General features: G+C 40.5%; 114 protein-coding genes, 4 pseudogenes and 1 riboswitch (1 of these 119 running past the window's edge). Of the genes and pseudogenes, 100 read left to right on the plus strand and 18 right to left on the minus strand.

The window, feature by feature from the left end; genetic code table 11:
* The 18 genes and pseudogenes from ACFODW_RS00005 to ACFODW_RS00090 form a co-directional block, all read left to right on the plus strand.
* A pseudogene (locus ACFODW_RS00005) lies at positions 1 to 269 on the plus strand (ATP-binding protein); the annotation flags it as partial.
* Positions 270 to 605: 336 nt separating this feature from the next.
* Positions 606 to 767: a hypothetical protein gene (locus tag ACFODW_RS00010; protein WP_390301014.1), complete on the plus strand. Its 162-nt coding sequence runs from the start codon at positions 606 to 608 to the stop codon at positions 765 to 767.
* A gap of 1093 nt (positions 768 to 1860) precedes the next feature.
* Entirely contained in the window at positions 1861 to 2055 is a 195-nt protein-coding gene (locus ACFODW_RS00015; RefSeq protein WP_390301017.1) for a hypothetical protein, read from the plus strand.
* 404 nt (positions 2056 to 2459) lie between these two features.
* The gene (locus ACFODW_RS00020) at positions 2460 to 3143 is read left to right on the plus strand and encodes a hypothetical protein (protein ID WP_390301020.1); all 684 of its coding nucleotides are present in this window, start codon (positions 2460 to 2462) and stop codon (positions 3141 to 3143) included.
* Between the two features lie 25 nt (positions 3144 to 3168).
* Positions 3169 to 3348: a hypothetical protein gene (locus tag ACFODW_RS00025; protein WP_390301023.1), complete on the plus strand. Its 180-nt coding sequence runs from the start codon at positions 3169 to 3171 to the stop codon at positions 3346 to 3348.
* A 568-nt stretch (positions 3349 to 3916) separates the two neighbouring features.
* A complete protein-coding gene (locus ACFODW_RS00030; protein WP_390301026.1) occupies positions 3917 to 4105 on the plus strand; it encodes a hypothetical protein in 189 nt (62 codons plus the stop codon).
* A 64-nt stretch (positions 4106 to 4169) separates the two neighbouring features.
* The gene (locus ACFODW_RS00035) at positions 4170 to 4463 is read left to right on the plus strand and encodes a DNA-binding protein (RefSeq protein WP_390301029.1); all 294 of its coding nucleotides are present in this window, start codon (positions 4170 to 4172) and stop codon (positions 4461 to 4463) included.
* Between the two features lie 222 nt (positions 4464 to 4685).
* The gene (locus ACFODW_RS00040; protein ID WP_390301032.1) at positions 4686 to 4991 is read left to right on the plus strand and encodes a hypothetical protein; all 306 of its coding nucleotides are present in this window, start codon (positions 4686 to 4688) and stop codon (positions 4989 to 4991) included.
* A 490-nt stretch (positions 4992 to 5481) separates the two neighbouring features.
* On the plus strand, positions 5482 to 5829 hold the full coding sequence (locus ACFODW_RS00045; RefSeq protein WP_390301035.1) for a DUF3953 domain-containing protein: 348 nt from the start codon (positions 5482 to 5484) through the stop codon (positions 5827 to 5829).
* A 144-nt stretch (positions 5830 to 5973) separates the two neighbouring features.
* A complete protein-coding gene (locus ACFODW_RS00050; protein WP_390301038.1) occupies positions 5974 to 6201 on the plus strand; it encodes a hypothetical protein in 228 nt (75 codons plus the stop codon).
* Between the two features lie 204 nt (positions 6202 to 6405).
* The gene (locus ACFODW_RS00055) at positions 6406 to 7836 is read left to right on the plus strand and encodes a vWA domain-containing protein (protein WP_390301041.1); all 1431 of its coding nucleotides are present in this window, start codon (positions 6406 to 6408) and stop codon (positions 7834 to 7836) included.
* Between the two features lie 393 nt (positions 7837 to 8229).
* Positions 8230 to 9561 carry a YgaP family membrane protein gene (locus ACFODW_RS00060; protein ID WP_390301043.1) on the plus strand — a complete coding sequence of 444 codons (1332 nt, stop codon included), beginning with the start codon at positions 8230 to 8232 and terminating at the stop codon, positions 9559 to 9561.
* 627 nt (positions 9562 to 10188) lie between these two features.
* Positions 10189 to 10458, plus strand: coding sequence for a recombinase RecT (locus ACFODW_RS00065; protein WP_390301046.1), 270 nt, complete (start codon positions 10189 to 10191; stop codon positions 10456 to 10458).
* Positions 10452 to 11201, plus strand: a complete 750-nt coding sequence (locus ACFODW_RS00070; protein ID WP_390301049.1) for a recombinase RecT — start codon at positions 10452 to 10454, stop codon at positions 11199 to 11201. The genes ACFODW_RS00065 and ACFODW_RS00070 overlap by 7 nt, the downstream gene beginning before the upstream one ends.
* Positions 11202 to 11654: 453 nt before the next feature.
* Positions 11655 to 12221 carry a hypothetical protein gene (locus tag ACFODW_RS00075; protein ID WP_390301052.1) on the plus strand — a complete coding sequence of 189 codons (567 nt, stop codon included), beginning with the start codon at positions 11655 to 11657 and terminating at the stop codon, positions 12219 to 12221.
* A gap of 58 nt (positions 12222 to 12279) precedes the next feature.
* Positions 12280 to 12712, plus strand: a pseudogene (locus ACFODW_RS00080) (single-stranded DNA-binding protein).
* 76 nt (positions 12713 to 12788) lie between these two features.
* The gene (locus ACFODW_RS00085) at positions 12789 to 13190 is read left to right on the plus strand and encodes a PD-(D/E)XK nuclease family protein (RefSeq protein ID WP_390301054.1); all 402 of its coding nucleotides are present in this window, start codon (positions 12789 to 12791) and stop codon (positions 13188 to 13190) included.
* A gap of 32 nt (positions 13191 to 13222) precedes the next feature.
* Positions 13223 to 13501, plus strand: a pseudogene (locus tag ACFODW_RS00090) (hypothetical protein); the annotation flags it as partial.
* Between the two features lie 224 nt (positions 13502 to 13725).
* On the opposite strand, the gene ACFODW_RS00095 reads toward ACFODW_RS00090, so the two are convergent.
* The 3 genes from ACFODW_RS00095 to ACFODW_RS00105 all read right to left on the minus strand — a co-directional run bounded on the left by ACFODW_RS00095 (position 13726) and on the right by ACFODW_RS00105 (position 16622).
* Positions 13726 to 13974, minus strand: a complete 249-nt coding sequence (locus tag ACFODW_RS00095) for a hypothetical protein (RefSeq protein ID WP_390301057.1) — start codon at positions 13972 to 13974, stop codon at positions 13726 to 13728.
* A 246-nt stretch (positions 13975 to 14220) separates the two neighbouring features.
* Complete coding sequence (locus ACFODW_RS00100; RefSeq protein ID WP_390301059.1) at positions 14221 to 14736, minus strand: DUF1269 domain-containing protein; 516 nt, start codon at positions 14734 to 14736, stop codon at positions 14221 to 14223.
* A 260-nt stretch (positions 14737 to 14996) separates the two neighbouring features.
* Positions 14997 to 16622, minus strand: coding sequence for a Na/Pi cotransporter family protein (locus ACFODW_RS00105; protein WP_390301062.1), 1626 nt, complete (start codon positions 16620 to 16622; stop codon positions 14997 to 14999).
* Between the two features lie 1746 nt (positions 16623 to 18368).
* Between ACFODW_RS00105 and ACFODW_RS00110 the strand changes: the two genes are divergently transcribed.
* From ACFODW_RS00110 to ACFODW_RS00195, 18 genes are all read left to right on the plus strand, one after another.
* Entirely contained in the window at positions 18369 to 19340 is a 972-nt protein-coding gene (locus ACFODW_RS00110) for a phosphate ABC transporter substrate-binding protein PstS family protein (RefSeq protein ID WP_390301065.1), read from the plus strand.
* A gap of 79 nt (positions 19341 to 19419) precedes the next feature.
* Entirely contained in the window at positions 19420 to 20364 is a 945-nt protein-coding gene (pstC, locus tag ACFODW_RS00115) for a phosphate ABC transporter permease subunit PstC (RefSeq protein WP_390301068.1), read from the plus strand.
* A 1-nt stretch (position 20365) separates the two neighbouring features.
* Positions 20366 to 21244 carry a phosphate ABC transporter permease PstA gene (gene pstA, locus ACFODW_RS00120; RefSeq protein ID WP_390301071.1) on the plus strand — a complete coding sequence of 293 codons (879 nt, stop codon included), beginning with the start codon at positions 20366 to 20368 and terminating at the stop codon, positions 21242 to 21244.
* A 16-nt stretch (positions 21245 to 21260) separates the two neighbouring features.
* On the plus strand, positions 21261 to 22040 hold the full coding sequence (pstB, locus tag ACFODW_RS00125; RefSeq protein WP_390301074.1) for a phosphate ABC transporter ATP-binding protein PstB: 780 nt from the start codon (positions 21261 to 21263) through the stop codon (positions 22038 to 22040).
* A 15-nt stretch (positions 22041 to 22055) separates the two neighbouring features.
* Positions 22056 to 22712 carry a phosphate signaling complex protein PhoU gene (gene phoU / locus ACFODW_RS00130; RefSeq protein WP_390301077.1) on the plus strand — a complete coding sequence of 219 codons (657 nt, stop codon included), beginning with the start codon at positions 22056 to 22058 and terminating at the stop codon, positions 22710 to 22712.
* 29 nt (positions 22713 to 22741) lie between these two features.
* Entirely contained in the window at positions 22742 to 23446 is a 705-nt protein-coding gene (locus ACFODW_RS00135; RefSeq protein ID WP_390301080.1) for a response regulator transcription factor, read from the plus strand.
* Between the two features lie 179 nt (positions 23447 to 23625).
* Positions 23626 to 24351: a hypothetical protein gene (locus ACFODW_RS00140; RefSeq protein WP_390301083.1), complete on the plus strand. Its 726-nt coding sequence runs from the start codon at positions 23626 to 23628 to the stop codon at positions 24349 to 24351.
* 666 nt (positions 24352 to 25017) lie between these two features.
* Positions 25018 to 25296, plus strand: a complete 279-nt coding sequence (locus ACFODW_RS00145; RefSeq protein WP_390301086.1) for a hypothetical protein — start codon at positions 25018 to 25020, stop codon at positions 25294 to 25296.
* A 48-nt stretch (positions 25297 to 25344) separates the two neighbouring features.
* Positions 25345 to 25587, plus strand: a complete 243-nt coding sequence (locus ACFODW_RS00150) for a hypothetical protein (protein ID WP_390301089.1) — start codon at positions 25345 to 25347, stop codon at positions 25585 to 25587.
* Positions 25584 to 25907 carry a hypothetical protein gene (locus ACFODW_RS00155; protein ID WP_390301092.1) on the plus strand — a complete coding sequence of 108 codons (324 nt, stop codon included), beginning with the start codon at positions 25584 to 25586 and terminating at the stop codon, positions 25905 to 25907. The genes ACFODW_RS00150 and ACFODW_RS00155 overlap by 4 nt, the downstream gene beginning before the upstream one ends.
* 57 nt (positions 25908 to 25964) lie before the next feature.
* Positions 25965 to 26147 carry a hypothetical protein gene (locus ACFODW_RS00160; protein ID WP_390301095.1) on the plus strand — a complete coding sequence of 61 codons (183 nt, stop codon included), beginning with the start codon at positions 25965 to 25967 and terminating at the stop codon, positions 26145 to 26147.
* Between the two features lie 35 nt (positions 26148 to 26182).
* On the plus strand, positions 26183 to 26629 hold the full coding sequence (locus ACFODW_RS00165; protein ID WP_390301098.1) for a JAB domain-containing protein: 447 nt from the start codon (positions 26183 to 26185) through the stop codon (positions 26627 to 26629).
* A 154-nt stretch (positions 26630 to 26783) separates the two neighbouring features.
* The gene (locus ACFODW_RS00170) at positions 26784 to 26972 is read left to right on the plus strand and encodes a hypothetical protein (protein WP_390301101.1); all 189 of its coding nucleotides are present in this window, start codon (positions 26784 to 26786) and stop codon (positions 26970 to 26972) included.
* Positions 26973 to 26987: 15 nt separating this feature from the next.
* Positions 26988 to 27212 (plus strand): hypothetical protein, encoded by a 225-nt coding sequence (locus ACFODW_RS00175; protein ID WP_390301104.1) that lies wholly within the window; start codon positions 26988 to 26990, stop codon positions 27210 to 27212.
* Between the two features lie 166 nt (positions 27213 to 27378).
* Positions 27379 to 28269 carry a DUF6744 family protein gene (locus ACFODW_RS00180; RefSeq protein WP_390301107.1) on the plus strand — a complete coding sequence of 297 codons (891 nt, stop codon included), beginning with the start codon at positions 27379 to 27381 and terminating at the stop codon, positions 28267 to 28269.
* Positions 28270 to 28384: 115 nt separating this feature from the next.
* Entirely contained in the window at positions 28385 to 29509 is a 1125-nt protein-coding gene (locus tag ACFODW_RS00185) for an AAA family ATPase (RefSeq protein ID WP_390301110.1), read from the plus strand.
* Positions 29510 to 29589: 80 nt separating this feature from the next.
* A complete protein-coding gene (locus tag ACFODW_RS00190; RefSeq protein WP_390301113.1) occupies positions 29590 to 31032 on the plus strand; it encodes a vWA domain-containing protein in 1443 nt (480 codons plus the stop codon).
* A 1081-nt stretch (positions 31033 to 32113) separates the two neighbouring features.
* Positions 32114 to 32584, plus strand: a complete 471-nt coding sequence (locus ACFODW_RS00195; RefSeq protein WP_390301116.1) for a hypothetical protein — start codon at positions 32114 to 32116, stop codon at positions 32582 to 32584.
* A 452-nt stretch (positions 32585 to 33036) separates the two neighbouring features.
* On the opposite strand, the gene ACFODW_RS00200 is transcribed toward ACFODW_RS00195, so the two are convergent.
* A complete protein-coding gene (locus ACFODW_RS00200; RefSeq protein ID WP_390301119.1) occupies positions 33037 to 34404 on the minus strand; it encodes a TrkH family potassium uptake protein in 1368 nt (455 codons plus the stop codon).
* Between the two features lie 226 nt (positions 34405 to 34630).
* Between ACFODW_RS00200 and ACFODW_RS00205 the strand changes: the two genes are divergently transcribed.
* Entirely contained in the window at positions 34631 to 34909 is a 279-nt protein-coding gene (locus tag ACFODW_RS00205; RefSeq protein WP_390301122.1) for a hypothetical protein, read from the plus strand.
* A gap of 167 nt (positions 34910 to 35076) precedes the next feature.
* Positions 35077 to 35154 carry a putative holin-like toxin gene (locus tag ACFODW_RS00210; RefSeq protein WP_390301527.1) on the plus strand — a complete coding sequence of 26 codons (78 nt, stop codon included), beginning with the start codon at positions 35077 to 35079 and terminating at the stop codon, positions 35152 to 35154.
* 392 nt (positions 35155 to 35546) lie between these two features.
* On the opposite strand, the gene ACFODW_RS00215 is transcribed toward ACFODW_RS00210, so the two are convergent.
* The 4 genes from ACFODW_RS00215 to hpaB all read right to left on the minus strand — a co-directional run bounded on the left by ACFODW_RS00215 (position 35547) and on the right by hpaB (position 40090).
* Entirely contained in the window at positions 35547 to 35798 is a 252-nt protein-coding gene (locus ACFODW_RS00215; RefSeq protein ID WP_390301125.1) for a hypothetical protein, read from the minus strand.
* 432 nt (positions 35799 to 36230) lie between these two features.
* A complete protein-coding gene (locus ACFODW_RS00220) occupies positions 36231 to 36395 on the minus strand; it encodes a hypothetical protein (protein ID WP_390301128.1) in 165 nt (54 codons plus the stop codon).
* Between the two features lie 358 nt (positions 36396 to 36753).
* Positions 36754 to 37338 (minus strand): hypothetical protein, encoded by a 585-nt coding sequence (locus tag ACFODW_RS00225; protein WP_390301131.1) that lies wholly within the window; start codon positions 37336 to 37338, stop codon positions 36754 to 36756.
* 1297 nt (positions 37339 to 38635) lie between these two features.
* The gene (gene hpaB, locus ACFODW_RS00230; protein WP_390301134.1) at positions 38636 to 40090 is read right to left on the minus strand and encodes a 4-hydroxyphenylacetate 3-monooxygenase, oxygenase component; all 1455 of its coding nucleotides are present in this window, start codon (positions 40088 to 40090) and stop codon (positions 38636 to 38638) included.
* Positions 40091 to 40765: 675 nt separating this feature from the next.
* Between hpaB and ACFODW_RS00235 the strand changes: the two genes are divergently transcribed.
* From ACFODW_RS00235 to ACFODW_RS00320, 18 genes are all read left to right on the plus strand, one after another.
* On the plus strand, positions 40766 to 41452 hold the full coding sequence (locus ACFODW_RS00235; RefSeq protein ID WP_390301137.1) for a GntR family transcriptional regulator: 687 nt from the start codon (positions 40766 to 40768) through the stop codon (positions 41450 to 41452).
* A gap of 281 nt (positions 41453 to 41733) precedes the next feature.
* Positions 41734 to 42156 carry a phosphonate C-P lyase system protein PhnG gene (gene phnG, locus ACFODW_RS00240; RefSeq protein ID WP_390301140.1) on the plus strand — a complete coding sequence of 141 codons (423 nt, stop codon included), beginning with the start codon at positions 41734 to 41736 and terminating at the stop codon, positions 42154 to 42156.
* A 29-nt stretch (positions 42157 to 42185) separates the two neighbouring features.
* Entirely contained in the window at positions 42186 to 42782 is a 597-nt protein-coding gene (gene phnH / locus ACFODW_RS00245; protein ID WP_390301143.1) for a phosphonate C-P lyase system protein PhnH, read from the plus strand.
* On the plus strand, positions 42782 to 43900 hold the full coding sequence (locus tag ACFODW_RS00250) for a carbon-phosphorus lyase complex subunit PhnI (protein ID WP_390301146.1): 1119 nt from the start codon (positions 42782 to 42784) through the stop codon (positions 43898 to 43900). Before phnH ends, ACFODW_RS00250 begins: the two co-directional genes overlap by 1 nt.
* Positions 43890 to 44756 (plus strand): alpha-D-ribose 1-methylphosphonate 5-phosphate C-P-lyase PhnJ, encoded by an 867-nt coding sequence (locus ACFODW_RS00255; RefSeq protein ID WP_390301149.1) that lies wholly within the window; start codon positions 43890 to 43892, stop codon positions 44754 to 44756. The genes ACFODW_RS00250 and ACFODW_RS00255 overlap by 11 nt, the downstream gene beginning before the upstream one ends.
* A complete protein-coding gene (locus ACFODW_RS00260) occupies positions 44749 to 45588 on the plus strand; it encodes an ATP-binding cassette domain-containing protein (RefSeq protein ID WP_390301152.1) in 840 nt (279 codons plus the stop codon). Before ACFODW_RS00255 ends, ACFODW_RS00260 begins: the two co-directional genes overlap by 8 nt.
* Positions 45589 to 45606: 18 nt before the next feature.
* Entirely contained in the window at positions 45607 to 46788 is a 1182-nt protein-coding gene (phnM, locus tag ACFODW_RS00265; protein WP_390301155.1) for a phosphonate metabolism protein PhnM, read from the plus strand.
* A gap of 16 nt (positions 46789 to 46804) precedes the next feature.
* Complete coding sequence (locus ACFODW_RS00270; protein WP_390301158.1) at positions 46805 to 47530, plus strand: phosphonate C-P lyase system protein PhnL; 726 nt, start codon at positions 46805 to 46807, stop codon at positions 47528 to 47530.
* Complete coding sequence (locus ACFODW_RS00275; RefSeq protein WP_390301161.1) at positions 47520 to 48350, plus strand: PHP domain-containing protein; 831 nt, start codon at positions 47520 to 47522, stop codon at positions 48348 to 48350. Before ACFODW_RS00270 ends, ACFODW_RS00275 begins: the two co-directional genes overlap by 11 nt.
* A 214-nt stretch (positions 48351 to 48564) precedes the next feature.
* The gene (locus ACFODW_RS00280) at positions 48565 to 49602 is read left to right on the plus strand and encodes a PhnD/SsuA/transferrin family substrate-binding protein (protein WP_390301164.1); all 1038 of its coding nucleotides are present in this window, start codon (positions 48565 to 48567) and stop codon (positions 49600 to 49602) included.
* A gap of 82 nt (positions 49603 to 49684) precedes the next feature.
* Positions 49685 to 50449: a phosphonate ABC transporter ATP-binding protein gene (gene phnC, locus ACFODW_RS00285; protein WP_390301167.1), complete on the plus strand. Its 765-nt coding sequence runs from the start codon at positions 49685 to 49687 to the stop codon at positions 50447 to 50449.
* A gap of 13 nt (positions 50450 to 50462) precedes the next feature.
* The gene (gene phnE / locus ACFODW_RS00290) at positions 50463 to 51248 is read left to right on the plus strand and encodes a phosphonate ABC transporter, permease protein PhnE (RefSeq protein WP_390301170.1); all 786 of its coding nucleotides are present in this window, start codon (positions 50463 to 50465) and stop codon (positions 51246 to 51248) included.
* The gene (locus ACFODW_RS00295; protein ID WP_390301173.1) at positions 51248 to 52102 is read left to right on the plus strand and encodes an ABC transporter permease subunit; all 855 of its coding nucleotides are present in this window, start codon (positions 51248 to 51250) and stop codon (positions 52100 to 52102) included. Before phnE ends, ACFODW_RS00295 begins: the two co-directional genes overlap by 1 nt.
* Positions 52103 to 52386: 284 nt before the next feature.
* Positions 52387 to 54051, plus strand: coding sequence for a metallophosphoesterase (locus ACFODW_RS00300; protein ID WP_390301176.1), 1665 nt, complete (start codon positions 52387 to 52389; stop codon positions 54049 to 54051).
* Between the two features lie 216 nt (positions 54052 to 54267).
* A complete protein-coding gene (locus tag ACFODW_RS00305; protein WP_390301530.1) occupies positions 54268 to 54375 on the plus strand; it encodes a hypothetical protein in 108 nt (35 codons plus the stop codon).
* Positions 54376 to 54467: 92 nt separating this feature from the next.
* Entirely contained in the window at positions 54468 to 55085 is a 618-nt protein-coding gene (locus ACFODW_RS00310; RefSeq protein ID WP_390301180.1) for a recombinase family protein, read from the plus strand.
* 77 nt (positions 55086 to 55162) lie between these two features.
* Entirely contained in the window at positions 55163 to 55402 is a 240-nt protein-coding gene (locus ACFODW_RS00315; RefSeq protein ID WP_390301183.1) for a hypothetical protein, read from the plus strand.
* 41 nt (positions 55403 to 55443) lie between these two features.
* Positions 55444 to 55902 carry a hypothetical protein gene (locus tag ACFODW_RS00320; RefSeq protein ID WP_390301186.1) on the plus strand — a complete coding sequence of 153 codons (459 nt, stop codon included), beginning with the start codon at positions 55444 to 55446 and terminating at the stop codon, positions 55900 to 55902.
* 145 nt (positions 55903 to 56047) lie between these two features.
* Here the strand turns inward: ACFODW_RS00320 and ACFODW_RS00325 are convergent, their stop codons facing one another.
* On the minus strand, positions 56048 to 56293 hold the full coding sequence (locus ACFODW_RS00325; protein ID WP_390301189.1) for a hypothetical protein: 246 nt from the start codon (positions 56291 to 56293) through the stop codon (positions 56048 to 56050).
* Between the two features lie 129 nt (positions 56294 to 56422).
* Between ACFODW_RS00325 and ACFODW_RS00330 the strand changes: the two genes are divergently transcribed.
* Positions 56423 to 57592, plus strand: a complete 1170-nt coding sequence (locus ACFODW_RS00330) for a hypothetical protein (protein ID WP_390301192.1) — start codon at positions 56423 to 56425, stop codon at positions 57590 to 57592.
* Between the two features lie 150 nt (positions 57593 to 57742).
* Here ACFODW_RS00330 and ACFODW_RS00335 read toward each other — a convergent pair whose 3' ends face one another.
* Positions 57743 to 58795: a fatty acid desaturase gene (locus tag ACFODW_RS00335; protein WP_390301195.1), complete on the minus strand. Its 1053-nt coding sequence runs from the start codon at positions 58793 to 58795 to the stop codon at positions 57743 to 57745.
* A 468-nt stretch (positions 58796 to 59263) separates the two neighbouring features.
* Between ACFODW_RS00335 and ACFODW_RS00340 the strand changes: the two genes are divergently transcribed.
* Entirely contained in the window at positions 59264 to 59617 is a 354-nt protein-coding gene (locus ACFODW_RS00340) for an ArdC-like ssDNA-binding domain-containing protein (RefSeq protein WP_390301198.1), read from the plus strand.
* Complete coding sequence (locus ACFODW_RS00345; RefSeq protein ID WP_390301533.1) at positions 59614 to 59871, plus strand: zincin-like metallopeptidase domain-containing protein; 258 nt, start codon at positions 59614 to 59616, stop codon at positions 59869 to 59871. Before ACFODW_RS00340 ends, ACFODW_RS00345 begins: the two co-directional genes overlap by 4 nt.
* Before the next feature lie 105 nt (positions 59872 to 59976).
* Here ACFODW_RS00345 and ACFODW_RS00350 read toward each other — a convergent pair whose 3' ends face one another.
* Positions 59977 to 60516, minus strand: coding sequence for a transposase (locus tag ACFODW_RS00350; protein ID WP_390301201.1), 540 nt, complete (start codon positions 60514 to 60516; stop codon positions 59977 to 59979).
* A gap of 476 nt (positions 60517 to 60992) precedes the next feature.
* Between ACFODW_RS00350 and ACFODW_RS00355 the strand changes: the two genes are divergently transcribed.
* The 10 genes from ACFODW_RS00355 to ACFODW_RS00400 all read left to right on the plus strand — a co-directional run bounded on the left by ACFODW_RS00355 (position 60993) and on the right by ACFODW_RS00400 (position 71826).
* Entirely contained in the window at positions 60993 to 61880 is an 888-nt protein-coding gene (locus ACFODW_RS00355) for a polysaccharide deacetylase family protein (RefSeq protein ID WP_390301204.1), read from the plus strand.
* Between the two features lie 38 nt (positions 61881 to 61918).
* Positions 61919 to 62818 (plus strand): carbon-nitrogen hydrolase family protein, encoded by a 900-nt coding sequence (locus ACFODW_RS00360; RefSeq protein WP_390301207.1) that lies wholly within the window; start codon positions 61919 to 61921, stop codon positions 62816 to 62818.
* 181 nt (positions 62819 to 62999) lie between these two features.
* Positions 63000 to 63830: a mycofactocin-coupled SDR family oxidoreductase gene (locus ACFODW_RS00365; RefSeq protein WP_390301210.1), complete on the plus strand. Its 831-nt coding sequence runs from the start codon at positions 63000 to 63002 to the stop codon at positions 63828 to 63830.
* Positions 63831 to 63921: 91 nt separating this feature from the next.
* On the plus strand, positions 63922 to 64554 hold the full coding sequence (locus ACFODW_RS00370) for a hypothetical protein (protein WP_390301213.1): 633 nt from the start codon (positions 63922 to 63924) through the stop codon (positions 64552 to 64554).
* A 74-nt stretch (positions 64555 to 64628) separates the two neighbouring features.
* Entirely contained in the window at positions 64629 to 65354 is a 726-nt protein-coding gene (locus tag ACFODW_RS00375) for a glucose 1-dehydrogenase (protein WP_390301536.1), read from the plus strand.
* A gap of 339 nt (positions 65355 to 65693) precedes the next feature.
* Complete coding sequence (locus ACFODW_RS00380) at positions 65694 to 66962, plus strand: sensor histidine kinase (RefSeq protein WP_390301216.1); 1269 nt, start codon at positions 65694 to 65696, stop codon at positions 66960 to 66962.
* The gene (locus ACFODW_RS00385) at positions 66940 to 68373 is read left to right on the plus strand and encodes a response regulator transcription factor (protein WP_390301219.1); all 1434 of its coding nucleotides are present in this window, start codon (positions 66940 to 66942) and stop codon (positions 68371 to 68373) included. Before ACFODW_RS00380 ends, ACFODW_RS00385 begins: the two co-directional genes overlap by 23 nt.
* Before the next feature lie 15 nt (positions 68374 to 68388).
* Positions 68389 to 69648 carry an MFS transporter gene (locus tag ACFODW_RS00390; RefSeq protein ID WP_390301222.1) on the plus strand — a complete coding sequence of 420 codons (1260 nt, stop codon included), beginning with the start codon at positions 68389 to 68391 and terminating at the stop codon, positions 69646 to 69648.
* Positions 69649 to 71218: 1570 nt separating this feature from the next.
* A complete protein-coding gene (locus ACFODW_RS00395; protein WP_390301225.1) occupies positions 71219 to 71413 on the plus strand; it encodes an aspartyl-phosphate phosphatase Spo0E family protein in 195 nt (64 codons plus the stop codon).
* 77 nt (positions 71414 to 71490) lie between these two features.
* On the plus strand, positions 71491 to 71826 hold the full coding sequence (locus ACFODW_RS00400; RefSeq protein WP_390301228.1) for a hypothetical protein: 336 nt from the start codon (positions 71491 to 71493) through the stop codon (positions 71824 to 71826).
* 530 nt (positions 71827 to 72356) lie between these two features.
* On the opposite strand, the gene ACFODW_RS00405 is transcribed toward ACFODW_RS00400, so the two are convergent.
* Positions 72357 to 73304 carry a metallophosphoesterase gene (locus tag ACFODW_RS00405; protein ID WP_390301231.1) on the minus strand — a complete coding sequence of 316 codons (948 nt, stop codon included), beginning with the start codon at positions 73302 to 73304 and terminating at the stop codon, positions 72357 to 72359.
* A gap of 224 nt (positions 73305 to 73528) precedes the next feature.
* Between ACFODW_RS00405 and ACFODW_RS00410 the strand changes: the two genes are divergently transcribed.
* From ACFODW_RS00410 to ACFODW_RS00430, 5 genes are all read left to right on the plus strand, one after another.
* On the plus strand, positions 73529 to 74377 hold the full coding sequence (locus tag ACFODW_RS00410) for an endonuclease/exonuclease/phosphatase family protein (RefSeq protein ID WP_390301234.1): 849 nt from the start codon (positions 73529 to 73531) through the stop codon (positions 74375 to 74377).
* 69 nt (positions 74378 to 74446) lie between these two features.
* On the plus strand, positions 74447 to 75562 hold the full coding sequence (locus tag ACFODW_RS00415) for a metallophosphoesterase family protein (protein WP_390301237.1): 1116 nt from the start codon (positions 74447 to 74449) through the stop codon (positions 75560 to 75562).
* A gap of 390 nt (positions 75563 to 75952) precedes the next feature.
* Positions 75953 to 76195 carry a hypothetical protein gene (locus ACFODW_RS00420; RefSeq protein ID WP_390301240.1) on the plus strand — a complete coding sequence of 81 codons (243 nt, stop codon included), beginning with the start codon at positions 75953 to 75955 and terminating at the stop codon, positions 76193 to 76195.
* Between the two features lie 304 nt (positions 76196 to 76499).
* Entirely contained in the window at positions 76500 to 79889 is a 3390-nt protein-coding gene (locus tag ACFODW_RS00425) for a phosphodiester glycosidase family protein (RefSeq protein ID WP_390301243.1), read from the plus strand.
* A 713-nt stretch (positions 79890 to 80602) separates the two neighbouring features.
* The gene (locus ACFODW_RS00430; protein ID WP_390301246.1) at positions 80603 to 81940 is read left to right on the plus strand and encodes a hypothetical protein; all 1338 of its coding nucleotides are present in this window, start codon (positions 80603 to 80605) and stop codon (positions 81938 to 81940) included.
* Positions 81941 to 82392: 452 nt separating this feature from the next.
* Here ACFODW_RS00430 and ACFODW_RS00435 read toward each other — a convergent pair whose 3' ends face one another.
* The gene (locus ACFODW_RS00435) at positions 82393 to 82626 is read right to left on the minus strand and encodes a hypothetical protein (RefSeq protein ID WP_390301249.1); all 234 of its coding nucleotides are present in this window, start codon (positions 82624 to 82626) and stop codon (positions 82393 to 82395) included.
* 329 nt (positions 82627 to 82955) lie between these two features.
* Here ACFODW_RS00435 and ACFODW_RS00440 point away from each other — a divergent pair, with 329 nt between their 5' ends.
* The 4 genes from ACFODW_RS00440 to ACFODW_RS00455 all read left to right on the plus strand — a co-directional run bounded on the left by ACFODW_RS00440 (position 82956) and on the right by ACFODW_RS00455 (position 85327).
* Entirely contained in the window at positions 82956 to 83180 is a 225-nt protein-coding gene (locus ACFODW_RS00440; protein ID WP_390301252.1) for a YppG family protein, read from the plus strand.
* A gap of 325 nt (positions 83181 to 83505) precedes the next feature.
* Entirely contained in the window at positions 83506 to 83949 is a 444-nt protein-coding gene (locus ACFODW_RS00445) for a hypothetical protein (protein ID WP_390301255.1), read from the plus strand.
* 12 nt (positions 83950 to 83961) lie between these two features.
* A complete protein-coding gene (locus ACFODW_RS00450) occupies positions 83962 to 84105 on the plus strand; it encodes a hypothetical protein (protein WP_390301257.1) in 144 nt (47 codons plus the stop codon).
* Entirely contained in the window at positions 84095 to 85327 is a 1233-nt protein-coding gene (locus tag ACFODW_RS00455; protein WP_390301260.1) for a molybdopterin oxidoreductase family protein, read from the plus strand. The genes ACFODW_RS00450 and ACFODW_RS00455 overlap by 11 nt, the downstream gene beginning before the upstream one ends.
* Positions 85328 to 85459: 132 nt before the next feature.
* Here ACFODW_RS00455 and ACFODW_RS00460 read toward each other — a convergent pair whose 3' ends face one another.
* The gene (locus ACFODW_RS00460; protein WP_390301263.1) at positions 85460 to 87085 is read right to left on the minus strand and encodes a Na/Pi cotransporter family protein; all 1626 of its coding nucleotides are present in this window, start codon (positions 87083 to 87085) and stop codon (positions 85460 to 85462) included.
* A gap of 246 nt (positions 87086 to 87331) precedes the next feature.
* Between ACFODW_RS00460 and ACFODW_RS00465 the strand changes: the two genes are divergently transcribed.
* Together ACFODW_RS00465 and ACFODW_RS00470 are read left to right on the plus strand one after the other, a co-directional pair.
* The gene (locus tag ACFODW_RS00465; RefSeq protein WP_390301266.1) at positions 87332 to 88174 is read left to right on the plus strand and encodes a manganese catalase family protein; all 843 of its coding nucleotides are present in this window, start codon (positions 87332 to 87334) and stop codon (positions 88172 to 88174) included.
* 96 nt (positions 88175 to 88270) lie between these two features.
* On the plus strand, positions 88271 to 88444 hold the full coding sequence (locus tag ACFODW_RS00470; protein WP_390301269.1) for a YjzC family protein: 174 nt from the start codon (positions 88271 to 88273) through the stop codon (positions 88442 to 88444).
* Positions 88445 to 88578: 134 nt separating this feature from the next.
* On the opposite strand, the gene ACFODW_RS00475 is transcribed toward ACFODW_RS00470, so the two are convergent.
* Together ACFODW_RS00475 and ACFODW_RS00480 are read right to left on the minus strand one after the other, a co-directional pair.
* Positions 88579 to 88677, minus strand: a complete 99-nt coding sequence (locus tag ACFODW_RS00475) for a YrhK family protein (protein WP_390301539.1) — start codon at positions 88675 to 88677, stop codon at positions 88579 to 88581.
* 222 nt (positions 88678 to 88899) lie between these two features.
* Positions 88900 to 89301, minus strand: coding sequence for a DUF1259 domain-containing protein (locus ACFODW_RS00480; protein WP_390301542.1), 402 nt, complete (start codon positions 89299 to 89301; stop codon positions 88900 to 88902).
* A gap of 143 nt (positions 89302 to 89444) precedes the next feature.
* On the opposite strand from ACFODW_RS00480, the gene ACFODW_RS00485 reads away from it, so the two are divergent.
* The 7 genes from ACFODW_RS00485 (at position 89445) to ACFODW_RS00515 (ending at position 95619) form a co-directional block, all read left to right on the plus strand.
* Positions 89445 to 90167 (plus strand): hypothetical protein, encoded by a 723-nt coding sequence (locus tag ACFODW_RS00485; RefSeq protein WP_390301272.1) that lies wholly within the window; start codon positions 89445 to 89447, stop codon positions 90165 to 90167.
* A 254-nt stretch (positions 90168 to 90421) separates the two neighbouring features.
* The gene (locus tag ACFODW_RS00490) at positions 90422 to 90541 is read left to right on the plus strand and encodes a YjcZ family sporulation protein (protein WP_390301275.1); all 120 of its coding nucleotides are present in this window, start codon (positions 90422 to 90424) and stop codon (positions 90539 to 90541) included.
* A 384-nt stretch (positions 90542 to 90925) separates the two neighbouring features.
* Positions 90926 to 91060 (plus strand): hypothetical protein, encoded by a 135-nt coding sequence (locus ACFODW_RS00495; protein WP_390301278.1) that lies wholly within the window; start codon positions 90926 to 90928, stop codon positions 91058 to 91060.
* Between the two features lie 715 nt (positions 91061 to 91775).
* Entirely contained in the window at positions 91776 to 92714 is a 939-nt protein-coding gene (gene qoxA / locus ACFODW_RS00500; RefSeq protein ID WP_390301281.1) for a cytochrome aa3 quinol oxidase subunit II, read from the plus strand.
* Entirely contained in the window at positions 92714 to 94648 is a 1935-nt protein-coding gene (qoxB, locus tag ACFODW_RS00505) for a cytochrome aa3 quinol oxidase subunit I (protein WP_390301284.1), read from the plus strand. The genes qoxA and qoxB overlap by 1 nt, the downstream gene beginning before the upstream one ends.
* Position 94649: 1 nt before the next feature.
* Entirely contained in the window at positions 94650 to 95255 is a 606-nt protein-coding gene (gene qoxC / locus ACFODW_RS00510) for a cytochrome aa3 quinol oxidase subunit III (RefSeq protein ID WP_390301287.1), read from the plus strand.
* 1 nt (position 95256) lies between these two features.
* Positions 95257 to 95619, plus strand: a complete 363-nt coding sequence (locus ACFODW_RS00515; RefSeq protein WP_390301290.1) for a cytochrome C oxidase subunit IV family protein — start codon at positions 95257 to 95259, stop codon at positions 95617 to 95619.
* Positions 95620 to 95715: 96 nt separating this feature from the next.
* On the opposite strand, the gene ACFODW_RS00520 is transcribed toward ACFODW_RS00515, so the two are convergent.
* Complete coding sequence (locus ACFODW_RS00520) at positions 95716 to 95949, minus strand: hypothetical protein (RefSeq protein WP_390301294.1); 234 nt, start codon at positions 95947 to 95949, stop codon at positions 95716 to 95718.
* A 569-nt stretch (positions 95950 to 96518) separates the two neighbouring features.
* Here ACFODW_RS00520 and ACFODW_RS00525 point away from each other — a divergent pair.
* The 7 genes and pseudogenes from ACFODW_RS00525 (at position 96519) to ACFODW_RS00555 (ending at position 107350) form a co-directional block, all read left to right on the plus strand.
* Positions 96519 to 97424 carry an endonuclease gene (locus tag ACFODW_RS00525; protein ID WP_390301297.1) on the plus strand — a complete coding sequence of 302 codons (906 nt, stop codon included), beginning with the start codon at positions 96519 to 96521 and terminating at the stop codon, positions 97422 to 97424.
* 174 nt (positions 97425 to 97598) lie between these two features.
* Positions 97599 to 97698: riboswitch (TPP riboswitch) on the plus strand.
* Positions 97699 to 97834: 136 nt separating this feature from the next.
* Positions 97835 to 98587 carry a 3-oxoacyl-ACP reductase gene (locus tag ACFODW_RS00530; RefSeq protein WP_390301300.1) on the plus strand — a complete coding sequence of 251 codons (753 nt, stop codon included), beginning with the start codon at positions 97835 to 97837 and terminating at the stop codon, positions 98585 to 98587.
* 3 nt (positions 98588 to 98590) lie between these two features.
* A pseudogene (locus ACFODW_RS00535) lies at positions 98591 to 99847 on the plus strand (LLM class flavin-dependent oxidoreductase); the annotation flags it as partial.
* 1011 nt (positions 99848 to 100858) lie between these two features.
* Positions 100859 to 100912 (plus strand): hypothetical protein, encoded by a 54-nt coding sequence (locus tag ACFODW_RS00540; RefSeq protein ID WP_390301545.1) that lies wholly within the window; start codon positions 100859 to 100861, stop codon positions 100910 to 100912.
* A gap of 662 nt (positions 100913 to 101574) precedes the next feature.
* Positions 101575 to 103431 carry a bifunctional homocysteine S-methyltransferase/methylenetetrahydrofolate reductase gene (locus ACFODW_RS00545; RefSeq protein ID WP_390301303.1) on the plus strand — a complete coding sequence of 619 codons (1857 nt, stop codon included), beginning with the start codon at positions 101575 to 101577 and terminating at the stop codon, positions 103429 to 103431.
* Positions 103432 to 103466: 35 nt separating this feature from the next.
* Positions 103467 to 105764 (plus strand): 5-methyltetrahydropteroyltriglutamate--homocysteine S-methyltransferase, encoded by a 2298-nt coding sequence (gene metE, locus ACFODW_RS00550; protein ID WP_390301306.1) that lies wholly within the window; start codon positions 103467 to 103469, stop codon positions 105762 to 105764.
* A gap of 392 nt (positions 105765 to 106156) precedes the next feature.
* Positions 106157 to 107350 (plus strand): DUF4317 domain-containing protein, encoded by a 1194-nt coding sequence (locus tag ACFODW_RS00555; protein ID WP_390301310.1) that lies wholly within the window; start codon positions 106157 to 106159, stop codon positions 107348 to 107350.
* A gap of 628 nt (positions 107351 to 107978) precedes the next feature.
* On the opposite strand, the gene ACFODW_RS00560 is transcribed toward ACFODW_RS00555, so the two are convergent.
* The gene (locus tag ACFODW_RS00560) at positions 107979 to 108668 is read right to left on the minus strand and encodes a response regulator transcription factor (RefSeq protein ID WP_390301313.1); all 690 of its coding nucleotides are present in this window, start codon (positions 108666 to 108668) and stop codon (positions 107979 to 107981) included.
* A 136-nt stretch (positions 108669 to 108804) separates the two neighbouring features.
* Here ACFODW_RS00560 and ACFODW_RS00565 point away from each other — a divergent pair, with 136 nt between their 5' ends.
* The 6 genes from ACFODW_RS00565 to ACFODW_RS00590 all read left to right on the plus strand — a co-directional run.
* Positions 108805 to 109740: an alpha/beta hydrolase gene (locus ACFODW_RS00565; protein WP_390301316.1), complete on the plus strand. Its 936-nt coding sequence runs from the start codon at positions 108805 to 108807 to the stop codon at positions 109738 to 109740.
* Positions 109737 to 110690, plus strand: a complete 954-nt coding sequence (locus tag ACFODW_RS00570; protein WP_390301319.1) for a flavin-containing monooxygenase — start codon at positions 109737 to 109739, stop codon at positions 110688 to 110690. Before ACFODW_RS00565 ends, ACFODW_RS00570 begins: the two co-directional genes overlap by 4 nt.
* Positions 110691 to 110693: 3 nt before the next feature.
* Positions 110694 to 111371, plus strand: coding sequence for a hypothetical protein (locus ACFODW_RS00575; RefSeq protein WP_390301322.1), 678 nt, complete (start codon positions 110694 to 110696; stop codon positions 111369 to 111371).
* 211 nt (positions 111372 to 111582) lie between these two features.
* Positions 111583 to 112617 (plus strand): zinc-binding dehydrogenase, encoded by a 1035-nt coding sequence (locus ACFODW_RS00580; RefSeq protein ID WP_390301325.1) that lies wholly within the window; start codon positions 111583 to 111585, stop codon positions 112615 to 112617.
* Between the two features lie 544 nt (positions 112618 to 113161).
* A complete protein-coding gene (locus ACFODW_RS00585; RefSeq protein ID WP_390301328.1) occupies positions 113162 to 114652 on the plus strand; it encodes an MFS transporter in 1491 nt (496 codons plus the stop codon).
* A gap of 287 nt (positions 114653 to 114939) precedes the next feature.
* On the plus strand, positions 114940 to 115343 hold the 5' portion of the coding sequence (locus ACFODW_RS00590; protein ID WP_390301331.1) for a DUF2254 domain-containing protein. It continues 958 nt past the right edge of the window; 404 of the gene's 1362 nt are visible here — the first part of the coding sequence; the start codon lies at positions 114940 to 114942; its stop codon lies off the right edge, out of view.

The raw sequence follows: 115343 nt of genomic DNA on the forward strand, positions 1-115343 counted from the left end.
ATCATCGATGACCTCATGTATATGGCAATGGATCAACACGAGGCAAATCTGTTTTTCCAGTTAGTCAATCATTTGTATGAACGAAGTTCAATTATATTGACTTCTAACAAAGGGCCAGAAGAATGGGGGGATTAATGGGTGATAAGGGTATCACCACAGCAATCCTCGATAGACTTCTTCACCGGGCCGAGGTAATTCATTTAAACGGATCCAGCTATCGGATCAAGAACAGGCAATCTGTTTTTCAGTCGAAAAGTGTTCAAAATTAATGAGCAAAAAGTGTTCAAAACTACTTGACGGTTACACTATTCTGCTACCTACTCTTTCTATTTCATAATCATCTCTCTTATCGGTATTTTTAATACTATTGCCCTTTCGGCAAAAAAGAAAAGTAAAAAAACCAGGTGGTCTATATTTTCAATTTTATTCGGAGTTTTCTTTTTCACTGTTTTGTTAATTGGCCTATGGTCTTCTTAACATCAGATATAGCCGGGGGTGTTTATTTTAAGTTGAAAATCAACTATTCTATTTGTTGAAACATTTAGATGTGCTAGTTCGTAACAAGGATACAGATTAAAAATATAAATTAGATAGGAGTGTTAGATGTGAATTTATTTAATACATTTGCAGAAGCAGTGCAACTAGAACTCTTTGATAATGTGGAAGATGCAAATAAGTGGCTTAAATCCAATCCTAAGAAACAAGTGATGGATATCAAATTAAGTTCATCTGGTGACAAAATTCTAGTTGTTTATAAAGACGTCTGACATCGTGTAAAAAGGAGTGTTGGTCCATTGGAAGAGAATAAAGGATATAGAAGGTTCACATTAATATTCCACTCGTTTATACTCGTTTTTTCCTTAGGTTTAATTCTCTCTTCTGTTGCGGGTTGGAACGAGATGAATCGATCATTACTTTACTTAATTTTAGGGATTGTTTTTGCAGCCGAAAGCATATTTGGGCTATATAAGAATTTCAGGTAAAGATTGTTCCAGTAATCCCTCTGTGGCAATAGCTACTGGTATACGGCAGAATAAAAGTAGTTAAAAAAATGCGCCCAGATTATATGGTAGTAGGTGGGAATCCAGCCAAAGTAATGACACAGATTGAAATGATTAGCTGATGTTAACGGAGCAAGACTTCCTCAGCGCGATCGGAATTGTTTTTTCTTAAAAGGTTTTTTCGAATTTTGTATGCTGAATTTAGAATTATTGCTTTAAGAGCAGAAGAGTAAAAGAGTGTACAAACATGAAAAGGCTACCTAACAAGGTAGCCTTTCAGGGCTATTGGCTAGGAATATTTGTTCCAATTCCGCCAAGTAAATTAGAAAGTGCTTCTAATAGCTGTTGTACTTGGTCAGGTGTAAGGTCGTCTTCGAAGTTAATCGAAGACAAGGTAACTCAAGTTGTAATTCGATTCCGAGTACTACAATACTTATAGGGCAAGGAATAGAAACATAAAGGATTTCATCACCTTGACAACAGCCTTCTGGACATTGATTTTGTTGCTCGTCATTCTCTTGGCTCGAATTGGGTTGTGATTCTTGTGGCATTCAAACTCTCCCATTCCTAAGTTTGTTATTAATTTATGAAAGGATGTTTTATCGGACTAAAAGGTTGTACAACTTAACAGGGAAATGATTAAACAACCTGCGTTTTATTAATAGGAGGACAATTTAATTTTCAGGGGTTGAACCAATGCTTCTTTTGATTCTTTATTGAACTAATTGTACTTACAAGGTAATTTCGGAAAATGGTTCTTTTCTTTGCGCTCTTTTATATTGAATATTGTGATTATATGAGGGTTATCGAATATTTGGGCAGCATGTTTGAGATGAATAGGTAACGGGGAGTGGGGTCATTGAAAAAATTATCTTTAGTGGGGAAAATCAATTTATTATCGGGAATATTTCTTTTCTTATTAGGCATTTTCTTGTTAGTACAAGAGCTTGCTGAAGGTTTTTCATTTAAAGATTTTCCTCAATCCATTGGTCTTATCCTCATAGGGATCTCTATCTTTTTATCATCATTCTTTTACAACAAAGGGGATGATTAACAGATTTACCAATTAAGGACATCGTGATAGACATATTGGTCAAAACCAGTTTTATTTAGCCCCTCCTACATAATATTCCAATCGTTTATTTAATAGAAAGGATCACCTCATTGTTAGAACCTTATCTTTATCCCAATTTTTCTTTTAAACATTATTTCCTTTTTGGGAGTTGTTCAACGCTACCAATCATTATTGAAGATTTTCCTTTCCCGTTATTTAAAACAAAAAGAAATAGACCTATAGTTACACAATACTAAAAGAATTAAAGGTAAAATTCAAAAAATTGGTTGAATTACATGGATAGCCCTAGTAGGATATATATGTGTAAGCGCTGTGCATATCGGAGTAGGTACTTTCAAGTGGAAGGCGTTTTGTCCAAAAATCAAGGGAATGGAGTGAGTTGTTTGGTGAAAGGCAGTCTTCAAAGGTTCTCAGTGTCGGTGATGGCTCTCGTTATGTTGGTGGGAAGTTTTTCTTTCGGCAGTCCAGTAACTGCTCATGAGACCTCTGAATGGGAAAAGAAATTTGAGGAAATGCGATCTTTGTACGAATATCAAGAGAAAAATCCTGAAGTACAGCACGAAATCACGGAAAAAAAGGAAATTAAGGCTAACATTAGATGGATTAATAAGATTAGAAATAGCGAGTTGTTAGATGGATTGAACATGAAGGATTTAAGGGATACACATGTAACTACTCAATACTTAGGAAAAATCGATCGAAAATATGATGTCAACGCTTCCGTATTTGAGTACAATAAGGATGAAGAAGGTTGGGCAATTATCGTATTGTATGATGTTGACCGTAAAAAATTAGTGGACATGGTTAAGTTGAACCATACTGGCGACCAAGCAGAAGTTACTAACTACTTAACTGGTAATACGGTGGATCTTGATGAAGAGGTTGAAAAAGAGGAGGAAAAGGCTACAGGTCCCGTGATTTTATGGCACCCACCCGGAGAACAAGACCTATGGAATGACCCGAATTGTGAGTGGGCTGCTGTGTTTTACTGTGGCATAATGGGCTTTTTGACGACTCCTTGGGGAAGTATTGCATGTAGTGCTGGATGGGCAGCTCTTTGTCATTAAACTATTAATAGAGGGAGGGGAGATTGTGTTTTTAATCGTATGGAAGTTAATCCGATCCTTTGCATTAGCGCTAGCGATTGTGGGATTGGTTACTTTTATCACCGAGGGAGTGTTGCCGTATAGCAGCATTTTCGTGATAGTGGGAATTATTGCTGCTGGAATTTCCCATTACTTTATTAAGCAAAACAAGAATGCTTCGGGTTAAAGTGTGACCTTTTTGTTTGCACACTCCCTTCCAAACAAGGCATAAAAGGTGCCTTGTTTTCTTTCTGTAGAGGGTAAAAATAATATAGATTTAAAAAATGCTTCTATTATTTGTGTTTCTATTTTAATTATTGTAGTTATATGAGGGTTATCGAATAATTGGGCAGCATGTGTGATATGAAAATAGGTAATGGGGAGTGTGTTCATTGAAAGGATGTTAGACCAGCCGAAAAACAGATATAAGAATTCTTTCATTAATACTGTTGTTTCTATTACTGGTATTTCGATATCAATGGACGGTAACTTCGTATCACTTCCAGGTAAATACGTATACAAACATAGACTTATATATTAGGCCACCTCTATAGACACCTTGGTTGGTTTAGGAATGATAACTCTGTTGGTCCTTTAGAACTGGCAGAAACCGATGAAATCGACTTGGAAAGAGGTAATAACAAAAAATAATTTATTAATCGAATCCATAATAAAAAAGGATGTATGAATCGTTTTAATGAAGTGAGGACTAGTCAAAAGAAGTAATGATAATTTTATAGAAAGGGAGTGGTCCTATGGTAATAACTGGTCAATTGATTTTTAAACTATCTTCCATACTTGCTTTAATTTCAACAATCTTACTGTTGAGTGTACATATTACTGGGACTATTGACGTTCCAATTCCGGCTATTATTATACTAACTTTTACAAGTATTTCAGGAGTTTCAGTGGCTTTTTTTATGGATAAAGAGGAAACCAAATAGTGCTAAAACTACTCAACAAACAGGGCGTTAATGGAAATAAGGATCTAAAAAAGGGGTTATTAATATGGAATCTGACTTAATTTGGCTAGCTCTAGGAATTGCGTTGGCAGGGTATTTTATAGGTAACGGATTGAAAAATTTTAAGAATCCAGATGCTAAAAGTTTTAGTGAGATCCTTGAAAATGAGGAGGAACATGAATTAATAACGGAAAATGATGTGCATCACTTTATGGGTATATCCAAAGAAGACGCAAAGCATCTAATTAAGGAGCACTCAGATGTACCGCATATCCTTATAAATAATAGGGTGTACTACCCGAGAGCAAAATTACGTGAATGGTTAAAAAATCTGGAGTAGACCCTTTTTTATTGTTATAACCCTATCGGATGCGACTCTTAAATCCTGTAATCTACCAACAATGAACGGACTTAATAAGCTGGAAGAGTTACTTTGTATGTCTAAAATTGTTGGAAAACGCAAATTTAAGCAATGTGGATCATCTAGATACGGACTAGCTCCAAAATAATATTCATGAAAAAACAAATGGTCGTTCATTGTGAGAGTGAGGAATCAGAAGATATGGTAGTGAAGTTATTAAATGTAAGTGTTGTATTACTCTTTGGCATAGGGATTGCCACTTTTATTTTTGCGGGAGTTAATCCATCGGCGGCTGATCAAATCCTTACAGTTCCATGGATAAATGTCTCGTTAAAGATTTTTATGTTTATTCTATTGATTGCTTCAATGACTAACTTTTTCCGCATGCAGGCAAAAGACGAACAAGCAAAACTTGTACATGCTCGAAATGCCTTTTTTACATCTGTATTCATTATGGTATTGGTAGACTGGAAAAATGGGTGGCCTGTGTTCAGTTCATTTTTCTAATTATTTTACTTCTTCAACATTGATATCATGCGAACAGCGTAAAAACCCTTATGCTTACGCTTCGATCACTGCATAGAAATGAACAATATCAGAATTAAGCCTGAACCCGAGATGGGCGACTAAAAATTGCTTGGGAGGGTTCAATTTTGAACAATAAAGCAGTCGTAAGATGCTATAGGAGTAAACTTTAAAGGTATAGGAGTTCAAACCAAGGGATAGCTGTAGCACTTCTTTCTATTATCCTAAAAAGTTACTGGATTTATATTGGGTGCTAGTAGGAAATGGCTGAGATTGCAACTACTCCGTTGCTGATCGTGGGGAACCTCTTGGGTTTGTTGTTGTGCTAGCGGTTGCTTTAACGCATTAAGGAAATCGTCTATTTGACAGTCTATCTTGTCCTAGCGGGCAAGATTATTCAGGAGTTTAAATCCAGGCTGGGGGAATTATTATTTTTTTATTAACAGCAATTGATGGAATAATCGTAGGAGATATGATTTTTCAACTGATTTTTTTCATACTTTTAATCGTATTACTTGGGGGGGTTGCTTCGTTATTTAATAAAAGAAATAGGCGTCTAAATAAAAATCAAAAAAAGTTAGAAATTAATTTTAAATCGCTCAAAGCTAGATTTATTTTAGCAGTAATAGTTGTTTTAATTGCAGGATATGAATTGATTACTGAGAACTTTGAGTTCCACTCATATATGATGTTTTTTTTAGGCTTAATGATGCTAGTAATGGGATTAGATGAGTTTCAAAAAGGACGGAAAGGTTATGGTTGGATTAGCGTAGTGGTTTTTTTGTTATTATTATCATTGTCACTTCAAGGGTTTTTTTGAATAACGGGTCCAATAGTTAAACAAGGCGATCACCAAAACAATCGTCTTTTTTTGAACTATATTTTTGAATATTATGTTAAGGTTAGATGAGTTATTTAACTAACTGGCACGTTAATTCAACAAGTTGTTAAGGGGATATTTTAAATGAAGAAGGTTCTACTGTTATTATTAACTTTATTTATCATTGCAGGTTGTTCATCAGAAAAAGAACAAGTGATTGGAAAATTCAAACCAGAGATAAAGAATAAATATAATGTTGTTATTTTTACAGAAGATATTCCTTCCCAAGATTTCCAAGATAGTGTTGGGAACGTTGATGAGTTATGGGAAGGTCAAGAAGGTAAAGTTGATTCATTAACTTATAAAATATGAGGGAGAAGAAAGGGAGACTGATTATCAAGCTATTTTTGAAATAGAAACCTATCCTAAAATAGTGGTATTTGATAACGAGGGTATTGTTCTACAAACCCATAAATTAGATGAATTGCAAACTTTCTTAGAAAAATAATTACAATCTTTATTCCACTAACGGGCGCCATATTTAGAATAGTTTAATAGAGGAGAGAAGGGAAAGTAATGCTAAATATCAAAGCTTTTAGTATGATTATCGGGCTTTTCATGTTAATTATGGCAACAGGATGTTCTTCTGAAACAACGAGCGGGACTTCTGAGAGTGATACAAAAGAAGGAGAAAAAGAGGTAATAGAGGGCCAGCAAAAGAAAGAAGAGAAAAGTAAAGAAGAAGACGGTACTGCCCAGACAACTTCTAAAAGTGAACCTTCCGAGGGACTCTTTGAAGAAGTGCCCCAACCTCCGAAGACGTTGGAGGGTTTAGTGAAGTATCCAGGAGGACCGTTCGGTGGTAAAGAATTTGAAGAACAAGCAGGTGAAATTAAAGAAGCTTTGGATGAGTTCCCTTCTCTACAAAATAATGACAAATATGCAGTGGAGCAATATTGGGCAAAATTGGTCACTGTTTTTGCGGAGGATTACCCTGATCCAGCAAATATCGTGAAGAAGTGGGAAGCATTCGATTTTGGAAATCCAGAAATAGAGGATACCAAATATCAATTTAAAGAAAATTATAATGTGGAAATTTTATTGGATTCAAGTGGTAGTATGGGGTTTTATAATGGGTCAAAGTCAAGGATGCAATTAGCAAAAGAAGCGATTAATAATTTTGCGAAAGAATTGCCAAAAGAAGCCAATGTTGGGCTTCGAGTCTATGGTTTTGAGGGTACTGGCTCTAATGCAGATAAAGAAATTTCATGTGCGAGTAATGAGTTGGTTTATGGACTCAAGCCATATAATGAAAAAGACTTAAAACAGGCGTTGGATGGTTTTCAGCCAGCTGGTTGGACACCATTGGCAGGAGCAATCCAATCTGCTAAAGAAGATTTAAAGAGTTACGATGGTGAAAATAATACCAACATTATTTATATCGTGAGTGATGGGGTAGAGACATGTGATGGAGACCCTGTCAAAGTAGCTCAAGCTTTAGCCGAATCAAATATTACTCCAATCGTGAATGTTATTGGATTTGATGTAGATAATGAAGGACAGAAACAATTGGAAGAAATTGCTGAAGCAGCAGAGGGTACATATACATATGTTAAAAATCAAGATGAATTAACTACCGAATTAGAACGGACCCAGGACATGGCTAAAGAATGGAAAAAATGGAAAACAGATGCCATCAGCGATGTTAGGGTAAAAGGTGCTGAGCGAATGAACGTTCTTCGAGATTTTAGAGGGGAGTGGGCAGACAGAAGGAAAAGAGAATACCATAATTTCCATGAATCCTTCGAATACTTGTATGACCAGGGAAAAATTTCGGATGAAGTGAAATCTGAATTTTATGATCTAAGAGATGCACGGCTGGATATGATTTATGAATTCCAAAAAGACATTTTTGATACGCATTATGAATTAAAAGAGAAAGAATCCGAAGAAGCAAAAAAATACATTGATGAAGAATATAAGCAAAATACAGATGGTACAAATTAAAATAATCCATACAGTCTAAAAGTAAATAATAATCCCTTCCTTGTAATTGAGGTGGGGATTATTTGTCGGTTAAAAAGCGTAACCGCTTCTCCAGGAAGACATTATTAGAAAAACAGACTTTAATATTAAATACTATCACTTCAAGATTCCCAGAAATAATAAATTATTTATTTGTTTCTTTACCATTTGGTTATATGGTATCAAAGTGGGCGTGAATCCTTATTAGAGATCAACGCCTAAAGAGACATTTACTGAAGGAGAAGTGATGGTTAAAACTTCTGCTCGCAGATTCTTTGAAACCTTTTAAGTGATTGGTCGTAATTATTACTAAATACATTTTCCGAAAGCGATAACACTAAAATTTGAACCGTATATGGGAAGGAGAATAGGTGAGTGAATTTATCAAAACGAGAGATTTATAATATAACAGTTACTGATAAGAATAAGAAATTCTTGGAGAAAGGCTTTCGATACTATTTTTATCGCGGACTCATATTTTATGCCATTATGCTTATATTACTTAGTATCCCGTTAATAACCCAAAGAGCCTCCTTGTTTGATTATTTGGTTTTGCTCGTTGTAATGTTTCTTTTTTACTTATTGGTATGCGGGATGATGTGGGGATTTGTTTCTTTGTCCGTCCGGTTTGGCGAGCGCCGTATAAAAAAGTTGAATATAAGTCGGAACGAGTATGCAGAAATTGTAAATAAACATAGCAAAGACAGGTTAACCGAAATGTATGAGCAGCTGACAAAGCGATATCAGGTCGAGAGCTTGCACAAGTTACCGGAGTTCCGGGTTCCTGAACATCCAATCATCTATGGAAAAATAGGCAGTTGGCTGGGCTGGGGTGACCTTGATGGAAATCAAAAGAAAGAAGGAAGAAAAGATAGATTGGTTTTCATTGTGGCCGGGGCTATCCTTTCTTTTTTCGGGCTTTTGGGATCAGGCGGAATGTCCGTACTGACAATAATTGCCGGGTTGGTTTTGGTTGTATTTGCGTTATTTTCCAAGAACATCGGCCAGAGGAGCGGACATAGCCTGAATACCGACAGTTTGACAATCTATAAAACATTATTGCATTATTGGAATGAGCGATTTGTTCAAGTGGACTATAGAACAAAAAGAACGAAGGATACCTCATTTGGAAGACAACATGTTTTTGATTTGGCTGATGGTGACAAAGTTAATATTGAAAACTGCTATGAAGCACCCCATCCGGTGAATGACGAGTTGTTGTCTGATACGATTTCCTATGTATATAAAAACAACAGAGATATCTTTAAAAACGGAAAGAGTAATATTGGAATTCTTTGGAATTTACAAATGCCGGATGTAAAAGAATTTGATTCAGACATCTCGAGCAACTTTTACCTGCTTCCTGCAGGAGACCAATCAAAAATGTATTATTACAACTATTATACTACCAGGGAAGGGTATGATATCTATATTACTAGGAAAGTATTGGACAAAGAATTGGATAATGTTCTGGAATTCCTGAGACCATTCACGGAAAGGGGTTGGAAAGTTGGGGTTGAATATACTGGAGATTATATGTATATTTATCTTCCTGAGTTCCTACCCGATATTGAGAACATAGCATCAGAATCTGAATTGTTACATGTATGCAGACGTGTTGACAGTTTTTACAGCTTTTTTAAACGTTCGCTCGTCTGGAGGTACGGAGACATTGAAAAGTGGAATAAGAGTGAGATCAAGGGGTGATTGGCTGTGTGCTTTGCAATCAATCATGTGAATGAATTATAAAAATTTATTCAAGTAATTGGTTTATTCATGGTCTTATGAGCAAACAAGTATTCTTTTTATGTGCCATTAAATGGAGTAACTTTTGATTGAAAAAGGGGGTGTTGCTAAAATGCCAATTTGTCAAAACTGAGGTAAAAACTGGGCTTAAAATGGTGTCCTTCGTACTTATATATATTAGATCAGAGAAATAATTGCTTATTTTGGTATCATCATAATATTCTGTTATTGTTCAAGTATAGTTATCTAGTGTACCTGCCATCTTATTGATGGAAGCCGTCATATCCTTTAATTAAAGAGGGAGATTCGGCATAAAAGAGTTTCCGTTAAGACTTGTGTAGAACGTTTTGGAACGTCTGCCGCGATTTATAGTAACACCCAAACAAAATAACTCAAGATATTAAAAGTAGTGTATTGCTTCTGCGATATGCTTTTTTATTGCTTATAAAAGCCAGCTTATCCCAACTTGTGGGGTCGGCTGGCTTTTTTTGCTATACAAAAAATTTGAAGGGAGTGATGGTATGACCTGACAACAGATGTTTGTCTGACGCTTTTCACAAAATTATTAAATAAGGAGCGGATGAAATCATGGAAAAAGCAATCCAATTCTCGAACTATGAAAAATCCTTGATCTGGAATCGGTTTATCAAGCCAGTCAATGGCACACAGGAAGAGGCCGAACATTTTCTCGAAGTCTGTGAGAATTTCGGGCTGAACCCATTGCTGGGGGACATCGTCTTCCAGCGCTATGAAACCAAACGTGGAGCCAAGACCCAGTTCATCACCACAAGGGACGGCCTTCTTCGTGTAGCCACCCGCCAGTCGGGTATGTTGGCCCGCCCAATGCCAATGTGGTAAAAGAGGGCGATCATTTCGAGTTTTTGCCTTCAAGGGGGACGGTCAGACATCAATTCGGCACCAAACGGGGGAAAATCCTGGGGGCATATGCCATCATGCAGCATAAGACCCACCATCCAGTAGCCGTCTTTGTTGACTTCGAGGAGTACTTCCAAGCCAACAGCGGTAGGCAGAACTCCAGGTATGGCAATCCCAATGTGTGGGACACCCTGCCGATCGCCATGATTGTCAAGATAGTGGAGACCTTCGTGCTGCGCCGGCAATTCCCACTGGGAGGGCTGGATACGCAAGAGGAAATCGGGCTGGATGAAAACATGCCAACAGAGGGTACAGCTCAAACACCACAGAACCAGGAGGCAACAGAGTCTTCACGGGCTGCAAAAGAAGTTCAACGGGAAGCTGAACAGTTGGAACCAGAAACACTCACTCATGAGGTGGCTGTAAAATCATTTGATATCAAGACGACCTCCTCGGAGAAGAAGTATGGGTTGCTGATAGTTCAAAGCAAAGAATCAGAGAAAGAATTTCAAGCATTGGTGAAGGATGAACAATTAATGGAATCCTTAAAACAGGTAACTTTAGGAGAAATACTAGAGTTAGAACTCTATGAGGAAAACAGTTTTTATTTCCTTAAAAATTATGCCGACACAACTTCAAACGAAGAAGATGAAGGTGTAAACACTAGAGGAAAACCAAACAGGTCAACCATCAGACCAACCAGAGGAACCTGCTTAAGAAGCTAAGAGCGAACAGCAGGAGCCCTCAGCTCAGACAGAATCCGGTAATGCTTATGACGTTTACATCCAAAACGTCACAATCGGTGAAAAAGCATCTGAGAAATTCGTGAAGATTGCCGGCATTATCGATGGCAAGACTCAACTGATACTTGCCCGCGGCAGTGAAGCTGTTCAGAAGACTGAGGGGTTGGAACAAGGAGATAACGCGCCTCATCCCGAAAAAAGAGAATGGATTCCTTTTTCTGATTGATGTTGTTCAGCCAGCCGAAAAAGCGGGACGATCATCGTGCTGCCTAGCATTCTGGATGTTGCTCTGAAACCAGGAGTTACGGCAAGAAGGAAACCCGGTGCAAGTGTCCGTTTTGTGAGGAAGACGCCAACAAGCCGAAGAAATATTACCTTTCCTTGAACACGGTAGATAACTTATATAAATGTTGGTATTGCAAGACCTCCGGTGGAGTGCTTGATTTTGAAGTGCAACTCAGCGGCAAGCCTTACAACGAAGTGAAGGAAAAGTATTTTGGTAAAAGGAAGAGAAAACTGCACCCGGCTTGCCTGCTGAATCCATATCAGCTGGACCGGATCGGTTGGAAGGAATACAAAAGGAAATCATTCCAAGACTTCTTGCAGAAACGGGAGCAGGTCATCAAAGATTGGAAGCGATATGTTCACGAGGAACTGGTGGTGCATTATGCCCTGTTCATCTGCATCGCTCATCTGGAAACTCAGGAGAAGCGTCAAGAGCAGTTATTGGAATGGCTCATACAAATTTGCTGGGAGTCCTATATTCCAAACATGTACACACGCATCCAGGAAGAATTCTTGAAACCGTGGGAAGATGCGGCGGATTGGTCGAGAGAAGGAACAGAACTGGGACGGAGTGCATGGAGGGTCTGTCTGAAGACCATGGACTTCGAACTGGAAACGTTGTTTCTGAACATCATGTTCATCCAGCATGCAGACAAAATGGAAAATAAAAAAAGACACGTTCCGAAAGAGAAACGTGTCACACAAAAAGTCATTTAACTTGGTTTAGTCTACCAAGGTCAAAAACAAAAATCAAATCGAAGGGAAGTTTTATGAAATGAATAATGTTCAATTAATCGGTCGCATGACAAAAGACGTAGACATGAAATACACGAAGAATGGAAATGCTGTTGCAACATTCACCCTGGCGGTGAACCGTCCGTTCAAAAATAATCAAGGTAATCAGGACGCAGATTTCATTTCGTTGTCAGGTATGGAGGAAACCTGCGGAGAATACAGCACAATATTGCAGGAAAGGCTCTCAAGTAGGCGTGGCCGGCCGTATCCAGACCCGTTCGTTTGAAGGGCAGGATGGAAAGACGGTATTCATTACTGAAGTGGTTGCCGATCATGTCGAGTTTCTTGATACCCGTAACCAGAATGGACACGGGAACCAATCCAATCCCAATAACCAGAGTCGTCCACAGAGCAATCCATATCAGAGTCAGGGTGTACCCGTGGATGTGAATGATGACGACCTGCCGTTTTAAAATGATTGAAGGGTAAAGAGAGATGGAATCAAATCTGTCTCTCTTTTTTTATTTATACGGAAAGGAGGGGAAAAGATTGATATTTTCATTCTCACGCTTGAATCTATACAGACAGTGTCCCTACCGGTTCTATAACAAGTATGTCTTAGGAAAAGAAGAGCCTGTGACAAAGCCGTTGGCTCTTGGAAAGGCGGTTCATCAGGCCATCGACGATATAATCAATGGTTCTAGCCATGAAGAGGCCGTTTTGAACGGGTATGCATCCGCAGGGTTTCACGAAGACCTAGTACAGCAGGAGATTTCTGATTTGGTCGAACGTGCACCTGTTTACTGGAAGATGGGCAGAACGGAAGTCTATTTTAAACTCCCACCATCAAATAGCCATAACGCGCCAGAAATTCAAGGCTATATTGATCTCTTGTCACCAGATGGTGCAATTACAGACTGGAAGACGAACAGGTCAATTTACGGAGTATAGGATAATAAGCAGTTAGCTCTTTATACGCCTGGGCAATCAGCCAAGAAACAGGAGTGAATAGAGTAGAGGCAATCCTGCACTTTTTACGTTTTAGGAAGGAAAAGGGAAGGATATTCAGTAAGGAGGAAATGGAAGAGGAAAGAAAATGGGCATTGGATATAGCAGATGAAATCAATGAAAGGCTGGATCTGTTGGAGGTCATGCCCGAGGAGAGGAAAAGAGTATTTCCGGCAAGACCATCACGTCTGTGTAACCACTGCCCGCTTGCTAGTCAATGTATAAAAATAGAACGGAATAGGCTGGCTTTTTGACACATCTTATATTACAAATTCGCTTATTTTTCCTAAATGGAAGCCCCTTCGATATGAAGGGGCTAATAAGGGAGTATCAGTATACGGTCTATCCAATAGGAGATATACGCAGTTATTAAGTAACGGGCGCTTATATACCTTAGTTGATACTGCCAGTAAGCATTCTTTCAACACTGGTTATACACAAGGAGGTCAAAAGAAGGTCCGTAATTTGTTAATGCAGACTAATACATCGGGAAGTTACCATTTTGATGATGGCTATGATTGTAATCGTTCTTCCCTTCCAACACCATATAGTGCTGTTCCAGCTTCATCACTGCCTGGTAATGCTTTTGATAAAGATACATATGACGTTGTGGGTTACTGTACTCATACCTTTTAGCCATCGAGCCATATAAGCTGGCTTCGTCCAAAAGATTTTTAATCGTTTGATCAAGTTGCAGGAAGAAACCCCCGTTATTTTCTAATAGCACAACACTTCATGTTATTCATCTAGCTGGAAAGGGAGTGGGTGACTGCCTAGAGCCTTGGTTATCTTTTGACACCTACCATTACAGTAAGCACCTAAACGGGGAAGATGAGATATATAAGTATGAAAGTTGTCTGGGGAGATTTTCTTCAAATTAGATTTTATTGCACCATTCTTTGAAGGACAAAAAGAACATATGAGAAGCAGGTGTTTCACTCTTTGATGAATACCTGCTTCTCATTAATCTGGCTTAAAAGTTTGGTCTTTTTTGAGCGATAACCACTTCTTCCGGATACATATCGGTGTTTTCAGTTTTGTTGGATAGAAAGGCCCGATAGACGATTTGCTGGTTATCATCGCCGGCTTCGACTAATACAATGATTTTCCCATCTTTAAGGTACTTTTCATATTGTTTTGCCTGCTCTTCGGGAATACCGGCTCCCACTAAAGCTCCAATGATTCCGCCGCTTCCTGCTCCGATTCCTGGTATAGTCAATAGACCGACTTCAGCAATCAGACCTACAAGACCACCGAGGGCGCCACCTGAAATGGCTCCAATTCCGGCTCCTTTCCCGGAGTTTTTCGCTCGTCCACCTTTGTCCGTTGAAGCATCAGCACCTGTATCATGATGAATCTTGTTTACGTTACCGCTATCTTTAGCAAGCACAGAAATGTCTTTACTGGTATACCCTATATCTTTTAGGTGTTTAATCGCTCTCTCCGCATTCTCCACATCAGAAAAGGCACCACCGATAATCCTATCCATTTTAGAAATAACCTCCTTTTATGGGATTGTTAATCTATACCCGTAAAAAAAGAAGTTTACTACTCATTACATAATTGAATGCGGCAAATTTGTTAACGGGCTTGAAACCCATTGGGGGAGCGAATATAGGATGAGTGGAATCCTATCATTAGAAAGGCTGAATCAGAGAAGGTATAGCCAAAAACCGCAACTTCATTAGTCGGTGATGTCCTATGATAGGTGCAGTTTTTGTTGGTTTAGTGCTTTTCCTGGGAGGCCTTTTAAACTCCTAATACATCCTCTGCAATGTTAACAGCGTGGTCGCCGATACGCTCCAGGTTGCTGAGCATATCGGCGAATACTATACCCGCAGTACCGCTGCACAGACCTTCGTTTACACGAATAAGGTGTTTCCTGCGATATTCCCTCTCCATTATATCTATTTTTTCCTCTTTTTGGACGACACCAAGCGCCGCTTTCCTGTCCATTTTTTCCAGGGCCTTAACGGCTTGTTTCACTGTAAGGATCGTCAGATCAAACATATTATTTAGTTCTGTTATTGCTTGTTCTGTAAGAAGCACTTTATGGGCCTTCTTGTAGTCGACGAGTTCAACAAGATTTTCAACATGATCCCCTGTCCTTTCAACATCCCTCACAGCGTTCATCAGGGCTATATGCCTGCTGCTGTCTGCTTCCGACAGGGATTCCGTAGAGATGTTGATCAGATAATCAGTAATCTCTTTGTCCAGATTGTTCAACGCGTCTTCAAGCCGCATGACCATATCGGAATGTTTTGTCTGATTCGTTGTCAGGTATTGGCTGGTTTCTTCCAATCCTTTAACCGCATACTCCCCCATACGGAAAATTTCTTTATTTGCTTGGTCCAGAGCCAAAGTGGGTGATTGCTGAACAAAGACGGGTTCCAGATGCTTTGGTTTATATTCGACCATCACATCCTCCCCCGGAACCAGCATTACCATCAGCCAAGCCAATGCACCGATGAACGGGAACTGGATGATCGTGTTAGCAAGGTTAAAACTTCCGTGGGCAAAAGCGATGGTCATTTCAGGGTTTAAATCAAAAGTATTCTGTAGATAATTTACAAACTGTGTATAGAAGTCTAGTAGCATTATAGCAAGGGTGGTACCAATTAGGTTGAAGGCCACATGTGTTAATGCAGTCCTTCGGGCGGCTACAGATGCTCCGAGAGAAGCGAGCACCGCTGTAATCGTTGTCCCGATGTTATCGCCGAGTAATACTGGTAATGCTGCATCCAAGGAAATGGCTCCCTGTGCAAACAGTCCCTGAAGCACCCCGATGGTGGCCGAGGAGCTCTGTACAATCACGGTGAATACCGTCCCGATGATCACACCGAGAATCGGAATGGAACTCATATTTACTGTAAGGTTCTGGAATGCCTCAAGTTCCCGTAACGGAGACATTCCGCTGCTCATAAATTCCAATCCTAAGAATAATGAGCCGAAGCCGAAAAGCGTCTGTCCGATGTGATTGATTTTAGGCCTCTTAAAGAAGAAAAGCAGGAAAGAACCAACCGCCGCTATCGGCAGAGCATATTCTCCAAGGTCAATGCCGATGATGAAGGCGGTGAAGGTCGTACCGATATTCGCCCCCATAATGACCCCAATGGCCTGTCTGAAACTTATAAAGCCTGCATTCACCAGCCCGATGGTCAATACGGTTGTTCCCGTACTGGACTGTAGAAGGATGGTCACCGCAATACCCGCCAACATCCCGATAAAAGGGTTACTGGTAAACTTATTAAGAACGGCCCTTAGTCTGTTGCCAGCCGTTTTCTGAAGGCCGTCGCCCGTATATTTGATACCAAGAAGGAAAATACCTAACCCTCCGATGAATTCAAAAATCAACATTTGAACATCTATATTCATTGTTGGATCCTACCCTTCCATTTGTCGAAGTTTGGTATTTGCCATTCCAATTATTAAACGATCTGTATGTATGTGTAAATATGATCATAAAAAACTTAATGTATAATTTACATTTATACTTGGGATGATTTTTATTTTGAGCCTACTTATTATATTTAGGCACTATAAAAATGTAGGTAACAGAAGGCCTTTAAGGTTTCCATGAGAAGGAAAAACAAAAGCCACTAGCAATACCCCCAAATTCAATAGCCTTCCTATTGTGTAACCTATTAAGGGAGGAAGTCTCTAAGGAGATGTGAGAAGTGACTGACATAGGGTAAAATACGTAGACAAAGAAGAGTTTCCCTCTTCAGACAATCCGAAAAAGAAACAACCAGCACCTAACTTGGATCCCATTAAGCCGACAATAGATGAGTGGCTGAGAGAGGATATGAAAAAAGCAAGATAAACAGAAGGACTGCCAAACGGATATGGCAAATGTTGAAGGAGGATGGTTTCAAAGGTTCTGAGGGAAGTATTCGCAGCTATGTTCCTACAGAAAGAACTATTGCAGGAAGGCGAAGATAAACTTTTCTATTAGTATGATATCTGTATTTTCTCCTTTTCACAAAATAATTCCGACCGAATAACGGAGCCCTGCGTATTGGAAAAGAATAGCCCGTAGTCTGATGGTATAAGGAAATAAAAAACTATTTCCTTATTAATTTAATGAAGAACGGGTGCCACCAAGATGCTGTTCCACCCCTCATCCAATGCCTGACTTTTTAAGTAGCCTTCTATATATGTCTCTCTTCATCTTTTTTATAACCCTATTAACTTATTAATTGGAAGAAAGGCCAATAAGACGTAGGTGTAGGGGCGGGCATGTATTAATGATAAATACTGGGATATATCATTAAAACAACATCCAGAAATACCACATTGGGTGTCAACTTATAAAGTGAAGCCCCCTTTAATTTCGAAAATGGGAAAATTAACGTGAAGGAAATGAAGAAACATAAATTGGTAACTGAGTTGGCCTTGGAACTGCTTCGTATACAGGGGAGTTTCTCGAGGCTAGGCTGATTAGGCCATTTTGAAGCATAGCGGACAATTAACCGTACTGGAAAAAGCGGGTGAAGAACCCCTCCAAGTAAGTATAAAGGGGATTTGCTTGAAACAACTCGAACTTACCTTTTCGTGGAAGAAGGAGATGTTAACCGGCTCTTAGGAAGTTAAGAATTGGCTGCTTGATGAACTGAAGAGGAGAAAATCTTCATTTTTCGATGAAAGGAATGTATCTCAGGAATTTTACGTGAGTAACAGCCTAGTAGACAACGGAACAATGAAAGGGCACTCGAAGAAGCACATTCGCTTTGAAAAACTTTAAACCCTACACCCTTTTAGAACTGGGCCTGCGTCAATGGCAAATTGACATTTAGGAAGGCTTATTTATATTAATATGGTTACATCCAAAGAACTTAACTAAAATGATGAGTAGCATATATTTCTATCATCATGGAAAAATATTAGGGAAGTTTGAGCGAGCTTAGCAATGTACCTCATTGGACAGACGCCATATATATAAGGCCTAGTATTGTGCGAAGTATGTTACTATGTCTAGCCATTAAATTACAATAATACCCTTTTTCTTTTTTTTTTCGACTAAATTTACAATAACTTAATATTAAATTAATACTAAGTTAAAGGTCTCCCCCTATTATGGGAAATGTAGTATTAATACAAACATAACGAGGGGGAGCACAATTGAAGAAATTATTAAGCATCCTTATGGTCGGTGCAATTGCAGCCTTTTTAGCTGCATGTGGAAATGGAGATGGTACTGAATCGCCTGAAGAAAGTGGAAATGAGGGATCTTCCGGAGAGGGAGTGACAGGAGAGGTTGCGATTGATGGTTCTTCGACTGTTTTCCCAATCATGGAGGCTGTTTCAGAAGAATACTCGATTCAAGAAGGCGGCGTTAATGCTCCTGTAGGTGTCTCCGGTACTGGCGGAGGATTTGAAAAGTTTATTAATGGGGAGACAGATATTCAGAATGCTTCAAGACCTGTTTCCGAAGAAGAAAAAGAATTATTAGAGGAAAATGGAATTGAATATACAGAGTTTGAAATTGCTTATGACGGTCTATCCGTAGTGGTGAATCCGGAAAATGACTTTGTTGACTATCTGACGACCGATGAATTGGCTTCCATCTATCTAGAAGACAGCGATGTTGAGACATGGGCCGATGTAAGAGAGGGGTGGCCTGAGGAAGAAATAGAACTTTACAGTCCTGGTACGGATTCTGGTACGTACGATTACTTTAGTGAAGTTATTTTAGATGAGCAAGCGATTAATAGAGATGCTTCTCTTTCTGAAGATGATAATGTGCTGGTGCAAGGAGTCCAAGGGTCACCAAACGCAATTGCTTATTTTGGATATGCTTATTATATTGAAAATCAAGATAACCTAAATATTGTTCCAATTGAAAATAGTGAAGGCGAAAAGGTTAAGCCTAGTCCAGAAACGATCCAAAGCGGAGAATATGAACCACTTTCCCGTCCGTTGTATGTTTACGTGAATAACGAATCCATACAGAATAATGAAGCGGTATACGAATATATGAAATTTGCATTAGAGAACGCCGGAACACTTGCTGAAGAAGTGGGTTATATTGCACTCTCCGAAGAAGCGTATAATGAACAACTCAATAAGTTAGACGAGATAGCAGGAAAGTAATTTACAAAAATAAAAAGTTAACAGGCGAGGTGAGAGGGGAAACTTCTCACCTCATATCTTTGTAAAGGGGTTTAATAAGATGGATAAGCATCAATCTAATCAATCAGTCTCGGAGCTGATTCGAAAGCGAAAAGGTAAAAACAGTTATTGGAGTAAATTTGCCGAACGAGCATTCCCGATGTTTTTCCTTATTTGTGCGGTGATATCGATCGTTACGACAGTAGGGATAGTTCTTACCTTATTATTTGAAACCCTCACGTTTTTTAGTGAGATACCATTTATGAAATTTATCACAGGGACAGAATGGTACCCCTTTGTTGCTGATAACCCGGCATACGGGATACTACCTCTTATTTCCGGAACTCTCCTTATCACGGGTATAGCAATAGTGGTTGCTGTCCCAATCGGATTAGCGAGCGCTATTTATCTCAGTGAATATGCTGGAGAACGAGAAAGAAGAATCATTAAACCTATTTTGGAGGTACTTGCCGGGATTCCTACAATTGTATATGGTTTTTTTGCGCTGACTTTTGTCACACCATTGCTTCAAAGTTTTATCGAGCTTCCTCTGTTTAATGCATTAAGTCCAGGTATTGTGGTTGGTATCATGATTGTGCCGATGATTGCCTCGTTATCAGAAGATGCGATGAGTGCCGTTCCGAATTCCATGCGGGAGGGAGCTCTTGCTATGGGATCTACCCGCTTTGAAGTAGCAATAAAAATTGTGTTGCCTGCAGCTTTATCAGGCATTGTTGCTTCCATTGTATTAGCAATTTCCAGAGCAATCGGTGAGACGATGATAGTTTCGGTTGCGGGGGGAGCGACCCCGAAAATGACAGTAGATCCTACTGAGTCGATTCAAACAATGACGGCTTATATTGTACAAGTGAGCATGGGAGATGCGTCCTTTGGTTCGACCATCTACTACAGCATATATGCTGTCGGTATGACGTTATTTGTATTCACCCTTGTCATGAATCTCCTGTCTCAATATATTACCAAAAGATTCAGGGAGGAGTATTAAGATGGCTTTCTATGATAAAAAGAAAATGAATAAAAATACCACATTTCGCCTTGCCGTGAACGTTGTCTCTCGGTCTGTGTTCCTACTGGCAACCTTATTAGCTTTAGTCATCCTATTGGTTTTGTTTGCACGTATAATTACGCAAGGGATTGGCTATATAGATTGGGATTTCTTTACTAGTTTTGCATCGAGGCACCCGGAAGAGGCCGGAATTAAAGCTGCAATAATGGGTACAATCTGGTTAATGGCAATAACAGCCCCCGTATCCATTATCTTAGGGGTGGGTACAGCGATCTATCTCGAACAATATGCAAAGAAAAATAAATTTACAGATTTAATAAAAATTAACATCTCCAATTTGGCAGGAGTTCCTTCCATTGTCTTTGGTTTGCTTGGTCTTACTGTTTTTGTCCGAGTAATGGAAATGGGCCGAAGCCTGTTAGCGGGAGGGCTAACCATGAGCCTCCTGATCTTGCCGATTATTGTCGTGGCGGCTCAAGAAGCCTTGCGGTCTGTGCCAAACGATACGCAAGAAGCTTCTTATGCTTTAGGAGCTTCCAAGTGGCAGACTGTTAGAAGAATTCTGCTTCCAGCAGCAATTCCCGGTATTATGACTGGTTCTATATTAGCTCTGTCGAGAGCTATTGGAGAAACGGCTCCGTTGCTCGTGATTGGTGCTTTAACATTCGTAGCTTTCACCCCGGATAGTATATGGTCCGGTTTTACGGTAATGCCGATACAAATTTTTAACTGGACAAGCCGGCCGCAGGCAGAATTCCAAGACGTCGCTGCAGCGGCGATTATTGTGCTGCTGGTAATGCTAATCGTAATGAATTTAATAGCTGTGTTAATTCGAAACAAGATGAATAAACGATATTAATAAAAAGGGGAATATAATGTTGAGACACCAAGAAGTGAATAAAGAGAAAATAATATCGGTGGACCAATTTAATCTTTGGTATGGGAAAAACCAAGCACTTTACGACATAGATATGGATATATATAAAAATGAAGTAACCGCGATTATCGGCCCTTCTGGTTGCGGGAAGTCCACGTTTATCAAATCTTTAAATCGTATGGTTGAGATGGTGCCGATTGTAAATATGGCGGGAAGGATCAATTATGGAAATCAGAACATTTTCCATCCGAAATATAATGTGGAGGACTTGCGCACAGAGGTGGGAATGGTGTTTCAAAAGCCGAATCCTTTTCCAAAGTCCATTTATGACAACGTAGCCTATGGAGCTAGGATTCATGGTGTAAAGAAGAAAAGTAGACTGGATGAGATTGTGGAGAAAAGTCTAAAGCAAGCAGCTATTTGGGATGAAGTGAAAGATAGACTGAAAAGTAACGCAATGGGGCTATCTGGTGGGCAGCAGCAACGCCTCTGTATCGCTCGTTGTTTGGCGATAGAGCCTGAGGTTATCCTGATGGATGAACCAACCTCTGCTTTGGATCCTATTTCTACGAACAAAGTAGAAGAACTTGTACAAGAGTTGAAAACCAATTATAGTATCGTCATTGTTACCCATAACATGCAACAGGCGGCGAGGATTTCAGACCGGACAGCTTTCTTCCTGAATGGCTATGTGGTGGAGTATGATAAGACGGATAAAATATTCCATAATCCACAGAAGAAAGAGACGGAAGATTATATTACAGGGAGATTCGGTTAATAGGAGGAGTTTACAATGGTGAGAAAAACATTTGAAAATAAATTGGAAGAGTTAAATACAAAACTGGTTCGAATGGGGAATATGTCCAAGGAAGCTTTGGAAAAGTCTGTTGCGGCACTAAAAGAACAAAACGTTGACAGAAGTGTAGAAGTTATTGATAAAGATTACAGAATCAATCGTCTGGAAGAGGAATTAAACAATGAAGCAATTTGGCTGATAGCAAAAGAACAACCGGTAGCAACGGATTTAAGAAGATTAGTTACTATCCTGAAAGTGTCCAGTGACCTGGAGCGTATAGGAGACTTGGCCGTAAATATTGCTAAGTCTACCATAAGGATCGGGGAGAAGGAGTTGTTTAAACCCTTAGAGGACATACCCCAAATGGCAGAAAAAGTGATAGGGATGACGGCAGACGTCCTGGATACTTTTCAGAGCGAGGACATTGTCACAGCAAAAGAGATAGCAGATAAAGATGATGAAGTTGACAAGATGCATGGCAAACTTATACAGGAATTACTTCAATATATGAGTAGGGATCCCAATCTTATTTCCCAAGTAACACAGCTCGCCTTTGTATGCAGAGATCTCGAGCGTGTAGGTGACCATATCACTAATATATCGGAAAGTATCATCTATTTAGTGAAGGGAAAGCAGTTTGATTTAAATAGTTAAGTTTCCAGCTATGAAAGTGGGGGAGCGGGGTGGGAAACAGAATACTCATTATTGAAGAAAGTCCTCACCTGATTAACCTTCTGCGAGAAGCTTTGGGGGAAACAATCTATGATTATGTTTGGTTTGAAAATAAGGATTTATTCTTGCATGAAATGACCGCTGCCAATTTTCGTCTAATTGTTATACGTTCCGATTCGAGAGATTCAGAGGAAATAATGGATCTATTTAACATTGTCAGGAAACAGGATGTTCAAGTTCCTATTATGGCCATTCAACCTGGGGCTGAGGATTTTACGGTTGCTCTTGCTTTGGAGCTAGGAATAGATGATTTTGTAGTAGATATAAATAGGCATAAAGAAATCATAGTTCGTGTCCGAAAATTACTGAGGAGATATAACGTTAGCACTTCAGCGCTTAGGAATTACAACGGAGAGGTTGTTGATGCGGGGAGGCTGAAAATCCTTCCTAATAATTATAAAATCATTATAGATAATGAGGCCCGGGAGCTTAGTCCGCAAGAAATGAAATTGCTATGTCATTTGTACAATTATAAAGGGAAGGTTTTTAGAAGAAAGGAATTAGTTTCTTTTCTTGGAAACGACCTTTCTACTCGTGCAATAGATGCTTATATCAGTGTCTTGCGGAGAAAAATCGAACCGGACCGAAATAACCCCATGTTTATTAGAACAAAAAGCCGTGCTGGTTATGTCTTCGATATACCACCTGAGGATTAATTTTATAATTGCACATTTATTTATTGAGGCCGACCTAACGGCCTCTTTTTTTGTTCGCCCAAATTTAGCCTTAATTCCAGTTATCTCAGTATAATTACCTCCGAACCTAGAGTGTTTCAGTATATCTTAAAGGGGAAATTAATTAAAAACTGGGTATATAGAGGGAGGATGTTCTTTAAATGGCAATCGATAAAAAACAACCCATTTCAGGTCAAATACCGAGTGAAGACCGTATAAAAGTCGGTGCAATCGCTGAAGCAACCAATAAAAAACTTCATGAAACTGATATGACCGGAACGAGGGGGACAGAACACACAGTGGACAAATCCGCAGTAGAAGAAATTATCGATAATTGGCCGCTTTTATCGAAAGAGGTCATCGAAACAATGATAAAATTTTACGGTGAGCCGAATACTGCAACGGAAACACAGGTTACTTGGTATTACAATGGACCTTGGAAAAGAACCATTGTCTATAAAGATGGCTATCCACACGACTTCCCTGAGCCGCATACAGATATGCTGGAACAAGCCATCAACTATCATGTACCAGCTGAAAAAATTGGGGAATTGGCTATGCTTGAAGGAAGCCTGTTTGTAGATCGTACAAAGGGTGAAGTGATGGTTCACTGCGACAATGAGGGAGCCAATACTATTTCGATGAATGTGATGCATGAAATTGTGCAGGGTAAACGGACACCTGATGAGGCTCGGCAAAAAATTAAAGAACAAATCACGCAATTCTTGAAAGGCGAGCCGGCTCCTTATGCTGAAAAATTGTTGTTTGATCTTCCTGCAGAGGAAAAATGGGATACAGATAGTCCGGTTGTGGAGGACAAAGAATTACTTCAAACAATTAAAGAAAAGAAACAATCAATGAATGTGGAAAATGAAAAACTGGTTTAAGTTCGGAATAAGAAATTTCTCGATGATTACACCTAAAAAGAGACCTCGGAAATGAGGTCTCTTTTTAGGTTCTACAAAAGATTTTTTGGCACAGAATGCTTCCCAAGTCTAATAATTAATGAGGTCATCCTTCCCTATAATATTCTTAATAATGTTCATCCTAAGCTGAGGCCCGGTAGTTATTTTTGCTAGGGAAGTTGTCCAACTTGCTATCTCATATTTGACAAATTCAGACTATTTCAGTAAGCTAACAGTATATTATTAAGTATTCAATCTGCATCCTGTGTAGCAGTCGTCACACTTTCTTCAAGAAGGAGATTCGGCATAAAGCATCTCTGGCCTTTTGGTTTTGGTGATAATCACACGTAAAAAAGGCAGTATGTTATCGAATACGATAAATACACAATGAGTATCATATCTATATATCGTAAAAAGGAGTATTGCGTCTGCAATGCTTTTTTTCATGCGGATAAAAAAGTCGATTGATTCCTCGGGGGATTGGTCGGCTTTTTTCATATATAAAAATCAACCGAAAGGGAGTGGAAAAGCAAATGGGGTATCAGGAATCCTACATTCGATTCCGAAGTGAAAGAGATCTACGAAAGGAATGGAAACAGTACAAGGAGCGAGTCAAACAAGAGACACCGCTGCTGGCAGAAGTAGTGTGTGCCCAGTGCCCAAGAGGATGTGTATCCGATTAAACAAGGGGAGATGGTGCTCGTAGTAGTAGGGGAACGCAGTGCGCAAAAAATGCATACCATCGAGCGATCCTTAGGCATCAAGAAGATAAAGGGTATCATACCGATCGATAACTTTATCGGACTGGCTGGTGAGCAACATATGCTCTTGGATGAGTTCCTTGAATCTCATTTTCATGTGTTGACCCGGAAGGAAGAAGATGATTTCCTCCAAAACTGGAAACCATTGATTAAAGAAGCTGATTAATTCCGCGAGGGCTTAATATAAAAAATCTATTGGAAAGGAAGGATGTCCATGTCATATGTATGGTTCCAAAAACAGAAGAAGGTGTTCATCGCATTTGCCGGTGAGGACAACAAGAATCAGTTCCTGGTTCGGAAGGGGAAACAGTATTTCCACCTATCAGGTGAAAAAGAGGTCAGGAAATTAAGTCTCAAAGAGGCTTATCAGATTTTTCTCTTGATCTCCACGAAGGAAGTGGAATTCCGGGGCATTGGTTCTTTTCAAAACATGAACAAAGGAGTGGAAGTGAATTGAGCACCGCATTGAAACTGCAAGAAGAGGAACTGCAGACACATGAAGAGGCTGTTCAACTGGCGAATGAAATCAACCGGTTGGAAGCTGCGCTGAAACAGATGAAATCCGTATTAAAGTCCTATGTGAAAGAACAAGGAGGAATCGATACCGGCGAGGAAGTCTGGGACTTCTATGAATCTGTTTCCTGGAAATTCGATCGGCAGCACTTGAAAGAACTGGCAGGGGAAATGGCCATGGAAGGGATTGACCCGTGGGAGATGCTGAACATCAAATTGGGCACAAAAAAAGTGACACAAAGGTTTACGTCACGAAAGAAATAAAAATAACTTACTAATAGATTACTAAAAAATAAGCCTTCCATCAAGGCATACAATCAGATGGCATGCAAGACGGGTGCCATCTGGTTCCTGTCTTCATGGAAAGGAGATAATATGAGTGTGATAGAAAAAGCGAGAGAAGCAGTGGCAACGTATGATTCCATCGGGGAACAAGGCATGATCAGCACGTATGACATTCTTTCGGTGGTCTTGGGACCATTCGCATCGAGGGAAAGGTTCTGAAACTGAGTGAGCATTCCGTACGTAGTCTGGCTGGAATGACGGTCCATGAGCTGGAAGCGGAAGGGCTGACGCACAACCAGGCGCTTATGCTGCATGCGGCTATGCTGTTGAGCAAACGATACACCCAGACAGAGAACAGGCATGGAACGGTAATTCGAACACCAGACGATGCAGCCGACTATCTCATGGAGGAAATGCGCCAGTACAGACAGGAACACTTCGTAGCCCTGATGCTGAATACTAAGAACGAGGTCACTCATAAGAAGACGATTTTCATCGGCAGCCTGAATTCCTCGGTTGTCCACCCGAGGGAGCTTTTCCGTGAAGCGGTGAAGTGTTCAGCTTCCTCCGTGATTGTGGCTCACAACCATCCAAGTGGAACTCCGTCTCCATCGCCTGAAGATATTCATATCACCCGCAAGTTGGCGGACTCGGGGGAAAACCATTGGCATCGAGGTGCTGGATCACGTGATATAGGGTGACCGGAAATTCGTCAGCCTGAAAGAGAAAGGCTATGTGTAAAAGGGCATGCAAATAAACGATAAAAGACATTCCGGAGACACAAGTTCCCGGAGTGTCTTTCTTTACATCTAGACAGCTCCATCGATAAAAGTAATCAGAAAGGAGAACAATATCTTGAAAATGAAAGGTGAATTGGTTACCTGCGAAATGTGTGATGCTAAAAAAACCAGTCTGGATGATGCCCTCTTCGATGAACAGGCGGAAGTCTACTTCTGTGATAAAGGCTGCTTTGAGGATTGGGCGGATGACTACTTCCATGACATTGTGGAGCAGTACAAGGAATTGCATGTATATGCAGGATAAAAGGGGGAGAAATGCATGGTGAAAGATTTCCTGGTGGTGATGACTCCAGAATTGGAAAGCTATCTAAAGGAAAACGTCCTCACCGATGAAAACATGGTGGAGGTGATAAAGACGGCAGTAAAGCATGCGGACACAAGCTGTTTTGTCGCTTTCCATAAACAGAAAGGAACCACACTGGTGACAGACGGGGATGGTAACGTCCTAGAGAAACTGTTCCTGTCCCTGCCGGAAAATATATGAGTGGTATTGGAAGAGACGGATTCCCATACCACTTGTGTGGCAATGCTGCCGAGAGAATACTGAGGAACATGTGAATAATAGATCCGAAAGCATCTTTCCTTCTTGTAACCAAATAAGAAAAGGGAAGGTGCTTTCTTTATTCCAAAGATAGAAAGGATGCATTGGTATGACCAATATAGAACATCTTTCTGCAACGAGAAAGGCGGATCAGGACTTCCTAGGCCACTTGATGTGGTACAGCGTCGGAAAGCAGCTAATCCAAACGGACGAGCTGGAACAAAAGCTGAAAGACGTGGGGCTGGACTCCTGTTGGATGCCGAAAGCCATTCGCTCTCCGGACGCTTTCCGGCGTGCGACCAAGGAACTGGAACAGCGGAAGACAACCATCAACCCCGATGTGTTTGAAAATGTTCTGGTACGAGAAGTCTTTTCGGATTCCACCTCCGTCCAGCGTAACCTGGTGATCGAAAGTGTGGACCAGCATGGGAAGCGTCTTTCCTATGAGCCGGAAGCGGGAATCATCACATTGGATAAGAAACAGGATAGGATTGCATCTGTTGCCAACCAAGAGACGGCCCATTCGCTATGTCTGGATGCGGAAAAGAAATTCGATGTATATAAAAACCATTATGCAGCCCAGCAAATCCGGGTCATGGTGAGCAGAATCCTACAATCCCTCGCACCGACACCGGTAAGGAAGAATGGAGGCATCTACTTTGTCCCTTCTTCCAAGACAGTGGATTTATCCAGTCTGGTGCGCTTCATCACTTCTATGAAAAACAGTGAAGGATACAAGATCCCGGTAATTGATACCATGGATAACCGTCAGATGGTAAATGACAAACTGGCGGAGCATCTGCAATCCGTTTTAGAAGGCTGTAGGAAAAGAGAAGGATTGAAAAGAGGGCAGGTCAAGGAATTGGTCGATGAAACCAATACCGTCATAAAAAACTACCGCAATTATAAATCGATTATCCAGGAGCAGTCCGAACAGATGGAGGAGACCATCCTGATGATCCGTTCGGAGATGAACCAGCTTCTCAGAGAGATGGACTAGAAGATAGACAGCCACTAACTGGATAAACAAAGAAAGGCCTTCTTACGGAAACGGTAAGAAAGCCAATTAGGTGGAAACAGATCACTATTTAAGATATAAGAAAGGGTCGATTCATATGCCAAATAATCTGGAAAAGTTAAAAGAAATAAAGCAAGCATTGAACGCAAAGTATCTAAAACGGGAAACCCAGATTGAAGGCATGCTTGTGGCACTGCTGGCAAAAGAACATCTCTTGTTGGTTGGCTCACCGGGTACAGCCAAAAGCGCTCTGTCCAATGAACTATCCAACATGATGGACGGGGCGAACTATTTTCAATGGCTGTTGACCAAATATACGACACCGGATGAAGTGTTCGGTGGCATCATGCTTAAAGAGATGGAACAGGGCATCTACAGGCATAATACAGCTTCCAAAATGCCGGAAGCACATTTGGTATTCCTGGATGAGATATTCAAGGGAAGCTCGGAGATATTAAATTCCCTGCTGAAAGCGATCAATGAACGGACGTTTGAAAATGGACCTGATGAAATAGATATGCCATTCATGACGCTGGTGGGTGCGAGTAACGAATACCCTGCTGAGGATGAAGGGCTGGAGGCGTTATTCGACCGGTTCCTTCTGCGTTTCGAAGTGGATTACATCAAAGACCGCCAAAACCTTATTTCGATGATGAAAGGGACGGGGAAAGGGCAGACCATGCCTACGATAACGCTGGAAGAATTGGAGGGACTGCAGTTTCTCCGTGAAATGGTGGATATCCCCGACAACGTCTATGAAACCTTGGCGGATATCTGGGAGGAGCTGAGAGATGAAGGAATACACCCATCCGACAGGCGCTTGCAACGCTCCTACTCCGCTCTGCAGGCCAAGGCGTTGATCGAGCAGCGACAAATAGTCGAAGTAAAAGACATTCTGTTTCTGGAACATGCCCTCTGGGAGAATGCGGATCAGCGAGAACAAGTGAGAGACATCGTTCATCGTCACGCGCAGGATGCAGTCGCTCATGCGCTGGAGGCAATAGCCGAAGATGCCAAAGACATCATGGGTGGCAAAGACAAGGATTCTTCCACCGAGTATGTTTTGGAAGCCACACAAAAAATGAAAGCATTGGCGAGTGAAATCTCCAACCTGAAAACCAAGTATCCCGAGAGAGGGGATGAGTTGGAAGCAGCTCATGAAGAATTAAAAAGACATTTAGACGAGCTGACCAATTCGGTATTGGAGCCAATTGAAAGATAAAAAATAAAAATAGAATGAAGTGAGGAGAAATGCCGAAGTGATAGACTTTGGCATTTTTCTTTATTCAAAAGGAGGATACCATGAAAAATCAAACGTGGAATGGACAGGAATCCGTAATCAATACTGACAAGTTCGACAGACGGAGATTTCAGAAGCTGTATGAGATTTCGCAGGGGTTACAGGGTTTGAATGATTTTGATACCCCGTTCCCGACCTATCATGCTTTGTTGAATGATATCTGGGGTTCCCTATACAAAATGAAACCCGAGTTAAAAGACAGGGAAGAAGTGACGAGTGAATTCAAGACGAATCATGCCTTCATGCAGCGAATCATGGAGGATGAGAGCTTTGAACATTATAGGGAGACCACCCGCCTGGACGACCTCTCCTCAGCCATCGGCACGGTTCAGTTTGGGAAGAAAACCAAAGAGTGGTTGGAAAAACAGCGAGCGAAAAATGAAGCACTCGATCAACATATGAGGGAAATGCAACACATGCGGGATCAAATGGAGAAACAGCGTCGAGACCATGGGGCTGGTGAAGAAAATAAGGAGCTTAAGCAGGATTTGCAGCAACAATCAGAGGAACTGCATAACCATGTCGAACAGGCATTGCAAAAGGATAAAAGAAGTTTTGAACAGGCCATGGAAGGAGCAATACAGGATACCAAAGATACCAAAGAGAACCTGAAGTCGTTGATGGGCGGAACGAAAGCCGGAAGCGGGGATGCAGAGCTGAAGAAGATGCCCCTCCGTGATCAGTTGGAATTGGCTGATACCATGGCAGTCAACACACAGATGAAAGAGATTGCCGATTGGGCCGGACGGTTCAAACAGATAGCCCGGAAGAAACAGAAGTCCAAACATGATAAGGCAACCAGCAGGAGTGGCGTGACCCTGGGCAACAACCCGGAAAGATTACTGCCAACCGAGCTTGCCCTATATAATGAATCCACCCGAACAGAGTTCCTCCGGCGGTTTGCTAAGCGTACAACACGACAGCATGACACCAGAGGGAAGGACACATTGGGACGAGGCCCCATCATTCTCTGTCTGGATCAATCAGGCAGTATGAAGAGCTTGGATACGCAATCTAAAGGTTTCGTTATTGCTTTGATGAGCATTGCCAAGAAGCAGCATCGTGACTTTGCGTTCATCCCTTTTTCGGGCAGTGCTTACAAATATATCTTTCCGAAAGGGAAAATCTATGGGAAGGATATGGTACAGGCCTGTGAAAACTTTCTCGGTGGCGGGACGAATTTTGAAGCTCCATTAAGGAAGGGGATAGAAGTCATCCGGAACAGCAGGTTCAAGAAAGCGGATATCGTCTTCGTTACAGACGGGGAAGCCCCTATCTCCGAAGGGTTTCTTCGGTATTTGAATAATCAAAAAGGAGAAAAAGGCTTTCATGTGCTTACGCTTCTAATAGGATCGAGCAGTAAAAGCGTCCAAATTTTTTCCGATAAGGTACTACAGGTAAGAGATTTTACCGACGAGGGAAGTTTCACCGCATTTGAAATATAGACGAAAGGTAATAGACTCTGGAATCTTCCAGGGTCTATTTTTTTCGACTTAGAGATAAATACCAATTACTTAGAAGGGGGTGGAAATTTGTGTTGAAATAGTAGTAAAGTTCGTGAAATAATGTACTTAAACTAACGGGCAGGAGAGTTTAACAAGAGTTGTCTTTAGTTATCCAATTTATCTGAATTTATGTTAGATTTGTTTAGATACACAGAAAATATTAATTCACCCATCATAAGGAGGAGATTTTATTAAATTTATTTGGTTGGTAGTTTCGTTAATTCCTATGCCGTTTTTGTTTCACTACTATGAAATTTCTCATTTCCCAAATAGAGCTTCTTTCTTGTTTATAGGGACATTGTTATTTGTTATTTTGACAGGTCTCTTATCAACAAAAATTAAGTTTCATTTTATTGCTTTAACAAACATCATCACTTTATTTGTATCAGTGGTTTTGGGGACACAGTTTATAATTCCTCCAAATGGATCTTGGTTTAATCCTTTCGGAATGAATTTCGCTATTATATTTACTGGTACTGTTATTTTAATCGGAGTGTTAATAGTCCGGTTTGTTTCAAATATTATACTATTGAGATTGAAAAAAGAATAAATTCTTATTGCGTTAATGGGTGCAATCCTTAAAAGGATAAGCACTCTTTTTGTTGAATTTATAGAAATAACAGGGCAATACTTTACTCACAACAGGGACTGTCATTGTGATTGTTCCTGTTTCTTTATTGGTGCAGGAGAATCCAAAGATTAGGAAGAGGATAAAATTGTAGCTTGGGAGGGTTCTTAATGAGAAGTAAAGTTGTAATCATTTTCCTTATTGGGGTAGCTGTGTTGGGTATATATTTTATTGTTAACCCAATGGGAATTTTCGATTTGATGATAAAATAATGGTTTTGTTTAAAGGATTATACGACGACTTTGTAAAGAGATTTACTTTAAGTAACTGGTGCGTTAATTATAAAAGGATTAACGTTATTTTAAGTAGAAGTTATTGTACTAAAGGGGCAATTAGTGCGAGAAGACTTTTTCTTGAAATATGTTAAGGTAATCAAATAAGGGGGATTATCCAGTGAAAAAAATAGTAACATATATTGTTTCATTATCAATTATAACACTTATAGTTGGTGGTTGTTCTGTAGAAGGTCAAAGTGTTGATGGTCAAAAGCAGATCCAATTCTCTTTATCTCAAAAAGGTTCCAATGAAAATTGGGAAGTGACGGATAATATTTCTGGTAAGTACTATAACCTTGAAAAATCAGTTCATTCCACACACGAATTAACCATTGTTCCTAAAAAGGATGTTGATTACAAATCTCTAACCATTGCTTTAAAAATTGGTGATGAAGTAGTCGGGTTCTATGAAGAGGAAAGTGGAGAAAGGGAAAAGAACGAATTTCATGCACAATTAAATCAAAAAAATAACTATCAGGTAACGCAAGGAACTTTTATTCATACCAATGAAAGTGATACTTTTTGGGGAGAAGATATAACGATAGTTATTGAATATGATGATAAAAAGGAAGAGATTCAATTAGGATAATGATTGTTAAACTATCGGGTGCGTTAGTTTAACAAGCCAATATTATAAAAATGGAACTTCCATAAATTGGGGAGTTCCATTTTTATAACTAATATCACCATTAAACTTTAACAGAGCCATTATAAAAAAGTAACCACCCTATAGCCTGACGAGCCTTTTGGGGTGGTTGCTTTCCAGGTAGTTACTTACCCATAGTATATGAGCATATAATTCAAGTATATTTATTTGCAAAGCAGTTAAAACCTTTTATTCAGGCATTAGAGGTTTTCAGAAGCAAAGGAAATTCAGGTGAAGCAGGCTATGGATACAACTTAAAAAACGTCAAATTTCCAAGCAATTGTCCTTGCTGAGAAATTTGCCACCAACTCAATCTTAGTAAGGAGATGGTGGAAAAGAAAGACACTCGTCCAGCAACGCGCCCTGCACTTTGCTGACTTACTAGAAAGCCCCCTTTATCCGATAATCACTTTCTCCTTAGGATAGTGGTAACTCTCACTTGTTACTCTTCCTCTGATCAGAAATAAGAAGGAAAAAATACCAATCCTGCCAACAAACATTAAAAAGATGATGATGCACTTACCTGCTGTACTTAATTCCGGGGTGATTCCCATGGATAGGCCGGTAGTTCCAAACGCTGAGGAAACCTCGAATGCTATCTGCAGGAGGGGAAAGGGTTCTATGTAAGCCATGAGGATGATTGCTGTCACACACAACATCGCTGCAGTAGTGATAACAATAAATGAGCGAATGATATCTTCCTCCTCAAGTTCTCTTCCAAAAACTTTGATGCTAGTTCTTCCTTTGGCGAAATTATATATCGCAAGCAGCATGATGGCGAAGGTGGTAGTACGTATCCCGCCTCCGACACTGCTCGGTGACGCACCAATGAACATAAGTACACACATCATTACTAATGTGGGAGTGGTAAACTCACTTACGTCCATGGTAGCCAGCCCCCCATTTCTTGTAGTTGCTGATTGGAACAGACTGTAAGCCAATCTTTCATGCCATGTTTTGTCTGCAAAAAAGGCTGCATGATGTTCCAAAATCAAAATCAACACCCAGCCAACAAGAATAAGTGCAAAAAATGTGAGCGTAGTGAGTTTAGTGAATAGAGAGAAACTGTGTCTGGGATTCCCTTTGTTATAATCTCCCCTTAAAAAGTCCTGAAGTTCCATCAATACTGGAAAGCCGATGGCGCCTAAGGTCAGTAGGATAATATTTACGAATTGTACAAAATAATCATCGGCAAAGGGTATTAATGAGGAACCGGTTATATCAAACCCTGCATTGGTAGTAGCACTTATTGCAGCGAAGAAGCCTTGCAGGAGAGCTTCCTGCCAGGTGTCGAAATAGGATAAAAAATAAACGCTCAAGACAATGGTACCTACCAACTCAATCAACAAGACGATTTTGAGGATTTTAAGCAGCAAGAGGACCACACCATTTAACGTAGCCCTGTTTTGATCGATTTGGATAAGCTGCCTGCCACGCAAACCAATCCGTTTTCCTAATAATATCCATACGAAGGTTCCCAAGGTCATAATCCCGATCCCACCGAATTGCAGAACAAAGGCAAGAGCAATGCTCCCAGCAGCATTAAACGTATCAGCGGTAGAAACCACCGTCAATCCTGTGACGCTTACTGCACTGACCGCCGTAAATAATATATCTATAAAAGATAAATCTACGCCTTCATTATGGAAGAAAGGGATGCTTAATAACCCTGCAGAAAAGGTCACTGCCACTGCGTAGAATAATACGATAATCCTGATGGTCGATAAATGACTTACCTTAAATATCTTCGAGAATATATTCATGATAATTTCTCCCTATAATAATAAATATGCATGAATAATATTACTCTTTTGGATGAATAAAGTAAAATGCGATTTGAAAGGTGGCCACCATCCAGTCCAAAGGGCTCGTCCTGGCTTGGATGAGTCTTGCAAAGAAGCTGAAGCGTGATTTTGTGTTTATTCCTTTTTAAGGTAATGTAATCCTTATCAGTATACCTACAGACTAGCGAAAATCAAAAGAGGGGAGATGATAGAACGGTGTCAGAACTTCCTCGGCGGCAGTACGAATTTCGAGGTTGCGTTAAGGAAAGGAACAGAAGTCAACCAGTCCGGTAACTTCAAGAAAGCTGATATTGGGAATGGGGAAACTCCTGTGGCAGAGGAGTTTCTGCAATTCCTTCTGGAACAAAAACAGGTTAAAGCCTTCCAAGTATTGTCTCTCTTAATCGGAACCAACAGGAAGGATAAAACTGTAGAAATAAAAGATTTCACCGATGAAGGGAGTTTTACCGCATTTGGAATCTAGCGAAGGGCTTAGGCTCCGAAATGATACGAGGCCTATTTTTATGATGAATTTATTGACAAGTCACTATTTATTGATAAATTCTGTTATAATAAAGTCAAGTGTATAAGGCTTTCATGGGGTGGTGGCTCACTCCCTTTTCATCGTCAGAAGAAAGGGGGTGATACCTGATGACAGTATTTGAAACATTGATTCTAATGGTTTCCTTCGGGACATTAATTGTGGCCATGCTGTCAGATAAAAAATAACCACCCTATAAGCCTGACAAGCGATTAAGGTGGTTATTTTGCCCGAAAGTAAGTCGCCCCCTTGAAGGGCTATTACACTTGACCGTTTGGTGTTCCAGCACCATTCGGTCTTTTAGTTTATAATTTTCTATTTTCAGTATACCCCATTTTTGGAGAAGTTAAAACCCTTTATTCAGATTATGAAGCAATCCTAAACGACTGATGATACCGTACAGCATATACAGAATATAGAAAAGCAACTACCCATAGCCCCAAAGCTATTGAATAGTTGCCAAAGTGAGAAGTACAATACCCTTTGAAAGAATTAGATCATGTAAGCATGGTTTATATGCCTACACCTTCCAGCAGATATTATTACATACCCTTCTTTGGAAAAGCTAAACCCTGTTTTATTATTTCCCAAGGCGAAGATCCAACAAATTCGCAATCTCTTTAATGCCTTGTATTTCTTTATCGGTAAGACGCTGCTTAACATCCTCGATTATTTCTTGTTCCGTCATCTCCGTAGATTTTCCGTTTTTTAACACCGCTTCCCCTAAGTACTGATCTTCATATTCTAACCATTCTTCCCACTCAGCCTGAACTTTCTCCTTGCGTTCCTGCTCTAGCCGAGCCCGGGATTTAAAGAGAATGATGTCTGCCATACAAGCACCCACTTCTTTGGATAATATTTATTCCGTAAAACCAATTTAGTTTTATAATAAAAAAGAATGAGGAGAAATACAACAGAATTCGACATATATTTCTTGAGGTTTAATATGTGAAAAGAAGGATAATAATACTTGAAAGAGTAGAGAGGAAACGGATAAAGCTATAGAATCTCTCCTTTAAGCGAAGGGAATGAGCAAAGAGTAATCTTAACATCTTCATCGAGAGAGGCGAGCGTAGATGGAGGACATTATCAGGAATTGGATCTTTATTTCAGTCATTAGAGAACAGGATTTGGAAGATGGAAAAGCAACTTGAATATATGCAGTAATGATATTCTTTCCCGGAAAATTTCCGAATCGAAAGAAGGTACCTTTTCATAGGGGATAGTGAGTGTAACTCACTAGTAGGGATAAGTGTTTTTGTAATTAGTCATGTTTTCGTTTTCTCAAATACCCGCCTGTCCATTCCTCATTGTCAGACAGCTGATCGTTCGTAATGGTTTTGGGATATTTTTTATCCAGCTTCACAAGAATGCTGACTTCCGTTAAGTTTAGGTTATAATGTTTAGCGAGCTCTAAATAATTTGCCATACGTCCTCACTTCTTTTAATTAGTTGCTTATGTACTATTCCCATCTAATTTCCATAACTAGTAGTAAACCCTCACTGTTTCTAAAGCATTATTTGATCACTGTTCATGATGAAAACGGCTTAACTAGTATTAACTTAATCCACGTTCCTATACCCATTTTCGGTGGGGGGATAAACTATATATTGAATGTAAATAGCTAAGGTAAGCCCCTCATCCATAGGGTATGTTTGTATATGGGGAAGTTATATCCATGAGGATTAGAGAATATATCCACTTTCAAATACAATAGTTTCTTAGCTTCATTCCAGCAGTATTTTATAGTAGTAGGTACGAGTTTCCTAAATTATATGGGGATTTTTTAGTATAGGATAACCTTCCATAACGTGTACAGTTGGTTTAGCTGAACTAGTTGTAATGTAGATTCAACTCCTATTACGCTGTAGGCTTTGCCAACAAGCAACAGAACAACCAGGACAATTCCAGTGTATAAAATACGGAGGCCTTTTTTTGTAAAGTCGCCCCTAGAAGATGTCAGACGAAGTAGTAACAATAGGAGGATACTCAGTATCAGCCACCATTCCCTTGCCACAGGGTAAAAAATACGTGCCCCATTTCCCAAGTAATCAATCATTACAGCGCCAACGATGAGAACTCCTGTTAGTGCGGACCATTGTGTCCCGAATGAAAACGGCAGAATCCTGCTTGCCAGGTATGTTAAGGCTAACGCTATCAATGGAACCACAAAAAGGGAGTGGGTGAAGGGAGCACCAAACATTTTGGGGATATCGGGGACGAGGACAAAAGCTCCCCCTAATGACAAAATAATCAATCGTTTTTTTAATGAAAAGGTGGGTCTGTAAAATATGATATCCATCAACAACATACCTGATAATACATGTAATAAAGTAGAAGGAATATGGCTTCTTATAATAAGTGAATACATGATGCTCCACCTCTTCTCGTTGGATGACTTTAATCTATCCCTATAGGCAGATTTCTGGGGAAAGATGTGGTTATAGCCAAAAGAATAGTTCCCGGTAATAATCCTCAAGTCTTTGTTTCTTTACTTACTGCCATCCGACGGCAGCTAAGACAACAAGAATGGAAACTGTGAGGCGATTAGTTATTGATCACTAAATTAAAGATATTAGCTAAGAAAAGCTTTGTTTGGCTGTCACAGCCACTTTTAGAATTTTTCCGAGAAGCACAGCATGGTTCTTAAAATCTCTTTCCGAAAAGTTCTTTGTTAAAACTTATACATTGAATACGTGGTTAGCACTTTTATGCGGGAATAAATGGTTTACGAATTGGAACGGACGACTCACAATAAATCCTTCGTTTGTCCTAAGATGATTTTGATCAGGTGTAGAAGAGTTAATAGGGTAATATAATAAATATTACCCTATTAACTACCTCAATATATTATAAGGGTGTTATCTCCTTAAAAAATAGCTCCCATCAATCCACCCTGAAGTCTTGACACTTTGAACAGGATTCAACAAGAGCTGGATTTTACAAGTTGAATTTATGAAGATAGATTCAAAGAAATAAAAGAAATAGATAGGCTTATTAAATTAGCAATACTACTAAAACACTAATGACTTGGCCATTGCCTTAAAACCGGCTTCCTAGGAAAGAGAATCAGTGTACAAGTAATTAAAAGACGGTAAAGGTAACAACCAAGGAGTTGCATATTTAGAAGATGGCGCTACGATAATAGTGGGAAAAAGGAACGGTTTAACCTCTGCAAAAAAAATGGTTTTAGAAGGTTCATTTATAAATGAACACCCTTCTGTTTATGGGTCAAGTTTTCACCTCAATTAGCCTCCCCTATTAAAAACATTCTTTTCTCATAGAATTTACATAATTATTGCTTATAATGCTAAAAGATAAAAAAGAAGTTTACTACTCATTACATAATTGAATACGACAAATTTGTTAACGTGCTTGAAACTTATTGGACGGATGGTCATTCTATTCTTTTGTTCTGCACTAATCATTGTAACCAAATTGGTCTTACAAAGGAACTGGCAACGTTCACAATAACACAAAGGGAGAGATGAAGGAGAAAAGATCAGGTAGCTAAAGAAGGCACGAGTTTATATAGGTTTACTTAAAGAAAAAGCTGCCCTAAATGGTTTAGTGTTCAAACCCTTTTGGGACAGCGAAATAGAAAGATGGACTGTGGCTTAAAATTAAAATTATTGTAGTTTTGTCGCTGAATTACAAATGATTTTTTATTATACTTCAGTTTCTAAGTCTAAGAAATTACTAACTTCCTTTACATAATCAGTAAGTGGATAGGCTTTGTATAGACGACCGGATAATCGGATGGGGTCTCCAAAAAAGTACCTTTCATACTGAGTTTGTCTCGTTCCAAATGAACTCATTGTCAAGTCCCAGGCTAACCTAAAAATCTTCACTCGATCCTCTGCGTCCTTGGTTGCTGCTTGAAGATACTGATCGAGATCGGGTCGGATAGGGGAATCAAATGCATTTTCCGTAGGCAAACCAACAAGTCCACTAGCGCCAATTAATTGAATAATTTCGGTGAAGCGGGGATAAATTTTAGGGAACATGCTATTGGCAACCTGAAGGGGAACAACATTTGGTCGCATTGTTCCCCACTGGTCCAATGTTGCATCATTTTCAGACTTTTCCAATAGAGCCTTCATTGTTTCAAGACCAATGATTATTTCTGACAGCTTTTCTTGAATATGTTGATATTCGCTCACGTTAATCGTTTGTACAAGAAGTTCAGCCAGACCTAAAATGAATTCGGTTTTGGCAATTTGTCTGGTGATGGCTTGATGGGCCGTAAAAGAGTGAAAAGAACTTTGGAATGAGAAGTCTGCGGCTGCCACAGCATTGTCATAATAGAATACTCGATTCCAAGGAACTAGTACATTGTCGAAAACAAGGATGGTATCCATTTCTTCGAATCGAGAGCTTAAAGGGTGATTAAAAAGAGAATCTCCACCAACAAATGACTCTCTGCAAATAAATTTTAACCCCTGAGTATCTGTTGGAATGGAAAAAGCAAAAGCTTCATCTTCATCTAGAAGAAATTTAGGTATACTACTAACTAATACTTCGTCGGTTAATCCGCCTTGAGTTGCTAAGAGGCGTGCTCCTTTAATAACTATTCCTTCTTCATTTCGATCAATCACCCGGGCAACAATAGGGTTTTCTTCAGAGGATTCCAAGTATGAGTCGGAACGATTTACTTGAGGTGCGACAAATGTGTGGGTGAATGAAAGGTCTTTTTTCATTGCCAATTCATATAAGGATTGGATATTTTCTGGAAAACAATTGACTCTTCCTCTTAATAAGGGAGAAGAAGAGGCGAAACTCATCATAGCGGTATTGAGATAATCGGGACTTCTTCCCATCAAGCCACCCGTTTGTCTAGCCCAGTGCTCACTTGCCTTTCGTCTTTTTATTAAGTCATCCTTCGTTTTGGGTTGCAAAAAGGAAATGCCAACAGAATCCCCCGTTTCTGGTGAATGGAAAATCATCTCATCTTTAATATCAGGGTCATGCTGCATATCATATAGGGAAGCCTTTGTGTGAAGAACCCCTTTAAACGCAGGGTGCTCTGAGATTTTCCCCTCAATCTTTTTACCATCCAGCCAGATTTCAGTATCTAATTGGTTTAAGCGTTTAATAAAATCCGTCCCATTAATAGCTCCCATAATAACACTCCCATATCGATTTACTTTTATAATGCAGAGTTATCTCTACTGTACACTTTATTAGTCTGCTTGCTCGCCCATTCCACCATTTTTAATCGGAAAAGCCCTCTAAATTCTTACTTTGGCATGATTAGGTATTATTAATTGTGGGGCGGATAGCCAGTTCAACACCTGGTAACTAACAGGGTGGGTGTATAGAAAAAAAGAGGAGAGATGATATGAGGGGAGTAAAAGGAACTTAAGGAAAACAGACTATGGAAACAACTTAAAAACCTTTGAAGAGATAAATAACAAGCAATGGTCCTAGCTCGGATGTTTTCACCATTTCAGACTAGTCTGGAGTGCAGGGGGGTCATCATGGGATAGAAAGACACTTGTTGAGCGTCGCCCTGCACTCTTCATTGAGGAAATAATGCTAGATAGAGTTTATCCTACTAATTATAATGGTAGTAAATGAGACTATTATGGGGAGCAGTAGAGGGCGGGGAACAGGAAGAGATCAACAAAACTACCCATTTATAATCATGTAGGAAAAGTCGATTGAACAAAAAAGCGGGGTATAATGGGGTGAACGAAGGCGACTGACCTTCCAAAATATGCCGTGTTCATTATTTTTCATGTAGAAGGGAGCTGATTCTGATTGCAGCTAATAAAGAAAAGATAATTATTGATGAGATGATGCAGCATATTATTACAAAGAAGGTAACTCCAGGGGAAAAACTCCCTTCTGAAAATGCATTAGCAGATAAGTACCAGGTACCCAGGACAACCGTACGAAATGCCCTGAAGAAATTAGAGGAACGAGGGGTAATCTATTCCAAACAGGGGAAAGGGCGTTACCTGAAAGGGAAGTCCAGACAAATCCAGCTGCACTTAACAGGCAAAACCAGTTTCACCGATAAAATGAAGCAGTCTGGCTATGATATGGTCACCCAAAATATTTACTGCGGGAAGATCACGTATGATGCTGACATTTGCCAATTATTGCATATGGGAGAGGGAGGTAGCGTCTATAAAATTGGCAGGTTGCGGTACATAAATAATGAACCGATTGCAATACACTATTCATTCGTAAATGACCTGAGATTTCCCTCAATTGCAGAGGAAGGGCCGACGATAAAATCGATGTTTTCCTACTACCGTCAACATGGATATAACGAATTTGCCAGTAATAAAAGTCTGTTAAGCACAACCTTCCCTACCCATGAGGAACAGCAATTGTTGTCCTGTGGCAGCCTGGTGCCACTTATTGTAGTAGAAAGCGATTGTATCGATGTGGAGTCTGAAGAAGTGCTGGAGCACACGAAAATTTTATATCGAAGTGATAAGTTTAAATATGATATAACGATGGACAAGAGTTAACAGGATCGGCTCCTTAAGAGGGCCGGTCTTTTTTTGAAAGCATGAATTCTCAATCGGATGTTTTATTTATTGGACCTTAGATACCCCGCCATAGTTGCCAATTTACAAACACGTCTACAAGAATGAGCTAAGTTTAGCAGTACTTCTTATTAACCAGGTGTACCAAACCGCGCTATTTAATTTATTCAAATTGTTAAGGAAATTTACCTATACTTAACAGCAACTTATCACACAACCACTTGGCAACAAGTTACGATGTATTTGTAAGGGAGGTAGGTAAAATGAAAAGGCGCAAAAGAACGGAAATTCTTATCCAAGCTGATCCCAGCTTAGCCAAGAACTTTGCAGAATCCATCATTCGACATTATAAGTGCCAGGAAATTGTTGCACCAACATACGGGCTGACCATGATAAAAATGAGGGAATCAGCAAAGCAATCGCTTTTTTATATGGGAGAAGTCCTTGTAACTGAAGCAAAAGTGGAAATAAATCAGGAAGTGGGAATCGGTATTGTTGTCGGGATGGAGGAAGAATTGGCCAAACATTTGGCAATTATTGATGCAGCATATAAGGCTGAAGTTCCGGAAACAGGGGCATGGTTGCCTGAATTGCTTGAAGCTGAGCGGCGCATCACAGAAGACAAAGCAAAGAAACAGGCGGAGTTGTTTGAAACGAAGGTTAATTTTGAAACGATGGATGTTTAGTTTATACCTTTATAGAGAGGAGATATCGTATGGCGGTTGATCAAGTACATGATTCGCAGCAGGTTTATCGAGCATTGTTGCATAGTATGTCCAGGCCTGGAACCATTTCATCGGTTGAAAGTGTCGCGGTAGATTCAGACTTCCAACTTCCCTGCTATGACACAACGATGCTTACTGTATTGACACTGTTGGATGCAGAGGTGACCTTTCATATTATTTCGACGAAAAACAAGGGGTTAATTGAAAAAATATCAGAATATACACTGGCAAAGTTTGCCCCGGTTAATAAAGCTGATTATGTCATTGTTTTACGGGATGCTACGGAAGCAGAAATAATTCATGCAATGGCACAGTGTAAGAATGGAAATTTGAGGAATCCTCATACTTCAGCGACCTGGATCATGGAGAGTTCTCCACTTTCATCTAAGGCTGAATTACGTTTATCGGGGCCAGGGATTAAAAATACAGCAACACTGAAGGTAAGTTTTACCCCTGAAATGTGGAAGGCAAGAAATGAAAGAACAAAGGAATACCCACTGGGGATTGATTTGATATTCACTGATTTAAGAAATCAAGTTGCTTGTGTGCCACGCACTGCTTTGGTGGAAATTGAGGAGGTGTATTAATGGGCTATGTAGCAGTAAAAGGAGGAACAAGAGCGATTGAAGCGTCGATTAAACGATTGAAATATGAGCGTCTAAAAGGCGAAGAAATTATCGAAATACATACGATTATGTCCACCATGCGAGTGATGGTTGACCAGGTTATGTCAGAGAGCAGCCTATATTCTCCATTCCTGGCAGCATTGGCTATTAAACAGGCGGAAGGAAGTATGGAAGAGGCGGTTTTCCTCTTGCGGGCACATCGCTCTACACTGCCCCGTCTTTACTATAGTACGCCGGCAGAATCGGAATCCATGCTGACCGAGCGCAGGATTTCGGCAAGCTTTAAGGATATCCCCGGCGGACAACTCTTAGGTCCCACCTATGATTACACCCACCGTTTGCTGGATTTTTCATTAACTGAAGAGGATGTTGATGCAAACCAGCAATGGTTGAATAATTACAGAAAAGATTTACAGAGCTTACCGACATCCGATTCAGTTCAGTACTTTCCTAAGGTAGTCGATTATCTGCGTGAAGAAGGGTTATTTGAAACATATGAAGTGGACAACACTCCGCCTATGGATGTCACAAAAGAAAACATGTCATTCCCGGCACCGAGAAGCGCAAGACTCCAAGTATTAACCCGTGGTCAGACAGGTGCTGTTACCTCTTTAGGCTATGCTTCCTTAAGAGGGTATGGCCAAGTACACCCGACAGTGGGGGAAGTGAGAGTCGGTGTGTTGCCGATTCATGTTGCGCATCCTAATGAAAGGCAACGGGATGAAAAAGATGATTTCTATATTGGTGATATAAGAGTAACGGAAGTAGAGTCATTTGTACCAGTTAATGTAAAGGATGAAAACAATAATGAGGATATGGAATTTGAGATAGGGTACGGAATTTGCTACGGACAGAATGAAACGAAGGCGATCGCTATGAGTATATTGGATCAATGTCTCGAGCATCCGGAATCGGATTTTCCGACCCATGATGAAGAATTTGTTTTGCTGCACATTGATTCAGTAGAATCGACTGGTTTTATATCTCATTTAAAGTTGCCGCACTACGTTACCTTTCAATCGAAACTCGACAGTATCCGTGAAGTAAGAAAAAAAGGGGGGAAGAAGGATGAATGCTAACACGCATTTTGCATTCCTTGATGAAGGATCGAAAAAGGAAATCCGCCGTACTATCCTTAAAGCTGTTGCAATACCAGGTTATCAGACGCCCTTTGCATCAAGAGAAATGCCTATTGCCCGAGGTTGGGGAACGGGCGGTTTGCAAATTACTTTATCTATTATTGGCAAAGCGGATGTACTAAAAGTGATTGACCAGGGTGCAGATGAATCTGTCAATGCGGTCAGTATCAAAAAACTTGTGCATGAAACAACAGGTATAGAACTTACTGAAAGTACACAGGAGTCCACGGTTATTCAGTCAAGGCATCGTATTCCGGAGGTTCCCTTGACAAAGGACCAGGTTTTGGTTTTGCAGGTGCCGATGCCGGAACCACTTCGTCGCGTTGAAGCCAAAGAATATATAACGAAACGACTCCATGCCGAAGAGGAGTACAGCGGTGCCTGGCTGATGTTATTTGAACAGATTATGAAATATGGAAAAACTGCAACAGATGCCGATCACCCGGTCTTGGTTAATGGTCGGTACGTGATGGCGCCCAGTCCTATTCCAAGGTTTGATAATCCAAAGATGCATCAATCGGAAGCCTTAATATTGCTTGGTGCCGGGAGAGAAAAAAAGATTTATGCAGTACCTCCCTATACGGATGTCGAATCTCTAGCTTTTGACGATTATCCGTTTAAGGTTGAATCATTCGCCGGGCAGCACTGCAGCTTATGTGGTGCAACTGATGTCTTTATGGATGAATTGATAGATTCTGCTACCGGTGAAACCATCTATCAATGTAATGACACTAGCTACTGCTTGGAACGCCTGAATGAAATGAAGAAAGTCGAGGTGGAAAGTACCCATGCATGAAGAACCACTACTAAGTGTTCGTCATTTACACAAGCAATTCGGCTCAAGCTGCGAATCTTGCAACAACATTAACTCCAGGGAATTGGAGAAAAACTATTGTCCAAATTGCGGTACCGTCTATGCATGCCAAGATATTTCCTTTGATCTATATCCTGGAGAAATTCTCGGTATTGTCGGGGAGAGTGGGAGCGGTAAGTCAACGATGATGCAATGCATGTATTTTGATGTAGATGTGACCTCTGGTGGAGCCTATATCAACGAGCCGGAAGTCGAGGGTAAGAATGTTTTTGAATTTTCCTCCCAGAAAAAACGGTATATTCGTAATCACAGATACGGAATGGTTTATCAGAATCCATTGGACGGTCTTAAAATGAATTTCTCATCAGTTGGCAATATCGCGGAGAAATTAATCGCAGCTGGAAACCGTAATGTTTCAGAAATGGAGCTGGTAAGTCAGAAACTGTTGGAAAGCGTACAGATTCCCATGTTCCGGATGAAAGAGGAGCCCCGTAATTTCTCTGGAGGGATGCAACAGCGGGTGCAAATTGCCAAAGCATTATCCAACAATCCACCTATACTATTTCTCGATGAAGTGACGACAGGGCTTGATCTGTCTGTCCAGGCGCACGTACTGGATCTAATAAAAAAAATTCAAAGGGATTTCGGTGTCAGTATGATTGTTGTTTCTCACGACTTGGCAGTCATACGAATGCTTGCAGATCGCACGGTTGTCATGTTAAATGGGTCGATTATTGAAGAAGGACTCACTGATCAAATTTTGGAAGACCCCCAGCATGCATATACACAACAACTGGTCTATTCATTAATATGAAAGGAGGGGCAGAGCGCTGTGTTCATAATTCATAATGGAAAGATTATTACAGAGGAAGCAATTGTTGATCAGTGTGCGGTTGTCATTGAGGGGGAAACGATTCAATCGGTGATTGCGGAGAAAGAAATGGAAAACTATCCGAAGGCACAGTTGATTGACGCAAATGGCGGATATATTTCCCCAGGGTTTATTGATATTCATTCCGATTATATTGAGACCCTTGCATCCCCCAGACCAACGAGCATGATGGACTTTAATGTTAGTTTGCGGGAAGCGGAGAAAATATTAATCAGTCATGGCATCACGACGATGTTCCATTCTCTTTCTTTTTACCGCGAAGATATTTTCCATCATAAGCCGATGCGCAATCCTGAAAATGTACAACGGATGGTAGATGCTATAGACGCCACACATAATGAGCTGCATCTTATTCGTCACCGGCTGCATGCCCGATTTGAATTGGATAATATTGGGGAAGTGAATCGTCTTGTGGAAAATATTGAAGCCGATAAAGTCCATTTATTATCTTTTATGGACCATACACCGGGGCAGGGACAATACCGTGATCTCGAAGTGTATCGGCGAACATTACAGGGGTATCGTAATTTAACCGATGACGATGTCCAGACCGTTATTGTGGAAAGACAGAACAGTGAATCTATGACACTGGAAAAAATCAAGGAAGTGGCGGATATTGCGATCAACAAGGGCATAGCGGTGGCATCTCATGACGATGATGATATGGAAAAATTAGAGATAGTGAAGTCCTTTGGGACCAGTATTAGCGAATTCCCAATCACATTGGATGTTGCTAAAAAAGCGAGTGAGATGGGATTACAAACAATCGTAGGCGCCCCAAATGTGCTTTTGGGCGGCTCCCACTCCGGAAATTTGGCTGCAACTGAAGCGATTGAGCATAACTGTGCAGATATATTATGCAGTGATTATTATCCAGCGGCATTGTTGCATGCCATATTCACCTTACATGAGAAGTATGGGAATGATTTACACAGCATGTTTCAAATGGTTACGCTGAATCCGGCAAAGGCGGTACGTATGGATAATGAAATTGGCTCGATAAAAGCCGGAAAAAAGGCAGATATTCTTGTCATTGAACGGATGGATGACGGTTATCCTATGCTAACCAAAACAATGGTAAATGGTGCCTTAATAACGACAACGAATTATCGCTTGAAATAAAGAGAGGAGGTTGAATATGACCATGATTGAAATAAAAGATTTTGGCAAGCGCTTTTCTATTCATCATTTAGAAGAGACGATGCAGGCAGTGGAAGGCATTGATTTCTGTCTGGAGGAAGGAGAGTTTATTGGTATCGTAGGGAAAAGCGGTAGCGGAAAATCTACCATTTTGAAGAGTATTTATCGTACATATTTACCGGATGAAGGGAGTATTCAGTACAATTCAAAGCAATTTGGAAAAATCGATTTAGCGAGAGCGACAGAAAGAGAGATTCTATTCTTGCGAAAATACGAAATCGGATATGTCTCACAATTTTTGAATGTGATGCCGAGAGCGACGTCCAGACAACTTGTGGAAAGGGCATTACTTGAAATGGGGGAAACCGAAGAGGTCGCCCGGTTGGAAGCAGAACAAGCATTAACACATTTTGAACTGGACAGGAAATTATGGGACACGTATCCAACTACATTCTCCGGTGGGGAAAAGTTACGCTTAAACATTGCAATGGCAACTGTAAAAAAACCGCGGTTACTATTACTTGATGAACCGACAGCAAGTCTCGATCAACAGTCGAAAATCAAAGTAAGGGAAATTATTGAGAAGTTAAGAGCAGACGGAACAACACTGGTTGGGATTTTTCATGATATTGAATTTATGGAAGGCCTCTGCGATCAGGTTTTCCATATGGAATCAAAAAGACCCATTCGAAAAATGCTGGCAGGTAGCATTCATGAAAGCTGATTTACATGTGCACAGTTCTTATTCGGATGGCTCCTCTTCAGTCGGTGTAGTCTTGGAACAGGCGAGTATCCATGGGGTAGAGCAGATCAGCTTTGTTGATCATGATACGGTAGACGGGTTGCCTGAAGCCCTGAGGCTTGGTGAAAAATATGGGGTGGAAGTCATCCCTGGCATTGAACTATCGGCATATGATTTTGTACGTAATCGTAAAGTACATGTGCTTGGTTATTATTATGATCCAACAGCACCCCATATTAAATCGGTATGTCAGCCCATTCTCGAAAGGCGGCAGGCTCATTCACTATGGCAAATCGAGCAGATTAAAGCAGCAGGCTTTGATTTGGACATCGCGGCAATCAAACAAACGATGGGTCCAGGTAAGACGATTTATAAGCAGCACATTATGAGGCATCTAACAACTGCAGCCTACTCATCAACCAAGTATAAACAACTGTATAAATCCCTGTTTAAGGGAAGGGGTGTGGCAGCTGGGGACATTGTATACATGGACGTGTTCGATGCTGTTCAAGCTATTGTCTCAGATGGTGGACTTGCGGTCGTAGCCCATCCTGGTCAACTAAATTCTTTTGAAATTATACCGGAGCTGGCCAAAAAGGGGTTGGGCGGTATCGAGCGGAATCATCCGGATCATGATCCAGTGGATCAACAAAAGGTAGAGGAAATTGCTGAGAGATATAATCTCATAATGACTGGCGGAACGGATTACCACGGTTCCTTTGGCGAGATAATTGAAGTTGGTGATATTTCAAGCCCTACACCCCTTCCGGCTAGACAACTCAACGATGGAGTTTACCGCTGAATAGGCATTTGTTGAAATAGTGTTAAAAATCTTAAGAGTTGCTTAATTCGCTGTAAACAGGGTCTCCCTCTTAAAAAAGTATGTTTCAATGTAATTAGTTAATCCAATCCGTTAATAAGGGGGGAATAAACCCATGAAAATATGACGTAAATTTTCCAATTATGAGGAATATTTTCACCCCTGTAAAAAATTCTATTGATAAGGAGCATTATCTATGAAAAAGAAATTATCTTTTTTTGTAATACTTGTTGTGTTTGGGTTGTTCTTAACTGCATGTTCTGAAGGAAGTGCAACTGAAGGCGCTGAAGTTGATGACGTTATTGATATCGTCTGGTACCCAAATGAGTCTGGCGAAGACTTGAAATCATCACGTGATGCTATTGGAGAGGTGATTGCTGAGGCAACCGGGAAGGAAATTGATCATCATCTAACGACGGACTATGCTATTGCGATCGAAACATTGGTGAATGGGAACGCAGATTTGGCTTTCATGGGTGCACAAGGATATGTTGAAGCGAGTAACAAAAATGATGCAGTTCAACCATTGGCTGTTCCTACCGGTCCATCAGGCACACTGGATGATGCTATGTACCATAGCTGGTTAGCGGTTAATATCGATGATCAGGAAGATTATAAAGTAGACGGTGAGTTTTCAATCGATACCATTCAGGATAAAAAGTTCTCTTTTGTTTCTACCAGTTCAACTTCAGGATTTAAGGTCCCATCATCCAGCATCCTTGAGCATTTCAATGAGAAGCCGGAATATACCGATCTAGTGGAAGAAGATTTAATGGAAGGCGGAAAGTTATTCTCTCAAGTATTATTCGGAAATTCCCACCAAGGCTCAGCGGTGAATCTATTAACTAATAGTGCGGATGTTGCTGCTTTTTGTGATACATGTGTTGATAATTATGTAGAAATTGAGAAGGGGGAAGAAAATACAGTAGGTGCTGTTTATCGTGTGAAGGATGATGCGGCAGAACCATTCAATTCGGTTACCGGCAGTGAATTCACTCTAATGAGTGTTACGCCGGTATTAAATGCACCATTTGTAGCTAATGTGGATGCCTTAGGCCAAGCTGATTTTGACAAGTTAGTGGAGAAATTCACCTCGGACGAAGTTGCAAACAATGAACAAATTTTTGTTCCGGAAGATTCCGAGCAGTCTGCTCTATTCTCCAAATCAGGGGACGAAAGGTTTGCACCGGTAGAGGACTCATGGTTTGAACCAATTCGTGAGCTTTCAAAGTAACTGTTTATCTTTTTCACTTTTCAATATCTGGAGTATTCATTGAAAATGCGTACTCCAAAATGTAAAAAAGGAGCCTATTATCATGTCATTGTTACAGGTTGAAGGTCTCGGTAAATTGTATAACTTAGAAACGAAGGTATTAAAAGACATTCATTTTAACGTACAGGCAGGTGAATTTGTTTCCATTATTGGTCCATCCGGTGCAGGTAAGTCCACTCTTTTGCGTTGCATTAACCGTATGGTTGATATAAATGAAGGGCACGTGATTTTTGACTCATCCGATGTAGGAAGCTTGAAGAAAAAGGAATTACGGAAATTGCGTACAGATATCGGAATGATCTTCCAGCATTACAACCTGGTACCACGTTTAACAGTGATCGAAAATGTTCTGCATGGGCGCTTTGGCTATAAAACAACGATGCAGGGGGTTTTCGGGAAGTTTACTGAGGAGGAAAAGGAAAGAGCATTTTATCTTCTTGAGAAACTGGGTATTGAGGAGCATGCCTATAAACGCTGTGACCAGTTAAGCGGGGGACAGCAACAACGCGTAGGAATTTGCCGTGCCCTTATCCAGGATCCAAAGCTTCTTCTCTGCGATGAGCCGATAGCTTCCCTTGATCCGAATGCATCGAAGGTTATTATGGATTATTTAAAATCGATTACTTCCGAGCTGAATATTACATGCCTGGTAAATCTCCATCAAGTCGAGATAGCCAAGAATTATTCGGATCGGATTATCGGCTTGAAACAAGGGGAAGTTGTCTTTGACGGACCTAACGCAAATCTCTCCGTTGAACAAATCAATCATATTTATGGAATAGAGACGAGAGAATTAATTACGGTATAAGGAGAAATCAGAAGTGAATGAAAAAAGATTGATACAGCGCAAGTGGCAAATGAGTCTCTTTTTTATTACCATTATTGGTATCACTTATTTATCAGCAGTGATAACCAATTTTAATCTCCTACATGGCGTTGGGACGATCCCCGAAGCGATTGGATGGATTTTTTCAAATTTATATATTACCCAGGAATCTCTTGAAAGATTGCCGGATATATTAACGAAATTAATTGAAACCATTTCTATGTCAATTGCTGCAACCACTACAGCTGCAGTTGTATCGGTTTTCCTTGGGTTGATGGGATCAAAAACAACCAGTATCAATGGGTATTTAAGTGTTCTGGCTCGTTTTATTGCCTCGTTGTCACGAAATATTCCGGTTGTGGCATGGGCTTTAATCCTACTGCTTTCTTTTGGACAAAACTCTGTAACCGGGTATCTAGCTCTTTTTGTTGCAACGGTAGGATTTTTAACTAGAGCATTCATTGAATCCATTGACGAGGCGAGCCAGAGCTCAGTGGAGGCCCTGACTGCAACAGGTGCAACCTATTTTCATATTGTTAATAAGGCCGTGATCCCGCAATGTTTACCACAGATGATCAGCTGGGTGTTATTTATGATAGAGACCAACATCAGAAGCGCCACATTAGTAGGATTATTAACCGGAACAGGTATCGGTTTCATCTTTGATTTATATTATAAAACAATGGACTATAATACTGTGGCCCTTATTACATTTAGCATAGTTATTGCGGTTATTATTATAGAACTTATCTCAAACCATATTAGGAAGGTGGTTCTGTAATGGAAGTAGTACCAACAAGAACGTACATAAAAAGAAAAAGCAATGGTCGAATTACCATTAAGTCAGGAAACAAAGCGGAATATACGATGCAGTGGACAATTATCCTGCTGGGTGTTTTATCAATTATGTCCTTTGTATTTTTTGATTACACAGGGCTGAATTTGATAAAGGCCATTACAGAAACGGCTTATAATTTGAAGGTAATGTTTTTTGAGCCTGGGTTAAGTCATTTTGGCTGGGGTGAAGCTTTATATCAGGTAGGTATTACACTCGGTCTAGCCGTTTTATCGACAGTGTTCGGAGCAGTTATTGCATTTTTTCTGTCTTTGCTGGCTGCAACCAATTTATCGAAAGGATGGATCTCAAAGACGATACGGGTAATGGTAGCTTTTATCCGGGCGGTTCCAACCATATTATGGGTGTTAATATTTGCGATTGCAGCAGGCTTAGGAAGTGAAGCGGCAATACTTGGCATGCTTTTTCATTCTGTTGCGTACTTAGTAAAGGCATTCTCCGAGGCTTTTGAGGAAGTAGATACCGGAGTTATTGAAGCATTACGGGCTACGGGTTCCAAATGGTGGCATATTGTTACACATGCTGTACTCCCTTCCACTTTTACGTATTTACTGTCATGGACATTCTTACGGTTTGAAATCAACTTCTCGGTAGCGGTAGCAATGGGTGCTGCAGCTGGTGCGGGTGGTATCGGATTCGAACTCTTTATGGCATCCGGATTTTATTTTGATTTAAGCGAAGTCGGATTTATCACCTATGCAATTTTAGCAATTGCTATTCTTTTAGAAGTGTTTTCGACTCGTTTGAAAAGGCGTTATTTTCCCACCCAGGGTGCATGAATTTAATAGTCTATGCCATTCACTTACCTGTTTGTTTTCAATTTCTCTCGACTATCTTATTAGGTTTATTAAACGTCAATTGGAGTATATTTAATATTTATTATTATAGCTTTATTATTGATCCTTTCAAGTAATGTAAAGTCATTAAAATTCTTTACTTCGAACCTACATGTTTGCCATAGAGGTTTTAAGGAGGTGAAATAATCGAGAAGGCTGCTGAGCAACTGACATGGTAAATAACTTCTTGACTATTAAACCAAAAATTAAAAAGGAAGGATGTAAAGATGAAAGCAACTAAATTCGTTTTTATTATGATGATGGTTTTCAGTTTGTTGGTGCCTTCTTTATCACAAGGGTCCAACTATGTAAAGGCAGAGGCTAGCTCGTCAGCTTTTAAAATTGCTATTCTGCCTGATACCCAGAACTTAGCAATGAACCATCCGAATATCTTTCGCTCCCAAACACAGTGGATTGCCGACAATTGGGAGGAGCAGAATATCAAGTTTGTCACTCACGTGGGAGACATCGTTAACAATAACAACACACCCCAGTGGGAGGTTGCTTCTGATGCGATGCGAACTTTGAATGGTGTTGTTCCTTATACTGTTTTACCTGGAAATCATGATATGGGCACGAACGGTTCAGCCAATACACGGGATACCACTTTATATAATACCTATTTTCCGGTAAGCGATTTTTCCGAGACCGAGACTTTTGAGGGTGTTTATCCGGCGGAACCTGACAAGTATGATAATAATTATCATACTTTCAACGCTGGAGGAACTGACTGGTTAGTACTTTCGCTGGAATTTGGACCAAGAGATCCTGTGTTGGATTGGGCGAACGAGGTGGTGTCTTCTCATCCCAATCACCGTGTAATCGTAGTAACGCATAGCTATATGTTTTCTGATGAGACTCGTCATAATTCAGGACATGCTTGGAATCCACATAATTACGGTGTAGCTTCAGAACCAGGTGGGGTTAATGACGGGGAAGAAATGTGGCAGAAGTTCGTCAAGCTACATCCGAATATCTCAATGGTGCTTAGTGGACATGTGTTGAATGATGGACAAGGTCGTCGTGTATCAGTAGGAGACTATGGGAATAAGGTCTATCAAATGCTAGCTAACTACCAGATGCAAGAAAATGGAGGAAATGGTTTTCTGCGTCTTCTGGAAATCGACCCAGAAAAAGGGACTGTGAAAGGAACCAGTTACTCACCTTATCTAGATGAGTACAAAACGGACTGGCAAAATGAATTCCTGTATACAAACGTTGATCTTGATACACCAGATTCAGATGTTATACCTCCCAAGTATCTCTTGAAAGAGGACTTTGATGGGGAGCAAGAACCATACTGCGAAAGTGGAAATAATAAATTTAAATGTGGTGATAACGGGCTTATGGCAGACTGGTCAGTTGTGGATGAGGGATCGGTTTCCGCACCATCCAATTGGTCAGTAGTGAGAGGGGAACTAGTACAGTCTTCCAACATCTATGGTCCGAATGTTTCTGCTGTTGAAAACCGGAAGGGTACCTTTGCATATTACGATAGTGCTAAGTCAATCAATTCTTGGAGAGATTATACGGTTTCCGCTACATTACGCTCCAACGATAATGACGGAATTGGTCTTATGTTCCGCTATCAGGACCCCGATAATTACTATAAACTAGATTTGGATGAGGAGAGGAATTTCATCAAGCTTTTCAAAGTCGTTGATGGAGTGGAGACTACACTGGCCCAGGTGGATGAGCCAGGATATACCATAGGCGCCAATTTTGAATTAAATATAACGGTCAGTGGCAATCAGATTCAAGCGTTCAAGGACGGAATCGATATATTTGGAGAACCCATTATGGATGATTCCCATTCTACTGGTACGGTAGCTTTATATTCTTGGGGAAATCCGAATAGCTACTTCGATGGTATACGAGTTACAAAAGAATAAAAAGTATGGCGAAGATTTCTAGAATAAGACTAGAAGAAACACGGGTTTTCATTAAAGTCTCTGTAGAGATAATTCTCTACAGGGCTTTTTAATTTTACTACATAGAAGGAGGTATGATTGAGTATTCCGTGGCTCAATTGTTGAACACTCTCACCTTATGACCGGCATGATGTAATAAGTCATCCACCAGTTACCGCACACACACTTTTTCAGATCATATCAAGAAGATACGAACATGGCCCAATGATTATTACTTCAAATAGATCATATGTGTGGAATGGGGAAAAACCTTTGGAGAGTGGGGGAGGCTCTTTTCCGAAATAGTGCATTGTTATCGTTTAAAAAAGCACACCTTTACGAACGGAAAGGGGTATAATTAAGGAAGAATCTACCATTGAAAGAGAGGTTATTCTTTAATGGAAGTACGGCAGAATGGATATATACGGGTGAGCAGCAGAGACCAAAATGAAGAACGGCAGGTCGCAGCTATGAAAGAGAGAGGAATAAAACAGCGTGATATTTTTATTGATAAGATGAGTGGCAAGGATTTTGAGAGGGAACAGTATCAGCTTTTAAAACGTATCCTTCGTCCGGGAGATGTATTGTACATCCACTCCCTTGACAGGTTCGGTCGGAACAAAGAGGAAATTGTACAGGAGTGGAATGCTATCACGAAAGAGTTGCAGACTGACATTGTCGTATTGGACATGCCGTTACTTGATACCACCCAATACAAGGACAGCATGGGAACATTCATTGCTGATCTGGTCTTGCAAATCCTGTCCTGGATGGCACAGGAAGAAAGAGACCGGATAAGGAAACGACAGCGTGAAGGAATTGATGTTGCAATAAAGCAGGGAAAGAAAATGGGGCGACCTAAGGCGCAGGTTACCGATGAATTTATGCAAGCTTATAAGAAATGGAGAAGGGGAGAGATTACAGCTACAAGGGCAATGCAACAGGCTGGGGTTAAAAAAACTACTTTTTACAAATTAGTAAGAGAGGCGGAGCACCTATCGACTCCCACTAACTGACTATGATAAATAATTAGCACTTTGGGTGGAAGCAGCTAAATTAAATAATCAGAATGAATTAAAAAGGAAGGTGGAATATGCAAAAGTTTTCAAAAGAGGTTATTAACCAATTAAAGCATTATGTCTATATTTACTCAGATCCCGAAACCGATGACATTTTTTATGTCGGAAAGGGTGTGGGCAACCGCGTATTTTCGCACTTAACCGATAATGAGGATACAGAAAAAAGTCGCATGATTAAACGTATTCGGGACAGGGGACAAGAACCCAAAATCGAAATTCTTATTCACGACTGGAAGATGACCATACAGCCCTGAAAGTTGAAGCTTCAGTGATAGACCTTATTGGAAAAGAGAAATTGACGAATCGAGTGCGTGGTTTTCAGAGTGGTGTCTTTGGAAGAGTTAGCGTTAATCAATTAATCTCTCACTATGATCGGAAGCATGTCATCATCGATGAGTCTGTGATGTTAATCCGTTTAACTAAAGCTTTTCGTTATGATTTAACAGACATTGAATTATATGACACAGTCAGGGGGGCATGGCGAATCGGGGATAATAGGGAAAAAGTAGATTATGCATTTGCAGTATTTGATGGCATTGTGCACGAAGTATATAAAGTGGAAGGCTGGTTTAAGGCAGGAAGTACCTTCAATACAAGAGGGAGGCTCGATAACGAATCCCGGTGGGAGTTCGTCGGTCGTATTGCAGACGATACCATGAGATCCAAATATCTGAGGAAATCGGTTGAACACTATCTGACAAGAGGTGCACAGAACCCGATTAAATACGTGAATGTATTGGACAAGTCTGTTTGAATTTCTATTGCTTTATAACATCTTGTTTGAACAGATTGTACCTTAATTGTCCTGAGGTTGATGAGGAAAGAGGGCGGGTTCGGATAGAAGCAAGTAGCGACATAAATTTTTGAAAGGTAAGGGCGTTGATCTATTTGGAAAATCTTCAGAGGAAACAGCTTTGAAAGTCTATAATCGATTTGATTTGATCTAAAAATACACCTGGCCCCGTTGGATTTTCCGAGACCAGGTGTATTAGATTAGTGTTTGTCCTCTTCAAATAAAGCTCATCCATAATTAAATCTCCCTGCCCCAAGCCTTCTAAGTAACCCTCATAAGTGAGTATTTTCACCTTCAATCGGTTCATTTCATAATCAAGATCTCCAAAATACATATGCATTTCTTTCAACACTTGTTTCAACTCTTCGTTTTACTCTTGCTTAACTAAAACCTCTTGCCACTTGTCCAATTTTCGCATAGTAGTATTCATTTAATTTCGCCTCCTTATTCTATAATCGTTAGTAAGGGGGCTTTTGGTGTCATGGTTGGTCTGAAATCACTCATTAAAGATGTGTTTGAGGATTTTGGTTTAATTATTTCAGGTTGGTCTGCCACGTGGGATTCAGGAATTAGGGACCTCATGTATAGCGTACAATCCAGAAGGTATAGTTGGTATTGGAATGCTCTTTACGATAACATCTCTCCTGAGGCAAAAGAATTATTAGAGTTCAGAGATGGAACATTAATCCCCGGGGATACAGCAGATTCATTCTTTAGCCAAATTAAAGAAAATGTAGAAGCCATCGAAATGCAGAGATTTCAACATACTGATGAAGCCGAAGTTATAGTAAATAAGACTAAAAAGTACATTAAATCCAATAATTATGTGGACCTTAATGATCTTCTCATAAAAGAAACAAACAAAACAATAGAATTTATTAAGAAGATTGAAGCTAGCTCTGAAGTAGATGATTATCATGAATTTATTACCGAAATTATTACCTTTACTACTCCATTAGGACGTGTTATATCCTTAATTTCATACTATGGGGAAGGAAATTTCCATAGTGATTTAATTATTAAAACTTTCGAACGTCTATCTCAAGAATTTATAACAAGTGGACTAGAACAAAAAATAAAGCTCCAGCATTTACCTCTTACTCTTGTTTTTTATGCTGCTGGTCTCTCTTATTTTTCAAGAGAAAGATTTAGAGATTTAAATAATATATTCTATAAGCCATCTAGCGAAGAAAGAATGCTAAAAGAACGCGGGATTCCATTATTTGAACAACTTTGCCTGTCGAGAATATTGAGGGATTTAGATAGGTTAATTTCCTCTTATGAAAGACATTTTGCACCCCAGTCTAAATTTTTAAGCCTTAATATATATGAGATGTTCGTCGATGTTTTTCCAACTGAAGCTGAGTATCAAAAAAACTTTGACTTATTTGAACTGACACTTGGGCTTAAAATTGAACAACAGGGTCAATTAGTAAATTATATCGGTATGTTCCACTTTAAGATGGATAAATCGACCCTATTTAACTTTTTTAGCAAGGGGAAAGCGATGGGAAATCAGTGGGATTACCTACAGTTATTTCAAGGGGAGGAAGAACTAACATCATTACTGCACTCTTATAGTGAAACTTTCAATAAATACGGTGTTTTGGCAGGGGGAAATAGAACTGACTATACGCAACTTTATAAATAGTGCTTACAAAAGGCCGCTTTTTTACATTAAAGATTCTAATTTCAATAACGGTTTTTAACTATGAAGGTTAGTAAATAGAAATAATTTCAAATTCAAGTCTTCTATAATCGGGCGCTATCCTTGAATAGGAATCTGCGCCCTTTTTTATTTTTATCGTCCCTGATAGTTTGGGGTTCGATGGTTTCGTTGTCTTCTCATTTTTCTTTGCCGTAAAATGTTTTTCATTTCTTTAAAGCTTACAAATTTCTTGTTGGCTTCATCATACACCCGGAAACGAATCGATTCCAGACTGGAAGCCAGTGTGATGGTTGTCGCCTGTTGAAGTGGGGTTACATTATTATGGGTTTTTTCTAGGTTGTAATTAGGAACTCTTGGACTGAGATGATGCACGTGATGGAAACCAATGTTGCCGGTAATCCACTGCATGACCTTCGGAAGCTTGTAATAGGAACTTCCGTCGACGGCGGCCTTGACAAAATCCCATTCCTCTTCATTTTCAAAGTAGGAATCTTCAAACTGGTGCTGGACATAGAACAACCAAATGCCGATGGCTCCTGATAGGAACAGAATGGGAATCTGTACAATCAGAAAGGCCTGCCAACCGATGATCAATATTAACAGCGCGTAGATAACTGCAATGGAAGTGTTGATGAAATACGTGTTCATTCTCTCTTTTCGTTTAGCCCCTTTTTTATTAAACCGATTGTCTACAAGGAAAAGGAAAAATGGACCTAATCCGAACAATACAATGGGGTTACGATACAGCCTATACGTTAATCGGGTCCAAAAAGAAGCGTGAATATATTCATCCACCGTCATCATCCATATATCTCCGGTGCCTCGTTTATCTAAATTGCTGTTTGTCGCATGGTGCATCGTGTGGCTACGTTTCCATTTTGCAAAAGCAAAATGGGTGATAATGCCGGTAAACGTACCAACCACTCGATTCGCTTGACTGCTTTTGAAAAATGACCCGTGGGTGCAGTCATGGAAAATGATAAAGATGCGAACGACAAAACCGGCGGCAATCACTGTTAATGCAAGGGTCAACCAAATGGATACCGATAAACTTTGGTATGCGAGGAACCAAAACAAGAAAAACGGTAAAACACTATTGATTAACTGTGCGACCCCTACTTTTGTATCTGATTTTGCAAATGGTGCCACCCTTTTCTTTAGCTCTGCCTGTTGTTGTTTGCTCATAACCTTCTCCCTTCTAAACATGCATCTGACTCGGCGTAACAGCCAATTGATCACAATGTTTGCATTTTCTTCCACTAATCGATTGACATAATTTTCATCTTGAGAACTTACTCGTTGCGTAAGTGGAGTTGTGTGAAAATCGCAAACGTCCCCGACATAAGAGGATCGATGAACCACTTGTGTTGTGGTATCTATCAGATATTTCATAGCGCTTTACCCTCTGAGGCCATAAAGAAAACGTTTAAAAGGTTAAAAAAGCCGAAAAAGGTCTTTTGATGACCACTTCCGGCTTATGTCCGGCTCTATTGTCCGATTCATTTCCACCTTCATGGTTATTCGATTGTATAATTTAAGATGACACAGTGTTTCTCCCGTTTACATTAATCTACAAAACTATCAATGACGAACGTCAGAAATGGCGTTGCAGTCAACTGGAAAACCCAAAAACCTTATCGAGGTATTAATACGATGCTCTTGGATGATGGAGAGTATGCAACCTTTAAACAGATTAAGGAAGCTGGCGGCAAGGTAAAAAAGGGGTCTAAAAGTCATATTGTCGTATTCTGGAAAATGATTGAAGTGGAAGTGGAAGATCAGGAGGGGGAGGAAGAAAAAAAGAAAGTGCCTCTGATGCGGATGCGGTACTATAGAGTTTTTAAGATTGGTGAACAAACCGAAGGCATTGATCCAAAGCAGGAACTGGAAAAATTCGACCATGACCCTATTGAAGAAGCTGAAAAATCAAAGAAAATTATTTCAATGCTCCTTCCTTCAGCTATAAATCAGGTGGTGCCTGGTACAAACCCTTTGAAGATCATATAAATGTACCCCCTAAAGAAGATTTTATAAACATCCATGAATATTACAGTACGCTCTTCCATGAGATGGTCCACAGCACCGGACACAAAGACCGATTGCATAGAAAAGAAGTCATGCAAGCAAACACACATAAAAGCAGAGATTACAGCAAAGAAGAATTGGTGGCCGAGCTTGGAGCTTCCATGTTATGCGGTATTTGTGGTATTGATAATGAAACAATAGATAATTCAGCTAGTTATATAGATTCATGGTTATGAGCTTTAAAGAATGATAAGACATTGATTGTATCCTTACGGGCGGCATGATGTAAATCACCCCCAGGTCATCACCCTGTTTTTAAAAGAGAAACATTATAATTACCACTAACCATCGCCTCTTGGCGCAAGGCTTTCACCTCCAGTGCTACATTTTTTCATTGCATTCTCTTCCTGTCGTTTGGCGATATAGTCCATTTCAGCTAGATTTGCTTCTTCTGATGAATCCTCTTTGCGCCAACCATCGGCTGCTTCCTCTTTAATTCGTTGAGGCAATTCTTTCGTTAAAATCCGATCCAATAGCGAACCTAGGTTGTGGACGAGATGGAACCGGTCACTAACTTGTACAATCGATGGGTTCGCTCGCTCTATACCATTCCGGAAAGTACGGGAGCGGTCACGCGTGACCAGTTGGATATTAGGACGCTTCTCAAACCACTCTAGCACTGTCTCTTCTTTCCGATCCTCCAGTAGATCTATAGGTTCATGTGTAGCCAAATCACAAAAAAGTGTGCCATATTGATGGCCTTTCCGTAAGGCAAAATCATCCAATCCCACGAAAGGGAGGCGCTTTGTCTTTCTTCGGTAGGATTCCAACCAAGAAAACCGTTCAGTAAAAATTTTGGCAGGAAACTGCCCCCATGTCATCTGGAACTTAGCTGCATCCTAAAATAAATATCAGTGTACTAATTTCTTGGATATCTAAATAGAAAAGTGTCGCTACTGCAGTTAAACAAATAGCACTTCCTGCAGAACCTAAAAGGAGCAAGAACTTCTTTTTGTATCAACAAATTTTGTTGCTAAGGATGCAGCAATAACACCTATAGCACCAACAAAAATAGTTTGAAATAGTGATGTTGACTGATCAGCACCCAGGTTTTCATTAAAGAAATGTTTCTGTCCCTACTTTTATTATATCCCTCATGAATTCTGTGAATTTTCTTTCGTTTATATGTAATAAACATGGTATACCATAAAAAAATTACACCCATCTATAATTTTTAGAATATCCAAACTAATAGGTGTTTATTAAACTAAAATAGAAAGATTTTTCACTAGTTATGAAAGCGTTTTAAAGCGCAAAGGTTTTATGGTGTTACCAATAATATTAAGGAGGAGAAATTATGCAGAGAAATGGAAAAGTTAAACTTCCAAAAGGGAAAAAGGTGGCAGTAAATATTGGTTGTGATTTTGATGCGCAGTCTATTTGGGACGGTTCTTTCAACTTAACTTCACCAGCATATATGGCTCGCGGTGAGTTTGGAGCTGAAGTTGCGGCACCAAGGTTACTTAAGTTATTTAATCAATATGGTATAAAAACTACTTGGTGTATTCCTGGTCATACAGTAGATACATTCACTGATATATGTAAGGAAATCGTTGCTCAAGGACATGAAGTTGCTCATCACGGTTACGTGCATGAAAACCCAACAACTAAAACTTATGAGGAAGAAGACAAGGTCATACAAATGGGCCTGGAATCTCTTGCGAAAATAGGTGTAACTCCTCGGGGTTATAGATCTCCCTACTGGGACTTCAGTCCAAATACGTTTGAAATTCTTGAAAAACACGGATTCAAATATGATAGTAGTTTGATGGGAAATGATTTCCACCCTTATTACCCTCGACCAGTAGAAGTTAATTCAGATAGAGCTAATGTCTTCGACCAAGAAACTAGTTTACTAGAGATTCCAGTATCCTGGTATTTAGATGATTTCCCAGCAGCTGAATATATCAATGGCGCGCAAGAGGGGATGAATTCAGTAAATGATATTTATGATCGATGGGTCTCTATTTTTGATTACGCTTGTGACAATGAAGAAGGAGCTTGCTATACATTGACCATCCATCCTCAAACGAGTGGACGGGCACATATGGTTCAAATGCTAGAAAAGTTAATACAGCATATGGAATCCCGGGGTGCATGGTTTGCTACATTGGGTGAAATCTATGACAATTTCGAGGAAACAAAAGAGGATAAAACACTTATTTCATCAACGCATAAAGGTTAATCTTGATGCTTCCATATTAAAATAAGGAGGGAAATAAAATGAGAGAAGTAAAAATAACAGCTTGTCAATTTCGTGTAGAAAAAGCCGCTTCTTTCGAAGTTTTTAAGAATCAGGTAGAAGAATTAATTAACCAAGTTCCCGAAGACTCAGATTATGTTATCTTCCCTGAACTTTTTACTGTCGGATTATTAGGCAGCTTTCCGGATCAAGATAATTTGACTGCTGCTGACTTAATTAAAATTGATGAATACACGTCTCAATATAAAGAATACTTCAGTCAACTGGCAAAGAAACGAGAACAAATAATTATTGCGGGATCACACTTGGAGCGGCGTGAGGATAAATACTTTAACATTGCTTATATCTTCGATAAAAACGGATCCTATGTCGAGCATAAGAAAACACATATTTTCCCTGCCGAAGCCAATTGGCAAACTTCTGAAGGAGACGAACTGGAAGTATTTTCGATAGGTCCGGCAAAAATAGGTTTAGCAGTTTGCTATGAAGCCGAAATTCCAGAAGTTTCGAGAATACTGAGTAAAAAAGGAGCCGAAATTATTTTTAGTCCCTCTTACACATTCACGGAAGCTGGATTTTGGCGTGTACGTCACTGTGCTCAAGCGCGTGCTATTGAAAATCAAGTGTATTTTGTTCATTGCCCTACCGTTGGTGAACCTGGGGATCCTCTCCCGAACGGATATGGGCGTTCATCGATTCTCAGTCCATGCGACCATGCTTGGACAGCTAATGGTATTGTTGCAGAATCAGAAACAAATACGAACACCCTAGTAACTGGAGTTGTAGATATAGATGACATCTATGAAAACAGGGAGAACGGTGCAGCAACTACCTTTGTCGATCGAACGCGTCGCGAAGATGTTTATGCGAAGTATGAACCTTTCAACTCTATGAATAATCCTAGTGTGTCACCAAAGTAATTTGTGAGAAGTGCAAAATAAGGAATGAGACAGTATTCACATTAGTGTTTATGATATGAGGTAACTTTCCTTATGAGTAATTTGGAGTTACCTCATACATAAAACCAAAGGTGTCGAATTTGGCAATTTATTATAGAAACATTTTAAAACTAATAATTACTCAAAGAGAGTGAGGAGTTTTATGGGAAAGTTAGAAGGGCAAGTGGCTTTTGTTACAGGAGCAGCTAGAGGGCAAGGTAGACAATTTGCATTGGCTTTAGCAAGAGAAGGAGCGGATGTTGCTGTTCTGGATCTGGATGCTCAGATAAAGACGGTAGATTACGAACTTCCGGAAGGGAGCGACTTGGACAAAGTTGCCGCGGAAATAGAGCAACTGGACCGACGTTCCCTTGCCATAGCAGGTAATGTGACGAAAGAGGAAGACATATCTCGGGCGGTTGATACGATTATTGAGAGGTTTGGTCATATTGATATCGTAGTTCCGAACGCGGGGATTGTATCTTATGGCCAAGTGTGGGAACTAGACGAGAAGACTTTCGATCAAATGATTGATGTAAATTTGAAAGGAACCTGGCTTACGTGTAAATACGTGGCGCCACACATGATTGAAAGAAAGAAAGGCAAGATTGTTTGTATATCTTCGATTTATGGAGTTCATTCAGCACCATTGGTTAGTCATTACAGTGCTTCTAAACATGGGGTGCTGGGGCTTGTACGTTCCATGGCGATTGAATTAGGAGAATACAACATAAACGTGAATGCTATTTGTCCAACCGCCATAGATACACCAATGATGAACAATCAAGCGACCTTTGATCGAATGGCGGGAGGGAAGGCAGGAGGAACCAGAGATCACGCTAATAAAGAATTTGAAAAACGTCAGCTTCTACCTGACATTGGATATCTTCCTGATGATGCCTGTGTTGGATCATTACTCTTTTTAGCTTCAGAGGATTCTAAATATGTTACAGGTATCCCTATCCCAGTGGATGCTGGTTTCCTGACTTCTTAACGTCTGGTACGACTACTCAGAGGGTGCATGTGATGAAGAAAATGATCTGTTATTCAACTAATGATAACGGTATTGTATGGGAGGTCGATCCATGGAGCGAAATCGCATAAGAATCGGGGATCCAGGTCCAGCTCTAACTTTTATTTTTACAATGCTTACGATGTGTATATGGGGTGTATACGCTGGGATTTATACCGGACCTACTAGTCTAGCCGTAGGGTTGGTCCAATTAGCCTGTTTCCTTCCCTATTTAATTTGTTCTATATTGTTTTATTTGCGTGAGGACACTATGATGGGATCGATATGTTTAATATTTGCAGTTTTGTTTGGTGGGGTTGGAGGTTTTTTAAGTATAGCTGAAGGGTTGTCTCACCTTTACGGATTTGAAATGAGTTCTCAACTCAGTGCCATTCCATTTTTTTGGGGGGCAGTATCCTTGCTTCCACTCTTGCTATCCATTCGAAAAACCGCAAGCGCTATTTCGTTTTTATGCTTTTCAGGTGTTGTGGTTTTTTTGACACTTATAACGTTAGTGTCCTTTGGAATCTTATCAGAAGCGGCTAATGTGGCAATCAAATGGATATGTTTGTTTGTTGCTGTTAGTGGATTATATACATTTGTCAACTCATTACTGCGAATTGGTGGATCCAGAACAATGCCCGAAGGGAAGCCATTATTTAAAGAAAAATTAGAGCCAATCCACAAAACTTTTGATGCACGATAAAAAACAGGGGCAAGCGGATGGCGGATGATAAAACAGATTTGAGGAGCTATTTATTCAGGAATGGAGGGGGCACCATGAACAGATTGTCAGAGAAAGTAGTCATAATAACTGGTGCAGCTAGTGGCATGGGAGAAACGCATGCAAATTTATTTGTAAAAGAAGGAGCAAAAGTCGTACTAACTGATATCAATGAAGAACAAGGCCGAAGAGTAGCAGAGAAACTTGGAGAGAATGCACTTTTTGTCAAACACGATGTAGCTGATAAAGAAGATTGGAATGTTGTAGTAGAGAAGGCGGAAAAAGCCTTTGGACCAATCACAGGACTTGTGAATAATGCTGGAATAGTTGGGTCGAATGATACACCCTTGGAAGACTTGGAGGATGAGGATTTTTATAAGGTTGTTGCTATTAATCAGTATAGTGTTTTTAAAGGAATGCAAACGGTAGTTAAATCTATGAAAAAAAATAACGGTGGATCGATTGTAAATATTTCCTCTACTGCAGGTTTAGTTGGATCTGTGAATGTCGCTCCGTATGTGACAACGAAATTTGCGGTCACAGGCATAACTAAAGCTGCTGCACTAGAATTTGCTGACTACAATATAAGGGTTAATTCGGTTCACCCTGGGGGAATTAACACGAACATAGAGGTGTTTGATGCTGTGAAAAAGGCTACTCCGTTAGGACGTATTGCAGAGCCTGAAGAAGTATCGTATTTAGTTTTATATTTGATCTCAGATGAATCAACATTTTCAACTGGTTCGGAATTTATTGTGGACGGCGGATTCACTGCTCAATAACTTCAAATATACAAGTGTTGTTATTTAAGAGAACGTGGTGTGGAATAACTAGAGATTTAGATAGTAGCTAAATAAAATGAAGGCGTTTTGATTAAAATTTTTTTCAAAACGCCTTCATTTTATTTCATAGAGTGAACGATTGCTCAGGATTGATATAATAACGTATTATTTAGATAGATGGAAGCGTTTAATGAAAGGGTGATGAAGCTGTTTATTAGTATAAAATATAAATATATTATTCTTTATTTTTTTATGACTATCATTCCTCTTATTATACTCATTGTATTAATTTTTCAAGTGGCATCTTATAGGTTCCACAATAATATTGTGGATTCAAACTTGCAGTTATTAGAACTGGTTAGTAATTCAAATACATATGGAGAAGAATATGAAACAGACCGGAGTACTAAAGAGTTATTTGCATTATTAATAGAGGGGGTTGAACTGAATGGGCAGGTTTTTTCTGTCATAGATGATGAAGGAAGAAAAGTATTTTCTACAGAAAATCACAGTATTAATGCAAAGACACTAATGGAGAACATCCAAGAAAGAAAAGTTACGTCAGAAAATAAAGGGTCAGTTCCATTATCTAACAATGATAAATACGCCTCTGTTTCTTATTATCAAGATAGCAGTTTGGATTATTACTATATTCTCTTTACACCAAAAGAAAACAAAAATGTATTTCTGACTAAAGAATTGATTATAATTTTAATCGCTGTAGGAGTCATTAGTGTTTTTTCCATTATTATGATTTCCTTTCATTTAACTAGACCAATTAGAAGGCTTTCGAAGGATATGACCAAAAAAAATATTTCTTTCTCTGATGAAGTAATTATGAAAGATGAAATCTGGGCAATTTCGATTCAATTAAATAAAGTATTTCATGAATTGAAAGAGCAAATCGATAAGGGGTATCAGCTTGAAATAAGAAAAAATAAAGCCCAATTTCTTGCTTTGCAATCACAAATAAATCCTCATTTTCTCTATAACACCTTAGGAACAATTAATTCAATTGCGCTTGTGGAAAATGTCCCACTTATCGCTAAGATAACAAAGTCGTTATCCGAAATGTTTCGCTATAATTCATTGCAGGATAAGGAAAGTGTGCTATTAAAAGAAGAATTATCACATATACAAAATTATTTGCAAGTGCAACTCATCAGATTTGATGGAATGATCAAGGAAGAGACGAAAATAGAGAAAGCGATTTTAGAGTGTAAAACAATTAAGTTTATGCTTCAGCCAATAATTGAGAATTGTTTTGAGCATGCTTTCAAAGATATAGAAGGGCAAGGAGTGATTAGAATAGTAGGGTATAGGAAAGGGGAGACCGTAATAATTACCGTGGAAGACAATGGTCCAGGGATCAAGACAGAACGGTTGAACGAAATGAATGAATTATTTAAAGAAGCTTCCCCTTCTATAGAAAAAGAACAAAGCAATGGTATCGGGCTTTTAAATATAAACACTCGAATTAAATTGGCGTTCGGGGAAGAATACGGACTGTCGTTTCATTCGCTTCAACCCAGAGGCCTTCGTGTAAAGATTACCTTACCTTTTGTAAGAGAGGATGGGGATTTAAATGTTACGACTTATGATAATTGAAGATGAATTATGGATGAGAAGAGGATTAGAAAAAATCTTAGATTGGAATCAATTAAATATACAACTCGTTTCGAGTGCAAGAAGTGGACAAGAGGCTTTGGAGTTAATGGAGGAAAGCGCGCCAGATATCATTATAACTGATATAAAAATGCCTAAAATAGATGGGTTTGGCATGTTGAATAAAATTTCAGAAGTTCTTGAACAGTTACCGAAAATTATAATTATATCGGGGTACGACGATTTTAATTATGCAAAAAAAGCAATACGACATGGGGTAGTTGATTACATGTTGAAGCCAGTCGATCCAGAGGAATTAAAAGAAACAATTATTAGAAGCAAAGACTTGATTAGACGTGAAGAAGAAGAGTCGCAAAAATTAACCAATTTAGAACTGAAAAATGCTGTTCACGAGATTCTGGCTTTTCATTCAAATTATTCTAATTCTGAGTCACTTCCCTCTCCCTTTTATTTTCATGTGATTTTTTCATCAGAACCACTTCATGAGTCTCTTGAAAAAATAAATAACAAAAAAATGTATTATGTATCCTTGGTTATTGGCGGACATTATTTGACTATGATGGGGTTTATCCAAAAAGACGCTTTGTCTTCTTATAGGGAAAATCATTTAGCAAAAATACAAAAGCACCAAGCTGTTGGTGTTAGTGATATGAAATCAAACATCAATGACAACTTTTTAGTTGCCTATAAAGAAGCGGAACAAGCGTTTCAAGCGACTTATTACCAAAATATGGAGTATCATAATGTAAGAGAACTAACAACCATCCTTTCGAGGGAAGAAGAAACAAACATTTTAACATCTCTTCAAAAGGGGGATAAAAGAACAGTTGATAGAGTCATCGATAATCTATTAAAAAAACATGAGCAATTAGAACAAAAATGTATTATTCTGTTTCAGCTATATCTGCTCTTATCTAGATATTTAACACCTGAGCAAATATCATCATCAAATCAGAGTATGTTTTTCTATAAATTAAGATATGTTTATACGTTAGAAGATCTCAACGATGTCTATTCAACAGCAGTTGATCCTCTTATAAAGAAACTTATACAAAACTTCAAACCATCAAAAACAAGTTATATCGTAAAGGCGAAAGAATATATTGGAGCTCATTATAATGAGGCTGCATTGTCATTAGATCGAGTTGCAGCGCACTTGAACCTCTCACCGGCTTATTTAAGTTTTATCTTTAAAAAAGAAACAGGGATGAACTTTACCTCGCATGTGACACGGAGAAGAGTAGAAGTTGCTAAAGAGTACCTTATAAATTCACAATCTCCTATATATGAAATAAGTGACAAAGTTGGTTATAACGATACAAAATATTTTTTGAGAGTGTTTAAAAAAGAAACCGGTTTCACCCCGAATCGTTATCGAGAGCTATACAAATGAAAGGGGAGAGAAAATATGGAGAAGTCAGAGGGTTTGAAAGGATACCATCTACTTTTAGCATTTATTACTTTTTTAGGTTGGATGATCTCAGCAATGGATGCTTCGTTATTTTTCTTTTTAGGGCCTTATCTGATGGACCAATTCAATTTTGGTTTTCAAACCTTTGGTTTTATTGTAGGAGGTGGGTTCTTACTAGCAGTTATTTTCAGCTTGGTTATCGGCCCTGTGATGGATTTTGTAGGACGAAAATTAATGTTTCAATGGGTGCTTGTTTTTGTAACAATCGGCACGTTTTTAAGTGGTCTAGCTTGGGATTTTACGTCGTTGGTCGTTTTTAGGTTGATTGCTACGGGGAGTGCTTTCGCTGAATATGCAGTAGGTGCAACCATTTTAATCGAGTCCATACCAAAAAAGCACCGTGGGTGGTTAATTGGAATGATGGCATCTGGATGGCCAGCAGGGACAGCGCTTGCGGGGGGGATCACACTGTTTTCAGTTCCATCATTGGGGTGGCGAAGCTCATTTTTTATTGCTGCGATTCCAGCATTTATAATTATCGTAATCAGATTATTTGTGGAAGAGTCGGATCAATTTAAGAAAGAGCCTGAAAATCATACAGTTTCATTTGTTTTTCAAGAGAGGGTAACTTTTAGAGACTTCGTATCTACCCTTAATCATACATTCCATTCCCTTTATAAAAAGCTCTTAAGTGGGACCAATTTATATAATAGTGCACTCGTTTGGATATATATCAACTCATCTGTATTCTCCTATAGTTTGTTACTATGGTTTGCACCTTACTGGATGCAAGATGCTTTTGGTCTTGGGTTGACTCAAATAATATATTTTACCATTGTGGGGAGTGTAATTAGTATTTTTGGTTACATTTGCTGTGGATGGCTCGGAGATTACATCGGAATCCGTAAAACCAACTTTATTTTTATCTTAGTAGCCATTTCACTGATAATTTGGATGAATCATTTTTCTGAGGAACTTTTTTCTTTTCTAGTGGGATACTTTTTATGGAACTTTTTTGGAGCTGGGATATGGGGGATTATCCCAAGGCTATTTACAGAAAAATTCCATACTAATATACGCGGTACGGCAGCTTCTATAAACTCAGCATCTTGTTGGTTCGGGTGGGCCATTATTAGTATATTTTCACCTTTAGCACTTGAATATATAGGCTACCATATCGTAATTTATCTTTCAGTAATAATCTTTTTACCGATAGCTCTTATTACCAATTGGGTTATGACAAGAAGTCCTTCATAAGTATTACTAAAGTTACCCTGAAACTGAAAAGTTTTCAGCACAAAAAGAACCATATACGTTTTCCATGTATGGCCCTCACTATATAAGACTTATACTGTGCAACAAAGGTCTTCACTTCTATTGACTTTAAGAAATAATGTACTAAGTTAAGTTAACGAGAAGGTTTAATAATAGTAGCCCTTCTTCATTAACCAAAGAGGTAGGGCCTTTTTATTTAAATGATGTTTAAGATTGTTTTGTGTGGCCTTACGCAATCTGCTTTTTCTGTAGCAAGAAGAGTTAATCCAAGATAAAGATGTTATTTACGTTTTTGCGACAGTATACGGTGTATCAACACGGGAAAATTCCCGGGGGCAAATCGAAGAATTCACCCAAGTCACATAAAGGAAGGAATTGAGCAGCCGTATTTGTGATTAGTTATAAAAGAGGAGACTACACAATAAACAGAAAGTTTTATTCAGCAAACTGAGATACCCTCATGTTAAAGTGCGAAAAAAAGAATTTTCTTATATATGTCGTTAAATGATTTCCCGAAATGAAACTATTTTTGAACCTAGTATGTGTAGAAATGAAGGTGAAGTCATAAAAATAATATTGTGGAAATCAATAATAAACCCTATTGTGAAAGGATTTGTATATAAGGATATTATTTGCGAAAGGTTGTAAACTCATGGGCGGCATGATGTAAGTCATACAGCCAAGTTGTTCTAAAATCATCAATCCTAAGCGAGACTGTAGCATTTGATAATAATGATATATGATAGGATGAGCATCTAAATGGTTATGTTTATTCTGAAGAGGAGAAGTAGCAATTACTCACACAAAACTAGATCGTTTGAGATTCATCTAACGAGGATAAAGTTGGAATCTGGTAAAGATCCTTGAACTCATAAGGGATAACTTAATTCACCCCCAGAGCACCCCCCAAAACACCCCCAAAAGTTTGATAAGCATTAAAAATAAATGAAAAAAGTCTTGCTCAAAATCCTTTTATATCAAGGTTTTTGAAGTAAATTGAAACCAATTATCCCTGTGGTACAGATTCCGGACTACTGTACACCCTTGGGAAAGAGAGCAGTATCTAACTAGTTACTAAGCCTAATATGCCGGAAATTAGGCGAAGAGGCGATAGGCAGTAGGTCAGATGAGTGCTACCGCCCTTTAAAATTCCAAAAAAATAATATTCTAAAATACTGTCCAGTAAACTGGGCAGTATTTTGTTGTTCTATTTTCTATGATACATAAGAGTAAATAAAATTGTTACCTGGTAACTGCCATGTCTTAAACGCTCTTGAATATGCAGGGGACGGTGACGACCCCAGCCGGCATGGCTTTATCATTAAGGAGACCGGTGCTATTTTTATGTCGGATGATAGACTAAATGCCTAATGCTCAGGTGTACAGGATAATTATCGACGCAGCTACTTCCATATCGGTTATCTAAGTTCGTGGCATTATGACTTCTTTTGTCGAAACTATTGCCTAAATGATGGAAAGTTGGCATAATCAATTTCGTTGAGTCTCCAAACGAAAGGCCTATTCAAGATTAATGAAAGAGGAGAAATGAATCATGGGGCAAGTGATCGAACCAGTGGAAATGGACCTGCCTGCACTACTTAAGAAAAAGAAACAGGAAATGATTCAACTTGGCTTGGCGTATGGATTGGCAAATCCGAAGACAGTCGAATGCAGCCAACAATTGGACAACCTCCTGAACCGATTCCAACACGGAGAACTTTACTGGAAACAACATATACAAAACTAGAAAAGGTAAATGACTCTGGCATCGTGCAAAACGGTGCTTATTTTTATGCTTAATTTCCACAATGAGGTGAAACACACATGCTAATGACTATAACCCTGATGGGCTTATTCTTGCCGTCAAGGGAGGCTTCCTCCTATTCCAGGGGGCTGTCATCCCTAGTCCGCTGTTTCCCCGCATCGGTGGAATGGGAAAGACATGTTCACCCACATGCTGGTGGTCGGGGTCACCCGGTCCGGGAAAACGGCCTCTTCTTGGAGCCGATGATCTACCAGTTCCTCCTGCAGAAGAGCAGGGAAAGAAACTGGGCTTATCGTTGGTGGAGCAAAAAGGGGAGTTTCGAGAAAGTGAAGGAATTCTGTGACGAAATGGAATTCCCTATATTACATTGCCCCCACCAGCCCGGACACTCATAAGTTCAATCCGATGGAAGGCAACTTGGAAGATGTGGTGGAAGGCACCGTCATTGTACTGCCCGGCTTGTTCGGGAAAGGGGAGCGGAATAATGCAAGCATACCACTTGGCAGCAGGGCAGAGGCATTTGCAGCTTTTCGGAAAAGATATGGCAGAACAGGTAATTCTTGCACAATTCTAATATACTTGATACCATGTTCCTGGCTGTTTCCAATAAAAAGCAAAAGAAATTCTAAACACTGGCCGAGAACTTACAAAAATCAGTATTGGGCAGTTTCTCTTGGTTTGATAAAACAGAGCATAAAATTCCAAGGAGCGACCTTCAAATATTCTCCCTAACCCAATTTGATCCCGGACAGGACCCATTGCTTCCGGTGATTGGCGAGATAACCTCAGATGAATGGCGGGAACTCTATCCCGATATTTCAGTTGATTCAATTAGATACCAAAATTGCCCATTATGGTGCCATTCGATAATGGACAATTAAAGGACTCTCGTCCTAATGAACGAGAGTCCTTTAATTTTATCTCTTTAATCTCCAATTTGTAACACGCGGTCTTCCTCTCTGCCATAGCCGTCTATTTCTAAACGATCCTTATAAACTTGGACAATGGAATATGAGTTGGTGTCCTTAGTCTCTACCATTCCTTTCAGTGTTACATAGTGAATGCCGTTCTTCATGGCATAGTTCCCAGCGTGATTATGTCCGTTGAAATAGGCAACTACATTTCCTGCTGCTTCTAACTCTTTTACGACTTCTTCATCATTCCATACATTGTGGTTATTTTCCGGGTATACCGGCTTATGTCCAATTACCACTACTTTTTCATTGGTTTTGGCTGAGTTGTTAAGGACCTCCCGCAACCATGATAATTGCTCATCGCTGATACCGCCATTCCACGTTTGTGCATTGATTGCATCCTCTTCAACCAAGGAATTATACATAGCTTCTGCTTGCTGATACTTTTCAGAGTCCTCTGGGTTTGCATAAAGGCTAAGATCGTTGGTATCAAGCACGACAAAACGCCAATTTTTGTATTTGAAGTCGTAGTACTGGTTCGGCATATCCAACATATCGACAACTTCATCCGTTGTCATAGCGAAGTCATGGTTACCAAGTACGTGGTATTTTTGACCATCGATCATATCATAAATTGGCAGCATGGTTGAGAAACTGGAAACATCTCGATCGATAAGATCCCCGGTTTGCACTGTAAAATCAATATTCTGCTCATTGAACGTTTGGGCTGCCTCAATCAACTTTTCCACCGAGTTCCGGTAATATCGTGTGCCGTTCACTTCACAATCACAATATTGTGCGTCCGGTACTAGCCCAAACTCGATTTTCGGCTTTTCTGCACTGTTTGCCAAAACGGAACCAGCCGGAATTAGGGCAGCAAATACCATTGCAAATAAAACAACGGTACTGCCCTCCTTAAGTTTACTCCACAGGCGTTTGCTTCTTTTCATACTAAACATGATAGTTTTCCCCTTTCCCTTGTTCGTGACAAGAAATAATTGTATGGCTCTTTCAGTATAAATAATTGATGGTCAGACAGTAATCCTATTAATAAACTGTTTACAAAAATTTAAGACATTTAATTCATGCTTATCTTAGTAAACTCATCTTTTACAGTAAGTAAACACGACCTAAACAAAATTCTATTAAACTATGGAGTAGAGTCTAGAAAAGGAGTGAGGAAATGAGTCGGAACTTTCTATTGTTAGCCATGCTAATCGTGATGACATTCTTTGGTAATCATGTAGCTGGAGCCCAAAAGGCTGATAAGCCAACGGGCAGCTCGGAAAAGTTGAAGATTATGTCTTACAACATCCACCATGCTGTAGGCGAAGATGGCAGGTTGGATTTGGAGAGAATTGCAGAGGTGATTGAAGATGCGAATGCCGATATCATCGGTCTCCAGGAGGTGGATAATCACTGGTCGTCCCGTAGTGATTTTCAAGATCAGGCAAGCTTATTAGCAGAGCGTCTTGGTATGTTCTATACATATGCAGCCAATTTGGATGTCGAGCCGGCAGAGGAAGGGGAACCACGGAGACAGTACGGGACGGCCATATTGAGTAAATATCCTATATTAAAGTCCGAAAACCATTCCCTTACAAGAGTGGGGGATACGGAGCAACGAGGACTACTGGAAGCAGTTATTAATGTGAAGGGCAGCCATGTCCACGTATTTAACACCCACTTGGCTTTGACCCCTGAAGAAAGTGAGACCCAAATCCAAGAGGTTGTAGATATTGCTGAACAGTCAAAAGGTCCAAAAGTAATCATGGGGGATTTGAACGCTGTTCCAGAAAGCGATGAAATGGTGCCAATGTATGCCCACTATAAAGATGCTTTCAATGGCCAGGACGATGCCTATACCTATTCAGCAGAAAACCCGACCAAGAGAATTGATTACATTTTCACTTCGGAGGATCTAGGGGTACAGAATAGCAGCGTCATTGATACACTGGCGTCTGACCATCTGCCGATTACAACCGAAATACTGCTGGACGGTCCCTATACTTATTATAAAGGTAATAATTAGAACCCTGCATACAACACCACAATTAAACAGATTAGAAATTAAAGTAAAGTTCAAGGAGGATACCTATCAATGACTAACTCGGCAAAATTCACATCTATAGTTGCAGTTATTGGTACCATCATGATCGCCGCTGTTCTTATTATTGGCAATAACTCCAACTCAACGGTTCAGGGGAAAACCAATGAAAATGAAAAGCTTCAGTTTAATTCCAATGGAGAGTATAAAATCGTACAGTTCAACGATATGCAAGATGATGAGGATATTGACCCTCGCACGGTTGAATTAATGGAAAGAGTCCTTGATGACAAGAAACCTGATTTAGCGATACTTAATGGCGACATGACAAACGGTGATATGCAAACTATCGAAGAAGTAAAGCAAGCCATAGACAATATCGCCCAGCCTATGGAAGAGCGGGGTGTAAAATGGGCGGTGACATTCGGTAACCATGATGAAGATCATACCGATAAGACAGGACTGGATGAAGAAGATTTGTTGGAAATTTATATGTCCTATGAACATAATGTCAATAAACCAGAAGGGAAGGATATCACTGGAACTGGAAATGCCAATTTGATAATCAAGAATTCACAGAATAACAGGGCCGCATTTAACGTTTGGTTATTTGATAGCGGAAGATATGCCCCTGAGGAAATTGCCAACCAGGATTTTGAGGGATACCAGACTTGGGACTGGATTCGTGAAGACCAAGTGCAATGGTATGTGGAAACTTCGGAAAAGTTGGAGCAGACCACTGGGCAAAAGGTACCTTCATTAGCGTTCATGCACATTCCTTTGCCTGAATTTGAATATATGTGGTATGCGAGTCCTTATCAAGGAACTGCAAAAAGTCATCAGAGAGCTGTAGAGAAACATCAGCTTTCAGGAGAGAAGAATGAATGTGTTTGCACTGGCCCATTTAACAGCGGACTTTTCGCAGCCATGTTGGAAAGAGGGGACGTGGAAGGTGTCTTCTCCGGCCATGACCACATCAACACATACATGGGTGATTATTATGGAATAAAGCTCGGCTATGCAGGTAGTACAGGGTTTGGAGCTTACGGACTTGGTGGAGAGGAAAATAACAGGTTGCGCGGTGCCCGGGTGTTCAATCTGGATGAAAACGCGGAAGACATAGTTGTTGATACAGAGATGGTATTTGCTGAAGATTATGGAATTCACTAGGGAAAAGGGATGACCTCTGGTATAGAAGGGGTCATCTTTTTTATGGTTATTAGCTCTTAGGAGATATGGAAGACAGATACTGACTATTATGGCACAGAATAAGGGCATGAAATTGATGAACAGGAATACAAAGATTTTCTGTGAACCTACCATGAGGAAATAGAGAAGCATACCAATACCTATTTTCCGTGCTTCCGAGAAATATTAGGATGGTAGACTATCACATGATGTTTAAATGATTGATAATAAAGGTAGAGTTCCAATACTTCATAATACACAAATATTTGTTAGCATGTGTGTATTATCTGGTTATATAGCATTCCTCGTGGTATAAGATCAGTTCATCCTGTTATAAGTTTTACAATAACTATTTTAAAAGGGGAGTGTGATGTGGAACACATTCGTGTATTAAGTAAGTATCTCGTATCGATATTTAAGGATGATCATGCAGACGTACAGGTGCGTGATTACCCATATAGGTCGTACGGGAAAAAAATAGTCGATCAACAGGGAGATTATATGATTATATACTATCATGAGGAGCTGAATCACTTTGTCTATACCTTCAAAGGGACAGAAGACATCTTTTTCTCTCTTCATTTGATAAAAGGTAATACTACTACTATTTATTAATGGGTGACTGTTCTATAGGGGGAAACTATATAGCCGGAAACACCAATGACTTTTTGATGATGGGTAATTAATAATGGTAATGCTTATCTGTAAAGCCTGGTTTGCTAGTAACTAGCAAATCAGGCTTTTTGTCTGTTTAAAGCTGTCGTTATTTCAATAAATAGGCAGTTGTAACAGGGTATATTTAGCTGTTTTAAATAAAATTTACAAAATTCGTATATTTATACAATATTCGCCTGCTATATTAGAAGTGTATTCGATATCAAAGGAGAGAGGAGAGATTATTATTCATAGTAAGCATTGGTTGAGTATCCTACTCGCAACCAACATGGCTGCGGCCTCACTGGTGCCCGCAGGACAAGTCGATGCAGAGAAGAACCCAGTCTCGGAAGCTCGCTCGTCTTCTTCCAATACGGCAGAACCGATTGTTACAGTCGGCCCGGCGGGGAAGACACTCTTAGCAAATGAAGAGGTTACCAGGATCGGTCCGGGAATCCAATTAAGCAGTTTTGAGCGGTTTGATGCGCGTGGCTGGTTGAACGGCGAAGTAATGACCGTTGACTTGTCAGAAGATGCTGTTTCGACAGACCTGCTTTTTCCAGGGAAGGTGTCGGAATCCGAGACAGTACAAGAAATGGCGCTGGAAGCTGGCGCGGTCGGCGGTATCAATGGAGATTTTTTCGACATTAATGACACGAAGGCGCCGTCCGGAGTCATGATACAGGACGGATCGCTGTTAAAAGGGCCACAAGGCTCCCATACCCTGACAGTCGGAGTGGCCGAGGAAGGAATCGGCCATATTACCTCCACTTTACTTGAAGGGACGGTACAGTTGCCGAGCGGGGAGGTTCCTTTGGATGGATTGAATCAGTCGTCTCTTCCTATCGATGGGATCGGCCTCTTTACCCCGGTTTGGGGAGAAGCAGAGCGGCCGGACATCGGGAATAAAGTTTACGAAGTGCTCGTGAAGGATGGAAAGGTAGCACAAGTTTCCGACCAAGTTGGACAGGGAGCAATAGGAGAGAATACGTTCGTTTTGGTTGGCCGGGAACAAGGTGCTAATTACTTAGAACAATTGTCCATTGGTGACGAAGTGGGTGTGTCCTATGCACCTAAAATGGACGTTGAAGAGATTATGAACTTTGCCATTGGCGGGAACAAAGTCCTGGTCAAAGATGGACAGGTGCCAGAAAGCTTGGATGACAGCACGACAGCACCCCGAACAGCAGTCGGGTTTTCAGAAGATGGCAACACCATGTTCCTTACTTCGGTAGACGGCCGTCAAACGGACAGCCGCGGGATGACCTATAAGGAAATGGGAGAATTGATGAAGGAATATGGCGCTTTTCAGGCGTTGAACTTGGATGGCGGCGGATCCTCCACCATGGTTGCGCGTATGCCGGGGTATGAAGATGCAGAAGTCGTCAATAATCCTTCTGATGAGTCTGAACGGGCCGTTCCGAATGGGATTGGGATTTTTGCCAAAGCGGGCAGCGGTGAGCTGGAAAACTTCGCAGTGGAAACAGCTATGGATGACGAATATAGTAATCGTGTTTTCCCAGGGTTAAGCAGAAAGTTCGTAGGTCTGGGCCATGATGAAAACTATTCACCGGTAAAAGTGTCGGACATTAGATGGCAGGCACTTCCTGCAGATGCAGGGTCGTTTGATGAAAGTGGAATCTTTCAAGCGAAGAAGCCGGGAACAGCAGTAGCAGAAGCACAGATCCAGTCAGCTAAAGGAACTTCGGACATTACCGTACTTGGTGAATTGGACCGTCTGGAGTCTTCCAAATCCTACCTTGGACTCGAAATGGGTACAGAAGGTGAATTCCATTTAAATGGCTATGACGCAAATGGGTATACCGCCCCGATCGAACCGCGTGATATAAAGTTGGTATATGATGAGACAGTGATTGAAGTAGAAGAAAATTCAAATGGCGGTTTTTCCGTAATACCCAAGCAAGACGGCGGATCGACGACCATTTACTTGAAGGTTCAGGGAAAGGAGACCCATCTACCTCTAACCGTCGGATTATCTACGGTAAGCGTCTCCGGTTTTGAAGAAACAGAGGAATGGACGGCTGCTAAATACCCTTCCAGTGTCGGAGCATCGATGGAAGTTGTCCCTGGGAGAGCAGGAAATGGCTTACAGCTTGATTATGATTTTACAACCACGACCGCTACCCGTGCTGCTTATTTACAGGCTTCTCCGAGGGTAGAGCTTCCGGGTGATGTGCAAAAAATCGGCTTGAATGTTCATGGGGATGGAAACGGTGCGTGGCTCCGTACCGTTATTGAGGATGCTTCCGGTACGAATTATACGCTAACATTAGCCAATCAGATAGATTGGATGGGATGGAAATATGTTGAGACAACGCTCCCGGAGGGCATTCAATATCCTGTGAAATTATGGCGCATTTATCCTGTAGAGACAAATTCGACTGAACAGTATCAAGGACAGTTGATATTCGATGACTTAACAGTGGAAGTACCGCCTTCTATTGACATAACAGATAGTAATGAAGGTATGGAAGATCCCCTTATTCTCCAAAATGAGAAAATTAGAGAAGACCGCTGGAAGTTTGCTGTTCTGGCCGACAGTCAATTTGTGGCAGCGTCGCCGCACAGCAAGGAGGTACAATTGGCTCGTGAGTCGCTGCAGCAAATAGCTGCGGAGGATCCGGATTTCCTCGTGATTAATGGAGACCTCGTCGATACAGCTTGGGAGGAAGATTTTGCGTTTGCGAAAGAGGTATTGGAAGAGGAGATAGGTGATGAGTTTCCTATCTATTATATTCCTGGTAATCATGAAATCGCAGGCCCGGGGAATCTTGATAACTTCCTGGATGCTTTCGGGGAAAATCGGTATAGTTTTGATCATAAGGGAACAAAATTTATTCTACTGGATTCTTCCACAGGGAGCTTCCGAACGAGTGACTTTGACCAATTGATTAATTTGAAAAGTTCTTTGAGTGAGGCAGCAACCGATCCAGAGATCAACAATGTAGTGGTTTTCGGACATCATCCTACCAAGGATCCTTTACCTACGGACAACAGCCAGCTTTCGGACCCGAAAGAAGCTGAGCTAATTGAAAATTGGTTGACTGAGTTCCGTGAGTCATCAAAAGGCAAGGGTGCCATATACATTAGCGGACATGCACATACCGTAAATTTGGAGAGAGTGGAAGGTGTTCCATATATGGTTGTCGGCTCCTCGGGTAAGTCTCCATACGGGGCAGCCGACCAAGGTGGATTTTATGCTTGGACCATGTTTGGGGTGGACCCTACTCCGATACCGGACAAAGCTGCAGGACCAGAAAAAGCTAATAGGAGCAGTAAGGTTTATGGAACGGAATGGATTCAGACAGAAATCCGTCCATTACTAGATTCGATCACTTTGAACGCCCCGCAGGAAGTGACTAAAGGAGAAGCAGTTAAAATACGAGCAATCGGCCACCAAAAAGGAGATTTGGAATTTCCTTTGGAATATCCAGCATCTGTCAATTGGACTGGCAGTGATAATTTGTTTATAGGATCTGACAATAAGGAATTAGAGAAAGCAAAAAAGTCCGGTGAGTATGTTGCGACATATAATACGAAAACAAATGAATTAACTGCTTTAGAGGAAGGGGAAATCACATTAGAAGTAAATTCGAATAACGTGAAGGTCGGCGAAAGCATGATAATAAAGTAGGAAGGATTCCAGAGCAAAAACTAAAGCTTGATCGATTTAAGCTATACTAAGAATAAAATAAGAAAACTCTGTATGGCCGTATGGTGTTTGACACTGTGCGGCCATTTTAGAAACTTTCTTCTGTTGCTTTATGTTTAAAAGCATCCACTACATTACCCAACTTCTCAATGATTTCCCCCTGTGGGTCTATATCCAGCTTTTGTTCTACAAAATCGAGGGCAGGATGTATTATTTTATTTGGAAACCTATTTACCTGCTAATGTCCTAAACTTCCTGATTAACTGCCGCATATTCAAAGAGGGACATGAGATGATGTCACCGCAGCTAGTCTAGTTGAGCCATGAAGGGAGTTTAATGAGATGTTTATTCTTGTACGGAGGATAAAAGATTCTACGGAGATTGTACCTAATTCCAACTGATACTTAAAGCGTTCCCGGATTTTCAAACAGTAAAGGTATTCACACATAAGCTGAACAATACGATGGAACGGGACAAACAATGGGAAGTGAACTCAATTAGGGATAAGATAGGACTCGCCTAACGAAATTATTGGCAAAATAGACGAAGCGGAAGCATTGTAAAATAGATAGATTCCATGAAGCTGAAAGAGCAAGGAATTCTCATAAAATTTCAAGTTTATTTATCTTCTGACGGGGTAAGAAGAAGACTGGGGTAGAGGACTACCACTATATTCCAACAAGGAGGACTATCTCATGAACAACAAGGTGAAGTGGCTAGGGACATCTACATTAGTGCTAGGACTGTCGCTAGGATTCACGGTAGGAGAAACCGAAGCAAAAGATGTACAGGCTCAGGTACAATCCGAGGGAGGGGTTCAAGTAACTTCCAACCTTGACGACAAGGCCCTGAAAAAAGTTGGAAAGATCGATCAGAAGCTTACATCTCTTACCCAGGAAGTACAAGTGCTTTCTTCCACTTTGGAAAACGGCTCACTTACGAAGGGAGAGATCAACTCCACAGAAGGCGATCTCAACTCACTGGATAACAGGCTCAATGGAGTGGAAAACCAGTTGTCCGGTCTGACCAACAACAAACTTGATCCACAATCCCCGGCAGTATTGGAAATTAAAGGGGAAATTGATGAGGTGTACCAGGAAGTTGCCCGCCTCCAATCTATACATCAAACACTGGTGCCTATAGAAGACGATGAGGACGAAAGGGAAGAGGAGCAAGAAGAGCAAGAGGAAAATGTTGACGAGTTGACCACTGGAATAGAACAGACTTTGTCCACCATCAATACAGAGATTGAGACAATTTCTTCCGTCATTGAAGAAGGAACCCTTACGGAAGGGGAAATCAATTCCACGGAGGGTACCCTTGGATCATTAGAAAATGAATTAGACGGGCTAGCCAATGAATTGGACGGACTTACAAATAATAAACTCGACCCGGAAGCTGAAGTAGTGACGGAGATCGAAGAGGAGATTAACGAAGCACGTGAAGAGGTATACGCCCTTCAAAGCTCACTTGCCGTTCTAACTCCTGTCGTAGAAAATGATGAAGCGGTTGAAGGCGAAGAGGATACTACAGAAGACGGCACGACTCCTGAAGAAGATGCAGTAGAGGGAGATGAAACTGCCACAGAAGAAGGCACAACTCCTGAAGAAGATGCAGTAGAAGGGGATGAACCTGCCACAGAAGAAGGCACAACTCCTAAAGAAGGTGCAGTAGAAGGGGATGAACCTGCCACAGAAGAAGGCACAACTCCTGAAGAAGGTGCAGTAGAAGGAGAAGAAACTGCGCCAGAAGAAGGTACAACTCCTGAAGAGGATGCAGTAGAGGGAGATGAACCTGCCACAGAAGAAGGCACAACTCCTAAAGAAGGTGCAGTAGAGGGAGATGAACCTGCCACAGAAGAAGGCACAACTCCTGCAGAAGGTGCAGTAGAAGGAGATGAAAACGCTACGGTAGGAGAACCTGTTGATAACAATACCGGAGAAACAGGGGATACGACTGATGAAAATGTATCTGAGCCGGTCATTGAAATCAACAACCCTGAAGAAGTATATATCACAGTTGACGAAGTTTAATGATTGTTCTATTCCAAGTGTACCGCATCTAAGCGGTACACTTTGTTTTGCATAAATTTATATTTGGTAATTGGCAAAAATTTCCCCTTTAGCTACATCCAGACCTACTACTGGATTCATTGATTATCTCTTCCTAAAAGTATTTGCTGGTACCCCTTAACCTTTCTTTTATTATCACAGCTTCGCTTAGTCATACGGGGGGCATTTGTCCTAACCACTAGACTCAATCATAATTGTCTATGAGCCGGTCGTTTTCTTTTAAATAAATATTAGAATATTAATGTAACAACTTATTTAACTGACCTATCGGTAGAGGTTAATAACAAAATGTTTCGTTTAAAATATAGGGGCGGGATTTGCATGAGTAAAAAACTTAGCTGATGCTGCCAGTAAGCATTCTTTGCAACAACAGTGATATATACAAGGAGGTCAATAGAAAATCCGTAATCTTGTTAATGAAGACTAATACATCGGGAAGTTGCCAATTGATGATGGCTATGGCTATGACTGTAATTGTTCTTCCCTTCCATCAACATATAGTGCTGTTCCAGCTTCAAAACTGCCTGGTAATGCTTTTGATAAAAATACATATGGCGTTGTGGGTCGGTGTACTCATACCTTTTAGCCATCAAGCCATATAAGCTGGCTTCGTCCAAAAGACTTTTTAACGTGTTATCAAGTTGCATGAAAAAACCTCCGTTATTTTTTAATAGCTCAACACTTCATGTTATTCGTCTAGCTGTAAAAGGGATGGGTGAATACCCAGATTGAGGATATTTTTTAGAAGGCAAGATCTAAGTAAGAGGCACTTTAAGAAAAATTATAGGTATAAATTTAGTCTTGTGGACCTAGTTAAGCACCATACGAAATGGAAGAGGAATTATCGAGTAAGTTATTGCTGGATAAGGATATGGGTACAGGTCTCTCTAAATCTTAAATGTATGGCATTCTTGCCCTCTCATGTAACTATTCCAGTGAATAGTTTATAACAGGATGAAAGGAAGGAGGGTGTAAATTGTTTCCCTATGAATCAGGACAACGACCAATCCATCCACGTCAGAATTGGTCTCAAAAACCACCTTTGCACAGAGCGCCAATCAGCATGAAATCCCCTATAATAGCAATGTTCCAAGACGAGGAAGGTAATATAGATCTCAATAAAATAGAGAAAACAGCAAGGCAGATAAATGAAATATACTCACAGGTAAGTCCGATTATCTTGAGATTCATAAAAAGGTAAGTGAACAATTACATTTTTTTATGGAAACACCAGGGGTAAAAGGAGGGAATAATAAGAAAGAGCATTCCAATACTGAGATACCTGCTTATTTATAGATGTCATTCAGGAAATGAACAGCAACTAGTTATAACATGACAACAGCAATTGTTTGAACCCATCAATAGGTTTTTTATTGATGGGTTTTTAACTGTCCCTTACATATATATAAGCATTTAAAACACTTTTTCATCGTTTAATTTCAGCCAATTCAGGGAAATAATTCAACGATATGAACTAAGCTGAAGGTATAGTAAGTTAATAAAAGAACTACTGGGGAGGGATAATTTTGGACACACAGAAACGTCAGGAAATCGATCATATTTACCAGGCTTTTTCCAAAGTGAAGGAGCTGACAGACAGAATGCTGCAACACCGGTATTTTCCTGATGATCCGCTCGAAGAAAGGGTACACTTGATTCTTCAGGAGAAACATGAAATTCTTGGTAAACTGTTGTCATACCTCCGGGAAGAAGATTTACCGCAGTACTCCGATATGATTGAATGGCTGAAGATCATTTACCGAGATGATGAAACAGAGAAACTTCTCTTTCAAAGCTGGAAGCGGATTTGCAGTCAGAATCACTTGTTGGAAGAACAGATACTAAATGAGATGGAAGAGCTGTTCAATGAAATGAAAGAAGAATTGGAGAAAGCACTGCCGGATGAGGAAGATTTCATGAAGGAAGCACATATCCCTTATATCGTTCCGACATTCTACGTGGAAAAATAAAAGGAGGTTTTCATGATGGCCTGGGAAGAGCAGCGGATAGACCAAAACATTGACAAGAAAGGTGATATAGATAAATGGGTACACAGCACCTGTAACCTTAACAGCAGCCTGTGTCGCTATCAACAATCTTCATTTGATGCAGGGGTTGATCGGTAAACCGGGAAGCGGACCGCTGCACATGGCAGGCCAGCCAAGTTCTTCAGGCAACCGTACTGCAGGCGGGGTGGGAACCTATCCGGGCAACCGTAATCCTGAAAACCCGGAACATCTCCGGGAGATTGCTGATCTATGGAATGTGGAAGAATCTTCTCTTGCTGTCGGGCCGGAAAAAGGAATCATCAAACAAATAGAATTAATGGAAAAAGGCCAAATCGGATTCTTCTGGAATATCCATACTAATCCACTAATCTCCCTGCCGAACCTTCCGAGGGTAAAGGCTGCAATGGAAAAGGCATTTGTTGTCGTGCAGGATCCATTTCTGACAGAAACAACAGAAGTTGCTGATATTGTCCTTCCCCCTGCCATGTGGGGTGAAAAAGAAGGAACAATGGAAAATGCAGACCGTACCATTAATTTGCTACGGAAGGCTGTGGAGCCCCCTGAAGGTATCAAGACAGACTTTGAGATCCTGCTGGAATTCAGCAGAAGGATGGGGCTGAAAGATAAAGATGGCCATCCATTGGTGGGATATTCCACACCGGAAGAGGCTTTTGAGGAATGGAAACAGGTATCCAAAGGACGGCCGAGTGATATGTCGGGAATGACCTATGAACTCCTGGAAAAAGAGAATGGCATCCGTTGGCCGGCGCCTGAGGACAACCCAAAAGGTACCGTCCGTCTTTATGAAGACGGGGAATTTGCGACATCCCCTGAGTACTGTCAAAGTTATGGCAAAGATATTGTCACTGGACGTCCGAAGACGGAAAAGGAATTCAGAGAAATTCAGGCGGACGGAAGGGCTATTTTCCATCCGACCCGCCATTTAGGTTCACCGGAAAAGCCGAGGGAAGAATATCCGCTGTGGCTGAATACTGGACGCCTTTTATGGCACTGGCATACCCGGACCAAAACAGGACGAGTAGCCGAACTGGATGAAAAGGCTCCGGAAGCATTCGTTCAATTGAACAGGAAAGATGCAGATACTCTAAACGTAGCAGATGGGGAGAAAGTGGAAGTTCAATCTCCTCGCGGGTCCCTGCAAGTTCCCGCCAAAATAAGCAGGGAAGTAAAGTCGGGCGAGGTATTCATTCCTTTTCACTTCGGGGAATGGAAGAACGAAAAACCAGCCAATGAATTAACGGGAGATGTAATTGATCCGCTATCTCATCAGCCAATTTTGAAACAATCCGTCTGCCGCATTGAAAAAATAGAAGCTTAATTGAGACGTTCTCCTTCTTCAATATGGATGATATCTAATTTTTCTATATAAAAAAACTGCACCTCAAATTGTTGGTGTGAACCAACGATCGGGTGCAGTTTTTGTTCCATAATTCTTTATTCCGAAATAGTATTATACTCCCAACACATCTTCTGCAATGTTAACTGCATGATCCCCAATACGCTCCAGATTGCTGAGCATATCAACGAATACGATCCCCGCTGTACCGCTGCACTGGCCTTCATTGACCCGGATGATGTGTTTCTTGCGGTATTCCTTCTCCATTCTATCGATTTCTTCCTCTTTTTGTACTACATCCAATGCCGCTTCCTTGTCCGAATTCTCCAGAGCTTTGACGGCTTGTTTTACAGCAAAGATGGTAATATCAAACATTTCATTGAGTTCTGTCATTGCTTGTTCTGTCAGTTTTACTTTATGGGCCTTTTTGTAGTCCACAAGCTCAATCAGATTTTCAAAATGGTCTCCGATCCTTTCAATATCCCTTATGGTATTCATCAAGGATGTATGCCTGCTGCTGTCTGCTTCCGAAAGGGAATCCGTAGAGATGTTAACCAGATAACCGGTAATTTCCTGGTCCAGATTGTTTAAGGCCCCTTCCAGCTGCATGGCCATATCGGAATGCTTGGTCTGATCAGTTGCCAGGTACTGGTTGGTTTCTTCCAAACCCCTAATCGCGTACTCACCCATGCGGGAAACTTCTTTTTTCGCCTGGTCCAGCGCCAATGTGGATGATTGCTGGATGAAGATAGGATCCAGATGTTTCGGTTTGTATTCGACCATCACATCTTCGCCCGGAACCAGCTTTACCATCAGCCAAACCAACGCGCCGATGAAAGGGAACTGGATAATCGTGTTGGCAATGTTAAAGCTTCCGTGGGCAAAAGCGATCGTCATTTCAGGACCTAAATCAAATGTGGTCTGTAGATACGATACGAATTGTGTGTAGAAGCCCAATAGTACTAGAACAATGATGGTACCAATCAGGTTGAAAGCCACGTGTGTAAATGCAGCCCTTTTCGCGGCAACAGAAGCCCCGATGGAAGCAAGGACGGCTGTGATCGTTGTTCCGATGTTATCCCCGAATAATACTGGCAATGCTGCATCAAGCGGGATTGCTCCCTGGGAGAACAAACTTTGGAGTATCCCAATGGTTGCCGAGGAACTTTGGACAATTACGGTAAATACTGTACCGATGGCAACTCCAAGAATAGGGTTTGCACTCATGCTGACCGTCAAATCTTGGAATGCCTGCAGTCCACGTAACGGGGACATCCCGCTGCTCATGAACTCCAGCCCTAAGAATAACGCACCGAAGCCAAATATCGTCTGTCCGATGTGATTGATTTTCGGGTTCTTAAAGAAGAAAAGCAGGAATGAACCGACCGCCACGATTGGTAATGCATATTCTCCTAGGTCTATACCGATGATGAAGGCGGTGACGGTGGTTCCGATGTTCGCCCCCATAATGACCCCGATGGCTTGTCTGAAACTCATAAAGCCAGCATTCACCAGTCCGATCGTCAAGACAGTTGTTCCCGAACTGGACTGGATGAGAATGGTCACTACAATACCTGCCAGTACGCCCATAAAAGGGTTGCTGGTAAATTTATCAAGGACATCCCTCAGTCTATCGCCAGCCGTTTTTTGGAGGCCCTCGCCCATATATTTAATACCGAGAAGGAAAATACCAAGACCTCCGATGAATTCAAAAATCAACGTTTGAACATCTATTTCCATGGTTGAAACCTACCTTTCCATTTGTCGAGATTTGGCGTTTGCCTCTCCCATTATTAAACGACCTTTAGGTATATGTAAATATTTCTCTAGAAAACTTAACATACAATTTACATTTCTCCTTGTATAGATATCTTATTGTTTATAATGTGCTTCCTGATTATACATGTAAACTCGTTGAACGGATAAAAGGAAGACAAATGGATATGTTAAACCCTGATACCTATTTTAGAAGGGGCGTGAAATGTCTTGTTTTATCATGTGAAAGAACTACAATATGAATCGAAACCAGAACGGCCGGATCCTGTTTATGCGAAGAAGCTGCAGGAAGTACTGGGCGGACAGTACGGGGAAATCACGGTGATGATGCAGTATCTGTTTCAAGGATTTAACTGCCGGGGAGAACAGAAATATCGCGATATGCTGATGGATATCGGCACGGAGGAAATTGCCCATGTAGAAATGTTGGCAACGATGATTGCACAATTACTCGATAACGCACCTGTTCAAGAGCAGGAGGAAGCTGCTAAAGACCCAATAATCGAGGCCGTCCTAGGAGGCATGAACCCTCAGCATGCCATTGTTAACGGTTTAGGCGCACAGCCTAACGATAGTGCGGGATATCCATTCAACGCACGTTACACAATAGCCAGCGGGAATTTACTAGCTGATTTCCGAGCAAATCTGAATGCGGAATCTCAAGGGCGCCTTCAAGTAGTGCGTCTCTATGAGATGACTACGGACCGGGGTGTACGTGATATGCTGTCTTGGTTGATTGCGCGGGATACCATGCATCAGAACCAATGGATGGCAGCAATTGAAGAACTTGAACAAAACCAAAAAGCGGTGGTGCCGGCGACGTTTAATCAACAATTTGAAAAGCAGGAAGTCTCCTATTCATTTATGAATTTTTCCCAGGGGGAGGAGAGCAGTACCGGCCGGTGGGCTAGTGGGGCGAGCATGGATGGTCAGGGCCAGTTTGACTATGTTAGCCAGCCTCAGGCAAGGGGACAGAGCCCTCAGCTGCAACCTGCGCCCCCTTATATCCATGGAACACCGCCTAAGAAAATGAACCCTAATCCACCACAGTAAATAGAAAGTATTCCAAATAAGTTTAGGAAAGGTCATATAGTGTTATACGTATTGTAAGGAATAACTACTTCCTAAAATTATTTGGAGGTGTTTTAAATGGCAGAACAATTTAAGACAGGACAAGAAGCACCGGAAAACGGAACGTACAAAGTTGTTGGTCTAGTCAACGGCAATAATGAAAACGATGATACGGAAATCGAATTAGAAAAAGGCGAAAACTTCCCGCCGTCTCCATCCAGTAGGGAAGCAGCATACTACAAGAAGAAGTAACCAATAATGATGCATGCCCCCATATCGTGTAGGATGTGGGGGCTTCTTTATGGGACTATTTCATTGGTTACCACTCTGGCCCCTGTGATTATCCTTTCTCACAAAGAATGCATGCCCTAACAGTTGCGCACTGCCTATGATGAAGAGAATGGTCCCGCCGTCTGAGTGGAGTGGAATAAGAATAAGATGCTCCTAACTAGAAACCATATACCCAGGCTGATGTCGTTTGCGATGGATAAAACTTATATTTTTTCCTAAAGAAGACTTCAAATCTACCCATATGAATATCATAATACTTCTTTTCATTTCGGGATTCTCGGCACTATACTAAATCTCCTTTTTCCGGTAATGCCTTCTTTCGGGGGAGGAATGAACTAAGTTAATTCTTACTCACAATAGTCTGTTGCAAAAAGAGGCTGTCCCTGAGTTTGGTCGGGAACAGCCTTCTTTTACGTTTAAACCTTAAGCACTTTAATGGCTTCGGCTAACTTCCGGGCAAATTCTTCCGGTTCCTCCACTGATTGGACATGGAGATATTTAATACTTGGTTCGGCAAACAACCAATGATTATGCAAGGCTGTAATGGTCAGATCGTTCTTGCCCAATGCTCTGGTGAAGTCAGGAATCTCTTCGGGGAGAAGTACGATCTCTGCATGGTTAAGGGCCGTACCATCATCTTCTAAGGCTTCAAAATGAATTTCCATGCTCAGTTCGCTTTTGAATGGGCGCCCTTGAACAGTCACATCCAAGTCTCTCTCCTTTTCTACAGCTCCCATACCTTCCTCAGTGCTGGCTTCTGCACCCAGGATGTCTCCGAATTTCTTTGCTATGCTCTCTAGATCAGCTATTAAAATCAGCTCCTTTTTTAAGACTCATATACCATTTCCTTTAAAGGTTGCATTGATAAACATCTTCTTGGCGGGAAGTTTCACTTCCAGACACATATCAACTTTATAATTGGGGAATGGACTTTATAGATTGGAGAAAGGGTGGTGTAGGGATGTTTTATTTATGGAGTATCCTATGTCTTGCCGGCTTTATAGCAGTTCATCTTTCTGCCAAACATATGACGTTTCTCAGCCATATACCGAGAAGCAAATTGTTATCGGCCGCAGGTGGAATCTCCGTTGCCTATGTATTTGTGCACATTTTGCCGGAACTCAGCCATCATCAGGAAAGTTTTGCTAGTGCTTCTCACAATGGGTCGATTTGGTTCGGAAACCATGTATACGTTATGGCGCTGGCTGGTCTGGCAGTATTCTATGGGCTTGAACGAATGGTAAAGATGTCTAAAGGGACAGGGCAAGGGAAGGCAGGAGTGCAGGCATTCTGGATTCACATGCTTTCCTTCTTTCTCTATAACTCCCTGATCGCTTATTTGTTAATTAGAGGAGAGGGGAAGGACATAGCTGAGATGCTACTATTCTTCTCCGCAATGGCGGTCCACTTTATTACTAATGACCATGCTTTACGGGATAGCCATCAGGATGTCTATGACCGTTATGGAAGGTGGGTATTGGCTGGGGGAATACTTCTAGGAGGACTAATTGGGGAATTTGTGGAAATCAATGAGCAGGCCATTGCATTGCTGTTCTCTTTCCTTGCCGGTAGTGTCCTGTTGAATGTCATGAAAGAAGAACTGCCGGAAGAGAGGCGAAGCAGCTTCTTGGCATTCCTCGTAGGTGGAGGGATGTATACGGTTCTCCTACTCTTCGCTCAATAGGCTGATAAAGGGTAATGATTTATTAAGAATGGGGTGGCAATTCAGTAATCCTAGAGGACTAATTGCAATCATAAGGGATAAGGAGTGATAGGGTACTCAGAGAGGCATCCATTTTTAGTGAGATTGAATGATAGTGCTGATACTTGATGTGTAAGCAAATCGTACATATTCTTCTAAAATAAACTGTTATACCTCACTGATTTTCCTCCCTGCCATACCCTAATAGTGATTCCACAGTAAAGGAGGGAATATGTATGAGTTATGGCGGTGGTTATGGAGCTGGAAATGGATTCGCCCTGATTGTCGTGCTTTTTATCCTGCTTATTATCGTAGGGGCGGGTGGTTATGTAGGCAACTTCGGGGGAGGATATTAATCCTTAATTAACAGCCCGAGTACCATGGACTCGGGGAGCTAGCCAACCCCTAAAGGCCTGTCTATCTATCCAATTCTCTACTGTTCTAAACATGCCTAGATCCGATCCTTTACTGAAATACTTGATTCCTTAAGTGTTTTAGTTATCAAAAGCAATAGATTTGGAGGCAGATGCAAAAAGAAGCTATCCCTGTTGTTTAGTCTGGGGTAGCTTCTTTTTGTGTTTGTACCTTACGAACTCTCTTAAAGCGGGAAGGGGTGAAGTATGCGGTCTTCCTTCTACTGTTTATTTGCCTCGACTTCGTTATAGCCGATAGGCAGCGGTTCTATGCTTTCCCATGCTTTTCCTACCTGCAAAATGAGTCTTTCGGAAAGGTGGTCTCCCATGATTTGCATCTGGAAAGGAAAGCTCCAACAATATGTCGGTAGATTGCACTTGCTACGGGATGAAGAGGCCGTCCTAGCATTGGAAATGGTAAATGATCGTAATTTGACCTCCACTTCTATAATGAAGAAGTGACCATTAAAATCCACAGTAATTTGCCCCGTTATAATAACCTTCTCCATCAATGGGTTCAACGAATGAATGGTAAAGTAATGAAAGATAAAGCCCTAAACGTTAGCAACTGCGTTTAGAGCTTTATCTATATAGAAGTGTGGCTTTCTGGTGTCTAGTTTGCTATATTTTGATGTGTTTACTCTATATTACCTTGACGTCAAGTCTTCACTTATAGGGAAGCTTTGCATGAAAAGTGTGCGTTCATTTTTAGCATTCCATAGACTCATATCTAAATAAGCATTGTCAGGATCCTGGCGTAAAGCCACACAAGGTAATGCAAGTGGCTAATAATAAGGAAAATGGGTATTTGGGCTATTGGCAGTACAGTTGCTTATTAGGAATGTTTTTCTTGTACAACTGGGGAGGGGGATTCCTCGGAAGATTATGAGGAAACGGAGTATATTGGTCAAAAAAATTCCTGTTTTGTTTGTATACTAAATAATAATTTTACAAATGAGGAGTCATCCCAAGTAAATAGAGCACAACAGTTAAGGATCCATTTCTCTTAGTCCGAAACCTGGGAAATATTTTGGTGACTGGATGATGGTTGGATAATAGTTTTTTAATAGAATATCACAATTCCATGACCATTTTACCAAGCGCGGTTCAAAACCGTTCAAAACGGGAAAGGAGAGCACATACGAACCCATCAATACAAAAGCAGGAGTGTCAGATTATGCGTTATTTACGGAGACTTCCAGTTTTCACACTAACCGCGCTTCTTCTGCTCAGCGGCTGTAGTGAGTTGACAGTACTGGATCCTAAAGGTCCGGTTGCCGAGAGTCAAAGAGATTTAATTTTGTACTCGTTAATTTTCATGTTGGGGATTGTCGCGGTGGTATTTATCCTTTTTACCATCATGGTTGTAAAATACCGGGATAAACCAAACCGCAAGAGAGGTGACTACAAACCGGACCTACATGGCAACCGGAAACTTGAAATCATATGGACCATGGTACCGATTATGATTGTGACCGCACTATCCATTCCGACCGTCTCAACATTATTTGATCTTGAACAACCGCCGAAGTCATCGGCTGATCAGGATCCGCTTGTCATTTATGCGACATCAGCAGATTGGAAATGGTTTTTCAGTTACCCTGAACAAGGGATTGAAACGGTCAACTACTTGCATATCCCGACAGACCGTGCGGTAGAATTCCGCTTATCTTCGGCTGATTCGATGGCAGCCCTATGGATTCCTGCTTTAGGAGGGCAAAAGTACAATATGGCTGGCATGCAGACCAGCCTTTACCTACAAGCAGATGAACCCGGCATCTACCAAGGCCGTAATTCCAACTTTAACGGGGAAGGCTTTGCTGAACAGACCTTCAAGGTCTACGCCGAAACAAGCAGTGAATTCCAATCGTGGGTCGAATCCACCCAACACACAGCTCCTGAATTGACACAGAAGAAGTATGATGACCTGTTGGAACCAGGGCTGTCAGAGACCATGGAATTTTCCTCCACCCATCTTGAATGGGTCGACCATGGCAGCAATGAAGGCATGGATTATTCCATAGAACGGCACAGGGATGCATTTGGTAAGCAACTACATCTGGAAAACGGCCCAAATCATCAGCATGGATCATCCGGGAAAGAAGGTGGAAACTAGTGGAACTTGATGAATTTTTCGTGACGGGAGAACCTCTCATTTATGCGGGGATGGTTTCCATTGCACTCGTATCAGCCGCCATCATATTTCTACTGACCTATTTTAAACGATGGAAGTGGCTCTGGCGTGAGTGGCTGACAACCGTCGATCATAAAAGAATTGGAATCATGTATATTTTAAGTGCGTTGGCAATGCTTTTCCGGGGAGGAATAGATGCACTGATGATGCGCACGCAACTTGCATTTCCGGATATGAACTTTCTGGATGCCCAGCACTATGATGAAATCTTTACGACGCACGGAACCATTATGATCTTCTTTATGGCAATGCCGTTCTTGATTGGTCTGATGAATATCGTCGTTCCGTTGCAAATCGGGGCCCGTGACTTTGCGTTCCCTTATGTAAATGCATTGAGTTTTTGGTCCTTTTTCTTCGGAGCTTTGCTGTTCAATATTTCGTTTGTCATCGGCGGGGCGCCTGATGCGGGCTGGACCAGTTATGCACCGTTAGCAGGTGCTGCCATGAGTCCAGGCCCAGGCCAAAATTTTTACTTACTCGGGCTCCAATTGTCCGGAATCGGAACGTTGGCAACAGGTATTAACTTGATGGTGACGATTTTGAAAATGCGTGCTCCGGGCATGACGTTATTCAAGATGCCAATTTTTACGTGGTCTACACTGATTACATCATTCATTATCGTTTTTGCATTTCCGATCCTGACTGTTGCTTTGGCACTCATGACGATTGACCGGATTTTCGGTTCGCAATTCTTTACGCTAACCGGTGAGGGTTTACCGATGATGTGGGCAAACCTGTTCTGGATGTGGGGCCACCCGGAAGTGTATATCGTAATTCTGCCGGCATTCGGTATTTTTTCCGAAGTCATTGCCACCTTTGCCAGAAAACAATTATTCGGCTACACGGCGATGGTATGGTCGATCATTGTGATAGCGGGGCTGAGTTTCCTTGTCTGGGTACACCACTTCTTTACAATGGGGGCAGGTGCCTTTGTGAACTCTGTGTTCTCGGTTACCACCATGGCCATTGCGGTTCCGACAGGGGTGAAGATATTCAATTGGCTGGCAACATTGTACAAATCGAAAATCCAGACAACAACAGCGATGATGTGGGCATTGGCATTTATACCAAGCTTTGTGATCGGCGGCGTAACAGGGGTCATGCTCGGCATGGCGGCAGCCGATTACCAGTTCCACAACACATACTTTTTGATTGCCCACTTCCACTATGTTCTGATTTCAGGGACCGTCTTCGCCTCCTTCGCCGGGTTAGTATACTGGTATCCAAAAATGTTCGGGCATAAGCTCAATGAGCGGATCGGGAAGTGGAGCTTTTGGCTGTTCGTGATCGGCTTTCACGTTTGCTTCCTGCCGCAATATTTCCTTGGGCTGGATGGGATGCCGCGCCGTGTGTTCCATATCGTACCGGAATGGATGCCATTGAACCCCATTTCGACGGTCGGCGCATTCGGTATGGGAATTGGTTTTGCCGTGTTTGTTTATAACATTTATTACAGCTACCGTCACAGCAAGCGAGAAACGACGGGTGATCCATGGGACGGACGGACATTGGAGTGGGCTACACCGACACCGGTACCGGCGTATAATTTCGCCATTGTGCCACATGTCGATTCCCATGATGCGTACTGGGAAATGAAACGAAAAGATGAAGTGATTTATGATGAAACAAAACTTGAACCCATTCACATGCCGAACAGCACTGGCCAGCCGTTCATCATGATGTCCATGCTATTCTTTGCCAGCTTTGCACTTGTATTTGAATGGATTTGGCTGGCAATTGCCGGCTTGACCGGGGTTCTGGTGATGATGGTGGTTCGTTCCTTTGACTATAACGATGGCTATTACATTGATGTGGTAGATATAAAGCGGACAGAACGATCGGCAAGGGGGTTATAAGATGAATGCACAGGAAATCAAAGGCAAGCCGCTGGAGTATCAGACAGAAGAAGGCGAAATGGCGATCGTCGGGTTTTGGATTTTCCTTGCGGCTGAGATGGCTTTGTTCGGCACATTATTTGCGACATATGCCGTATTGTTTGGCCGCACTGCCGAAGCTCCTGCCCCCGCAGAACTGTTTGAACCGGGCACCACTCTTATAATGACTTTCATTCTGCTTACGAGCAGTTTTACATGCGGAATCGCCGTACATGAAATGCGTCATGGGTCGTTAAAAGGGCTCATGACATGGCTGGCCATCACCCTGTTTCTTGGTCTCAGCTTTCTGGGATTGGAGATGTACGAGTTTTACCATTATGCCAGTCTTGGTGCGACCCTGCAATCGAGTGCTTATTGGTCGGCTTTCTTTGTCCTGACCGGAACACACGGCCTGCATGTGGCGTTCGGAATCGGCTGGTTGATTATGCTGCTCATTCAGCTTGGACAGCGTGGTATCACTGCCGTTACCAGCCGGAAGATATTCGTCATCGGACTTTACTGGCACTTTTTAGATGTCATTTGGATTTTTATTTTCACAGCGGTTTATCTGATTGGGATGGTGGTTTAATATGACAAAGCGTTCAAGGCGACTCCCGGTAAAGCATATTATTGGCTATGGAACATCTATTGTACTGACACTTGTTGCAGCATGGGCGGCACTCGGTTCAGAACTGCCGGTGAAGTGGATAGTCACAGCCATTCTCTTGCTCGCGGTGATTCAAGCAGCCATACAGTTATTCTTGTTCATGCACTTGACCGAACGGGGAGCCGGTCATACGCCATGGAACATGATGTTCCATGGAGCGGTCGTATTTGCGATCCTCGTAGCGGGCTCTCTGTTTACTATGTCATTCGGATTCATGCATGAGGAGAAAGGCAGCAGCGGGGATGGCCAAAAACCCCAAGAGCAGCTTCAACAGTTAGAGAATTAGTGATACACCTTAAAACCTCTCTCCGGCAATAGGAGAGAGGTTTTAAATGTGTGTTTTGTTTTGATAGTTGTTATTGTATGTCCTTGACGTATTAGCTTAATGGATGATGAATAACACCCAGCCAACGGCCGATAATAGAAGGCTGGCATAAAACATGATCCATGTGATGGAAAAAAAGGCAGGTGCCTGAATAAACATCACTCGAATAAAGTAAAACCACATGCCAACAAGCAATATCGACTGGATCACTGCTAGCAATATTCTCCTCACGTGTAGGAAAATAAACGGTGTGACCGTCCCGAGAATCATGAACATGACTGTGATACCCATTGATATCATCTCCGATTATCAGTATTAGCCGATTCTATACTTCTATTGTAACACACCATTCGGAATATTGGCACATAGCTATTGCAACAAAGACGAGAGAGGTGATCGCACATCGGCTTTTATCAAGTTAACTAAGAAATTTATTCGTTCTCTCCCATTTTATTTAAACCGAGGGGAAAAGGAAGTGATAAACGAGTATTAGGTGAGGGGGGCATCAGATATAAGTGTTATGCTTGATATCGAGTGGACAAAAGGTGAAATTCCCCAACCGTCTCCTGTATTTCTGCCGATAATATCGGTTCTACCAGCTCATCCCTTTGTTTTTCTCTAACTCTGTCCTATTCATATCCATCATAATGACCAGCAAACCAGCAATACCAAGATTATGAACTAATAGCACAAATTGATTGGTAATTTTGACATATTGTTGCCACTATCCTCCAGTGCTACTATATCCATAAGGGCTCATCCCCTGTTAACCCAAAGCATCTAACGCTTTTTATCCTTCCCGCATCCTAATAAGGATATTTTATGGTGTTTTAATTCTACTGGTATAAGGAGGAATATATATGAGTTTATCCCCTGATAAAAAGGTCATCACTACCAAAAATCCTCAGCAAATGAATATCATTCTTTCTCAGCTTAGAGAAACACAAGAAAATATACAGAAAGACAAAAGAGAATATTATGACGAGGAAACAGATAAGCAAAAGATCGAGCAATATTATAAGAATATCGAATTTGAAAACGCTGATGGCAACGAACTGATTCAGTCATTACAGCAATTTCTCCGGGATACCCACATGAGCGAGGTAAGTTACGACCCGAGCGAGTATCTTTACCCTTGGGTTGATCTACGTCCTGATGGTAATCTTACAAGCATTTACTCAGGTAGAAGAAGGAAAGCGGAAGAAGTGATCAAAGAGGACTATGCCATTTCCATAAGACGAAAAGAAGCCCTTCAAAAGATGACTGACGGCAATCAAAATCAGCTAGCTATTCAATGGGAACTGATAGAGAAAAATTTTAAATATAATTGTGAACATTCCGTCCCACAGTCCTGGTTTAATAAGCAAGAACCAATGCGAGGGGATCTCCATCATCTGTTTACATGTGAACCTGTTTGTAATTCTATAAGAAGCAATTATCCCTACTATGATTTTAAGGATTATGAACCAGAAAAATTGATGTCGAAGCGAGTAGAAGAGAAGTGTGGAAAGGCAAATGAGGGATTATTTGAACCTGAAAGTGGCAAAGGAACAGTGGCGAGAGCCATGTTGTATTTTTTAATCAGGTATCCTGACGAGATAGAATCATCTTATAAGGAAGGTATCGACATGGAATTATTATTAGATTGGCACCAGAAATTCCCCCCTGATCTTTATGAAAAACATCGCAACCAGGCTATCTATGAAATTCAAGGAAACCGGAACCCGTTCATCGATTTTCCAAAGGAAATGTTGAAATGCTTTTAATATATAATGCTCTACAGTAAATTGCCTCAAGGTGTTTATCGGCCCACGCTTTGAGATAATGTGGAATGTTGTTTCCATAACAACGTAATAACTGTAAGTTTGAATATATATAAAATAAAACCCTTGATTTTAAATTGGAATTATGTGACTATGAGTAGTAGAAAACTTTATAAGTGGTAACACTAGGGGTGCTAAAAAGCTGAGAGAGACATTTGTCTTAACCCTTGAACCTGCACTAGGTAATACTAGCGAAGGGAAGTGGTACATAAATAGATTGTTATACCTTATTTATATGGTGTTTTTTAACAATACATGAATTCAAAACCATTTCTTTCATTAGAAATGGTTTTTTATTTTATTTATCATTTTATTTTTTAAATATCAAAATTAAAAATATAGGAGTTGTTATGATGACTAGAACAGTATTAGTAACAGGCAGTAGTAGAGGTTTAGGAGCAACTATTGTAAAGACATTGGCACAACAAGGATTTCAAGTGGTTATCAATTACTATAAAAGCAAAGATGCTGCGGAGAAGCTTGTTTCTGAGATTGGTCAAGAGAACGCTGTTGCAATTCAGGCTGATGTAACAAATCGTAAGGAAGTAGATAAGTTGATAAAAGAAGCAACTGAATATTTTGGTCAAATAGATGTTGTAGTCAACAATGCATTAGTAGACTTCAAGTTTGATCCAAATAAACAGAAAGCCTTCACAGAACTCACTTGGGATGACTACCAAAAACAACTAGATGGCACTTTAAAAGCAGCATTTAATGTAGTTCAAAGCGTCATATCTCAATTTATTGAACGACAAAATGGAAGTATTATAAGTATAGGTACTAATTTATATCAAAATCCTGTTGTACCCTACCATGAATATACAACAGCTAAAGCTGGATTAATAGGTTTTACACGTAACATCGCTTCTGAATTAGGACTATATGGTATAAAAGCGAATGTAGTTTCAGGCGGGTTATTAAAAATGACTGACGCCAGTGCCGATACAACACCAGAAGTATTCGACTTAATTGCTCAATCAACGCCATTGAAGAAGGTGACCACACCCCAAGATGTAGCCAGTATGGTTGCTTATTTATCTTCGGAAAATGCGGACGGTATTACAGGGCAAAATTTCACAGTAGACGGCGGTTTGACAATGAACTAATAGTGTGGACACCATCAAGCTGCTTGGTTAATGCCTGACTCAAGCGTTGAACGTATTGGAGACATTTCCTATTACCAATCTTTAGCACAGTTAGCAGAAAAAGGTTACTTTGACGCAGTATTCTTTGCTGATAATCAGTCATTTCAAGGCAAAGATTCAAGTGATATGCCAGCGTTTTGGTTTGATCCAGTAATCAATTTAACTGCTATTTCACAAGTGACTGATTATGTGGGATTAGTTTCAACAATTTCAAGTACTTTTTCTAATCCTTTTACAGCTTCACGACAACTATTAAGTTTAGACCATATTACAAAAGGACGTGTTGGTTGGAATCTCGTTACGTCAATGACTGATTTTGAGGCGTTAAATCATGGTATGGAAGAACTACCGTCACATGATAAACGTTATGAGAAGGCAGATGAATTCGCTGCTTTAATGAATAAGTTATTTCTTTCATGGGACAGCAGTGAGTTTCTACATCATCGAGAAGAAGGAAAATTGATAAATCCTTCAAACATCCAGCCTTTTAATCACGAAGGTACCTACTTCAAAGTGTATGGTCCATCCACCACGCCAAAAAGCCCACAGGGCAAACCAGTATCAATGCAAGCAGGGGCATCTAAACAAGGCATTGCGCTAGCCGCAAAATATGCCGACGCAGTCTATTCAGTGTCGTGGAACTTAAAGCAAGCAAAAAAATTCCGTGAAAAATTAGAGGGACAAGTTAAACAAAGCGAAGACGGCAATAGACATATTAAAGTATTTCCAGGCTTAGTAACCTATGTAGGCCGTACTCATGAAGAAGCTTTAGCCAAAAAAGCAGCATTAGATGAGCAATTACCTCTTGAAACAGCTTTAAGACGATTGAGTTTCTTTATTCAACATGACTGTTCTAATTGGGAAATTGATAAAGAAGTACCCCAATTACCCCCAGTAGAAGAATTTACTGGTCCAGTTGGACGTTACGAAACGATACTAGAAATTATTAATGATACTCGACCTACAGTAAGAGAATTATTAGGATATCTAAGTGCAGGCGGTGGACATCACACGCTGATAGGTACACCCGATGAAATTGTGGATCAGATGGAAGTCTGGTTTGAAGCTGGAGTGGCTGACGGATTTAATCTTATGCCTCCTACATTACCCGGTAGTTTAGAAGACTTTGTTGAACTAGTTGTTCCTGAAATGCAAAAAAGAGGTATTTTCAGAAAGAATTACGAAGGGCACACCTTCCGTGAACATTTAGGATTAACCTAATAAATTAACTGTAAAATGACTGTACTGGTTTAAAAGGTAAGAAATGTATTAGTATCAAAACTTGGGAATATTCTCGTAAGGGTAATAATAATTGGACTTACTGATTCAGACAATGATTTATGTATTAGGGTAAAATAAATAACAAATAAAAAAATGGGAAATACATTGATGATTAGTTCTGCAATTGGGCGCAGTTGAGCAGTAAAGCCCAATTCGCCATTGGAGGGGCGTAATTGTTTATATCAGCATACATAATTTTTTAAAAACACTACTAAGCCTAATATGCCGGAAATTAAGCGAAGAGGCGATAGGCAGAAGTAGGTCAGATGAGTGCTACCGCCCTTTAAAATTCCAAAAAAATAATATTATATTAAAATACTGTCCAGTAAACTGGGCAGTATTTTGTTGTTCTATTTTCTATGATACTTGAGAGTAAATAAACTGGTAACTTTGACAAAAAAGACGAAGCCGAAGAATCATAAAATAGATAGATTCCATGAAGCTGAAAGAGCATGGAATTCTCATAAGATTTCAAGTTTATTTTTCTTCTAATCTATCCTTGACGAAAAGGCCTTGAAAAAAGTTGGAAAGATCGATTAGAAGCTGACATCCCTTAACCAGGAAGTATAAGTGCTTTCCTCTACTCTGAAGAATGGCTAATTCGGTATAAGAACCTTTTGAACACAGAAACAAGGGACACCACTGATGAAAATGTATCTGAACCGGTCATTGAAATCAACGAGCTTGAAGAAGTATATATCACAGTTGGCGAAGTTTAATGATTGTTCTTTTCAAGTATACCGCATCTAAGCGGTACACTTTCTTTCATAAATTTATGTTTGGTAATTTGATGGACGGTAAATGACCACTCTTCTGCTAAACTGTAAGTAATATGGAATCTTTGCTATAGTTATTTTGTACAGCAAGGCTTTCATGGGTGGTGGCTCACTCACTGACTTCCATGACGGAAGGGGGTGATGCCTCATGACGGTATTTGAATCGTTGGTTCTGATGATTTCCTTTGGGACATTGATGGTTACGATTCAATCGAGTCATAAAAAATAACCACCCCTTAAGCCTGGCAAGCGATTAGGGTGATTATTTCCAACTACTCTATAGTGAGCCGCCCCCTTGAAGGGCTGTTGTACATGACCGCTAGTGTGTCCGCACTAGCGGCCTCTTTTTATTTTGTGCAATGATTATATTCTTATTATACCCTATATTGGCTGGGAATGAAAACCTCATAGATGTTTGTATCTTTCCATAAACAAGAAGATGGTTCATTTGCATAAGAAAGAACCGTATTATTCTGATATCACCCCTGGGCGCATGGATTATTATGTTAAGATGACTGAAAATGTAAATCAATATACTTAAAATAACTGGCAGGATAATGAACCAAAACAATCTCTAATAATCACCCATCCAAAGTCATAAATACCAACAATAAGCGATTAACAATAACCCTCTTCAACAAAACTACTTCTTCCACAATGCGCTTTTCATTCGCCTGAGAGCCCGTCGCCTGCCTCTATGAGTGAAGGGCGATGGGCATTTGCATTCCTATTTGATATAGCCTGTAGTTATAACGGGTTATTAGTTATAACCGTTACGTTATAGCGGTTGGACTATGTTACGATGTACATATCAGGTAGACAAATATGAATATTCGAATAATGGGGTTAATTCTCAGCTGCCAGCAGAAATGAAAGGAGTGGTATGAGTACATGGATTTACTGACGGAACTGGAGAAAGGATTTCTAATTGGCGACGGTGCGATGGGAACATTACTTTACTCTTACGGTATCGATCAATGTTTTGAAGAATTGAACCTTACACATGAAGAACAAATTGCTCATATTCATACGGCTTATATTAATGCAGGTTCCAATCTCATTCAAACCAATACCTATGGGGCGAATTATGTGAAACTGGCGCGTTTTGGACTGGAAGATAAGGTAAAGGAGATTAACACAAAGGCTATCCAAATCGCCAAGCAAGCTGCATCCGAAAAAAATGTTTTTGTGTTAGGAACAATTGGTGGCATCCATGGAACAAGGTCTAATCAAGCATCAAAGGAAGAGATTAAAAGAAGTTTCCGGGAGCAATTATATTGTTTGCTTTTGGAAAATGTCGATGGGCTGATGTTAGAAACGTATTATGATTTAGAGGAATTGCGGACCGTTTTAAAAATAGCAAGGAACGAAACGGATATCCCGATTATTGCCAATGTTTCGATGCATGAGGCAGGGATTCTGCAAAACGGTGTTCCATTAGCCGATGCACTGAAAGAATTAGAAGATCTAGGAGCAAATGTGGTTGGGATCAATTGCCGGCTTGGTCCCTTTCATATGATTGAGTCCTTAAAAAACGTTCCATTGCCGAAAAATGCTTACCTTGCAGCATATCCCAATGCAAGCCTGCCTAGTTATCACGAGGGAAAATTAGTTTATGAAAATGAACCAGATTATTTCAGGGCATGTGCAAGAGAGTTTCGTGATGAAGGTGTCAGACTCCTAGGTGGATGTTGCGGTACGACACCGAAACATGTGGAAGCATTAGCAGAAGGTGTACGAGACTTAACCCCATTGAGGGAAAAAAAAGTTGTCCCGAAAGAAACACCAATAGAAATCAAGGAAACGCAGGGGAGAGAGGAAGCTTCTTTAAAAGATATTGCGAAAAAGAGGCATAGCATTATCGTTGAGCTGGATGCACCAAAACATTTGGATACAACGGAGTATATGAAAGGGGTCCACGAGTTAAAAGAGGCAGGTGTTGATGCAATCACACTGGCAGACAATTCGCTGGCGACCCCGCGAATATCCAATTCGGTAGTTGCCACAAAAATCTGGAGGGAATCGGGAGTCAAGCCACTCGTACACTTAACATGCCGGGACCGCAACTTAATTGGACTGCAATCGCACTTGATGGGGCTGGATACCGATGGAATTCATGAAATATTAGCGATTACAGGAGATCCAACCAAAATTGGCGATTTTCCAGGAGCAACATCGGTTTTTGATGTCACATCCTTTGACTTAATCAAAATGATAAAGAAACTGAATAAAGGAATTTCGTTTTCGGGAAAATCGCTGAAAAAAGCAACAAATTTCCATGTCGGTGCTGCCTTTAATCCGAATGTAGCAAGGATTGATGCAGCAGTTAAACGAATGGAAAAGAAAATAGATTGTGGTGCGGATTACTTTTTAACGCAACCAATCTATAGCCCGGAAAAAATCAAGGAATTATATGAAGCAACCAAGCATATTGAACAGCCGATATACATTGGAATCATGCCGCTTACATCGTCACGCAATGCCGAATTTCTTCACAATGAAGTGCCAGGCATTAAGCTGACGGATAATGTTCGGAAAAAGATGAAGGCAGTTGAAGGGGATAAAGAACACTCCGCTCAAATTGGACTCGAAATAGCTGAAGAATTAATTGATACCGCGATTGAGTACTTCCATGGAATTTATTTCGTGACACCATTTATGCGGTATAACATGACAGCACAGCTGGTTAAATATACACGGGATAAGGTCCATTTGGATGAGAGGTTAGTCGCTTCGGAAACTAGATAACATAGCTTTTATATAAAACTTCAGGAGGTAGAAAAATGAAAAATGTAATCAGTTCAAATTTAGGATATCCAAGAATTGGGGAGCAAAGAGAATGGAAAAGAGCATTGGAGGCTTTTTGGAAGAAGGAAATAACTGAAAAGGAATTAACCGAAAGAACTGATCAAATCCGTTTAAAAAATTTAAAGAAGCAAAAGGAAAATGGGATTGATCTGATCCCAGTTGGAGATTTCTCTCTATATGATCATGTACTGGATACTTCGGCAATGTTTGGTGTTATTCCAGAACGTTTTAACTATGAAGGAGGAAAAGTCGATCTCGATACGTATTTCGCCGTTGCTCGTGGGAATCAACATGCTGTTGCTTCAGAAATGACCAAATGGTTTAACACAAACTATCATTACATCGTTCCGGAATTACAGTCTGTTCAGCCAGAACTCACGGAAAATCGCCCATTAACCTATTACAAGGAAGCAAAAGAAAAGTTGAATATCGATGGGAAGCCGGTTATTGTGGGACCCATTACGTATTTAAAACTAGCAAAAGGATATGATGAAGGGGATTTTTCCAGCTTACTAGATAAATTTCTCCCGCTATATGTGCAAATTCTAAAAGAGTTAGAAGATGCGGGAGCAACTTGGGTCCAAATCGATGAGCCTATCTTTGGAACTAAATTGTCTGAAGAGGTATTAGCTCAGGCTAAAAAAGTATATGAGACATTTCTTCAAGCTGCACCAAATTTGAAAATTATTTTACAAACTTACTTTGAGCATATTGTAAATTATAAAGAGGTAACGTCTTTTCCAGTGGAAGCCATTGGGATGGACTTTATCCAAGGGGATTCATTAACGTTACTTAGAGAATATGGTTTTCCAAAAGATAAAACACTAGGTTGTGGGTTGATTAATGGGCGTAATGTATGGAAAGCAAATCTAGAAGAAAAGTTGAGTCTATTAAATGAAGTTCAAGATTATCTAGGGGAAAATCCAATTATTGTTCAGCCATCTACTTCCTTGTTGCATGTTCCGGTGACGAAAAAGTTGGAGGAACAACTTGATTCCGGAATTAAGGCTGGTTTAGCTTTTGCAGATGAAAAGCTGGAGGAAATTGCCGTTTTAACCAAAGGATTGCAACAAGGAAAAGCTAGCATTCAAAAACAATTGGAGGAAAACCGAGCAGATTTAAATCATTTTAACGAGAAAACAAATCGAAGAAATGAGCGTGTCCGTCAAGCGCTAAAAGAATTTGAATCGTCTGGAACTTCAGCGGTGGAACGCGGTTTGCCGTTTAGAGACCGAATCAAGGAGCAACAAGAAGGTCTACATTTGCCAATTCTTCCGACAACGACCATTGGAAGCTTACCACAAACTTTTGAGGAAAGAAGAACACGGACAAAATGGCGTAAAGGTGAAATATCAAACGAACAATATGACGCATTTATTAAAGGGAAAATTGAAAAATGGATTAAAATCCAGGAAGAATTAGGATTGGATGTACTGGTACATGGGGAATTTGAGCGCACGGACATGGTGGAATATTTCGGTGAAAAACTAAACGGATTTGGTGTAACAAAATTTGGCTGGGTGCAATCATATGGTTCCCGTTGTGTGAAACCGCCACTTATATTTGGTGATGTGTCCTTTGATAAGCCGATGACAGTCAAAGAGACGGTATATGCCCAGTCTTTAACCGATCAGCCAGTAAAGGGCATGCTGACAGGTCCAGTTACGATTTTAAATTGGTCATTTGTCAATGAGGATGTACCGCGTTACACCATCCAAAACCAAATTGCAGTTGCTTTAAGGGAAGAAGTGGAAACTTTAGAGAATGAAGGAATTCAAATCATCCAAGTTGATGAACCAGCTTTAAGAGAAGGTCTGCCACTTGATAAGAAGAAATGGAAAGCATATCTGGATGCCGCTGTATATGCCTTCCGTTTAACAACATCATCTGTTGATGATCATACACAAATCCATACACATATGTGTTACTCAGAGTTTCATCATATTTATGAAACGATTGATGGGCTAGATGCAGACGTGATTTCGATTGAAACATCCAGGAGTCATGGAGACATCATTTCCACTTTTGAAGAAAATACGTACGATAAAGAAATCGGTCTTGGTGTCTATGATATTCATAGCCCGCGGATTCCAGATAAAGAGGAAATGAAACAAAACATCCATCGAGCATTGAAGGTAATTTCACCAAAGCAGTTCTGGATCAACCCAGATTGCGGTTTGAAGACGAGGAATGAAGCGGAAACCATTGGTGCTTTGAGAGAAATGGTTAAAGCGGCAGAGGATGTTCGCCAGGAAGTATTGCAGAAGAAATAGACATCATTCTAAAGGGGAAAAGCCTGCACCCATTATAGTGCAGGCTTTTTCTGGTTTGCTCGGTTCGCAGGAAACCTGTATACAGGAGAGGCCAAGTTGTTTCCCTTGCTGAGTATAGATAAACTTTATTTAGAGCAAAAAAGAATAATGTCTGTATGAGGAAACAGTAAGAATGACCAGAGGGTTGCTCTTGAAGGTGATGAATTAGTTTGAATTCCTTAGTATACGTTCATAGTTGTCTAAGACCTTCGGCAGCAAGAAGTCTTGGCCTTTGACATATCATATTGAATAGCTCGTTCAAAATCCGCTGAAAAAGCGTATGACTCTATGGTAGAATAAGAGAATGTGTGTACAAAAAACAGACTGACTACCAGCATAGGAGTGGAACAGTTATGGATAAAAAAGATATTGCAAACATCCGAAAACAATTCAAAGTAGATAATGATTTATTAACCATACATGATATTTTTAACGTGTATATTATGAAAGAATCGAGCGAAATCTACCACCATCAAAGTATGCCGTTTGAATTCCTGGAACAGGAGCAGCAGGAATTGTTTTTGGAAAACTTTAAAAAAGTGCTCTCCGGCCAACTGGATGAGAAACTTTTTGAATTGAAGTTTCAGCGTGAAGTGGAACAGAATAGCCAGCTTATACTCCACCAGGGTCTGTTAAGCAATGATACAGAAGAATGGAAAGGGCAAATGCTCAAGCTGGTCGAGAAGATGCTTTTGAATAAACAATATGAAATGGATGTAGTCATTACCTTTATCCATGGGGAACACATGAAACCAACGAAGCGAAAAAGCGAGGAATCGGAAGAAAGTGGCCGCGACACCGTTTATTCGCATCCCTTCATCTTATGCAGCATGAATAAAACACAGGATCCTAAAAAAGAGCTGCTGTTTGACTATGTCGAAAGAGAATTTAAATATAATATTGTCGTGGACCCAATTATCAATCTGAAAGCACCGATGTCAGGATTCTTATTTCCATCAATCACGGATAATGCCTCAGACGTCAACCATGTGCTTTATTCGGCAGGAAAGAAAAATGAACCGGATTATCATTTTATTGAAGACGTTCTGAACGCGGAAGAAATCATGACTGCTGCCCAAGATAAATTGGTCTTCGAGGAAATTGTGAAGAACGTAGCGGGTGACCAAAAACTCAACACAACAACACTTGCGAATGTCTATGAAGAGATAAACCGGGTAGCGGAAGAAAATGAAGAAGATGATCGCCCAACTTTGGACGTTAAAGATGTGGAGAACGTTCTTTCAAGCAGTGGCATTGAAGATGTTAACACGGATAAGGTGTCGTCTGCTTTTAAGACAGTCGTTGACAACGAGAAGTATGAGTTTAAAGCCAACAACATTGTACCGAAGTATAACTCAAAATCAATAAAAATCGAAACGAAAATCGCAAATATTTCCATCAGCCCGCAAGATTTAAGCCACGTGCGCCATATCCTTTTAAATGGTAAACGTTTCTTAATGATGGAAGTGGAAGAAAATACTGTAATCGAAGGCTTTGAAATGATTCCGGAAGCTCTATTTCAAAAATCGCCGGAAGAAGGCGAATGAGGTGCGAAAGCAATTTACTGAACTCACCGCCGTCTATTCTAGTCACTTGACCCTGAATAGTTGTGTTAGCCTAAGCAAATAGGGCATAAAACTTCCACCACGCGAAGAACCGATGATGAACAGAAAAGTCGTGTTGGATATTTTAAAATGATATCTTTAGGATCTCTAATACGAGGAGCTGGTTCCAATTATATAAAAACCCCGGAGCGTTATAGCGTCCCGGGGATTGGTGTATATTTTTCTATTAGCGCTCTTGAATCATCACTAAAAGACAGGAAAATGTTCAATGGTCTAGTGCTAGAGGTGTTCACTAGAGTTGATATCCATATAGGAGGGAACGACCCATCCAATTTTGGCTCCTTCTATGTTGGGATCTAAATCTTTAAGGCACTTCATAGAGTGATTCAGGGTTATCCATGATAAAACATACATACGAAGAATGCATGCAGTCTAAAAAGGGAGGGCATCCCTTTAAAAATACTTATCTATGATTGTTCCGGTAGTAGGATCATATTTTCGGTGGGATCCTAATGGTTCCTGTTTTGCCGGATATTAGTCACTCCGTTTTTTTCGGCTGTCAGGAATCTGCCATAAGATAGGGTTAACATTAGTCATTGCCCATTCACTTTTAAGTCAATATTCCTTTACGAAATAATTCAGCAACTGCTTGTGTACGGTTTCTCGCTCCGAGCTTCCGTATTGCTGTTTTAACATATTGGTTGATAGTCAATTCGCTGATGTCTAAGTCGTCAGCCATTTCCTTGGTGCTATCACCATTAGCAATCATTTTCATTACTTCCATTTCCCGTCTGCTTAACAGATTCGAATGTTGTATACTCCTAGAATGATAAAGAGCTTTACCGAGGGTTTGTCCATAGAAGGTGAGAGAAGCAAGCATATTGGTGTCAATGCGATAATTATTTTTGAAGGTAGTGCTAATGATATAGCCAACGACAATATTGTTGGTACTGATGGGTACAACAAGTCCCGCTGTAGTAGTAAAAATGTACTTAGTACCCATTTGACTAAGGTACTCGTCTCCAGTGTAATATTTGGCTTGCCGCTCATAAATGGCTGTGTGGATTCCGGGAATCGAGCGGATATCATCACGGATAGAGCTGGCGCTGTAAAGCTGATTATCTTCAATAACAATTATTCCTTCAGCTAAATAGCCTAGAGACGAATACCTGAACAAATAACCATTGGTGACAGGAAATAAGCCTACATAGGATTTTAGTGCTTGCTGTAGCTGCCCCTCATGCGAGTTTATCTTCTCTAATTCCTGAACGCTTCCTAGAATGGTAGTAGCTGATGACATCTTAATACCTCCTATTTAGGGGATAGGCCTAATTAAATTGTGGGAATATACTAATTATAAACAATATTATAAAGTATTTACAAGGCATTCATTAAAACTAAGCCTATTGACATTGATTCCATGAAGGGGTGGTTTTTTGAAACATTTAGATGAAAGTGCAAAGGAATATTTGAAAGCGTTTACTCAAATGCCGGCATTTTATAAAATGGACCCACCAAGTGTAAGAGAAATGATGGCACAGGCCCCACCGGTGGAAGTGGAATTAGCGCCTGTAGCGAAAGTGGACGATCGGACAATACCGGTTGGCGATGGCGCAAGCATCAATGCCAGGGTGTATACCCCAGCTGGACAGGGACCATTTCCAATTCTAGTTTATTATCACGGAGGTGGCTGGGTGCTTGGCGATCTGGAAACTGCCGATGCGACTTGCCGGCTACTTGCTAATCATACAGAGCATGTTGTTATCAGTGTTGATTACCGACTATCACCGGAATATCCTTTTCCGACTCCATTAAATGATGCCTATGCCGCGTATCAATGGGTACGGAAAAATAGCAAGATCATAAATGGAATCAAGAACAATATCGTCGTTGGAGGCGATAGTGCTGGCGGAAATTTGGCAACAGCAGTGGCTCTGAAGGCGAAGGAGAACGGGGACACCGGGATAAAATCGCAACTGCTGATTTATCCGGTGACAGATTTAGGGTATGACACACCATCATATCAACAATTTAAAGAAGGATACGGGTTGGACCGGGAATTGATGATATGGTTTGGGAATCATTATATTCGTGGGGATGAAGATCGGGCAAACCCGTATGTAGCTCCATTGAAAGCATCGGAACTCTCAGAATTGCCGCCTGCCTTTGTGGCGACGGCCGAAAATGATGTCCTCAGAGATGAGGGCGAGGCGTATGCGAAAAGGCTGAAGGAGGCTGGGGTTGATGTGACGTATGTTTGTGAAAAAGGGTTGGTCCATGGTTATTTTACGAATATGGCCTTTTTTGCCGACCGGATTAAAAAGACGGTGGAACGTATTGATCAATTTTTGAAGGAAGGAGCAACTTTATGAAGGTTCAACCGGAATATAGCCTGGATTATGATGCTGTAGTGGTGGGGGCAGGCTTTTCGGGACTTTACATGTTGTATCTCTTGCGTGAGGCGGGTTATTCGGTGAAGGTGTACGAAGCAGCTAAGGATGTCGGCGGCGTCTGGTACTGGAATCGTTATCCAGGTGCCCGGTGCGATTCCGAGAGTATTTATTATAATTATACCTTTTCAAAAGAACTTTACGAGGAATGGAGTTGGTCATCACGGTTTGCGACACAGCCGGAGATTCTGGACTACCTGAATTTTGTGGCCGACAGGTTTGATTTGCGGCGTGATATCGAGTTTGGTACACGGGTTCGATCTGCCCATTTCAATGAGACTTATAACACCTGGGACATCACGCTTGATGATGGGGTAACCGTTCAATCTCAATTCTTTATTACAGGGGTGGGGTGTCTGTCTACAGCCAATCTGCCGCAGTTCCCAGGAATCGATCGCTTTAACGGAGATTGGTTTCATACCGGAAATTGGCCGCATGAAGGTGTCGACTTTCGAGGCAAACGGGTCGGTATTATTGGTACAGGCTCCAGTGGCATTCAATCGATCCCTGTGATAGCTAAGGAGGCCGAACACCTAACGGTTTTTCAGCGGACCCCTCAATACAGTATTCCGGCCAATAATCATCCTTATGATAAAACATTTAACGATCGGGTAAAAGGGGATTTTGAAAATCTACGCAAAACGATGCGGCATTCTAATTCAGGTTTGGCCATTCCACCAGGAGAGCGTTCCGCATTGGAGGACCCTCCACAAAAGAGGAAGGAGATTTTTGAAAAGGCCTGGGAAAAAGGCAGTCTATATCTGCTCAACACCTACAACGATTTTATGGTGAATGCCGAGGCCAATGAATCCGTATGCAGATTCATCCGGGATAAAATCGGTGAGATTGTCGAAGATCCAGAACTTGCTTAGAAGTTGAAGCCGACATACTATTTTGGAACGAAGCGGCCAGTTTTAGACACCGATTATTACGAGACTTATAACCGGGATAATGTCTCATTAATTGATGCCAAAGCACATCCAATTAAGGAAATCACGGAAAAAGGAATAAAGACTAGCGCTGAGGAATATGAACTAGATATTATCGTGTTTGCGACAGGCTATGATGCGATGACTGGTACCCTGTTAAAAATGGACATTCGAGGCCGGGATGGTATAAGTCTTTATGATAAGTGGTCAGGCGGATCTTCTGTTAAAACCTATCTTGGACTCGCAATAAATGGATTCCCTAATATGTTTACCATTACTGGTCCAGAGAGCCCCTCAGTTTTGACCAATATGCCGATATCCATCGAGCAGCATGTAGAATGGATTCATGATTTCATTGCTTATATGGATGAACACAGAATGGCTGTATCTGAAGCGGAAGCCGAAGCTGAGGACAATTGGAGCCAACATTGCCGCGAAGTAGCAGAGAAAACTCTTTTCGTCCAGACCGATTCCTGGTACACGGGCGCGAATGTGAACGGTAAGCCACGTGGCTTTCCAATTTACCTTGGAGGAGTTGGGCCATACCGCAAAATATGTGATGATGTTGCAGCTAATTCCTATAAAGGTTTCTCCTTAAACAGTCTTACCGGACAAAAGATATAATCTATGATAATAAAATTTGATAAATGAAGGCTCCTTAAATGACAGCGAATACAATAAGCGAATCAGACCATTTATGATTTAAGGGATGGCATCGGTACAAAGATCTTCGGAAAGCACATAAAGTAGGCATGGAATGCGGAGTGGCACTTCACGGGTAAACCCGTGAAGTGTATTTAAGTAATCAATTAATTCATAATCAAAGGGGGATTTTATGAAGGCATTAGTTATAGAGGACGTCAAGAAGGCCGTTGTTAAAGAAGTTCCGCCACCAGAAATTGATCAGGATGGTATTCTAATAAAAACAATGGCGAACGGTGTTTGTCGTAGTGACTGGCATGTATGGGTCGGTGATCACGGAATTATTCAGCCGATTATTGGTCATGAATTTGCTGGGATTGTAGAGGAAGTTGGCAGCAATGTAAAGAATTTTAAGCGAGGTGACCGTGTAATTGTTCCGTTTTCAGGCAGTGACGGAACTTGCCCGCATTGTATTGCTGGGAATACTCACTTGTGTGAATCCTTTCTCGTTCCGGGTACTGCTTATCAAGGTGGATATGGAGAATATGTAGGTGTTCCAAAGGGGGATCGTAACGCGATTCATCTTCCAGAAAGCTTGAACTATGCCGATGCCGCAGCACTCGGATGCCGTTTTATGACTGCCTATCATGGTATAGTCGATCGTGTAAATGTACTACCAGGTGAAAAAGTGGTAGTTTACGGGTGTGGTGGGATCGGGCTCTCTACGATTCAGATTGCTTCTTCCATGGGAGCATATGTAATAGGTGTTGATATAAATGAAGGAAATCTTGAGCTTGCAAAGAAACTGGGTGCTGACAGCGTTATTAATAGCAAGCATCTTAACCCAGTGGAAGCTGTTAAAGAACTGACAAAAGGCGGTGCTGATGTGTCCGTAGATGCTCTTGGGATCACAGAAACGTGTCTGAACGGTATCAATAGCTTGAGAAAAGGGGGACGCCATCTGCAGGTTGGGGTTACTACCAAAAAAGAGGGAGGTTTTATACCGATCCCCATTGATGAGATGGTTATAAGTGAAAAGTCATTTATAACAACACTTGGCATTCCGGCATTCCGTTTCCCATCCCTTTTGGAACAGGTGGCCACAGGAAAATTAGACCCAAGCAAAATGGTTTCAGGCCATATTAAACTTTCTGAGGTAGAAAGAATTTTTAAAGATATGAGTGATTTTAAAACGACCGGTACTTTTGTTGTAACAGATTATAGTTGATCCTCCATATTTTTACAAAAATAGAAGATTAAAGACAATCGGGAGTGTAAAGATTTTTGGGTTTTTATAGTGTCGTTATTCATCTAAGTTTCTTCCATTTATTTAGGTTTAGTGTTGACATACCTGATTTATCAGTAAAGTTAGAAAGGTTTTGCTAACATAAGGCAAATTAACGGAGGCTTTTCATGAGTGCAGCGCACTTTTTGGGAGGCTTCTTTTAATTTTTTATGTTACGTAAAGGACACATTGTTCACAAAGTAACAATTAAGTATTAATCAAGGTATACATAACTACATCAATATGGATTCACTACTTTTGCCATGTAAATGGTATTGGTATAGCGTAGCTGTTCTTAAATTTAAAGTAAAATTTGAAATATTATTTGGCCCAGAAGAAATTAACCCTGGGCTTTCCATGTAATTTTTATGTGAAAACTATACCATATCTTTCATGTAGTCCTAGGTCATACTTTATCACCTGTTTCGGATACTATGCTGGTGAAAGGCAATACTAAAAAGCATAGTAAACGAAGAGAGGTGTTAAGATGTCGGAAGCAACCACTCAAGAGGGACAATTTATTCACAGATCAAACATTTGGCAGATCGGCTTTTTCTCACTTAATAATGCAGCAACAAACCTATATTTCTTTTTACTTGGATTAGTTTCCTATTATGCAACTGGTGTTGCTGGACTAGCGGTTGTGGTTGTAAGTACAATTCTAACTGCCTTACGGGTTTTTGATGGTATCACAGATCCGATTATAGGATATATTGTTGATCGTACGAATACAAGGTTTGGGAAATTTAGACCTTTTATGGTGTTAGGGAATATTATCCTTGCTATTTCAACTATCATTATGTTTATGGTAACCCATCACTTGCCTGAAGGATTACGTATGGTGTTTTTTATTTGCATGTATGCAATCCATATTATCGGTTATACCTTTCAAGCAGTTTGTACAAGAGCTGCTCAAACAGTATTGACCAATGATCCCAAACAACGTCCGCTTTTTTCAGCCTTTGATGCAACGTTTACAACCATTATTTTTGTTGGTGGGCAGGTCGTTCTTGCGTCTTATCTAGTTCCGAAATACGGAGGGGAATTTTCAGAAGCTTTATTTACTGAGTTAGTAACGTATGGGGTAGTAACTGGAGCAATATTTACAATTTTTGCTGTAATTGGCATATGGAATAAAGATCGTCTCGAATTCTTTGGTTTTGCCGAAAAATCAGTGAAGACAAAGTTCAGCGAATATTGGCCTGTAATTAAAAGAAATCGACCTCTCCAAATGCTCGTAATTGCAGCCTCCACGGACAAGCTTGCTAATAGTATCCTAAGGCAGCCTGCTGTTCCAGTTATGTTTTTTGGCATCCTAATAGGGAATTATGCATTAAGCGGAACAATCCAAATGATCACCATCCTTCCTACTTTGCTGATTACATACATTGGAATTGGGATAGCTAGGAAATCAGGTATGAAAAGGATTTTTGTGTATGGGACTTGGGCAGCGCTTCTTTGTTTCGCTGGTGTCCTGGGATTGTTGATGATTATAGATCCGGAAACAATTTCTCTTACCGATATGGGGCTGAGTACATTTCTATTTCTTGCATTATATGGTCTAGGAATGGGGTTTGCTGGATTAACGGGGAATATGATCATCCCTATGATTGCTGATACTTCGGATTACGAAACCCATATTACAGGCAGGTATATACCGGGAATGATTAGTACCATCTTTTCTTTTGTTGATAAGTTAGTTTCTTCCTTAGCAACGACCATTGTTGGGTTTTTATTAGCATCTATTGGATTTAAAGAAGTTTTCCCGCAGGTAGGTGAGGAGTTGACATCCTCACTGCTAATCATGACGTTGGCTTTCCAATTTGGCTTCCCTATATTCGGATGGGTAGCGTCACTGCTAGCGATGAAATTTTACGAGTTGAATGGCAGGAGAATGCATGAGATACAAGAAGAAATTTCAGATGTTAAGAAACTACTTGTGTCCAAGAATCAGATTACACTTCCAGATCCTGAATAATGTCGTAAAAATAATCTTTTCTTCATATAGGGTAGAGTGCCAAAATAATCAGTGAGGCTGGGACGTTATCATCCCGGCCTTTTGCTTTATCCAACTCTTCCTAAGCGTTCTTATCCAAATCTTGGGTTCAGGAGCTCAGGAAACTTCTGACATTTTTCCTAATTTTGATGGAAACATCTAGATTTAGGTTAGTTTACTTCTTTTTCGGGGTAGGAATAAGAAGAATTTAAAACTTTAAGAATGGTGATCATATGGGGCTCTTTTACTATATCAAGAAATATTTTAAAATGTCGAGACGTCAGCGGAAGAGTGAATTAAAATCAACGCTTTGGTTTATGCCTCTTTGGTATATAGTTGGAGCGATTGGTCTATCCGCTTTAACCTTTTACCTTGATTATGTGGTTGATGTCAGTTTATACCTGCCAGCCGCAATCGGTTTCAGCGGACAGACCCTTCAAGTGCTTTTGAGTGCACTGGTAGGAGGGGTGCTCACCTTGAGCGCTTTTACAATTAATTCCCTGCTCGTCGCCCTGACGACGTTCAGCGGGCAGTTCTCTTCCAAAATGCTTGTAAACTTTGTCAGTGATCGAGCGACACAACACGTTCTCGGTATTTTTAATGGGAGCTTTATATATGTGCTGTTAAACTTCTTATACGTTACACATGAAGAAGAAGAGTATATTTTTGCGAC

The organism is Virgibacillus sediminis, assembly GCF_042643265.1.
GTDB lineage: Bacteria > Bacillota > Bacilli > Bacillales > Amphibacillaceae > Virgibacillus_O > Virgibacillus_O sediminis.

Bases quoted from the DNA above. Each gene is read 5' to 3' on its own strand.
- ACFODW_RS00050 (WP_390301038.1), top strand. From the start codon at position 5,974: ATGAAGAAGGTTCTACTGTTATTATTAACTTTATTTATCATTGCAGGT.
- ACFODW_RS00350 (WP_390301201.1), bottom strand. From the start codon at position 60,516: ATGACATGGGGGCAGTTTCCTGCCAAAATTTTTACTGAACGGTTTTCT.
- ACFODW_RS00225 (WP_390301131.1), bottom strand. From the start codon at position 37,338: ATGTATTCACTTATTATAAGAAGCCATATTCCTTCTACTTTATTACAT.
- ACFODW_RS00395 (WP_390301225.1), top strand. From the start codon at position 71,219: ATGGGGCAAGTGATCGAACCAGTGGAAATGGACCTGCCTGCACTACTT.
- pstC (WP_390301068.1), top strand. From the start codon at position 19,420: ATGGATAAGCATCAATCTAATCAATCAGTCTCGGAGCTGATTCGAAAG.
- ACFODW_RS00040 (WP_390301032.1), top strand. From the start codon at position 4,686: ATGGTAGTGAAGTTATTAAATGTAAGTGTTGTATTACTCTTTGGCATA.
- ACFODW_RS00430 (WP_390301246.1), top strand. From the start codon at position 80,603: ATGAACAACAAGGTGAAGTGGCTAGGGACATCTACATTAGTGCTAGGA.
- ACFODW_RS00340 (WP_390301198.1), top strand. From the start codon at position 59,264: ATGCTCTTGGATGATGGAGAGTATGCAACCTTTAAACAGATTAAGGAA.
- ACFODW_RS00210 (WP_390301527.1), top strand. From the start codon at position 35,077: ATGACAGTATTTGAAACATTGATTCTAATGGTTTCCTTCGGGACATTA.
- ACFODW_RS00450 (WP_390301257.1), top strand. From the start codon at position 83,962: ATGATGGCCTGGGAAGAGCAGCGGATAGACCAAAACATTGACAAGAAA.
- ACFODW_RS00250 (WP_390301146.1), top strand. From the start codon at position 42,782: ATGGGCTATGTAGCAGTAAAAGGAGGAACAAGAGCGATTGAAGCGTCG.
- phnC (WP_390301167.1), top strand. From the start codon at position 49,685: ATGTCATTGTTACAGGTTGAAGGTCTCGGTAAATTGTATAACTTAGAA.
- ACFODW_RS00180 (WP_390301107.1), top strand. From the start codon at position 27,379: ATGACCAATATAGAACATCTTTCTGCAACGAGAAAGGCGGATCAGGAC.
- ACFODW_RS00410 (WP_390301234.1), top strand. From the start codon at position 73,529: ATGAGTCGGAACTTTCTATTGTTAGCCATGCTAATCGTGATGACATTC.
- ACFODW_RS00100 (WP_390301059.1), bottom strand. From the start codon at position 14,736: ATGGATAGGATTATCGGTGGTGCCTTTTCTGATGTGGAGAATGCGGAG.
- qoxC (WP_390301287.1), top strand. From the start codon at position 94,650: ATGAATGCACAGGAAATCAAAGGCAAGCCGCTGGAGTATCAGACAGAA.
- ACFODW_RS00435 (WP_390301249.1), bottom strand. From the start codon at position 82,626: ATGCAACTTGATAACACGTTAAAAAGTCTTTTGGACGAAGCCAGCTTA.
- ACFODW_RS00415 (WP_390301237.1), top strand. From the start codon at position 74,447: ATGACTAACTCGGCAAAATTCACATCTATAGTTGCAGTTATTGGTACC.
- phnH (WP_390301143.1), top strand. From the start codon at position 42,186: ATGGCGGTTGATCAAGTACATGATTCGCAGCAGGTTTATCGAGCATTG.
- ACFODW_RS00470 (WP_390301269.1), top strand. From the start codon at position 88,271: ATGGCAGAACAATTTAAGACAGGACAAGAAGCACCGGAAAACGGAACG.
- ACFODW_RS00315 (WP_390301183.1), top strand. From the start codon at position 55,163: ATGCAAAAGTTTTCAAAAGAGGTTATTAACCAATTAAAGCATTATGTC.
- ACFODW_RS00520 (WP_390301294.1), bottom strand. From the start codon at position 95,949: ATGGGTATCACAGTCATGTTCATGATTCTCGGGACGGTCACACCGTTT.
- hpaB (WP_390301134.1), bottom strand. From the start codon at position 40,090: ATGGGAGCTATTAATGGGACGGATTTTATTAAACGCTTAAACCAATTA.
- ACFODW_RS00495 (WP_390301278.1), top strand. From the start codon at position 90,926: ATGATTTGCATCTGGAAAGGAAAGCTCCAACAATATGTCGGTAGATTG.
- ACFODW_RS00150 (WP_390301089.1), top strand. From the start codon at position 25,345: ATGTCATATGTATGGTTCCAAAAACAGAAGAAGGTGTTCATCGCATTT.
- ACFODW_RS00200 (WP_390301119.1), bottom strand. From the start codon at position 34,404: ATGAATATATTCTCGAAGATATTTAAGGTAAGTCATTTATCGACCATC.
- ACFODW_RS00300 (WP_390301176.1), top strand. From the start codon at position 52,387: ATGAAAGCAACTAAATTCGTTTTTATTATGATGATGGTTTTCAGTTTG.
- ACFODW_RS00205 (WP_390301122.1), top strand. From the start codon at position 34,631: ATGATAGAACGGTGTCAGAACTTCCTCGGCGGCAGTACGAATTTCGAG.
- phoU (WP_390301077.1), top strand. From the start codon at position 22,056: ATGGTGAGAAAAACATTTGAAAATAAATTGGAAGAGTTAAATACAAAA.
- ACFODW_RS00215 (WP_390301125.1), bottom strand. From the start codon at position 35,798: ATGGCAGACATCATTCTCTTTAAATCCCGGGCTCGGCTAGAGCAGGAA.
- ACFODW_RS00280 (WP_390301164.1), top strand. From the start codon at position 48,565: ATGAAAAAGAAATTATCTTTTTTTGTAATACTTGTTGTGTTTGGGTTG.
- ACFODW_RS00360 (WP_390301207.1), top strand. From the start codon at position 61,919: ATGAGAGAAGTAAAAATAACAGCTTGTCAATTTCGTGTAGAAAAAGCC.
- ACFODW_RS00270 (WP_390301158.1), top strand. From the start codon at position 46,805: ATGACCATGATTGAAATAAAAGATTTTGGCAAGCGCTTTTCTATTCAT.
- ACFODW_RS00275 (WP_390301161.1), top strand. From the start codon at position 47,520: ATGAAAGCTGATTTACATGTGCACAGTTCTTATTCGGATGGCTCCTCT.
- ACFODW_RS00355 (WP_390301204.1), top strand. From the start codon at position 60,993: ATGCAGAGAAATGGAAAAGTTAAACTTCCAAAAGGGAAAAAGGTGGCA.
- ACFODW_RS00175 (WP_390301104.1), top strand. From the start codon at position 26,988: ATGGTGAAAGATTTCCTGGTGGTGATGACTCCAGAATTGGAAAGCTAT.
- ACFODW_RS00140 (WP_390301083.1), top strand. From the start codon at position 23,626: ATGGCAATCGATAAAAAACAACCCATTTCAGGTCAAATACCGAGTGAA.
- ACFODW_RS00035 (WP_390301029.1), top strand. From the start codon at position 4,170: ATGGAATCTGACTTAATTTGGCTAGCTCTAGGAATTGCGTTGGCAGGG.
- ACFODW_RS00580 (WP_390301325.1), top strand. From the start codon at position 111,583: ATGAAGGCATTAGTTATAGAGGACGTCAAGAAGGCCGTTGTTAAAGAA.
- ACFODW_RS00560 (WP_390301313.1), bottom strand. From the start codon at position 108,668: ATGTCATCAGCTACTACCATTCTAGGAAGCGTTCAGGAATTAGAGAAG.
- ACFODW_RS00490 (WP_390301275.1), top strand. From the start codon at position 90,422: ATGAGTTATGGCGGTGGTTATGGAGCTGGAAATGGATTCGCCCTGATT.
- ACFODW_RS00570 (WP_390301319.1), top strand. From the start codon at position 109,737: ATGAAGGTTCAACCGGAATATAGCCTGGATTATGATGCTGTAGTGGTG.
- ACFODW_RS00390 (WP_390301222.1), top strand. From the start codon at position 68,389: ATGGAGAAGTCAGAGGGTTTGAAAGGATACCATCTACTTTTAGCATTT.
- ACFODW_RS00365 (WP_390301210.1), top strand. From the start codon at position 63,000: ATGGGAAAGTTAGAAGGGCAAGTGGCTTTTGTTACAGGAGCAGCTAGA.
- ACFODW_RS00235 (WP_390301137.1), top strand. From the start codon at position 40,766: ATGATGCAGCATATTATTACAAAGAAGGTAACTCCAGGGGAAAAACTC.
- ACFODW_RS00370 (WP_390301213.1), top strand. From the start codon at position 63,922: ATGGAGCGAAATCGCATAAGAATCGGGGATCCAGGTCCAGCTCTAACT.
- ACFODW_RS00525 (WP_390301297.1), top strand. From the start codon at position 96,519: ATGAGTTTATCCCCTGATAAAAAGGTCATCACTACCAAAAATCCTCAG.
- ACFODW_RS00220 (WP_390301128.1), bottom strand. From the start codon at position 36,395: ATGGCAAATTATTTAGAGCTCGCTAAACATTATAACCTAAACTTAACG.
- ACFODW_RS00485 (WP_390301272.1), top strand. From the start codon at position 89,445: ATGTTTTATTTATGGAGTATCCTATGTCTTGCCGGCTTTATAGCAGTT.
- ACFODW_RS00530 (WP_390301300.1), top strand. From the start codon at position 97,835: ATGACTAGAACAGTATTAGTAACAGGCAGTAGTAGAGGTTTAGGAGCA.
- ACFODW_RS00515 (WP_390301290.1), top strand. From the start codon at position 95,257: ATGACAAAGCGTTCAAGGCGACTCCCGGTAAAGCATATTATTGGCTAT.
- ACFODW_RS00310 (WP_390301180.1), top strand. From the start codon at position 54,468: ATGGAAGTACGGCAGAATGGATATATACGGGTGAGCAGCAGAGACCAA.
- ACFODW_RS00260 (WP_390301152.1), top strand. From the start codon at position 44,749: ATGCATGAAGAACCACTACTAAGTGTTCGTCATTTACACAAGCAATTC.
- ACFODW_RS00385 (WP_390301219.1), top strand. From the start codon at position 66,940: ATGTTACGACTTATGATAATTGAAGATGAATTATGGATGAGAAGAGGA.
- ACFODW_RS00105 (WP_390301062.1), bottom strand. From the start codon at position 16,622: ATGAATATAGATGTTCAAATGTTGATTTTTGAATTCATCGGAGGGTTA.
- ACFODW_RS00400 (WP_390301228.1), top strand. From the start codon at position 71,491: ATGCTAATGACTATAACCCTGATGGGCTTATTCTTGCCGTCAAGGGAG.
- ACFODW_RS00055 (WP_390301041.1), top strand. From the start codon at position 6,406: ATGCTAAATATCAAAGCTTTTAGTATGATTATCGGGCTTTTCATGTTA.
- ACFODW_RS00185 (WP_390301110.1), top strand. From the start codon at position 28,385: ATGCCAAATAATCTGGAAAAGTTAAAAGAAATAAAGCAAGCATTGAAC.
- ACFODW_RS00065 (WP_390301046.1), top strand. From the start codon at position 10,189: ATGGAAAAAGCAATCCAATTCTCGAACTATGAAAAATCCTTGATCTGG.
- ACFODW_RS00255 (WP_390301149.1), top strand. From the start codon at position 43,890: ATGAATGCTAACACGCATTTTGCATTCCTTGATGAAGGATCGAAAAAG.
- pstB (WP_390301074.1), top strand. From the start codon at position 21,261: ATGTTGAGACACCAAGAAGTGAATAAAGAGAAAATAATATCGGTGGAC.
- ACFODW_RS00405 (WP_390301231.1), bottom strand. From the start codon at position 73,304: ATGTTTAGTATGAAAAGAAGCAAACGCCTGTGGAGTAAACTTAAGGAG.
- ACFODW_RS00295 (WP_390301173.1), top strand. From the start codon at position 51,248: ATGGAAGTAGTACCAACAAGAACGTACATAAAAAGAAAAAGCAATGGT.
- ACFODW_RS00190 (WP_390301113.1), top strand. From the start codon at position 29,590: ATGAAAAATCAAACGTGGAATGGACAGGAATCCGTAATCAATACTGAC.
- pstA (WP_390301071.1), top strand. From the start codon at position 20,366: ATGGCTTTCTATGATAAAAAGAAAATGAATAAAAATACCACATTTCGC.
- ACFODW_RS00545 (WP_390301303.1), top strand. From the start codon at position 101,575: ATGGATTTACTGACGGAACTGGAGAAAGGATTTCTAATTGGCGACGGT.
- ACFODW_RS00045 (WP_390301035.1), top strand. From the start codon at position 5,482: ATGATTTTTCAACTGATTTTTTTCATACTTTTAATCGTATTACTTGGG.
- metE (WP_390301306.1), top strand. From the start codon at position 103,467: ATGAAAAATGTAATCAGTTCAAATTTAGGATATCCAAGAATTGGGGAG.
- ACFODW_RS00030 (WP_390301026.1), top strand. From the start codon at position 3,917: ATGGTAATAACTGGTCAATTGATTTTTAAACTATCTTCCATACTTGCT.
- ACFODW_RS00460 (WP_390301263.1), bottom strand. From the start codon at position 87,085: ATGGAAATAGATGTTCAAACGTTGATTTTTGAATTCATCGGAGGTCTT.
- ACFODW_RS00585 (WP_390301328.1), top strand. From the start codon at position 113,162: ATGTCGGAAGCAACCACTCAAGAGGGACAATTTATTCACAGATCAAAC.
- ACFODW_RS00375 (WP_390301536.1), top strand. From the start codon at position 64,629: ATGAACAGATTGTCAGAGAAAGTAGTCATAATAACTGGTGCAGCTAGT.
- ACFODW_RS00330 (WP_390301192.1), top strand. From the start codon at position 56,423: ATGGTTGGTCTGAAATCACTCATTAAAGATGTGTTTGAGGATTTTGGT.
- ACFODW_RS00555 (WP_390301310.1), top strand. From the start codon at position 106,157: ATGGATAAAAAAGATATTGCAAACATCCGAAAACAATTCAAAGTAGAT.
- qoxA (WP_390301281.1), top strand. From the start codon at position 91,776: ATGCGTTATTTACGGAGACTTCCAGTTTTCACACTAACCGCGCTTCTT.
- phnG (WP_390301140.1), top strand. From the start codon at position 41,734: ATGAAAAGGCGCAAAAGAACGGAAATTCTTATCCAAGCTGATCCCAGC.
- ACFODW_RS00160 (WP_390301095.1), top strand. From the start codon at position 25,965: ATGGCATGCAAGACGGGTGCCATCTGGTTCCTGTCTTCATGGAAAGGA.
- ACFODW_RS00335 (WP_390301195.1), bottom strand. From the start codon at position 58,795: ATGAGCAAACAACAACAGGCAGAGCTAAAGAAAAGGGTGGCACCATTT.
- ACFODW_RS00165 (WP_390301098.1), top strand. From the start codon at position 26,183: ATGACGGTCCATGAGCTGGAAGCGGAAGGGCTGACGCACAACCAGGCG.